The sequence below is a fragment of the Nonomuraea monospora genome, from assembly GCF_039531895.1.
Lineage (GTDB): Bacteria > Actinomycetota > Actinomycetes > Streptosporangiales > Streptosporangiaceae > Nonomuraea > Nonomuraea monospora.
On sequence record NZ_BAAAQX010000053.1, the window covers coordinates 1 to 82,223 of the forward strand.

An 82,223-nucleotide genomic window follows, 5' to 3' on the forward strand; every position below is an offset into this window, starting at 1 on the left:
TCGCCCGGCAGCTCGTCGAGGAGTTCGACAGCGGCCAGAAGGAGTTCACGCGCTTCCGCGAGGAGCTGGCCGAGAACCCGATCGAGAAGACCGGCGCCAAGCTCCGTCCGATGATGAGCTGGCTCAAGGCCTGATCGTCAGCCAGCCATACCGGTGGGGAGTTTTCTCCCCACCGGTATGAAGTCACGAATCAAGGCATCAGCGCTCGATAAGGAACGCTGACTCACGAGCCCGGTGGATCTCTCGTGGTGCTCGGCCCGCGCCGTCAGCGGACATCAGCCGGGACGGGGTCCAGCAGGACCGCCCCCGTCCCGGTCCGGCCGCCCGAGCACGGCCGCCCAGGCCGGGATCGCGTCGCTACCCGTGTCGATCGCCCCGACCGCTAGCGCGTGGCGGGCCACGTCCTGCCTGGTGAAATCAGCGGGTGGTCGCCTCCATTGAAAGACTCGCATGCCCGGCAGCCGCAGCCGTTCAATCGAACACAGACGAAGGAAAACGCCGTGTCGAGTGCCCACCGCGGCTACGATCGCCTCGATCATGTTCGCCGCCCTGTATGCGGGCCACCAGCTCGGCGATCATGTCGTGCAGAGCAACGCCGTCGCTGCCGCGAAAAGTGTTCCGGATTCAGAGCAACTGGCTGCGGGCATGTCTCCGTGGACCGGTTGGGGCGCCTGTTTACGTCACGTCGTCGGCTACACCGTTACGCAGGCGGCCGCCTTGGCGGTGGTGTGCGTGGCAGTGCCGTTGGAACTCATCAGCATGGCGACCGCACTCATGGTGTCGGCCAGTACGCATGCGGTCATCGATCGCCGCTGGATCGTGCGCCAGCTGATCCACATTAAGAAGTGCCATGACTGGTCGGAGGCGCCCTACCTGATCGACCAGTCGCTGCACGTCGGCGCGATGCTGATCGCGGTGGTGCTCGCCGTGGTGGTCAGCGACGTCGTCGGCCTGGCCACGGTAGCGGTCGGCACAGGCATCCTGGTGGGTGCCGCCTTGACGACGGAACACCGGATCGCCCAGGCCCGAACCCGGGCGACGGACTCGATTCCCTTCCGCGTCAGAGTCAATGGGCTCTTGAGCACTCTCTGGGGAGCGGTCACGATCGGTGACTCAGTTGTGGAGTGCCATCTTCCGGAGCAGGTCGAGGTTGGCCCGGCCGAACATGAGCCGTTTCCAGAATTTGATCTTGCATATGGTGCCCTCGACAGCGCCTGACGAGTAGGGGAGGGTGAGCCCGGCCAGGACGGCGGCGTGGTCGCGTTGGATGCCGTTGGCCAGGGAGTGGAGGGCGGGGAGCGGGTCGGCACGGACGGCGGTGAGCCAGTCGTCCAGGTGCTGGCGGCCGGTGCGTTTGGTGAGCATGGTGGCGAAGGCTCGGACGTGGTCGGCGGTGGCGGCCAGTTCGGGACTGCGGCCCAGGATCTTGGCGAGGTGTTCGGCCTCGGTGTCCCTCAGATGGTCGGGGTGGGTCATGATCCAGCGGACGACCCGGCGGGGTTTGGGCGGTGCGGCGGTGGTGGGGGCCTGTCTGGGCCGCTGCTGGGCGTCGGCAGGGTCGGGCCGGTATTGCCGCAGGTAGGCGCGGACGGCTTCGGCGCTACCCTGCCAGCCCCGGCCCTTGATCTCGGCATGGAGGGCGGCGGCGTTGGTGACTCCTTGGTTCCACCGCTGGTGGAGGTAGGGCTTGAAGTCGTCCAGGATGCCGGCGCGGTGCGTGGCCTTGAACAGCACCTGCTCCAGGCTCTCGGCGCGGGCGAACCGGGCTACGGTCTGTCGGTTCAACCCCAGCTCGCGGCCGATGGCCGAGAGCGACAGCCCCTTGGCCAGCAGGGCTTGGATCGCGTCGTACCGCTCGGTGTGCCGGGCGACCAGCCGCCGGGGCTGACCTGCACCGTCACGGTATCCGTCCGGATCGGCAGGCGGCGGCGCAAGGTCTGCACCAGGCGCAGTGGGGTGTGGCGCCGCCGTCGGCGCGGGCTTCCCGTGCTCCGGGTCGGGATCGGGGCCGGGGTCGTGCAGGGCGGCATGGTGGGCGATGACGGTTTTCTCCACCGCCTTGCCCAGGTCCTGGAGCAGATGAAACCTGTCAGCCACCTGCTGAGCATCGGGCGCGCCCTGCCGAGCGCCCAGCGCATAGGAACCTCCCCTGTCCCTGCAGATCACCTCGATCCCCGGATGCGCACGCAGCCAGTCCGCGAAGGTGTCTGCCTCCCGGCCATCGAGCACGTCGATGACCTGGTGGGTGTCCATGTCCAGCAGGACGGTCGCGTACGAGGCTCCCTTGCGCTTGGCGAAATCGTCCACTCCAAGGACGGTGACCTGCCCGACCTCAGGATCCGGCAGCGCCCGGATCATCCGGATCAGCGTGAAACGCGAGACGACCTGGCCCATCGCGCGCGCCAGACGCGAGCCCGCGCTGCCGGCCAGCGCGAGCGCGACCCGCTCCAGCAGGCCCCGGAGCCCCACGGTGCGGCGCTGGTGCTTGGCGGTCAGCCCGTCGACCTGTTCGGCGAACGTCGCGACCGGGCAGGAGCCATTGCCGCAGACGAACCGGCGGACCTCTAACGCGACCTGGATCGGCCGCCCGCCACATGACACATCCTGCAGACACCGCCGGTACCGGTCATGCACCCGGGCAGTCGGTGCGGCGCACCGCGGGCAGACGGCCAGCTCGGTTCCGGTACAGGCCACGATCCGGACGCTGCCGCTCGCATCCTCGATCCGCTCGACATCCAACCCGTCCAGGTGCGGGAACAACAAACGCAGCAGACGAGCCTGGTCGCTGGTGACCGGATGCAGCACGATGACTCCCCGCGTCCATTCTTAATGATCAGGTCTTGGTGATCAAGATCGTCACAGAACGGCCGTCGCTGTACGCGACGAGTTGCCAAATCTCCACCCAGCCGGGCTTGCCTAGAGGTCTTCAGACTGCCCTCGACGTCACTCCAGGTGACCGCTCCCCAGAGAGTGCTCAAGAGCCCATTGACTCTGACGCGGAAGGGCCCTGAAACGCTGCAGCAGATCCGCTCCGAGGTCGCCCATGTCGCGCAGCTCTACCCCCGGCAGCCACTGGCCCACCTCCTGGGCAGCCTGGCGGAGCTTCAGGACATGGTCTTCCGGCTCTTGGAAGGCCGTCAGCGACCCACCGAAAGTGCTGACCTGTACCTGTTGAGCGGGATCATCTCGGGCATGCTGGCCAAGGCATCACACGACCTGGGCAATCCGCATGCGGCCATGACCCAGGCCCGCGCCGCGATCGTATGCGCCGAGAACGCCGGCCACGATGGACTGCGCACGTGGGTCCGCGTCCTGCAATCCATGATCGCCTACTGGGCGGGCAACCCCCACGAAGCGGCCCGCTACGTCGACGCGGGAGCCGAGTACGCCGCCCGTACCGCAAGTACATCTGCCGTCTGGCTCCCAGCCCAGGCAGCGAGAGTCTGGGGCGTGCTCGGCCATGCCGAACGGGTCAATGAAGCGATCACGCAGGCAGAGGAAGCGCGGGAGCGGGTCCAGCGGGACGAACTGGACGAGTTCGGCGGCATCATGACGTTTGCACGCCCGCGGCAGCTCTACTACGCCGCCGACGCCTGAGTCTGGCTGCCCGGGCAGGAACGCCGCGCCGCCGACACCGCGACAGAGGCGATCGCCGCTTACGAGAACGCCGATGACGACGAGCAGTCGTTCAGCGATGAGGCCGGCGCGCGGGCGGACCTCGCGCTCGCCCGCGTTCATCTGGGCGAACTCGACGGCGCCGCCGATGCCCTGACCGATGTCCTTGATCTGCCCGTTGAGCAGCGCATCGGTGGCGTCGTGGCCAGCGCCCGACGCATCCACTCGGCGCTGCTGGCCCCCAACTTCCGCGGCGGCTCCACCGCGAGCGACCTTCAGCAGGCAATCGAGCAGTTCGCCGGAGTACCCGTGCAGAGCGCGCTACCGTCCGGCCATTAAGGTCGGCGTCCATGTACCCGGTAACGGTCACTTCGCCAAGGCTCACCCTCCGAGAGTTCACCGCGGCCGACGTAGACGCCCTTCTGGCCATCTACGGGGATCCGCAAGTCGCCGAGCACATGAGCTTCGAACCCAGGTCCCGGGAACAGGTCGAACGCACCATCGCGAGCGTGACGGCGGCGGCCCAGGCCGAACCCCGCACAGAGTACTCCCTCGCCGGGGTTCAGCCGGACGGCGAGCTGGTGGCGTTCGCCCGGATAGCGATCGACGTCGGCCACCCACTCCAAAACAGCGCGCAGATCGGATTCGCCCTCCGCGCCGACCGCTGGTGCCAGGGCCTCGGCTCCGAGGCAGTCCGGCTGCTGCTGCGGCTCGGGTTCGAGCAGCTCGGCATCTACCGCATCTGGGGAGCGCGCAGTCCCCTCAACGAAGCGTCCGCCCACGTCATGGCCAAGGCCGGCATGGTCGAGGAAGGCGTTATCCGCGGGCATCTCAAGGTTGCGTCAGGATGGCGGGACTCCATCGCCCATTCCATCCTCGCGCCCGAGTGGGATCCCCCGGCCGCCTGACCATCCAGCAGCGTCACGACTCCTCCAACAAGGCCGGCCACACCACGTACTGCGCCGCTGCCGCTGCGTACCGCGCTTGGATCTGCGAGTGCCTCATAGGGCTCGCGCATTCGATGAGGCGGCTATGGGCTCTTGGCCTCCCCCGGCGACACCTCGGATGGTGTGCGGCGCATCTCCTCTTCTAGGGTCGCGAGAACCGCCCGTGCCACCGCTCGCACCCGAGCGCGATGCCCGGTCAACTCCCTGGCGAAGCCTTGAGCGGTGCGGCCGACCCAGATGGCCTGGCCCGCGAACTGGTTACAGGCGGGATCGAGTGCCGTCTCCAGCCGGTCCACATGCGCCCTGGCCTGGGCGATGAGGTGCTGTAATTCCGCATGGCGCGGATTGGGTACCGGAGCCATCGGCTTCCTAGAGCAATTTGTTGAATGGCTTGCAGTGACCTACCGAACATTATGAGACTTGTCCGGATGCTGGCCTGCCTTCGGAGGAAATCGATGACGAATCCGGCATGGCGCTGGCCTTCGGCGGCCCTAATCGCGCTTTTCGTACTGGCCGGATGCGGGGGGACGGATAATCCTCAATCGCCGACGGCTGCCGAAGCGGGCGCGACACTCAAGGAGCACATCACCCGCACCTTTGAAGGCGCTCAGGCCAAGGACGTCCAGGTCACAGATCCGGGCGGCAAGGACGTCCCGTGCAGTGAGGGCAAGGTCAAACGCACGTACGCGGCCACAGCAAGGAATGACATCGGCTCAGGAGATCCGAACTCGATGCTCCTGGTCATGGCCGGCGCTCTCGATACCGTCGCCGAATACGATCTCACGGCGCCCGGACAACGCACGATGCAGGACCTTGTCAGCAAGAAGTTCAGGACGCATATCGTGCTGTCTTCACCGGCCAAGCACGTCATGGTCATCAGCGGCGAGACCGACTGCCTTCTGCCCGGCTGAGTTCATCGAATCGCTTCCACTCGTCCTCCGCCGCGTCCTTGGCTCCGCGGAACAGCACGTCCAACTGCTTCGTCGCCTCCCCGATGCGGCTCTTGTCAGTCAACCCGGATCCGTTGGCAATCAGCCAGTTGTTGAGATTCCGGAGAGCCTCCCTGCTCTGCGCAATCTTCTCGAAGGGCAACAACTGTCCGTTCTCGTCGACGATCGGCGGCACGTTGAACTGCTCGTCCGCGCCCATCTCGCCGAGTTCCGCACCGGCCCCGAAGGACGACTCTTCACCGGCGTGCGAGGAGGAGAGCTCCCGAGCATCACCTACTGCCGAGCCTGGCGCAAAGCCCGCGAGAACGCCCTAACGCCGCGAGAGGTACGCTCACCACTGGCCAAACGCGTCTACGATCTCCGTCACGCCTGTGTCTCCACCTGGCTCAACGCAGGCGTCCCCGCCACCCAAGTAGCCGAGTGGGCAGGCCACAGCGTCGAAGTCCTGCTCAGGATCTACGCCAAGTGCATCGTCGGCCAGGACGAGGCCGCCAAGCGACGCATAGCCGAGGCTCTCAAGGACGACCAGCCATGATCAGCCGCACGCGCGACCGTGGGCCAGCGTTGGGCGCGGACGCCCGCGCACGATTAGCGAGAGCCGCAGACAACCGGACATGTGAAGAGAGCCTCTGACACGCGTCTGCGCAGGTCAGAGGCTGCTTCCTGCTAACGGAGAGAAGCGCGCCCTGCAGAAGGGGTCACTCTCAACGCCTTCGTACCCCATCTGTGCCTCCCAGTGGAGGCTCATCAGGATCTCGTTGACGCGTTCGCGCCCTCGCAGGAGTTGTAGAGGTAGCCGCGTCCTGTCGGTGCCCGAGCCTAAGATGAGTGCTGTGACACGGTTTGGCCCGACTCCAGATCAGATCGAGCAGCAGATCCGCTATGCCCTTTCTCGGCTTAATGCAACCAATGGGCACCATCTATTCGAAGATGTATGTCGGCACTTTGCGCGACATTACATCACCGACAATATTTTGCCCGCAACCGGACCGGTGTCCGCTGGAGGCGACCAAGGGCGAGATTTCGAGACCTTCTACTCATATATCAGCCAGGGTATTCCTGGAAGCTTCATCTCAATCGAGCAGCGCGGGCCAGTCGTATTCATATGCACACTCCAAAAGGCGAATCTATCTGCAAAAATTAAGAACGATGTCTTCAAGGTGATACGCGGCGGACCCGTCGATCGAATTTACGTCTTCTGCGAGGCAGACGTACCGGTTTCCCAACGCCACGAGATTATTCAATGGGCCCGGCAAGAATTTGGGCTATCTCTGGAGATCCTTGATGGGCACTGCATCGCCGAAAATCTCGCCACCCCGAACACTGTTTGGATAGCGGAAAGATACCTTGGAGTATGGGCTGGCGAGCCTCAACAAAGTGCTCCAAGTGGAGCTTATCACCGTACAACTTCCACAGACAGTTGGAAGCAGCATCAGGCACCCCGCACGCACGTAAGAGCATATGGCCATGTCGCGGGTATTCCTATCGGAACAATTTTTTCCTCACGTAGAGACCTTGCCTCTGCGGGAGTACATAGACTGCTACAAGCTGGAATATGCGGTAACACCCAAGATGGCGCCGAATCGGTGATCGTGTCCGGCTCCGGTTATTTTGAAGACAGAGGTCGCTCAATAATCTATCGCGGTGCCTCAAACCGTGTCGAGCCTAGACGCCCTGCAGAACGTCAGCCACTTAGCCCACTCAACATGTCCTTGCTCGTAAGTCATTCACACGGGAAACCCGTCCGCGTAGTACGTCAAGTTATTGCAAGCGCAACTAGCGGCGACCATAAGTCTACCACCACAAAAGGTTATCGTTACGACGGACTCTACATCGTAAGCGCCTGCTGGACAGACCCTAGCGACGAAAGCAGTGAGCGAGTTTGGCGTGTAAAGCTCTCTCAGATCGATAACGAGAACCCGTCGGACGTACTCTCTCACGCGTGACAGGTAACTCCGTGCACTACCACAGCCCACCCATAATGCATCTTATGCTCGCGCCAATCTGCCGGAGATTTAAACGGGCAATAAGAATCGTCATGGTTGGTCGATGGACTACTCTTTCAGAGCGTGACATCCAACGGCTTGCATGGCGGAATGACACGTTCGGTGGTCGCCTGGTTGTCCTGACGTTTGACGACCTACTGGAGTGCGCCCAAACCCCTACGCCGATTTCTCCAGGAGGAAGCCAACGCGGACCATTGACCCGTCTGCCATCGACCCGCCCGCAGGAGAAGCGGGCCAGGGCCACTGCGGACGAGATGATCAGGCTTCCGTCTCAGTCGCCTTCGGGCCTCAGGTTCGACACGGCGATCAACCCAGAGTTGGAGTCCTCAGCCGGAGGCCTTCCCAGCCAGCAGAGAATCGCCTACGCTGCCACGTGCGGGGTCTGCTCCAGGAGGAACCAGGCCATCAAAGCAAATTTCATATGGCGCTAGGGACCTCGCGAGGGAGATTGCGGCTCCCTGAACCTAGCCCCTTCAAAGAAGGGGATTGGTATGTCCGGGAGCAGATCATCGAACCGCAAATCACTCGCAAGTCGTACGACAACTCGGGTTCGTGATCTTAAGGCGGTCATTGCCGCTGCGACGGAGCTTGTCATGGAGGCCCGACGATTGATCATCGGGCTGCGACTCCTCGCGCTGTCAGCGTCCACATTGGCTCTAGCGATTGCGACTCTCATAGCCATCGTGCGTCACCTGTGATCGGCGCACTTGCGTTGACAGCTTGACGCAGCGGTCGTGCGACGACGCCCCGCGCGACAGACCGTGCCGCGACCGGCCTCCCGGCCGCAGCGCGGCCCGGAGACGCTGGGCGGGCGTACGGTGGCGCGGCGCGCCGCAACTTGATCCTCACAAGAACAATCCGGCAGGCGCGCATCGCGCCTGCCGTTGAGCTGGGGTCTGGAAGTAGGCGGGGGCCAGGGCCGACCCAGGCCCCTATCTCCCGGTGCCCAGCCCGCCACAGGCTCACTTTATGAGCACAGGGGCCGAACAGCACACCGGGGACAATGCTGATGTACCCCGAGGCCAGAGAGGTGAAGGCGGCCGAGCGACGCGTCGCCGAGGTTCTCATGGACGCCTCGGCCGGCACTGTGCACGGGGGTCTTGGGCAAGCATTGGGCGTGGACGCCCGCAAACGATCAGTGGGAGTCGTAGACAGCCGGACATGCAAGGAGAGCCTCTGGCCCGCATTCCCGCAGGTCAGAGGCTCTTTTGTGCTGGTCCAGAGAAGCGCGCCCTGCAGGATTCGAACCTGCGACCGTCGGATTAGAAGCAAGATCTTTAAGTGTCGCGCGGTGCCGTCTGCTGACGGTTCGTGCCACTTCCACACAAGTTACGTGTCCTGCAGTGCCGGGCACTGCCGACATGTGCCGGGGCGGCCGAGCACGCACCGAGCACGACGACGCCCACCGGCCACCATATCAAGCGTCGCCTCATTGGAGGCGAGATTGAGCGGCGTAGTAACCATCAGGGACCATTTGCCGTCGGAAAAGTAGGCGCCGTTGCCGTCCGTCCAGACGGTCACTGGCCGTCCCGCTCGATTGAGCGTTATGGCCAGGCAATCGCCCGGGCTCCTGCTTTTTGTCAACGCGTTGTCTTCGCCTTGGCCCGGTCCCGCGCAGTGTCGGGTCGAAGTGGTACCTGGCATCAGACGAGTTCTGCCGCTTCATGTGCAAGGCCTCAATCCGCCGCACCTCTCGATGCAGAGAACCAGAACTGCACATCCGATCTACGCTCGGCGCAAGGATCACGACCGCCGCCATAACCGACAGACCGAGCAACATCGAGTTGTGCTGGGCCAGCCCGAAGACGAACGCCGCGGTGCTGACGCCGGTAGCCATGCCGAGCGCAGCCGCTCTCCACATACTCGAACTTGGCGCCCGGCGCCCGATCTGGCGGACACGAACCTTGCGCTCCTCATGCTCCAGGAACGCCTTCAAGAGGCGCTGGTGTTCGCCGTGTTCGCGGAGCATCTCGGCTCCGCAATCACATCTGATCCACGCCGCGACGCGCGCATGCTGACGCGGGTCCTGACGACGCATCTCCGCTCGCCGATACACCTCCTTTAGTCGCTCGTTGCCCGCGGTCTCGTCGAGCGTCCGCTCTGCCTACAGATGCCCGCCGAGGAGTCCAGCACATGCAGCTTGTTGATCACGGAGGATCTCGTTCCCGTTACCAGAAACGATCTTTACTTTCAGTTTGGTCTTATGTGAAGATCGGCATGTTTTGATACGTCTGTTCGAAAGGATGCGAGTGAACAAACGCCGATCGGCGTCCGGCTTATCCGTCCGGACGCGCCACCGCGCGAGCCTGATCGCGGTTCTTACGCTGCCGCTCTCCCTCATGAACGCGCCCGCGATCGCCCAGGGACCGACGCCATCCCCCACCCCGACAACACAAGCCGGCGCCACTGCAAATCCAACTCTCAAGGCCGCCTGGGACAAGGCGGCCACGTCCGGCAAGCCAGTCGAGATTCCCGAACGGTTCACCGAGACCATGAAGGTGTGGGCGAACCCCGACGGCAAAAATCTGCGAGCCGAGCTGTACACCCGCCCCGTTCAGCTCAAGAACAAGACCAGCGGCGCCTGGGAACCCATCGACACCCGCATCGTGACACGCGACGGCAAGCTGCAGGCCACGCGAGTCAAGACCCCGCTGACCTTCGGCGGCCGCGGCACCAAGCAGATGGTGTTGGCGGACGGCGAGCAGGGCACGAGCGGCATGCAAGCGTCCCACGCGCTGCCAGAGCCGAAGGTCTCCGGCAACACGGTCACCTACCCCGACGCCGTGGCGCCTGGCGCGGACCTGGTGGTGCAGGCCCAAGCCGACGGTTTCATCTCCCAGGTGGTCTTCCGGCAGCGGCCGACCGGTCCGGTGACCGTGCGCCTGCCGCTCACCCTGCCGGAGGGCACCGCCTTCGGCAAGACGCCTCAGGGGCTGCCTCAACTTAAGGACGCCAAGGGCAAGGCGGCCGCAGCGCCGATCGTGCTGACCGCGATGGACGCCAACGTGGAGTCCTCCCCCGACGAGGGCAGGACCTCCGCGGTTGATGCACGGGTGGAAACATCCAGCAAGACGTCGGAACTGGTCTTCACTCCGGATGAGAAGTTCCTGGCCGATCCGGCGGTCACCTATCCGGTAACCATCGCGGCCGCCTCCGAATGGTTCGGCGGCGGCGTACCCACCGACGCCTGGGTCAACCAGAAGGACCCCAGCAGCAACCACGCCGCCGAAGGCTGGCTACGCGCCGGCACCACCTCCACCGACACCGCCCGCGTCTACCTCAAGTTCAACACCGACGCCCCGGAACTCGACGGCGCCACCGTCCTCGACGCGGACCTGTGGGTGTGGAACTACAAGTCCGGCGGCCCCAACGGCCAACTGTGCGGCGACAACGTCGGAAACGGCATCGCGGCCGAACGCATCACCTCTTCATGGACTACCAGCGCCCTGAGCTGGTCCAACCAGCCCACAACCTTAGGCACCCTCGAAGGCGGGAACAAGGCCGGCTACAACTACACAGCCGATCCTTCCAGCTGGTGCGCCAAGGAGGAGACGCTACTGCACCAGGTCAACGCCATGGCCCGCGAATGGATCGAAAACGACCGGCCCAACCACGGGCTAGTGCTACGGGCCCTCCCCGAGACCGCAACGATCAACTGGCGCCAGTACTACTCCAGCGAATACAGCGGAGATCCCTACCCTGGCTTCCGGCACCCACCCACCCTCATGATCGAATACACGCCTGTACCGCGTGAGGTCAAGGGCATCTTTATGCCATACCAGGACACCGATCCGACGGGAGCGGAAATCGACGCCAACACGTCGACGTCGACCAGCGTGCAGACCGGACCCGAGGTGTCCGGCGAGGAAGCCACGGCAATGCGCGCGAACTCCCCGGGCTACTACATGGAAGACACGACCTACGGGACATGGATGCCCGATGACGTGGATTCAGAGCAAGAATGGCTTGACCTGATCGATGCGGTCTACCCAAACGATGGACCGTACCCGACGCCTACGCCCACACCCGACCCGGACACTACACCCCCAACAGTGATCTCTTCCCTTCCAAGCAACGGTGCGGTGGACGCGCCCACCAGTACGTCGGTCAGCGCTACCTTCGACGAAGTGGTCACCGGCGCTGCAATGGTGGTGAAACTTCCTGGAGGGGCCCCTGCGGCGGGCACGACCGCAATGGACACGACCGGCAAGATCCTGACTTTCGTCCCTCAGTCGCCGCTGACCGCTGACACTGTGCACACTGTCGAGGTGACCGGGGCGAAGGATGCCGCAGGCAACACGATGGCCCTCTACTCTTGGTCCTTCACTACCGAAACGGCGCCTCAGGGACACTGGAGGTTCAACGAAGGATCCGGCGACACCGCTGCGGATACCTCGGGACACGGACACGACGCGAGCCTAGGCAAGTCCACCATGTGGACCGCTGGTCGGAACGGAAACGCTGTGACGAACGTACCCGCCACAGCAAGTAAGACGTCCGACTCGGCAGCGCGGGAGATGTCGGCACGCGAGCGCCTTTCAGCCTCTCAAGAGGCCAAGAAGCAAGGCAAGCCGGTGGAGGTCCGCTACGACACAACCGAGGTGAGCACCACTCGCGCCATGCCGGACGGTTCGTTCGAAACCCAGATCACAACGACACCCGTCCGCACCAAACAGGACGGTTTGTGGGTGCCGATCGACGTGACGCTGGTGGAGCGCGATGGGTTGTTGAAGCCGAAGGCCACCAGAGCCGGCACCCTTGTTGAACTCTCCAAGGGTGGGACGGCGCCATACCTCAAGATGGTCCGGGACGGCGGCCAAGTATCCGCTCTGTCGTGGCCGACGGCGTTGCCTACGCCATCGGTCAAGAGGAACGTCGCGACTTATGTGGACGCGGCTGGCCCAGGTGCTGATCTCGTGATCACTGTTCTGCCGACCGGTATTCGGCAAGAGGTGGTTATGCACAAGGCTCCGGCCAAGTCCTTGGAGCTCAGGATCGCCCTGCAAAGCAGCGATCTGACGCTGTCTAGAGGCAAGAACGGAACATTACTGCTGAAGAGCAGCGATCGCGCAGTATCCACCCTGCAATCGCGACCGTTCATGAGAGACGACAGCGTGAAGGGGGCGCGCGCCAAACGGGTCGGGGTCAACGCTGAGGTTGTCGACAAGGATGGCGAGGCCGAGCTGGTACTCAAGCCGGATCAGGCATTCCTGACCGACTCTGACACTACCTATCCGGTCCGGCTGGACGCGGCGGTCACATTGCCGATCAGCGCCGATGTTGACGTCAGCACCTACGACACCGATTCACCCGCCTATTCCGACAACGAGTACCTCATGGCTGGCACCATGGCGGACGGATTCATCGCACGGACGCACTTGAAGTTCGAAACCACGGGCCTGCTGGATAGCACGGTGACCGGCGCCATGTTGTCGATGAACACTGTCGACAGCCACAACTGCGGCCCCGCGCTGGCCCGCGGCATTCAGGTCGCCCGCCTGACCGACGCCTGGGATCCGGACAACATGTACTGGGGCAGCACGCCCACGCACACCGCGGAGGACGCGTCCACCAACTTTAAAGGCGTCAATTCCGACTGCTCCACCTGGCCGGACAGCATGGACTGGAACGTCACCGGCATCGCGCAGGACTGGGCGGCCGGCGCCGCCAACCACGGCCTGGTGCTCAAGTCGCCCGGCGAGGCGAACGTCAACAACTACCGCATGTTCACCTCCTCGGAATACCCCGACGCGGATGGCAGCCCGCCCACACTGACTATCACCACCAGCGGACCCGCCTCCGAGCCGACCGTTTCCGCCCCGACCATCACACCGGCACAAACCGTGGACGGCACCACGGTGACAACTTCACTCACGCCGCAATTGGCCGCCACGGTCGCCGACACTATCGGGGGCGACCTCACCGGCGAGTTCGAAGTCGAGCACGATCCCACGGCCGCTGAACAGGGCACCGGGCAGATCTGGGCGGGCAGTTCTCTCTCTGTCACCTCGGGTGGCCGTGCTTCAGTCACCGTTCCGACTGGGGAACTCGCCAACGGTTGGATGGTGCGCTGGCGAGCGCGGGCGGTCAATGCCGCCGCATCCACCGCATCAGCATGGTCGGCGTGGCAGGCGGCGACCGTCGAGGTAGGCGACACGAGTGTCGCACCGCTGGCGCAGAGCGCCGGGCCTGTACTACGCACGGACCAAAGTTTCACCGTCGCAGCCTGGCTGCGCTGGAACGACAAGGACGGCGCATATCGCGTTCTCGAACAGCGAGGGTCCAATGCCGCGTCATTCAGCATCGGTAATGATCCTGACCATGGTTTGATCTTCAAACTGACACAGGCGGACGAAAACGAGGCAACGATTGAGGGCGCGCTCTCTGGAGTCGAGCCGCCGGTCAATGAGTGGTTCCATCTCGCGGGCGTTTACGACGCCGCAGCAAACAAGGTTACGCTCTATCTCAACGGAACAGAGGTGAAGACCGCGCAACTCGGCTTCCCAGCCTGGAATGCGGTTGGTCCGCTGCAGCTAGGTGCCGCAATGGTGGGTGACCTCGATGAGGTTCTTGTTTACCAGAAGGCCGCTTCAGCCGCGCAGATCGGCGCCATCTACGCGGCCATCAGGAACCAGCCTGCAACTCGTTCCGCTAGCGTGGAAGAGAAAACCGCAACAGTGAACGCGACGGCAGCCCGGAAAAAGTTTCCCTATGGACACATTTCCACTGATCGATGTCAGCAGATTCCACCTCAACGTCCCAGCGCTGTTGCCAATAGCGGCCCCTTCTCACTCTGCTATTCCTACCTGGTCGGCGAGCGAGACATCAAGGGAGTCCCCGGCGCCCAATGGGAGGCCGGTAGATGGACAGCCCAAATGGTCATCGCCGTTCACTCGTACGTGGGACACAAGTACACCAACGCGAACGCGACCAAAGCTCGGGCCAGCGATGTGCCGATCGGTCGGTCTCTCGGCAGCCGGCAGATAAGAATGCAGATCAAGATGGGGCCTGTGAAGGCCACGGGATCCATGTTGGACGATTGGGACGACCGCTGGATGCGGGTCTTCGCGGGACCAACAGGCTGCACTAGCGACCAGCCAGATGGTATCCACGATGAGGTGGGGGACTGGGCAGACGGAAATATCCGGGAAATCATTCTCGACAGGTCGGGAGACGACAACGCTCCGGATCCTGACAAAATCAGTTCATGCTCGATCAATCCGAATGTCCGGTATACCACACACGCTATGTGGGTCAGAGAGGACCTTGGCAAGCGTCACACCTTCCGGTGTGACAGCTCGATGGAATTCAAGGCGAATATGGGAGGATGCGTCCTGACAACCCTACGGCCGGTTCTCATCTTCGATGAGAACTACTCCGCAGGAGTGTTCCACGCGCAGCACGTCTGGACCGCCCTCTATAATTCACAAATCACCTATCCCAAGGTGGGAAGCGGGTCACCCAAGAAAATACCTGGCGGATTTATGCCCTATCAGCCCTCGTGCGCCTTCACCTGCCTCAGACGGACCACGAAGGATGACGTGGAAAAGGCCAACCGTGATATCGCAATCCCCGAATGCAAGAAGATTCGCGATTACGTAAAACCGGACAGCTGTGACGAGTACCCTTTCGCCACCACCTATGAGGGGGCAGGCGGACGGAATACCGGCTACAACTATTCGGTCGCCATCATTCCCGGTCCGGACAACTGCTCGCAAGGCGGCGCGATGCGGATGTGGTATGAGCGTAACCGCGTCCTGGACCTCGACTCCTACTGGGTGGATGTCATCCGCCAGGGGCAGGGCACGCCGCACAGCGGAGCGCCGGGGATGGTCGCAGCCCATCCGGCACCGGACAATATGAACCTTGCCACCTGTACGATCGACGGCGTATCGTAGCGGCACAGGTAAATAGTGCGGGGCAGACTATGCTGTCCCGCACTATTCGTCATTAAGCAGCCGCGGTCACAGTGAAGCGAGAAGAATGTCCAGCTTTCCGTTCTATAAGGAAATGATTCGCTCGATATTCGATGAGCCGGCTTGTGTTACTTGGGTGCGCAGCGAAAATATCCAGGACGTCGTTCAGGCGTTCGGCGGACAGACGACGCAACTCGCCGAAGGCGGCTTCGACGATCTCTACGACTCCTACGAGCTGTACGACGACGAGGAGGGCATCATTCTCCTCACCCAGTGGCCCGGCTGGTTCACGGGCGTAGAGTTCACCAGGTACATCGGTGCCCGCCCTGACGTCCTCCGCCGCCTGTCAACCTTCGGCCAGGCCGTGGCCGTGGCTTGGACCGTCGAACTGGACGCCACTTTCGCCTACGCGGCCGACGGGAAGCTGGAGAGTATTTTCGACCCTGTCCGGCAGGGCACCACGGCGGCCGAGCCTGAACGCTTGGCCTGGGCGGAAACTTACGGTGTCACGACGGAGCAATGGCGAGATGACTGGCGGGCCGCGTCGTTTGCGCTCGCGGAACATATCACTGGCCTGCGCGTCGACCAAGCGTGGAAGGAGCGAAGGCACCTGGTGTTGAGGATCGAGCAGGAGGAGGACGAGAAGAACGAGGCGCCGACCGTCAGACCCCCGCTGGTGCTGAGAGAAGACCTGCGGGAGGTGGTCGCGCGCCATCCCCGCGTCGCTGCCCTCGCCGCGGCGCCCCCTGACGAAGAGTTTACGGAGCTTACGCTGATTGCGTGCGAGCTAGCTGTAGGTGCCGTGGCACTGGACGGGCCTGACATCGCCGAAGCACTCGCCGCGATCGCGGCCGGGCGTCGCGGGCAGCCTGTACGCTCGCTGAGCGAGCGCCTGCTGGAGCAGGCCGACGATTTCCAGCGGCGGTCCGCCAAGGTGATGGACGCGAACGCGAATCCCGGATTTCCCGACCCGAAGACCGATTGGGGCCGGCTCCTGATGAAGCATCATGCGCTGCGGGCGCTGGCCGCGCCGCTGACGATGGACCCCCACATGGCCTGCAATGCGGCCATCGGGCAGGCTCAAGAGGTTGTCATCGGCAGGCGAAAGCAGAGCGATGAATATCGCTTACTGAAGGCCATGGAAAGGATCGCTTTTTATGTCTTCAACGGCCACAACCCATGAGCAGCTACACAGGTTGAATGCGTAAGTGGGCTTGATCTGGTTTGACGGACATCCGAGATCAGGGTGTGGGCGCCGAATATCAAGTCTCCTCACGCCACCTGCGCGTACTCGTGGAGGAGGCCACCGAGCCGGTCTCGTCGGGTGACCTTCATGTCGGCGTCGACTGGATCGGATATCGCCCGTAGCGGGCTCGCCTGCTGCAAGACCCGGTGCGAACGATGTCCATTGCAGTGGCTCTCGTACTCGGGGATGCCCCTGCGCCGCCTGCCGACAATTACATCCGACCAGGTCATGGCTCTGAGAGGACTTCAGGTGCCGTACGCGAGTTCCGGTCACCCGGAGACGGAAACGCATACGGCAGGATGATCCGCTGTGCTTCTTCGCCCGGCGCACCAAACCGTCACGAACGCTTTCACCGCGCTGCGATTGCTTGTGGGTGCCAAGAACTCGGCCGCCCTATGCGACCTGCGCGTACTCGTGGATCAGCCCGCCGAGGCGGTCACGTCGGATGACCTTGATATCGTCCTCGACCGGGTCGGGAAGGGCTCGCAGCGGGGCGGCCTGGCCCTGTCGGGCTCAAAAATAGGATGCGGTGTTTGACCTGCCGGTTCGCGGGTGGTGTCAGCCTGTGGGCCTCAATAACTCGAATCGCTACCAGCGCAGATTCCTTCGTCCGGTTGCGCGGAAGGGGTGAGGGCGGCGAGCGGCCAACCCGGGTCGGCTGGGATCATGTTTCGTGATCATGTCCACGGTGTACGCAGTCACTCGACACGTGCTGTCTTTGCCCGCACTTCTCCTACGCCGCGACGTCTCCAAGGAGGCGGAACTACTGGTACTTCGACATCAAAACGCGGTCCTACGCCGTCAGGTCCCGCGGGTGCGGTACGAACCCGCCGACCGCGTGTGGCTGGCGGCGCTCTCGCACCTGATACCCCGCCGCCGCTGGGAGAAGATCTTCTCGATAACCCCGGCCACGCTGCTGGCCTGGCACCGCACACTCGTGGCGAAGAAGTGGGACTACAGCGATCGTCGCCGTCCCGGACGGCCACCCACAGCACCTGCTGTCAAGACACTCATCTTGCGCATGGCCGCGGAGAACCCGAGGTGGGGTCACCGGCGTATCCACGGTGAACTGACCCGCCTCGGCCACAAGATCTCGGCATCTACCGTGTGGAACATCCTCGACAAGGCCGGGATCGACCCCGCTCCACGCCGTAGCGGGCCCACATGGAAACAGTTCCTGACCGCCCAGGCGGAGCACATCCTCACCGTCGACTTCGTGCACGTGGACACCATTAATCTCACACGCCTATATGCCCTGATCATGCTCGAACACGGCAGCCGTCGCGCCCATCTGCTCGGCGTCACCGCCAACCCCACCGGCCCGTGGACCGCTCAGGCCGCTCGTAACTTCCTCATGGACACCGACACCGACATGACGAAGCTCAAGTTCCTGATCCGCGATCGCGGCGGCCAGTTCACCGAAACCCTCGACGCGGTCTTCGCCGACGCCGGCCTACGCGTCCTCAAGAGCCCACCGCAGGCCCCGAAAGCGAACGCGCACTGCGAAAGGCTCATCGGCACCCTACGCCGCGAACTCCTGGACAGGATGCTCATCCTCAACGAGCACCATCTGCGTCGAACGCTTCGCCGCTACTTGGAGCACTACAACACAGCCCGACCTCACCGCAGCATCGGACAGTTGTCCCCAGCGCAAGCCGAAACCGGACCGCCAACCCCCATCGACCTGGCCACCCACCGAGTCCACCGCACAGCCATCCTCGGCGGCCTCATCAACGACTACCAGATCGCCAGCTGATCAAATGGCTGGCTGGCACCAGCCGAGAACCGGCAGGTCAGATACCGCATCGTATTTTTGAGCCCCACAGGGACACGCTACAGCCAGTTGCGGACGTTCTACTTCCGGAATGGCGACCCGTTAGGGATCATCGTGGCGCATCGCGTCGGACGCACCACGAGCCCATCGTCGAACAGCGCTTTCGGCCCGCGCGTGGTCGCCGAGCCGTTCACACATACCTAGCTCTGCAGTTGACCCGTACGCCGACAGGGCACCCTCAATCGCCTACCCGCCCCAAGCGGATGGACGTCTCGCCAGACGAGAACGCTTCAGCCCTGGTCCCAGAGCGATGATGTTGATAATGGCGTGTGCGGGTTTGGTGCGCGCGAGCACGCATGGAGCACGCAAGCGCCAGACGAGAATTCCAGAACGCATCCGATCCCGCATAACCGCAGGTCAGACCCTGATTAAAGCCCGCCCTGCAGGATTCGAACCTGCGACCGTCGGATTAGGCAGTCGAAGCCCACAGAGTTTGCGCACGAGCCCTGCCGGAGTTCGAGACAAGGCATTCTGTACATGTTCAGCAAATCATTGACAACGCATTGCTTTCGATAAATCAAGTATTGGCCGCCAATGCGATCGAACGTAAAGACTAGATCAAGCCTCGTATCGACTCGTCTCGAAAGCGAGACATCGGAGTTGCGAGCACTGCGACCATCGGATTAGAAGCAAGATCATTTAGTGCCGCGCGGTGCCGTTTCGTGATGCCTAGTGCCGCCTCAGCGCGCTTTGCGTGTCAGGTGGTGCCGGGCCTTGACGACGCATGGCGGGGCGTACGAGCACGCGCCGAGCACGGCTGAGATCCTAATTGGATCATTACAGGTGGCGCCACACCATGAATCCGGGACGTCACGCGCGAATGCCATCGCTCGAAGGGCCGCAATCTGGACAGGTCGACCGCTCCCGGCTCCTCCAGAGTGCGCCAGCAGAAGTCGCCATCGTCATCGTCGCCGATCGCAGCGGCCAGCGACGGGCGCAGGCCCAGCCGGCTCGTCGCGGCGGGCCGCCCGTCTGCGCAGCCGCCGGCGTTCGGGCACCTATCCTTGCGTGCATGGGTGAAGTACTGAAGGGGCGAGGTTGCGCGTGGGAGTTCGAGGACACAGGGCTGCGCATCACGCCTGAGCCGGGTAAAGCCTCGAAACTGAGCATGGAGCTCGGTGAGCGGTTCGTGCCGTACGAGGCGCTGGCCGATGTCATGGTGGAGCCCAGTGCACGCGGCAGGGTGATGTTGCGGGTGGTTCCCCGGGAGGGGGCCGATCCGGTTATGTCCGCGGCAACGGGGCAGCTTCAGGAGTCGCTCGATCCGTACCGGCTGGTGCTGCCCGCCGCCACGAAGACGCTGGCTGACCAGTATGCCGACGAGATGCGCGCGGCCCTGTCCGAGCGCGGTCCGGCTGAGCGGTTCCTGATCGCCGGTCCTTCGGTGCCGCGTAGTTTCAAGGCATGGGACGGTGAGGCCGCCTTCGACGGGCAGGCTGTCACCTTCACCTGGTTCTCCTCCGGAGCTTCCCCGGCCAAGTTCACGGCAGGTGACCGGCGTTACCCGATCACCGAGATCGAGGGCGTCGATTGGCATGCGCTGGAGGACGCTCGTGGGTCGTTGCGACTGCGCATCCGTGGGAAGCAGGCCCTGTCCAACCCCAACAACGATCCCGCCTCCGTGGTGTTCGGCATCGGCTGGGGAGCCACGCATCACTCCCTGCCCTTCGCGGCCGCCGTGCTGGCCGCCGTACAAGCTTCCATGATCGAACAGGTCGCGGCGGAGGGCTGAGTTGGTGTCCCGTATGTCACTTGTGCGCGTTGGCGCCTTGGAACTCAAGGCTCTGGGGTGCCAATCTCCCGTCATCGGTCTGAGCCGCGGAGTTTGGGCGAGCGGCTGACTCGGTTTGAGCAATCCCTCAGGCAGCGATTGAAGATCGAATGATGTGCCCGGTCAGAGCGAGGGTGCAATTTTCAGCACTGATACGCTCACCACCAAGATCTGAGCAGCATCGGCCAGCCGAATACCCTGACCACCAGCAGATACAGAAGTCGAAACAGCGCGAGAGGCAAGCCCAGAAGACCAGGTCAGACCCTCATCACCAGTTTCTGGCACCGGACAGGCTCCGGCCGATGCTCGCGGGCTCGTCGCTCGGTTTCACACCCCCCATCATGGACGGGCCACCCGACCACCCCGCCACCAGCACGGGGCCTGGCCGCCGTGGCCACCCCGACGCCCTCCTGGCGGGCGGCCGATAGTCTTGGGTTCTGATGACCGCCACTCTTATTGCGAAAGAACTCGCCGCCGGCCACGGTGACCAGGTGCTGTTCGCGGATCTCGATCTGGTCGTTGCGCCCGGGGACGTGGTCGGGCTGGTCGGGGCGAACGGCGCGGGCAAGTCGACGCTGCTGCGCCTGCTGGCCAGCCTCGATGCCCCCGAGCAGGGCTCGGTACGGCTCAGCCCGCCCACCGCCAACGTCGGCCATCTGCCCCAGGAACCCGAACGGCGGCCCGGTGAGACGGTCGCCGAGTTCCTCGCCCGCCGGACCGGCGTGGCCGCCGCGCAGCGCGCCCTCGACGCGGCCACCGAGGCCCTGGTGAGCGGCGACCCCGGCGACGCGTACTCCGAGGCGTTGGACCGCTGGCTCGCCCTCGGTGGCGCGGACCTGGAAGAACGGGCCGGGGAGGTGACCGCCGGCCTCGGGCTCGCGGTCGACCTGAACCAGGAGATGACGTCACTGTCCGGAGGCCAGGCCGCACGGGCGGGCCTGGCGTCCCTGCTGCTCAGCCGCTACGACCTGTTCCTGCTCGACGAACCCACCAACGACCTCGACCTGGACGGTCTGGAGCGGCTGGAGCGCTTCGTGACCAGCTTGCGCGCTGGAACCGTCGTGGTCAGTCACGACCGCGAGTTCCTCACCCGCTGCGTGAACCGGGTCCTCGAACTCGATTTCGCCCAGCAGCAGGTCCACGCCTACGGCGGCGGCTACGACGCCTACCTGAGCGAACGCGAGGTCGCCCGTCGGCACTCCCGCGAGCAGTACGAAAGCTACGCCGGGACCAGGATGGCGCTGGAGGCCCGCGCCCGAACCCAGCGCGCTTGGATGGAGAAGGGCGTCAAGAACGCCCGGCGCAAGGCCACCGACAACGACAAGATCGGCCGCAGCTTCCGTACCGAGACGACCGAGAAGCAGGCCGCCAAAGCCCGGCAGACCGAGAAGCTGATCGAGCGGCTGGATGTCGTCGAGGAACCGCGCAAGGAATGGAAGCTGCAGATGGAGATCGCTGCCGCGCCTCGTTCCGGGGCCGTGGTGGGGACGTTGCGCGGCGCGGTCCTACGGCGCGGCGGGTTCTGCCTCGGACCGGTCGACCTGCAGATCGACTGGGCGGAACGAATCGCCATCACCGGCGCGAACGGCTCCGGCAAGACAACCTTGCTCGGTGCGCTGCTCGGCCGGTTTCCTCTCGACGAGGGCGCCGCCACGCTCGGCCCCGGCGTGGTCGTCGGCGAGGTCGACCAGGCACGTGCCCTGTTCGAAGGGGACGAGCCGCTGCTCGACGCGTTCGGCGCGCTCATCGACCTGCCCCCGGCCGACGTCCGCACCCTGCTGGCCAAGTTCGGCCTGCGGGCCGGCCACGTGTTGCGCCCGGCGGCCACCCTGTCCCCTGGCGAACGCACCCGGGCGGCGCTCGCCCTCCTGCAGGCCCGCGGGGTCAACCTGCTCGTCCTCGACGAGCCCACCAACCACCTCGACCTGCCCGCCATCGAACAATTGGAGTCGGCTCTCGCCTCGTACCAGGGGACCCTACTGCTGGTCACCCACGACAGGCGCATGCTGGAGGCGGTCCACACCACCCGCCGTCTTCACGTCACGTCCGGACAGGTCACCGAGGGCTGATCCCACGCCGCGAGGCGGTCGCGGCCTTCGTATCGCCTGGATGCCTGTGGATGCCAAGGATTCGGACTGTAGGTGCCGAAAACCCCATCCATGGGCTGTGACTCTGTGCCTGCCGATAATTACATCCGCCTAGGTCATAAATCTGTGAGGGCTTCGTGTGGCGTACGTGAGCTTCGATCACCCGGGAGACGGAAGCGCGAGCGGCAAGATGATCCGCTGTGCTCCTACGCCTGGCCTACCTGACCGTCACGAACGCGTTCGCCGCGCTGCGGTTGCCCCCCATGGGCGATCGCGACAAGGACGTGGAGATTCGCGTTCTGCGTCACCAGATCACCGTCCTTGAACGCCAACTCGGCGCTGACACCCGAGTGAGATTCGCGCCCGTGGACCGAGTCTTCCTCCTGATGAGACGTCGTCACGCTCGTACCTGCCGGCCGATCCGGCCCGGCCGCCCGCCCACGGTCGGCTCCATCCGCACCCTCATCCTGCGCCTGGTTCGAGAGAACCCCGGCTGGGGTTATCGGCGGGTGCATGGTGAGCTCGCCATGCTCGGCATCAAGGTCGCGCCGTCCACAGTTTGGGAGATCCTCAAGCAGGCAGGTCTTGATCCGGCGCCCGAGCGGGTGTCCACCACCTGGGCCGACTTCCTGCGCTCACAGGCCGACGCCCTACTGGCCTCCGATTCATCAAGACCGTCACTCTCAGCGGGCAACGCCAGTACATCCTGGCGGTCACATCGAACACACCACCAGACGCGTCCGCGTGCTCGGCACCACCGCTCACCCGAGTGCGAGCCAGGTCATCCAGGCGGCCAGGGACTGGTCATGGATCTGGACCTTGCGGGCTGCCGGGTGCGCTTTCTGATCCGAGATCGGGATGGGAAATTCCCGGCGCACATGAACGAGGTCCTCGCCGAAGGCGGCATCAAGACGGTGCTCGCTGGTATTCGAATACCCCGCATGAACTCGATCATGGAGCGGTGTGTGCAGTCCTGCCGTCATGAGCTTCTCGATCGCTGCCTGACTTGGAACGAACGCCATCTTCGGCACGCCCTGCCCGAGTACGAACACCTCTACAACCAGCACCGAGCCCACCAAGCCCTGAACCAAGCAGCCCCGCTGCGCACTGTCCCCGATCCGATCACGGATCCAGAGCAAATCATCAACCTGAACGTACGACGACGAGACCGGCTCGGCGGCGTCCTCCATGAGTACTCACATGCCGTTTGACCTGCATGGATGGAATCTTCGGCGGACGCAGCCAGGTTGGGTATGTCGGAAACACCGGCCACGCGCCGGCATGCGACGCCCCATCTGACGGGGAGACCAGGCGACGGACGTTTACCCTCTCGGTGCGCCCGGCGCGCCCGCCTCGGAGTAGCCGCCACCGCGGCGCGGGCACCGTCCGGTGCGCCAACCGCCGTCACCGCGACGCTCCCGTACGAGCGGTCGCGGCAGCCAAGATCATTCCGCTTATATTCCGTGAGCGGCGGCACGTGCGGGCCGCAACTGGCACACGGTGGCACACGCCGAGCGTCGGCGGGCAGGCGTTACCACAGGTCAGGCCCATATTCTGTCTGGCCAGTGAAGCGCGCCCTGCAGGATTCGAACCTGCGACCGTCGGATTAGATGCAAGATCCTTTAGTGCCGCGCCGCATCGTTAGGTGGTGGTCCATACCGCCTCAGCCCGGTTTGTCTGCCAGACGGTACCGCCCTCTGACGGCATATGACGGAGCGCGCGAGCACGCGCCGAGCACGGGCGACAACTGCATTTGATCAATACATCGTGCCTCTGCAGCGGGAGCTCCATGCTCCGGAGCACACCGAAGCGCGCATGATCGCCGTCGCTGTGCTCGACACGTGCTGCAACGTCACAGTCTTCGAGAAGCACGCTCGCCCGGCAAGCCGATCCTCGCCCGGCCAGGATTCGCACAGAACTCGCGATCCACGCCAGCAACCCTCAGGAATATCGTTGTCGTCTCTGGGCCCGCGGCCGCGGGCCCAGAGACCTGGGCCACTGAGTCCCATGCCTTGATCCTCACCGCCAAGCAGCCGATCGTAGGCGCCGCTGCGGCCGACCACGGCATACCGTTCCGGCATTGAACGCAGGCACCATTCCACTCATCCACTTACAAGCACATAAAGTAATCGAGTGATTGCGATGAGTGTCTTAATGCTTCCCTGGCTCTCTGTCGACAGCCTGACCCGAGCCACACCACCCGGATATGCAGACCCCGCCACGGGCACCTGGCTGATGAGTGCCATCGACTTCTCCGAGGACGGCTTGCTGATCACCCGCACCCACACCGCCGGTCAACGCGGAGATCCCGTCCGGGCCAATGAGCGCGTGCTGGGACCAGGCTGGCAACTGCAGCCACTGGGCGGCATGCTGGGCAACCGACTGCATGACCACAGCGATCACGGCTTTGTCGTGCTGGACCTCGCTTCTGGCACCGAGTCCCGCCGCTACCTCGCCGATCCGTCCCGGCCAGAGGCCTTCGTCCACGCCGACGGTCTCATCGTGCGCAACAGCGACGACACCTTCACCCAGACCGACGAGACGGGCCTGATCGTCACCTGGTCCCGGGTGCACGGCCACTTGCTGCCCACCTCGGTGGGCCTGGCCGATGGCGACTTCCAGAGCGTCACCTACGACGCACACCGCCGAGTGCGCCGTCTGATCTCTCCCGCCGCTCCCGGAGCGGACTGCCGAAAGCCTGACCCCGCATCATGCTCCACGGCCACCTTGGTCTATGCCGACAGAACCACCGCCACGCCATCCGCGCTAGGCGAGGTAACCGGCCTGCTCGGGTCGATCGACTACGACGCCGCAGGCGACACGCCACCGGTGACGGCTCTCACCTATCGCTACGACGCCAGTGGACATCTTCGCCAGGTACGCGATCTGCGACGGCCAGACAAAAATCCTGAACGTCGCTTCGTATACGCCTACTCGACAGACGGCGACATCACGAAGATGACCACCACAGAGGAGGGGTCATGGCACCTCACCTACTCTTCCCCGGGCACCTTGGCGAACGCGGCACGGCGCACCATACGCCTCGGCGCCCGAGCCTGTCCCACTCCCTATGCCGCCGACTACATGCTTCGCGGCATGTGCAAGACCAGCGTCGACGTGCGCCAGGGTGCGAGCAAGGTCATGCGACCGCCGTTCTGGAAGGCGACCTTGACCGGCGGGTCAGTGATGGGCATCACCAACGACGGCTGCAGCGCCCCCATCGTCGGCAACAAGCCCACCTACTGGCTGGACTTCCGCGCCGCATGCGACTCCCACGACTACGGTTACGGCCTGATCCGCAACAGGCTGAACGGCGATCGAAACGGCCTGGACCGCTCCCAGCGCACCCACGTCGACGCTGTCTTCCTGACCATCATGAAGGAACGCATCTGCGCCGCCATCACCGGCACAGTCGCCGACCCATTTCGCGGCACCCAATCGTCCAAACGCTCCATCTGCCTCAGCTACGCCAACACCTTCTACAAAGCCGTCCGAGCCAAGGGCGACGGCGCACTCTGAGACACCACTGTCATGAAGAGGACACATGACCCACCTCCTAAAACACAGCCCGAAATCCACCCTCGGCCCACTGTCGCTCACGATCACCTCGTACGTGGCCGCCGTCGCCCTCCTGACCTGGGCAACGATCAACGGCCATCTCGGCGGCTACATGTACGGCCGGATCCTGATCACGGTGCTGACCTTCCCCGCCTCGCTGCTCAACCTGCTCCTCGACGGCCCACTCAGGCATGCCCTCATCGGCGAGACCACCACCGATGAAATCTCCGCCTGGAGCTACGTGATCTTCGCCTGGCCCGGCCTCCTCATGGCGCTCATTCTGACCTGGTGCCTCACCCGGCACCGGCCTCACCGATTCACTCGAATCGTCAGCTGGACCCTCACCACAGCCGTCCTCCTGTCCGGCATCGCGATCACCTTCGACCAATGGGCACCCCGTCGCCCGTACGGCTGGCCATTCGTCCTCTGCGGCGCAGGCATGGCCATCGGCCTGCTGCTGACCCAACGAGCCGAAAGGCGAACAGGCTGACGGATGCGAGACCGCCATCGCCTGGCTGCGTGGCGCACGTAGCCAGGACATCCAGGGAAAGTGGTGCGACTCTTCGGTGCCGCGCAGGTCCATGCTGTCGGATCCGTCCCACCGGTTGTTCGCGGCTACCTGGCGGGCTCGCCATGCCGGCTCGCCGACCAGAATGGTGCGTTCGATGCACCATTCGACCCACCAGTGGTCGGCGACCGTGGCAGCGTCTTCTTGTTCCGGCCTGCGGTCATCTCGATCGCGATGCCAGGCGGCGAACTCGTCGGTGATCGGGTTGACCGGCGCTCAAGGGCGGCGGTGAATGACTCGCACAGGGCGTGAGCGCTGGCGCAGGCGAAGATGCTCGACGATGAGCTGTTGCGACTCGTTGCCGATCAGCGCGCACCCAGCAGTTCGGAACAGCACAGCGCATCCAGCAGATGGCGGGCGGGTGGACTGGTCGCACGGAGCCGGTCGGGTGGAGACGAGTGCCGCGATCATTGACCGGCTCACCTATAACGCCACCATCATCGAGAGCGAAACCGACTCCTACCGGCTCGCCTGCACCCGCGCCCAACAGACCGGCGTCACCGGATAGCAAGCCTGGCCCAGCCACACGAAGACGCACCACCAGCAATATCACAGAGCCTTCCGTCCGACGCCGGCTACTCCGAGGTGAACGGTTCGTCACTCCACCGGAACCAGGCTCGATCACCTTCGATATGCAGGAGGAACTCGGCGACCGGCCCGCGTGGTGAGATCAGACGGACGGCCTGCGCCACCTGGTCATATGCCGCCTCCCACGCCTCCGGATCGTCGTCATCCTGTTCCAAAAGCTCCAGTTCTCGATCGAAGAGCGGCTTCACCTTGGCGAAGGCCGGGCCGGCGACGAAGGTGCCGTGCATCCAGGGCATGTCCATGTCGCCGACGACGATCTCACCGCACAACTCGTCCCCGCACAGCACCCGCCACGTTTCCTCGATACGGCCCATACATACATTCCTCGCAAGATCCAGCAGTTCACGTCATCACCGTCACTCTAAAGATCGCCGCCGACAAGAACGACCGGTTCGGACGCGGCGCGCTGGTGAGGCCGAGTTCGCCGTCCGGGGAGAGAACGTGGCCCCGGGATACGACGCCTTCATGCGGGCCTGCATGGATCAAGCCCAGCCCGGCAACACCTCCCCTCTGCCCGGCTTCACCCTTCCCGACGACCTGCTGGACGCCGAAACGGTGGCCATCCACTTCGACCCCGAAACAGGCATCAGCTTCTACCTCGAGTCCGGCCTCCTGCAGGAACTCTTCGCCAACCCGAAACTGATCAACCGGCGCCGCTACCGCGAAACCCCGACTTCCTACCTCCGCAGTGACGACATCTCCCCCGTCGCCATCAAGCTCCTGACCGACCCCGACCCGGACAACGCCGGCGTCGTCTTCGGCAAGCTCCTCAAGAAGACGAACTTCTCCTGGCCCGAGCACGGGGAGTCACTGCTGCGCCGATACAAGGCCCGTTACTTCGACGAGCCTCAACTGCCCACCACCGTCCCGGTCAGCGACACGATGGCCGAACATTCACGCAACGCCCCGCGCGAGGAGTCGCCGGAGCCGTGATCTCAGCGCAAAACCGCAAACCGCCGGCGAACGAGAGCGCTGCGGTCACCCTCGGTAGTGCGTCCGTCTCACCGAACTACCGAGAGGACGCATATGGCACTTGAGCCGAACGCGGAGCAGCAGGCGCGCGGGACGTGTTCGGCGCTGGCCGTGACCTGACCCTGGTCGCCGGCGCCAGATCCTGCAAGAATTCCACCCTGAACCTGATGGGCGCCTCCACCCGCAAGCGGGGCCTGTACATGGCCTTTAACAAGATGTCCTGGTACGCCAGCACCGGCCGTCCATCCGGGCGCGCCACCACCGCCACGGCGTGGCGCAGCGCTTCGCGGGTCGGCTCGATCTTCTGAGATGCCACCGGCCGGGTAACGTGCGGGCGTAACAGGCGGTGTCCTCTCACGAGACCACGTGGACCGCGACAGTTTTGCGGCCCATCTGTGCCAACACCGAACTGCCGTCGGCACCCTCGAAGCACGCTTTCGTTAGCCTGCGACAGCGTCCCTGAGGGTCCAATTCCTACTAGAGCACCCGCATCTGAAGAGCGGGATGATTTTCGCTCCTCCCGCCACGAATATCGGCCCGAATAGGGAAAAGAGAGCAAGTGGTACAGGGCTGGAGGTCAATATTAAGGAGGTGATGCACATGGAGCGAGAACCACTACCCCCAAATATGACATATTGGACGCTGAAGGACTCCCGCTCTCCTAATGCGAGCCCTCTTGTTAGAGGTCAAAGACGCTCCAAGTCGGACGCTTAACACGACCTGGACCAGGGGTGATTGCGGGTTGTGACTCGCCTCCAGGTGTCAGCGAGTCAGACGCGACGTCTCGCGCGGTAGCGGAGCGCATGGGTAGCGCCTGCCCCGGAAGAAGTACACCGGGGTCACGAAGGGCGATCTTGCCTGTTCTTTGCCTGCTCTCATGTCCGAATTCGCGCCCGAAGGCAGGTATTTAGAAGGGTGACAGGGACCAGGTGGCTCGGATGATCGGGCCACATCACCATGACAGGACCCAACCACAGCACCCCTCGACGTCCGTCACCCACCGCGCCCATCCAACCCAACAGCCTCAGCCAGAAGGGGCTCTGGCATACGCCGCCGAGCGGCTTGTCTGGGCTGCCTCAACGCGACCAAGAATCTGTTGAGCATCTCAGTCCAGGAACCGCCACTAATTCGGGCTCGTTTTTGCTCGTCCGCCGTGCGCAACCCTCCCCGAACGCACAACGTCCCGATCCACGTCGGCACCCCCGAAGGGCTGCTCAGTGGCGTCACCGTGCCTCACAGCGTCGCGCGACGCGTGGCTTCCGTAGCGGCGGTCGAGTCGGGCTTGAGTGCTGGCGCCGAGGTGGGTGTCGATACATCGTGCCCGGCACGGCGCTCGGGGCGGTCGGCGATGGCGCGCATCACGCTCACCCGATGTCCTGCACCGCTGTGGCCGTGCCAGGCGGGCTCACGGCAGTCGCGCGTCCTTCCCGGCCTGGAGGCCGGCGATGAGGCGCGCGCTGACGTGGGCCGAGATCCAGCAACTGCCGGCTGTGGTCGACGTGGTCACCGCGGGACGGGCGCTCGGATTGGGACGCACCACGGCCTACCAACTCGCCAGGGACGGCCAGTTCCCCTGCCGGATCATCCGTATCGGCAAGAGATATCTGGTGCCCACCGCCGCCCTGCTCGCGCTGCTCGGCGATCACACCCTCATCGAGGAGGACAGGACAACCGATGGCTGACGGCAGCACGTTCAAACGCTGCTCCTGCCGCGACGGCGACGGCAAGGAACTCGGGCAGAAATGCCCCAAGCTGCGCCGCTCCGGCGGCGGCTGGAACCACCGGCACGGCATCTGGCACTACCAGATCGAATTGCCTCCCCACCCTGACGGGAAGCGCCGTGGCCCGCTCCGCCGCGGCGGCTTCACCAGCCAAGACGACGCTGAAGCCGAACTCGCCCAGGTACGGGCCCTGCTGGCGTTGGCCGCGCCGGGCGAGCCCGCCACTCGCACGCAGATCGCCGATCTGATCAAACGCACGCTGGCCGAAACCAAGACGGTGCCCAACATGGAGGCGGTCCGCCGCAAGATCAAAACTGGGCTGGACCTGACTCAGGAGATCACCGTCGAGCAGTGGTTGGAGGAGTTTCTCCAGCGCAAGCGGAAGATCGAGGAGAGCACCCGGCGCTCCTATGAGGGCCACATCCGCCTCTACCTGATCCCCTACCTCGGCCGGCTGGCGTTGGATCGGCTCAAGGTCAGCGACATCGCGGTGATGTTCGAGCAGATCGAAGAGTTCAACGACACCATCGCCGAACGCCGCGCCAGCCCCGATCCGAGCGTGCGGGCCAGCGTCAAATACCGGCGGCCGATCAGCGTCGCCACCATGCACAGCATCCGCGCCACCCTGCGACACGCCCTGAACATGGCCATCCGGCAAGACCGGCTGCTCGACTTCAACGCCGCCGCCGTGCTGGAACTACCGGCCAAGACCCGGCCCAAGGCGCTGGTGTGGATCGATGACCGGGTCCAGGACTGGCAGGCCGCGTTCCAGGAACGCCTGACAGCAGAAACGCGGCGCCGGGGCGGGCGGCGAGTGGATCCGGTCGACGCCTACACCAGCACGCCGCGCCCCTCCCGAGTGATGGTCTGGACCCCGGCCCATACCCGGCTGTTCCTGGAGGAAGCCCAGCGGCACCGCCTCTTCGCCCTGTACCGGCTGATCGCCCTGCGCGGGCTACGCCGGGGCGAGGCGTGCGGGCTGCGCTGGAAAGAGGTCAACCTCGACGTCCAGACCATCACGATCAACTGGCAGCTGGTGCAACTGGCCGGGCAGGTCCATGAAGGCACGCCCAAGACCGACGCCTCGATCCGCACCATCGCCCTGGACGCCGAAACCACCGCCACGCTGCGCGCCCACCGGCAGCGGCAACTCCAGGAACGGCTGGCCCTGGGTGAGGCGTGGACCGACAGCGGGTTCGTCTTCACCCAACCGCACGGAGACCGGCTGCATCCCCAGAACGTCACCGAACAGTTCCTGTGGCTGGCCTACCTCGCCGGCCTGCCACCCATTCGGCTCCACGATCTCCGGCATGGCGCGGCCTCGCTCATGCTGGCGGCTGGGGTAGAGATGAAGGTCGTGCAGGAGACGCTGGGCCACACCTCCAGCTCCTTCACCGCCGACACCTACACCTCAGTCTTCCCCGAGGTGGCGATGGCGGCCGCGGAGAAGACCGCTGCGCTCCTGCTCACCGAGGAGGAGGGCCAGCAGAAGCCAGCAGAGATGATTCCGCTGCGGGTCTGACCTGCCACACCAGCAACGGGCCCCGTGATCGCCGTACCCACCCGGCGGGACGGGGCCGTTCCCTTGCCATGGCAGCCCCAGAGCACCGATGTCGATCATGGTGTGGGCGCGGTTGGCGCGCGCGAGCACGCACGGAGCACGCAGCCACTAGACGAAAAATCCAGAACGCATCCGATCCCACATAACCGCAGGTCAGACCATGATCAAAGCGCGCCCTGCAGGATTCGAACCTGCGACCGTCGGATTAGAAGCAAGATCCTTTGATATCGCGGGGTGCCATTTGAGGGTAGTTCGTACCGCCTCCGCGCGCATTGCGTGTCAGACGGTGCCGGGCCCTGACGCCACATGACGGGGCGTTCGAGCACGCACCGAGCACGGTGGATCGCTGATTGATCATCGCATTCTGGGCCGCAGGATAAATACCGTGCCCCAAACTACGCCAGCACTACATTGTGCAACGGCCGCTGTGCTCGGGGCGTGCTCCAACACCCTGACACCGTGCGGATTCCCCCACGGGCAGACCGCAACCGGCCTACCTGGGAGAGCGCTTCCTTCCACCACCGACCCGAATTAGGTAGCCGGCGCCATGGGGCACGGGCGGTGTCCTATGCGCTCGCTGCCCTGCCTCGGGCTAGGACAGCGAGGCGCACGATCGCGCATGCGAGTCGCTCGGCGTCGTGCAGCGCCGTCCCGTTGTCGCCGTATTCGTGGAACCAGATTTGTGCATCATCACCATCGTGGGTGAGCCATGCCCCTTCGATGGCGCCGCTGTCACACACATCCTCTGGCCAGTGCTGGGTGCACCATGGTCGGCAGCCTGGTCTCTCGCTGATGACCGACGGTGGTTCCGGAACCGCGGATCGGTTGCGTCCCGCCGAGACGAGCACGAGGAGGTGAAGGGCGATCTCCTGCGCCTCGTCGAGGGTCATGTAGTAGCTGGCGTGATCTCCGGTGTCTCCGAAGCAGATGCGCGGCTCGGCTTCGCGATAGTGCTGCACCAGATCCGTCATGATGCTGGTCGGCTTGTACGCGGGCTTGTCCCCATGCCCGTAATTGATGTACGGCATCGTCTGCAGGACAGTGTTCAAGTACAGGCTGCCGTGCTGCCGGTCCTCCGGATGGTCGGAGCCGCTGTGTTCGTCTCGGCACCAAGCTGGGCAGGGGCTCACTGCGAGCCATTCGGCTGGGCTGGCGGCGAGGCGGCGTTCATGCTGATGTGCGTCGCACTCGACCACCTTGATGTCGAGCAGAGTGCCTACAGGTGCTAGATACCGGTCTTCTCTCCCACATCGAATGCATGCGCGACCATCGAGCTGGGCCGCGGTCGGGGACTGACCTGGGCCATCCGGGTCGCTGTGCTTGTCGGCGATGGACGAGCTTTGGGGCACCTCCGCATCGACGGGTTGGCGCTGAGCCGGGACTGAGCCGACCTGAGGGACTTCCACATCGGCGGCCGTGCTGGCGTCGACGTTGATACTCATCGGGGTCACGCACCTTTCGTTCTGAGGCAGTCACCTGTCTGAGCGCGGGTGCGTTGCACGCTCTCAAACAGTCATACGCCAGATACGAAAGTCAGTAAAGGGGATGACGGTACTGCCGTGAGGTCAGTGAGCGGTTCGCCCCCTGAGACGAGAGGTATTGAAGGGGCCAGTGAAGTGCATCAGCGCATTAGAGCTTCAACTAATAGATATTTCGGCTGGCCCGTATTAAGGCGGATGGCGCAGAATGAAACGATCTCGCGGAATCATCGGAAAATTGTCATACCTGTTAGTCACACTTTGCTTGTGAGGCTCGGGATCACGGTGGTCCTTAGGAGGTGGACGTGGAGCAGCCCCGACGATGGTGGCAAGCGGTTATGCCTGCTGACTGGACGGTGTTCGCCCTGCCCGACGATCTGGCGCGGGAACGGTACACGGCGCTTTTGGCCGCTCTCGAAGAGCTGTCGACTCGAGGGCCCATGTCTAGCCTGGAGGAAATCACGGCGCAGGTGCGCAGCGTCGGATTTCACAATCCGTTGCCGGAGTCGGAGTTGCGGGAGACGCTGGATCAGCTCGCCAAGTGGGGGTTCGCCGAGCCGTTTCGCGACTACACGGCCCCCGTGCGCAACTACCAGGGCCTGATCGTCCGACGGGAGGCCTGGGCGCTGACACGCAAGGGACGCGGCGTCGTGGCCGCGGTCAGGCCCACCGAGGACCTCGCCGGGCTCCAACAGTCCATGCAATCAAAAGCCGCCGAAGCGCACCTGCTCGGCCAACTCGTGCAGCCGTTGAGCGACCCGGTGTGGCGTGCGGAGCTCAGCTATCCGTTCCATGTCGCTGGACTTGCCCGGCACTACCGAACCGCGCATCAGGTCGACGTCCGCAAGGAATCACTTCTCAAGCTCGGTGAAAGCCTCGCTCGTTCTCTGGGCGTTATAGCGCTGGCAATCATGATCCAACGCAGTGGGGAATTCAGCCCGGCCCTGGCAAATCCGTTCATCCGGGGTGCCGGAGCGACCTTCGGGGCCTGGACGACTCTCCTGTCGGACTTTCTCCGCGGTGGTGATGTCCCCGAGCTCCCCGTGTTCGAGAGTATGCGCGGTCCCGATGGGGCACTGTCCATACTTCAGGAGATCAAGAATCACCGGAATGCGTCCGGGCATGCGTTCGGCGTCCGCCCTGCACATGAACGGGATGCCGAGGTTAAACGCCTCAAGCCAATCGTCGTCGCCGCCTTGGAGTCTATGCCGTGGCTGGCCCGCCTCCACTGGGACCTGATCGAACATTGTGGCTACATCGGCCCGGGCTACACACTCCAAGGGCGGCGCCTGCGCGGAAGCCACCCCGAGTGGGAACCTCTCGATGAGAAATACCACGAGCAACTCGCTCCACATCGTATCTACCTGCGTGGTCCTCTACTGACCGCTTCTATCGACCTGACACCAGTCGCTTCAGTTGGTATCTGCGATGTGTGTGACCAAAGGGAGCTCTTCCTGATCAATAGGGCAAAGGTATCCGGCGGCCGGGTGATACAGCTGACGCTGCGCAGCGATAAGGACCACGAGGTGGTGCATGACCTACCGTAACTGCGCGTCAGCGCCGCTCGACACATGCGTACGAGATCAGATCGTGGCCGAGACGCGACGTAACCCGCTGGCGCTGTTGGAATTGCCGGAACTTTTCCTTCAAGAGTACGCAACATGTATCGCTCCAAGTCGTAGAATCCGACAGAGCGCCAGAGTGCCGGCTTAAAAAACGAGCGCAACTACAGGGACACCTATGCGCATCTCAGCAACTAGCTTGGATCGGTTATTGCGTCAATGGAAAAATTATAAGCTTCCAGATCAGGCTCGACCATACGCCTGGGAAGAGAGGGAGGTTCAAGGCTTTTGGGAGGGCATCTCCGGCCTACTGGATGGATCGACAAGAACAGTCAGCGAATATTTCATGGGTCAAACGATTATACAGCATATTCACATTCCGGACTCGTCCTCATGGGAGAGATATACGCTTCTCGATGGCTACCAAAGGATATTGACAGGCTTGATATTACTATGCGCCGTTCGCGATCGTCTTCCCGACGATCTCCGTTCGATAAACAGTGCGTTCGATCTATCGCTCAGCGGTCCGTTCGCCGGTATCCCTCAGAGCTTTCCGGCGCCCGCAGACACAGAGGCGTTCTTCGGAATAATAAATGGAAGAAGGGACGAGACAAGAAGTCATCACCGAGTGGTGCGAACGTATGACTTTTTCAAGCGCCACATCGATCAGATAGACTTGTGGCCGCATCAAGGGTTCGAAGTTATATCTGCTCTGAGCCGCATAGCAATATCGATGATCGACTTAGGTCCGGATGAAGACATCAATCTCGTCGCGTCACTCTATCGGGGCCGCCCCGCATCTGTTCGTGAACTTATCGCTGAAGACGAATCCTCTCCTGATGTTATCGCGCTAGCTCATCGACGCCAACAACTTATTGAGTTTCGGCAGCTTCTGGAAGATGAGGACCACTTCAACCAGCGACTGCGTGATCTCAAGGGAAAGGGGAAGGAAGTCGTATGGCAAAATTTCTTGGAGACTAATCCTTGGATTCTAGGGGCTTCGCTTTCTGGACAGCTTCTTACCTCATGGAGTGAGGAAAAATTGGAGCAAGTTGTTGCTGGATGGTCGGTCGCAGGTCCGGGGAAGAGAGCTGACGGCCTATTGCGAACCGTAGGGCGTATTCGATCGATGGTGTTTGTTGAACTTAAGACACATGCAACCCCTTTACTTGAAGAAGAGCCGTATAGATCCGGCTGCTGGGCCCCATCTTCCGAACTGGCTGGAGGTGTCTCTCAAGTCCAAGGCACAGTTTACATGGCCCTAAGTCAAATCGGTCAATGGCTGAGAGATAAAGATGCAACTGGTGCGACCATCCCTGGGGAAGGTACTTATCTTATTAGGCCCCGCTCCTACCTCATAATTGGCCAACTATCAGAGCTATTTGGATCATCTGGAGGAGTCCACGAAGATCGGTTCCGCTCATTTGAGCTCTATCGTAGAACTTTGAGCGAACCTGATATTATAACATTCGATGAGTTGCTGGCCCGTGCTGAATGGATCGCAGGAGTAGCACCTCCTCGATAAGAGAGGATAATCGCTGTCGAGTTATCGCCCAGGGCTGGAGCGTTCTCATGTCGTGAGACCGAGTAGCTGAAAGGCGTTGGCTGGGTGGCTGCGGTACAGAGGCTGAAAGTCTGAGGTGTCACCGCACGGTTGCCTGCTCGGGGCGGGGTTGGGGAGTATGCCAGAGGGATGCGTTATCCGGATGGCGGCGGTCTGACCCCGGCGGCGCGGGCCAGGCGTGAACAGGTGCGCTTGGAGGCTGCCGGGTTGTTCGCCGCAGGCATGTCACCGCCGCAGGTGGCCAGGAAACTGCGGGTCTCGCGCAAGTCGGCCTACGTCTGGCACAAGGCCTGGCGCACGGCCGGGACCCAGGCGCTGGAGTCGAAGGGGCCGGGCGGGCAGCGCTGCCGGCTCAGCGAAGGGCAGGTGCAGCGGCTGGAGGCCGCGTTGGACGCCGGCCCGGCCGTGTGGGGGTGGATCGAGGATCAGCGCTGGACCTTGGCCCGGGTGACGGTGCTGGTCGGCAGGTTGTTCCACCTGTCCTACACCCCGCGCGGGATCTGCTACCTGCTGCACCGGCTGGGCTGGAGCCCGCAGGTCGCACAGCGCCGCGCCGCCGAACGTGACGAAGAGGCGATCACTACTTGGGTGAAGGACACCTGGCCGCGCGTGGAACCACGGCGCGGGATCAGGACGCGTGGATCTGCTTCGCCGACGAAGCAGGCCAGTCGCTGAGGCCGCCCAAGGCCCGCACCTGGTCCCGCCGTGGATGCACCCCCATCGTCACCGTCTCGGGCAAGGGCTCCGGGCGGGTCAACCTGGCCGGGCTGCTGTGCTGCAAGCCGGGCCGGCGGACCCGGCTGATCTACCGCATGCTGGTCTACCGGCGGCGCAAGAACGAGCGCAAAGGGTTCACCCAGCCCGATTATGCGCGCCTGCTGGACGCCGCCCACCAGCAGCTCGGCGGGCCGATCGTGCTCGTCTGGGACAAGTGCGCCGTGAGGCGCTTGGTTGTATCCCCGACTCACTCGGGAGGAATTTGGAGGAACATTCCTGGGTCACCGGACTCACCTGGAGGCGAAAGCCGAAGGGGACAACAGCATGTTCGGAAAGCGGTGACTGCCCGGAGGCGTCCGGGGCGGGGTGCCGCGAGACCCGCGCGATAAGGCCAAAGCTGGATTGCCTGAAGCCCAATCTCCAGGGGTGCCCAGATACCACCCGTCGGAATGACGCCTGATACCGACGCCCTGCTGTGTCCGGCCTTAGTTGTCCTGGCCGGGCAGCCTCCACAGCGGTGGCCGCCGCCCAGCGAGGGCGGTCAAGGAGATGAGTGGGCGGCCTACGTCGCGCTCGACACGTGCAACCAGGACGTACCACGGGATCACCTACCGGGCGCGAGCCCCAGGGTGACGGAGTGCCCGTAGTAGTCGCAGGAGTGACGACCTGCCAAGGAGGCCGGGAAAGCCGGACCGCAGGGCGAAGGGGCACAGGCTGATCGTGACGCCGAGGCCGGGAGGTATGCGAAATGCAGAGTGCTGAAACGGTCCTGGGAGTCATCCGGGAACGCGGCAGGTGCGGACTGCCGCTGGAGAGGTTGTATCGGCAGTTGTGCAACCGCGAACTCTTTCTGCTGGCCTACGGGCGCATCTACGCCAACCAGGGGTCGATGACCCCCGGGGCCACCAGCGAAACCGTGGACGGCATGTCGCTGGCCAAGATCGAGACGATCATTGCCGCGTTGCGCGGTGAGCGTTATCGGTGGCGGCCGGTCCGGCGGGTCTACATCCCCAAGAAGAACGGAAGGCGACGCCCGCTGGGCGTGCCGACCTGGTCGGACAAGCTGGTCGCCGAGGTGGTCCGGCTCCTGCTGGAGGCCTACTACGACGTCGGCTTCTCCGAACGGTCGCATGGGTTTCGTCCCGGCCGGGGCTGTCACACCGCGCTCAGCGAGGTGGTGGCAGCCTGGACGGGCACGAAATGGTTCATCGAGGGCGATATCTCCGACTGTTTCGGGTCGCTTGATCACCAGATCATGATCGAGGTCCTGGCGGAGAACATCCACGATGGCCGGTTCCTGCGGTTGATCCAACGGATGCTGCAAGCCGGGTATCTGGAGGACTGGAGGTGGAATGCCACGCTCAGCGGCGCCCCGCAGGGCGCCACGGCGTCCCCGATCTTGTCCAACATCTATCTGGACCGGCTCGACCGCTTCGTCGAGCATCATCTGCTGCCGGACTACAACCGGGGCGGCCCTCGCCGCCACAATCCCGCCTACCTGGCCAACAAGTACCAGATCGAAAAGGCCCAGCGGCGCGGCGACCACGAGGCGATGCGGCTGCTCAAGCAGCAACGCCGCCGGTTGCCCAGCGGCGACCCGAACGATCCGGGCTATCGTCGGCTGAAGTACGTGCGGTACTGCGACTTATGCCGATGTCGGCATAAGTCGCATTATGCCGAGATCCGGGTTATGCCGACCCGGTCGGCGGATGCCCTGGTCGGCAAGTCGTTCGCCGTTTCTGGATCGGCATAACCCGGTCGGGGTCTGTCAATAGCTAGAGGTTGTCGAGGAACGCGAGCAGAGAGTCGGGCGGCCGGTAGCGTCCGGGACTGGTGTCCGGTGGCTGGACACGGGCGAGGGCCTGTTCCTTGATGGTCATGTCGGCGTGGAGATAGATCTGGGTGGTTTCCGCGTCCTCGTGGCCGAGCCAGAGGGCGATGACCGAAGTATCTACTCCGGCGTGCAGGAGCGACATGGCTGCGGTGTGCCTGAGCGTGTGCGGGGTGACGTTCTTCTCCTTGATCGACGGGCAGGCGGCTTCTGCCGTGGCCGCGTGTTTTGCGACGAGTCGCTCAACGGCGTCACGGGAGAGCCGCCCTCCGGCCGTGGTGGGGAACAGCGGGCCGCCGGGGGCGGGGCCGAGCTCGGGCACCCAGGTTCTCAGCACCCTGACAACCTGGCTGGTCAGCGGAGTTGCCCTGTCCTTCCGTCCCTTGCCGTGGCAGCGGACGTGCGGGCCGGGGCCCAGATGGGCGTCCTGGCAGGTGAGTGCGGTCAGCTCCGATACCCGCAGGCCGGTCTGGACGGCGAGCAGGAGCAGAGCGTGGTCGCGGCGGCCGTGCCAGGTCTTGCGGTCGGGGGCAGCGAGCAGGGCGTCGGTTTCCCCGGAGGTGAGGTAGCTGACGATGGCTCGCTCGCGCCGGCGGGGCGGGATGGCCAGGACTTGGCTGATCACGACGGCGTGCTCGGGTGCCCGTGAGGCCGCATAGCTGAACAGCGAGTGGATCGCGGCCAGCCGGGCGTTGCGGGTGGCACTGCTGTTTCCCCGGTCAGCCTCCAGGTGCTGCAGGAATGCGCCGATCATCGTGGCGTCGAGGTCGGTGAGGCTGAGCTTGCTGGGTGTCTTTCCGATCTTGGCCTGGGCGAAGGCGAGAAGGAGCCGGCAGGTGTCGCGATAGGCCGTGACGGTGTTCGGGCTGGCCTTCTTCTGCCGGGCCAGCCGGTCGGTGAAGAAGGCCTGCAGGATGGGGGCAAGGTCACTCATCGGGCCACCTGCCCGTCGGCCTGCTCGAGCTTGCCTGCTGCCAGCGCGAGGATCTCGGGGATGGCCTGGAGATACCAGTAGGTCGATTTCGGGTCGACATGGCCGAGCCAGGTGGACAGCAGCGGGAGCCGGGCCTGCACGTTCCCGCCGTCGCGATACCAGTCCAGCATCGTCGTGACGGTGAACGTATGCCTCAGGTCATGCAGCCGGGGAGCACGCCGGCCGGGCGGCGCCTGGATGCCCGCCGCCGCGATCAGCACGGCGAACGTGTGCTGGATGTTGTGCCCGTCCAGCGGCCCGCCACGGCTGTTGACGAAGAACGTGTCCCCCTTGGGCTCTGGGAACAGCCGGTCGCGGGCCTGCTCATAGGCGCGCAGCGCGGCGATCGCGGTGGGGTGCAGGAACACCAGCCGGGACTTGCCGAACTTGGAGTCATCGATCAGGAGCGTCCCCGACTCCAGCTCCACGTCGTCCCGTTCGAGGCGGCACGCCTCGCCTTGGCGCATGCCGGTCACGGCCAGCAGCCCGATCACTGTCTTCCAGGTCGCCGCCCGCAGTGCCGGCGCGAGGGCACCGGCCGCGTCCATGAGCGCGGCGACCTCCTGCGGGGAGTAGAGATAGGGCGGGATCCGCCGGTAACGGCGTGACAGCACGTCGGCGGGCGGGACCTCGGTGGCTGGATCCAGCGCCTGCAGGTGTCGGGCGAAGATCCGCACGGCGTCGAGCCGCCGGGCCTGGTAGACCTCGTCGCCGCTGCCCCGCGTGGTCTGGACCGCCCACTCGATCGTCAGGTCCAGTGTCACATGATCGGCGGAGCGCTCCTCGCAGAACCGGACGAAGCTCATCAAGTGCCGACCCTGCGTGGTGAGCTTGAAGCCGAGCGCGCGGCGCATCGCCAGGTACTCCTCGGCCCTGGCCCGCAGCGCGCTCACCAGCCGACTCCGGGCCACGGGCGCGCCAGCGGGCGCAGCGCGTCCTGGTCGACCTTGGCATAAAGCGAGGTGGACAGCTGGCTGCGGTGCCGCAGCACTTGCCCGACCTCGGGCAGCGACGCGCCGGCGCGCAGCATCTCGGTCGCCAGCGCGTGACGGAGCCGGTGCGCGCCACGGCGCTCGAGCCCGGCCCGGTCGCAGGCCCGGCCCATGACCGCGCGGACCGCCTCCGGCGTCAGCTGCCGGTAAGGCCGCCGTACTGTCACGAACACCGCCCGCGACTCGCAGGCGGGACGGCCGCCGGACAGCCAGGCGGCCAGCGCCTTCCCGGCCAGGACCGGCAGGGGAAGCCGCTCGGTGCGGCTGCCCTTTCCCGTGACCGCGATCTCGCCGGCCCGCCAGTCGATGTCGCTGAGTTGCAGGGCGGCGGCCTCGGCACCGCGCAGCCCGAGCCGGGCCAGCAGCGACAGGACCGCGTAATCGCGCAGGCCAGTCGCCGTGTTCTGGTCGCAGCCCGCCAGTAACAGCTCGATCTCGGCCGCCGGCAGCCCCCGCGGCAGCGCGGACAGCCGCCATGACGCGACCGCCGGGACCGCCCCGGCAAGCGGAACGGCAGTCCGCCCGGTCACGTGCGCGAACCGCAGGAACGCCCGCAGCGAAGTCACCATTGCCTTCGCCGACCAGGTGTTGCGGTCCCGGGAGTAGTCCACCATGAACGCGGTGACCTTGGCCGCGTCCAGATCGCTCACCGCTCCTGGCCCGCCTACCGCTGCCAGGAAACCCTTCGCCTGCTTGGAATAGCAGCGCACCGACACCGGCGACAGACCCCGCTCCCGGTCCAGCCACGTACGGAACTCCGCCAGAAGCCCCACACTGCCGCCGCCACCCCACGCGCAGCCGGCATTCACGTCCGCCTCCATGATCATCTCCTGTCCGGAGGAACCACTGACACGAACCAGACAGACAGATCACCAGCGAACCCGCAGGATTATGCCGACATCAAGACTCTGCGCACCGCCTTGACCAGGCAACTCTCACGCCGAAGCGGCATAACCCGGACATCGGCATATTGCGACGACTGGCTGCTCGGCTTCGCCGGGCCCAAGCACGAAGCCGAACAGATCAAGTCGAAGATCGCGGCGTTCCTGCGCGAGGAGCTCAAGCTGGAACTGTCGCCGTCCAAGACGTTGATCACCCACGCCGCCAGCCAGGCGGCGCGGTTCCTCGGCTATGAGATCCGGGCCCAGCACGAGGACACCAAACTCACTCGTGGACGCCGATCGATCAACGGCGTCATGGGCTTGTTCGTGCCCGCCACGGTGATCCGTGAGCGATGCGCCCACTACATGAAACGGGGAAAACCCGCCTCACGCGGCTCGCTGCTGCACGACGATGACTTCACCATCATCGCCAAGTACGGGGCCGAGTATCGCGGGTTCGTCCAGTACTACCTGCTCGCCCAGAACGTGTTCCGTCTGGGCACACTGCGCTGGGTCATGGAGACCTCGATGCTCAAGACCCTGGCCAACAAGCACCGATCCACCGTCAGCGCGATGGCCCGCGCCCACAAGGCGACCATCTACACCCCTGACGGTCCGAGGGTCTGCTTCGAGGCCAAGGCGCAGCGTGGTGCGGGCAAGTCCCCGCTGGTCGCCCGCTTCGGCGGGATCCCCCTGATCCGCAGGCGCACCGCCGTCCTGACCGATCGACAACCGGCCCTGACCTCCCGGCACAACGAGCTGATCCATCGGCTCCTGGCCGGGACATGCGAGATCTGCGGCGCACGGAACGGACTACAAGTCCATCACCTGCGCAAACTTGCCGACCTCAACCGGCCAGGCCGGGCTGATCGGCCGCCATGGGTGGAGCTGATGGCACGCCGCCGACGCAAGACCCTGGTGGTCTGCTCACCGTGCCACCACGACATCCATAACGGACGCGGCACAGCCATCCCCCGGAAGTGATCACTGGAGAGCCGTGTGCGGTTAACGCCGCCCGCACGGTTCGGGAGGAGGCCGACGGAAAAGGACCCGAGCCACGGGCACCTCGCCGGCGGCCTACCTCACCGTCAGCACCCACCTCGACGCCCGGATGCGGGCCCTGATCGACACGCGACCGTGGCTGACGGTGTTCTATCTGCCGACCTACGCGCCCGAGCTCAATCCCATGGAATTGGTGTGGTCGTACCTCAAACGCGGGCTGGGCAACCTGGCTGCTTGCACCCTCGACGAACTCGCCGCGATCATCCGCAGCCGGCTCAAGCAGCTGCAGTACCGCCCCGACCTCCTCAACGCCTTCCTGGCCCACACCGACCTGATCACACACCCAAGATCGACATGACACCCTGAACTTTCAGTCTGTGTAGTGGTCGGTGGCGGCGGCGATGTTGGTCCAGCCGAGCAGGCGTGCCAGGCCGATGGCCAGGTTGCGGAGGCTGGCCAGGATGCGGGGAGTTGCTCCGGTCCGGGCTCGGCAGGCATCTTCGCGGTAGGTGACGTCGCGGATGTGGTGCAGGGCCTCGATGCTCCAGTGTCCGCGGATCAGCGCGGCGAGCTGGGCATGGGTGATCCGGCCCGGGGGGAAGACTCATGATCGCGTAGATGGTGACGAGGGTGGTCTTGCCGGTCCTACGGTTGGTACGGCGGCGCTTGACCTGGATGGCCTGGGCGGCGTGCGGGAAGGGCAGGCCGGGCCGGACGGTGCAGATTTTCATGCGGCGGATTTCGCGGCGGCCGTGGCCTTGCTCGTCGGTGCGGTCGTTGAGGATGGCCTCGCGCCAGGGCAGGGCCTTGAGCCGGCGTTGCAGGGTGGGCTGGTCGCCTTTGACGATGAAGAGGTAGTGGCCGCCGGCGGCGATGATGTGACGGGCGTGGTCGTGCTGGGTGTGCAGGGCGTCGGCGGTGATGACCATGCCGGGCAGGTTCAGGCCGCGTAGCAGGGGGTGTGAAGGCGGGTATCTCGTTGCTTTTGGCCTCGACCTGGCGTTGAGCGAGGACGGTTTGGGTGTCGTGGCGGGTGGCGGCCAGCAGATGCACCGTGGTGCCGTCGGCGGTGCGGCTGCCGCGCAGGGTCTTGCCGTCCACGGCCAGGCCGAGCAGAGGCGCTCGGGTGGATGTCGCCTGTTCGGGCGGCTGGCAAGCTGCCAGCGCGGCAACGTAGCCGCAGGTCGCGGTATCGAAAGCGTCGCCGTCCAGACGGGTGAAGGGTGCCAATACTCCGTTCATGGTCGTGAGCTGCGGGTTTCTCTCGGCTTCCTGGCCGAAGCAGTGGCCTGGGTCGGGCATGCTCGAGGCTCGTGACGCTCCGTCTCTTCTATATGATCTTCTGCCGCATCGTGGGCTGGCTGACGCTGCTGCCCCGTAGCGACGCCTCCAAAAACATGGAGATCCTCGTCCTGCGGCACGAGGTCGCAGTGCTGCGCCGTCAAATGTCCCGTCCGAGGCTGTCATGGGCGGATCGAGCGGTGCTGTCAGCGCTGGCCCGCGGACTGCCGGCGGTGCTGCGCGCCCACCGACTGGTGACACCAGGGACGCTGCTGCGCTGGCACCGGCGTCTGGTCGCACGCCACTGGACCTACCCGAAGCGGAGGACGGGACGTCCTGCGACCGATCCGGCGGTCGTGGCGTTGATCCAGAAGTTGGCGCGGGAGAGTCCGCGCTGGGGCTACGAGCGTATCCGTGGCGAACTGCGGCATCTGGGCCATCAAGTGAGCGGTGCGACGATCCGCCGAGTCCTGAAACGAGCGCGGCTTGGTCCCGCGCCGCGGCGGGCCGACGACCGCTGGCGAGATTTCCTCCGCGCCCATGCCGCGAGCACGCTGGCGTGTGATTTCTTCACGGTGGACACCGTCACGCTGCGCCGGTTGTACGTCTTCTTCGTGGTGGAGGTCGGCACCCGGTTCGTGCACGTGCTCGGCGTGACCACCCACCCTGATGGCTCATGGGTTGCCCAGCAAGCCCGTAACCTTCTCACCGATCTGAAGGATCGGGCTGGGACGTTCCGGTTCCTGATCCGGGATCGGGACACGAAGTTCACCAGCAGCTTCGATGAGGTCTTCGCCAGCGACAACATTGACGTGCTGAAGATCCCGCCGCGGTCGCCTCGCGCGAATGCGTTTGCCGAGCGATGGGTACGGACCGCACGCACGGAGTGCACCGACCGACTGCTGATCTTCGGCGAGCGGCATCTTCGCACCGTGCTGGACGAATACGCCGATCATTACAATCGTCACCCACAACACCGCTCTCTCGGCCTCCGAGCGCCCACCGATCACGACTCCAACGTAATCCCGCTGCCGACGGGTCGGATCGAGCGCCGCGTAGTTCTCGGCGGGCTGATCAACGAGTACCAGCGAACTGGCTGACCAACGAGGCCCCGTCACGAATACGCAGGTCAGCGCCATGGGCCTGGTTTTGACATCCTTCAGGCTTGATCATGGATCGACGCCATGTCAGCTGGGCGTTCGCGTAGCGCTGGTCAAGCGAACATCGGAACGGCGATTTCGACACAAGTGTCGGGTTCGGCACCTTAGTTGAGATTTTGTTCCGAATGACCGGAAACCAACTAACCGATGCTCACAATTAGAGTATATAGACTGCAATTCATCGAGTGGAGTCGGTCTCGGCCAGTATGATCCGGTCGGGCCTCTGCCCGCGGTCAGGCCGCTGACCCGGCAAGCCTTACGTGGTGAGGGGTGTAAATGACGCCGTCGATGGTTGGCCGGTTCGTGCTCGCTGCAGAGGAAGGTCAGTCCGGCGGCATCGCCGAGGTCCGCAAGGCCTTCGATCCACTAACTGCGGGATTCGCCGCGATCAAGTTGTTGAAAAAAGCCGAGAAGGACGACACGCTCCTTACGTTCTTCGAGCGTGAGAAGCGGTCTCTGCAAAAACTTGACCACCCCCACATCATCAAGATGGTGGACTCGGGGTGGGACGAGAACACTGGGCGCTACTACGTAGCGCTGGAATGGGCCGACGGAGGAACCCTGTCCGACCGGCTCGCCAACGGCGGCCCTTACCCCTGGCGCGACTTCTTCGCGCGGATCGGGATGCCGCTCGCAGACGCGCTGGCCTACGCCCATTTGAAGGGTGTCGAACATCGTGATCTAAAACCGGACAACGTACTCCTCGCCGGTGACGGGTCGCCCAAGCTCGCTGACTTCAACGTCGCCAAGCTGCGCGACCAACTCGACGGGGACGCCGGTGGCCAGGCAGGAGAGACGGTTGCGCAGTTCCGGTCGAACCTCTACGCGCCGCCCGAGCAGACCGACGCGGTTCCCTTTGTCCGGGACATGTGGTCCTTCGGCGTTCTGGCTGTCCAAGCGATGTCCACGGAGCGAGCGGGTGATTACCACGACCTCAACCCAATGCTCGACGCTCTGGATATCCCGGAGACGATCCGGAAGCTTCTGCGCACTTGTATCGCGATGAACCCGAACGTGCGCCCGAACAACGGCGCGTTGCTCCACGCGAAACTGTCGGATGCACTAACTGAGGTTGGGGCACGCGCTGCTCGCCGCGCCAACACGGTATGGCTCAAGATGACCCTGAGCGCCGCACGGCAGTTGGTGGGCCTTCCGCGAGGCGATAACCGCCGGCCAGACTTCGCTGCAGCAGAGGCCGCCATGAGCGCCGACCTGGCCGGAGAGGTATTCGCCGAGTACGCAACCGACCGCGAGAACGGCTTGCCTCAGTACGACACTGTCTCCCTGGCTGGCAGCGGCTACCGGTACAAGCTCGCCCGTGACGAATCCGGTGAGGACGGCCTGATGGTGGTCGTGTGGGCCAGTTCGATCCGGCCGGAATGGCTTGACCGAGCCCGAGGCAGGGCCTGTCCCGTACACACCCACCTGAGCTTCCAGTTTGGTCGGCGCCGTCCTGACGGCGCTGTAGACGGACGCGATGCGCTTTTCGACGCGCTCGAGACGCATCAGCAGCAGATCGAGGAAGCGGCCTCCGCGCGCGACTTCGGTGACCTGCTCAGCACCTGGCAGCGCGTTCTGGACGCGCGCGAGCAAAGAGAGCGCGGCCAGGTGCGCCCGATCATGTTTCGGGGCCGCGAAGTGAGCGGCCTCAATGCGACGTTCCAAGCGGTCCAAGAGGTCAGCCACATTGCCGAGGGTGACGAATGGGAGGTTCGGGACGGCAGGACCGACATGGCCGTCGCCCGTGGAGACGTCGTATCCTTCACCTCCGACAGCATCACGCTGCGTTTCAGGCGCAAGCCGCGTGACCTGCCTGGCGTTGGCCGACTCAGCCCCAACCTCGGCCCTTCTCAGGTCGCGCTCGGCCGTCAGCAGGATGCTGTGCGAGCTGTCGCGGGGCGCGAGTCGGTCAGTCCCATCCTGCGCGAAATCATCGAGCGCCCTGAAGCATTGCCCGCCGCTTCTCCCGCGCAGGTCGCCGACTGGTTCCGTGAAGACCTGGACGACAGCAAGAAGGCCGTAGTTCGGCACGCCGTCAGCGGCGCGGGCCTCCTGCTGGTCCAGGGGCCACCCGGTACCGGCAAGACCACGGTCATCGCCGAGATCGTGCAGCAGATCCTGGCCCGGGCACCGGAATCACGCATCCTGCTCGTGAGTCAAACACACATCGCGATCGACAACGCCCTGCAGCGGCTGGAGAAGGCTGGCCTGAACAAGATCGTTCGGTTGGGTCGCAGCGGCGATGACCTACGCGTCGCCGAGTCCACCCGTCATCTGCTGCTGGCGAATCAGATGACGTCGTGGGCCAGGCGGATCCGCCGCCGCGCCGACCGGCACATGGCGCTAATGGCGCGCAAGCACGGGATCGAGGAACGACACCTGCGCAGCGCTTTGGCCCTGCAGGAACTCGCTGCGGTAATCGCCGACATCGAACTGGTCGAGCAGCAGCTCACCGAACGGCGCGGCCGCGGGGTCGGCACCAGCCGCGTCACCACCGCCGAACCCGTCGACGACCAGGTGGACCGTAAGGCCCGGTTGGATGACCTACGCAACGACCGGGACATCCTCATAGAGCAGATCCAGCACGAGTTGGCGGGCGATCTGACCATCTCCGCCGAGTCATCGCGCGACGACGTCCAGGCGGCCGTCGAAGCCGTTCTCAGCGACTCACCTGAGCATCGGCGGCTGATCGAGTTGCTAGAACTCCAGGCCGAGTGGCTGCATAGGGTCGAGGCCGACAAGGATATGGAGAAGGTGTTCCTGGCTAACAGCAGCGTCGTGGCCGGAACCGCTATCGGGTTCCTGGGCCAGCGGGCGGTTCGGGACATAGAGTTCGACCTGTGCGTTTTCGACGAGGCGTCCAAAGCGACCGCGACCGAGACGCTCGTGCCCATGGCCCGTGCCAAGCGGTGGATCCTGGTTGGCGACACCCGCCAGCTACCTCCCAGTGACGAGGACCTGCTCAACGACACCCAAATCATGAGCGAATTCAGCCTTACCCCCGAGATGGTCACCACCACGCTGTTTCAGCACCTCGCCGACGGCCTGCCCAAGACTGCCACTCATCTGCTGCGCGAGCAGTACCGAATGATTAAACCGATCGGTGACCTAATTTCGGCGTGCTTCTACAACGACGAACTCATCTCTCCCAACACCACCCGACTGCCCGGTTACGACAGCCTGGGCAAACCCGTCCTGTGGATCAACACCGAGCCCCTGGGAGACGGCCGCCGCGAACAAGGGAGTGGCGCTGGAGGTAGCTACGTCAACCGAGCCGAGGTCAAGATCGTCCTCAACCGGCTGCGAACCATCGAGAACGCCGTTGCCAAGGGCTACATCAAGCCCCCCGACGACCGCCTAGACGTCCTGGTCATTTCCCCCTACGCACGGCAGGTCGCCGAACTACGTAACAAGATCCACGGACTGAAGGCACCCCATCTCAAGATCGACGCACAAACGGTCGACGCTGTCCAGGGACGCGAATGCGATCTCGCGATCTTCAGTGTGACGCGCAGCAACCCCAACGGACGACTGGGCTTCCTCGGCCAGCCGTACTGGCGGCGAATCAACGTAGCGCTGTCGCGAGCTCGGTACGGCTTGACGATCGTCGGCGACTCCCGCTTCTGCCGCTCGGCCCCGGGCGCCCTCCGCGAGGTGCTCCTCTACCTCGATGACCACCGCGACGACTGCGAGGTTCGCGATGCCGACCGCAACTGACACCAGCGACCACAATCTCGCTGACCGCTACCCTACCGATGACGCCGGGCGCAACCTGATCGCGATCATGGACGCGGCACTTCCCATCGCCGGCCTGTCTGTTACCGCCCTCGTACAAGAACGCAAACGGATTCCGTTGCTCGACGAATTCGTTCTTCGACTCGCTAAAGCAGACGTCACCTCCGTATCTGACATGAGCGGTGTACTTGGTCTGGACGAACCGATGGTCTCCCAGGCCATCGCCGGCCAGTTGTCCGAGGGCAACCTGCAGTACCGACACAACCTGTCAGCCAGCGTCCAGTTGACCGCCCGTGGCCAGAGCGCGGCAATCGACCTCGCCTCGGTCCGGCCACAACGGCGTACTCTCCCCTGCTTCTATGACCGCCTAGCCTCCGAACTCCATCCGTGCGACGAGAGCGACCTACTCTTCCGCCATGAGATCGAGGACCTTGGGCTGCTCGAGCTTCCTGCCGAACCCGGCAAGGCCATCACCGAAGCGGATGTGTCGCCCGCGGCGCTCAATAGATTCCTCGGCGACATCAGCGATGACTCCGCAGACCTCCGGCTCGAGGTCATCAACATCCGTAAAATCAACGTGAAGCGCGTTCGCCGCTTTCGGCCTGTCAGGCTCCTGGTATTCGCTGACACCACCCTCGAAGACGTCAATCTCGCTGTCGTCATCGACAACGAGATCAGCCCAAGCCACCAACGCGCCCTTGCCAAACTCGGCGGAGCCGCCGCGCTCGGGATCAAGATCGACGAACCCGCTGAACGCCCCCGACTTGACGACGAACTTGAGCAACTCCGCGCCCCGACCACAGCGAGCCCGTCCACACTGGCCGCCGAGCCTCCAATCGAACAGCTCGCGGCTGACACTGGTCCCGAAGTCCGCGCTCTCACCGTCTTTGAACACCCCGCGCACCTCGACACTGCTCTAACCATGGCGAACCGCCGACTCCTGATCATCAGTCCATGGCTGCGGCGCGAGGTCATCACCACCGACTTCCTCGGCAAGCTCGAAGGACGACTCCGCCGTAGCGTCTCCGTGCACATCGCTCACGGCTACCAGGACGATCCCGCACCCTCCGACGTGGTCAGCCGCCTCAACAACCTGACCCGCCGATACCCCAAGCTGTTCACTTTCACTCGCATCACCAACACTCACGCCAAAATCCTCATCTACGACGACGTCTGGATCACCACCAGCTTCAACTGGCTGTCCTTCCGAGGCGATCCCAACCGGACTTATCGAATGGAAGAAGGCACCCTCGTCCGCGATCAGACTCTCGTCACCACTCAGTACGAGCGCCTCGTCCAGCAGATCCACGACGAAGCCCAGTCCTGACAGAGACCAGGCAGAGCCTCATCACGCTGGAAGGCCGGCAACGACCGCCAAACCCTGGCTCCGTCGGCCGCACCTTGGCAGGCGCCCGACGTCGGCAGTGAACCGTCCTGGCCGGTGAGACCGATTGTGCTCGTCGTGACGTGGACGGCGGCCACAACCAAAGGACTGGCAGAGAACGAGAGATACCGCAGGCAAACGAGCGCCTCCTCGCCGTCGCTTCACAGCGATAGCGCTCCGCACTGACATCGTCACCGCGTAGGCACGAAGCGGACTTCAGCTACTCGATTCATTGCCTGGGACCGCACCACCAGCCGGGCCCAGGGAAAGTACACTCCAGAACGGTGATGCCTTCGCCAGCGACAGTGAGAAGTGCTACAAAAGGTGTCTAGTTACTGCCGATGCCGACGATGTGGGGTTATGGATGGAGCCATCGCTTGCCGGAGAGCCCCTTTCGGCCGCAGATATCCGTTTTGTCACAGACAGTGAGCTAGGCTGGGGCCGCTTTGACCCCGTCGCGGGGAGGATCGCCTTCTTCGATTCGCCAATGCGATCCGAGGTGGAATTGCCCGTTCTTGGCCGAACGTACCAGGTGGCCCATTTGCCTTCACAGCAGAGGGTGTGGTGGTTTGACGGCCAACGGTGGATCGTTGGGCGGATCGACTCCCCATCGAGCGAGAAGGCCGAGGCCTACTTCGTCCACCTGCCAAACGGCAGCACGAAGGTCCTGCCCTCCGCTGAGTTGCAAGTCCGTTGGTCCCTCCCACTGGCAGACCCGCTTGGCCTGCTTGAGGCGGGCACAGTCGAGACTCGCTATTTCCATACTCGCAGGACCCACTTCTTACATACGGTGTTGCAGCAGCGCAGTGCTTCCCTCAGCCTTGGCGGCATTCTCTCGTCGGCTGTCGAGATCCACGATCACCAAGTCGGTGCGGCTCGCCGAGTACTCGGCGATCCGATACCTCGTTACCTGCTGGCCGATGAGGTGGGTCTCGGCAAAACCATCGAGGCTGGCATGGTGCTTCGCCAGTTGCTGCTCGACGAGGCGGGGACTGCGGTCGTCATCGCGCCCGACCAGGTAGTCGGTCAGTGGAAGCAAGAACTCGCGATGAAGTTCCGGGTGCACGAACTCCCTGGCACTGTGGAGATCGTCGGCCATTCGGCGATTGGAACCATACGGCCTGAGCCCAGAATGCTCACGATCGTCGACGAGGCACACCGACTGACTGAGCAGGTGAACAACGAAGGGGAAGGTCTTCGTGACCAGCAGTATGGCGCACTATGCGCCATCGCCCACGCGTCAAAGGCGCTTCTTCTGTTGAGTGCTACACCAGTTCGCAGTAATGAGGACGCTTTTCTCAGGCTACTGCACTTGCTAGACCCGACGAACTATCCCCTGACTGACCTAGCCGCATTTCGCCACCGCGTCGAAATGCGCGATGACTTGGCGCAAGCTATATCGGCGATCAGCGAAGAGACTCCACTTCGCTATCTGGATGGACCGCTGACCCAAGTCTCCCAGTTACTATCGCATGACCCCGTTGCCAAGGAACTCGTCGCCGATGCCCACCAGTTCATCGCAGCCAGGGCGGAGGGCGAAGCTAGGAGAAAGATCAGCAATCTCCGAAGCTACATCTCCGAGACCTACAGACTTCACCGACGGATGGTACGGAATCGCCGCTCCACAGCAACCAAAAAAGGCTTTCCCGCACGAGGCCGCAGCTTGGCGGACAATTGGCTAATCCCCGACCCCGATCGGCGGCGCCAGGACCTTTTTACCGCGTTAGATGATCTCCGTCTCGCTCTCGAACTGGAGGAGCATCCCAAAGCGGGATATATCCTGCAAATCATTCTTGGCCGCATTCTTGCACCCATCATCGCACTCGAAGACCTTGTTAAGGCACTACGACGCAACCCGAACCACGACCTGTCGCCTGATGAACTGAGTGCCGTTGACTCGATCGTGCGACTGACTGCAGGCCAAGAGTTCGCCGATGATCTCGAGCGAATCCTCGCTAACGCTACTGAGGCCGACCGACTGTCGGAAGCCATCGAGTGGGCTAGAGAGCGGGTAGGGCGCAAGAAATGTGCCATTGCCTGCTCTTTTCCAAATACTGCTCGCCTACTTGCCCAGTCACTTGTAAGTGAATTGGGCGGCCACCGCGTCTCCGCCTTGCTAGAAGGCCAGGGGGAGGAGCTCAGAATCCGGCTAGCGACCGAGTTTGCACGCAGTACGGAGCGCAGCATACTCGTCATCGACCGGTCCGCCGAAGAAGCGACAAACCTTCAATTCATCGACGAGGTGCTTCACCTCAACATGCCCACCTTTAGCACCCACCTCGAGCAGCGCCTCGGCCGCTTCGACAGATGGAGTGAACTGCAGAGTCCTGTGCGCTCCTCGACCTTCCGGGAGGATTTTACTACCGGCCGTAATCATATTGATGCCTGGACGATGACGCTCAACGACGTGTTTGGTGTGTTCACGTCCTCAACATCGACCTTGCAGTATGTGCTGTCAGATCTCGAGAACAAGTTCTTTCACACGGCAGTCACCCATACCCTAGCCGGCGCGCGAGAGGAGATGCTGGGTCAAAGGGATGAACTTGCAGCTCAACAGCGTCGAATATCTGGGCAAGATATCCTTGACAGCATCGAGGATCGGGCCAATGACGAAGACGTTGCGCGGCGACTATCCGCCGTGGACGCTCAACAACGCGAGATCGAACGGGCAGTTCACGGCTACCTAGTCGAGATGCTCCGGTTCTCTGTCTCCTACGAAGACGATCATGTGCGTTTCGGTGTAAGCAGATCAAAGCCGCCCTTGTTGACAGAGGAGTGCGTGAGGGACATCGGAACGCAGGTATTCAAACGGTCGTACACCGCCGATCGCATCACCGCGGAGGCCGGCCTGGGCTTGCTGCGTTGGGGCGAGCCATTGGTCAACGCCTTCGCCAAGATCGCCGAGGTGGACGACCGCGGAAGGGCCTTCGCGACCGAGGTGCAACTCCAGACTCGAGAGCCAGACCGGGAGCCATGGGTGGCTTTCTGCTTCGACATCAAGGTCGCGCCTGGCCTGATCAAACTTCCTGGCGTCAGCGATCTCGATGGAGCGCTCCATCGGGCAATACAAGCGCGCTCTGAGTTTTTCTTGCCGACGACCTTGGAACGAATCTGGTGGCTGGCGGGCCAAGGCGAATGCGGGTCAAGGTTGGTCAAGCTCCTGGAGCGCACTGATGGAGAGAACCTGGGAAGCCGCCCGGAGCATTTTCGCGAACTAACCGCACCCTTCCAATGGCCTCGTCTTTGCGGCGATGTCTTCCGGACCGCCATAGCCGCCGTCCACGGTCGCGACAGCGTGATGCAACGGTTGGGCGAGGCACGTCGGCGGACTGCCGCTGCCCAGGAGTTGGAGCGTGTGATTTTGCAGGCCCGGTCACGTATCGGTGGGGAGTCGTCTTCAGACGAGACTGTCATGGCCGCAGTCCAGCATGCTCTGGCCCATCCGGAGCTTAGCCTCGATAGCTGCGGGGCAGTATTCATCACTTGGGTGTACCGCCCATGACTATCTATCCCTTGCAGGAGATAGCAGAAGCGTGCCCGCGTCTGGCCCGGCGGCTAGAGTCGTCCGGGAATCCGCGCTCGGCGGAAATTCTGCCGTTGATCCGATCGGTATTGGTCGCGCGTGGATATCAGTCGGTCGTTGACTCGTCCGATCTGGCCTTTATACCGGCGGTCGAATGGCGGGCTCATGGTTTTGTGCGCGAAGCAGGGCTGTACTGGCGCGCTCAACCGTGGCTTCCCTCATGGCTCGATGCCCGGGGAACGGCACCTGACGAGGACGCCGCCCGATGCTCTCCACGGAGGCCGAATTGGCGACTGACCGCTGATCGTTTCTACACCATCGCGGCGAAACGGTCCGATTACCTGAGCCCCGGTCAAAAGGCCAGCGTCCGCGCACTCGGCGCGGCCCGCGGGGGAGACTCCGTCATCTGTGTGCTTCCCACGGGATCCGGAAAGACAGACGTCGTCCTCACCCGGGCGATCAGCAACCGGCCCCGGCAGACATGCCTAATTGTTCCCACTACTGCCCTTGCCCTGGACCTTGAGCGGCGGATTCAGGAACTCACGGGGGAACACGTCCTGTTCGCCTATCACGGTGATCTGACCACGAGCGAGAAGACGGATCTTGCCCAACGGGTACGCGAGGGGACGCAGTGGCTGATCATCTCTTCTCCTGAGGCGGCGTGCACGGTACTTTCACAGTCTCTTAAAGTATCCGCATCCGAGGGCAGGCTTGACCTGCTTGCGATCGACGAGGCACACATCGTCGCAGAGTGGGGTGATGCTTTCCGACCCGCCTTCCAGGCGTTCGCGGGACTGCGGCGGCGCTTGATTGACCTCGCACCCGCTGACCGGAAACCCGTCACTGTGATGCTCACAGCAACCCTTGACGACTATGGCCTAGAGGCGCTGCGTCGCCTCTTCCCTGGGCAGCACGAAGTGCTGGTATCTGCGCAGGTCACCCGCCCGGAGCCCGCCTGGTGGATGAGCTATTGCACAACAGAGGAAGAGAAGCGTGAGCGCTTCCTTGAGGCATGCCGGCATCTACCGCGGCCACTCATCGTGTACACCAGTTTGCACACCTCTGAGGACTCCACCAACGTGTCGATAGCCATGTCCTGGCTTCGCGCCGCGGGCTTGAAGGCAATCGCCGGTGTCACAAGCGGCGTATCAGCGCAAAGGCGTCAGGACGCTACTCGTGGTCTACGCCTCGCTGGTGACCCAGCCGAAGACGTCGACATCGTTGTGGCCACTTCGGCTTTTGGTCTTGGCATGGATGTTCCTGAAGTGCGAGGTGTGATTCATCTATGCGTGCCCGAGTCAGTGGATCGTCTATACCAGGAAGTAGGTCGGAGCGGCCGAGATGGCAGAGCGTCCGTCTCCATGGTCTTGTGGACCGACTCAGATGCCAAAGTCGCGCACGGAATGGCCGAGGCGAGGCTTCTCGGGGATGAGAAGGCGTGGAGGCGATGGCGCAGCATGAAGAGTCGTGGCTCTATTGAGGACGACGTACTCGGGGTAGATCTCACTGCGCCCACCGAGGACGTGACCTATCCATGGAGCGACGCCAACCGTTACTGGAACACCCAGACACTCTCCGCGATGGATCGGGCCAGGATGATCACTGTGGAATGGCCGACTCCACCTAATATCCCGATTGACGCCACAGACGAGGCATTGCAGGATATCTTTGCAACACATCGGAACTCGATGACTGTCCGTATTCAGCATAGCGATCTCTCTGACGAAGCCACCTTCCGCCAGCGCTTCCGTGATGCGCAGTCCAAGAGTCGCACAGCGGCGGCCGCGTCCCTGGAATCTGCAACGAAGATCCTCAATGGACTCGACACCTGCGTGAACCGCTACCTGGCCGATCACTACCGCCTCAGCATGGAATCTGGCGTGCTCCCAACTACTCGACAATGTGGAGGCTGTCCTTCCTGCCGAGCACGTCGCTTGCCGCCAGCATTGGTAAGACATCCCATGAGCCCGCTGATCAACGGCACCCTGACTACTTCGGCTGGACCTAGGCTGCGCCACCTGGCACCAGGAGGACGGCTATGTGTCTGGACCGACGGGTTTCAACCCGATGCCGTGCAGGAACTCGTCGACCGCCTGGTCAGTCAAGGTGTCATGGCCCTAGTGGCCGCGGGGGCGTGGTCGCCGCCCCCCCGCTCGCCCCAACCTATCTGGTGGGAAGACACCGTGACGAGCTGGCTCGCAGGCTCGAACAATGTGCTCGTTCCCACGCTCGTGCGGGTCGACGCCGGAGGTCTGGCCAGCGAGTGGGCACTCGTGTTAACCCGTCTCTCGCGGGGACCACTGACCGTCGTGCTATGCACCCGTGACGCGGCGAGTCCCTTTGGCGGTCCAGCGTTACTAAGGGAATCTTGGGGCCCGGCTTACTACATCGATCACATTCTGCGAAGGCTATAGATGGCACTCCTCAACCCGCCGGATATCCTCCCTGAGGCGATGCGCTTTCTGGTGAGGGCGCTAGTCGCACTTCCAAAAGCAGAAGCAGAGAGGGAAGAACTCCTGAGCTTGGTAGCTCCTCGTGGGCTTACAGAGGCAATGGACTTGGTAGTTACCGGGGCAGCTGATCCTTCCGACGCTGATCCAGATGACCTGCGCGCGGGTGGCTCTATCATTGCCGGCGCCTCTCTCGACGCTCTACGGATGCTTGGCATGGTTGAACAGTCGGGCAATCGCATCCAGCTAGCCTCCGCAGAGGCTGAGCGCTGGAAGAACCCAGCAGCCGTCACTCCCCGGAGCATGTTTCAGGTCTTGGTAGACAGGCTGGTCCAGATGATAGACTCGGATGCATCGAGCGGTGTGGGCGATTTTGTTCAAGCGCTAGTTCTCCTACACGTAGCAGAAGAGCCCCTGCGTCCATTTGACAGATTCGAGTCATCGGCCACCAGTCGTGCCGGACGAAGTTTTGCGATCAGGCAAGAGCAAGTGCTCGGCTCCGACCGCAAAGGCTGGCCGATTCCGAACCGGGAACAGTGGTTGTCGTTTCGCCGTTGGGCGTCATACTTGGGACTCGCTCGCGCTGTTGGCAGTAGTGGACTAATCCCGGACGCTAGTGAAGCCTTGGCCTACCGACTGCCGGCCCTGGCGCCTGGGGACTACGATGTGCGCGACTTCGCTGCACGATGTGCTTCAGCAGTTCCGTTCCTAAATGGCGGTGACTTGCAGTTCGGTCTCGATTCGCAACATGAAGGTGATCACGCCATACTCAGTGGCGGCTTAACAGTTTCGCTGCTTCAACTAGAGGCGCACGGTTTCCTGACCCTGGAAAGAAGGAGCGACGCAGGTGGCCGGACTCTTCGGCTGCAGCCTGATGGGTCTGCCGATCGTGTCGTCACAACGGTAGTTTGGGAGAAGACTCGAATTAGAGGTGACCTGTGATTGGGAATCGCGTCTGCTGGAGTCGGGCGGCGGTCGACTTCGCCACGCAGGTCGATGTCGGTGGGCTAGAGGTAGACGACCCACGCGCCGACGCGGTGTTCGACGCTATACACCAGAAGTTGCCAGTACTCCGGGAGCAGGGCGGCGGCCGCTCCATCGAGGCAAGCGAGGACGACGTCCTTCGAGCTTTTACGCGGCCGATTACGTCGAATGAGCCATTGTTGCTCTTCATCAAGGGTGATAAGGGTACGGGGAAGAGCCATATGGTGAGGTGGCTCAAGTCTCGTCTAGGGGCTCGCCCGTCATGGCATGTCGTCTACATCGAAAAGCGAAATACATCGCTCCGGCGAGTCACCGAGAAGATACTCACCGGAATCGACACGCCAAAGGCGAGACAACTCCGCGAAGAACTCGCGCGGGCTTCATCTGAGATAGCGACCGCCGAAGAGGCGGTTAGCGCCTTGTTGGCCAGGCTCGACCACCTGGTGACGTTCGACCCGGCCACCGAAATCCGGGGCCTATCGGGCGTGTCACCAACCGAACTCACTGACCTACGCCGTAAAACGCATCGACTGCTCGGCGACTACACCTTTCGCAAGGTACTGAGCAGAAGCGACGGTCCCGTACACCGGATTGTCCGCCTTGCCCGTGGTGGGGCAGAGCCATCAGAGGATGTCGATGAGAGCGACCTTCATCTTACTGAGGCCGACCTCCAGGTTGACCCTGCAGTCTTTGACGACCTCGGTCCAGAACTCCAAAACCTGGTGGGGTCCCTGGTCTCGAACCGATACCTCCGAACTGATATTGCCGCCCTCTGCGACTGGTATCTGCCACGCGCAAAGGCTGAGGTGTTCATGGGGCAGGGAACCGATCTACTTAGCGTTTTCGAGGACGTACGCGAGGAGATTGCTGCTCGCGGACACGAGCTATGCTTGTTGATCGAGGACCTCGTGTTGCTGCATGGCATCGACAAGCAATTGGCACAGGCTCTCACGATTCCTGCCTCCTCTCGGTTGTGCAAACTCCGTGCAGCGATCGCGGTGACATCTGGATACCTGCACTCCCTCGACACCTTCACGGATCGAGGCGTGCAGTTCACTCTCAACATCAACGTCAAGGCTATAGGCCAGACGGGCCTGCGAGACTTCGTCGGTCGTTATCTAAATGCTGGGCGTCTGCCCGATGCTCCGCCCGCTAATTCCGCGTCTCGCGGCCAGATTCCTGACATTCCGAACGCGTGCCTATCATGCGCAGACAAGCCTCGGTGCCACGCAACCTTTGGTGCCTCAACGGACGGCTATGGTCTCTATCCCTTTAACGGTACTGCCATCGACAGATTGGTAGAGCTAGCCAGCCCAGGCGGCTTCCAGCCTAGAGAGATTCTCCGTGAAGTCATCCGAGGGCCACTGGAGACTGCCGAAGATGAGTTGCCAACAGGAGGAATATTTCCGTCTGGGCGATTCGCCAAGCCACTGGACGATGTGCGGCAAGCAATCCCTCCAGGTATGCGAGCAGCTATTCGGCGTACCAACCATCTCAGCCCTGACACTGAGATGAGCCTGCGCGCCTTCTACGCTCAGTCACCACCAAATGCCGATCCGGCACTCGAAGCCGTCGCGGCCTACTTTGGCAATCAACTGAGTCATGGGATAGCTGATGATCAAGGCGAGTCGGAGGAGAAGGATGAGACGCCGCCTAAGCCGCAGCGGTCATCAGCGAGCGAGATCGATCAGTGGGCCAATGGTGCTAGTTTGCTCAGTTCCGGCACTGCAAACCGCATTCGGAGATGGATCTGCGACGCGGTGATCACTCACCTGCAGAACGGCCCGTACGGAGTTTTGATCAGTAGAATCAAGGGTTCCAGACCTGCCTGGCTGATTGGTTCTCACACCCTGCGCCTGAGTGATATCCAAATTGACCGGTCGCAGGGCGGAGGTGTGGTCGAAAGCCCAGTTCCATTTCGAATTGAGGCCACGGACGATAATGCCATTCTTATCCAGGGAGTACTAGCGGCCGCTGACGGAAGTAGCTTGGACTCGGTGGATCAGGGGCGATGGTTCTTCTACCTCCAGACGAGAATCAGCGACTACGCTAGTAGACTTGCCCACCTGGCAGCAGTCGATGCTGCAACCCTACTGCCCGCCGTACAAGCCCTTGAGGTGCTGCGCAACGCGGCCACAGATCCCGGCCATACGGTCTCCACCGCTCTGCCGGCGATGCTGATGCCAGCATGGCCAGGGGGTCAGCACCCGGCTGTTGAGAAGTTCCTCAAGGAGGTACGCCCCGTTCGTGATGAGGCGTTGACAACCGTTCGAGCCTACGCGACAGCGGCCAAGGGAGCAGGAAAGCCATCACTGCTCGACGTAGGCCCGCTCTTGCGGCAAATCCAGGTGAACCTGAAAGCACGGTCAGTTCCGAGCGAACCCCCAGGTGAAGATCACGACAGCCCGTTGCTGAGGCAACTTCAAACTCGGCAGTCACGCGCGGCAGAGCAAGCCTGGAACGATGTAGCACGCAGCGTCCAGGACGTGGCGAGGTTTCTTGATCCCACTGAGGACTTGAGCGCGACCCTCAAGGTCGTTGATCGGCTCGTTAAGGAGTGCCACCTCCGAGGTCGATTGCCCCGTGCTGACTCGAAGGAGTCGTACGACACGGTTCGAAGCCAAGTCGGTACCGAGAGCATGGAGCCCTATCGACGCCTCAGCAGAAAAATCGCCAGCGAAGTTGAATCTGGCGACCTCTGGGATATCCTCAATAATCCCTTGCCACAACTGACGGCGCTTGGGCGCTTCGCACAAGTGACTCAGGAGCTTCTCTCCGGTCTGGAGCAAAACTTGACGGCTACGCAGATCACTGGAGCCGTAGACACGGACGCCCTGATCCGAGAACTTCGAGGCCTGGCCACGTTGCTGGACAGGGCCTGTCAGGAGGCCCAGTGATGCACCCACCAGAGTCGCTGGCCTCACGCGCTGAAGCCCTACTCAACCGGCTGGCGCAAGTAGAGGCCCAAGAGGCCGATCAGCAGGCACGGGTTGAAATCGAGAAAGCTCGAGTGCGTGCTGGTGGAGCGCGCGAGGACCTAGATAGTGCGTTGCGTGTAATCCCACTTCTCGCAGAACATGGGCTAGCCCAGCCTGCAGTCCGCAAGGCGACAGCAGGCGAGATCGCTAAGGCCCGAACGGCACTGCGGACAACAGCGACCATGATCGTGGGGGCATCCATCGGGGATGTTGCCTCTCGAATACGCTCACAGTCGGTCAACAGCGCGTTGGACACTGCTGGTAAGTTCTCCCGATCCTTTCTTGTCGACCTCAATCGATCCGTTGACACGAAGCGAATGCAGATGCGACCGGACGGGATCGAGCAGCCGATAGTCGCTTATCCCGGGTCTAGCGAGGCGCTGGCAGCCAGGCTGCGACGGATCCAGTCGCTTTTCGCACGAAAAGTCGAGAACCTCAGCCCAGACGACTTGGTGAAGCGACTTCAAGACCTTGATGACGGCGCCGCATCGTGGGCGGCGGATCGGCCGAAGCTGGACCAGAGCCTCGAACGCCAGCACCCGGAGGTCAGCGAGTTCCTCCGCTACGCGGCAACTGAGGACGGCGCGCCCTGGCGACTCATCACTCCCGCCGTCCGCGCATGGTTGTCCGACCCCGAAAACACGGTGAATCTGAGGATCGTGCTGCGATCATGACTACTTTTGACCGTTTTGCTCACCTTGCCGCTCTCGACGCCCTTGAGGAAGCCGACGCACGGAAAATCGCGTGGGGGCTCATCGACGAGTCCTGGACACGAGACAGCCTCGCCGACTTCCTCAAAGAGCATTGGGACGGCCCCGATGCAGAAGTCTGCATCGATGAGTTGCTGGCCGAGAACCTCTTGGTTCAGTTGCCTAGAGAGTGGCCGGCCAGGTACCGGACTAGGATGGCTGAGTCGGTGCGCCTTTTCGCCAGACTCCGGCAGTTGTTTCCTGGCAAGCCCTGGCCGTCCGGTAGCCGCTTGGTCTCAGACTTCCGTTTCCTTCGCCGGCCGCGCGCCTTTCCCGAGCGGAACGTTGAGCCTGCTGAGGCCCTCGAACTGCTGCAGGGGCATGAACTCCCTGTCGCTGTTCTTTCTCAGGTCGGACGTGTCCTGGCGGGACGGTCCCTCTCCCACTTCCAACTCGAGGCTACGGCCGAGATCTTCTCAGCGCTTAGGGCCAAGAAGGATCGCGGAGTCGTGATCGGTGCAGGCACTGGAAGCGGCAAAACTCTCGCATTTTACCTCCCTGCTTTGTCACAGTTGGCGGTGGATGACCACGGCCCGCGTGTTATTGCGATCTATCCCCGCAACGAGTTGTTGAAGGATCAGTTGGCGACGGCGCTACAGGAGGTGCGTTCCCTTCGATCATCTGGCAGTCGACTCCTGACCATCGGAGCCTATTTTGGGCCGACGCCATTCAGCAGCGATCATGAGCCCGATAGACGAGGCGGTTGGCGAAAAGAGAAATCTGCTTGGTTGTGCCCATTTCTAACTTGCCCTGCATCAAACAGCGGCGGCAACTGTGGCGGAACGCTTGCTTGGATTCGGCCTTCGGGCAAGCAGTCGAGTTCTCTGAACTGGGGATACCTGAAGTGCCAGACATGCGGCGGCCGAGTCACTTCGGACGAACTCCGTCTGACGCGCACTGCCATGCAGGAGCAGGTGCCCGACATTCTGTTCACGACGACGGAGATGCTGAACCAGCAACTAAGCGACGGATGGTCAAGACATGTCTTCGGGGTAGGGCAGGGGCGAGGACCGAACCTCGTCCTACTCGACGAGATCCACACCTATTCGGGCGCGAGCGGCGCCCAGGTTGCCTATCTACTCCGGCGCTGGCGGCACCTTATAGGGCGCCCCGTCACTTGGGTAGGTCTGAGCGCCACACTGGCGAACGCAGCGACGTTCTTCTCAGATTTGTGCGGCGTCTCCCCAGAATATATCGCTGACGTCCGCCCTGATCCGAATTCGATGAAAAGCAAAGGAAGCGAGTATCAACTCCTTCTCCGTGGCGATCCTGCCTCTCAGGCAGCGCTACTGTCTACTTCCATCCAAAGTCTTATGCTGCTGCGGCGGATCCTGGATGAAAACGGAGCCAGCCTTGGTGGCTCATACGGGACACGCGTATTTGCTTTTCTCGAGAACCTTGATCTGGTTAACCGACTCTACCGGCAGGTACTGAGCGCAGAGGGGCGCGATCCCTTCGGGAATCCCGATCGGAATGGACATGTCCTCGCCAGCCTACGTATTCCAGATGATGCTGCTCGCTACGCGGGAATCGATGACGAAGCGGAATGGGACCGTGAAGGCCAGTTTTGGTGGCTTCCGGAGAAGTTGGGCTTCGGGCCGCGCTCCCTGCAGATATCTCGGACATCATCACAGGATACCGGCGTCAGCCAGTCCACTGACATTGTCATTGCAACCTCATCTCTAGAAGTGGGATACGACGATCCCCGCGTTGGGGCAATCCTTCAGCACAAGGCGCCGCGTGACATTGCGCAGTTTCTACAACGCCGAGGTCGGGCCGGACGAGTGCAGGACCAACGTCCCTGGACTGTCGTTGTGCTCTCAGATTACGGGCGCGATCGGTTGGCGTTTCAGTCCTACGAGACGATCATTGACCCATCGGTTCCGGCAAAGAATCTACCGCTGGGCAATCAATCAGTGCGCAAGATGCAGGCCGCGATGTGTCTCATTGACTGGATCGCCATCCGACTTGGCGTCGATGGACCGCACCGTTGGTCCGTACGCAGGGTCCTTTCGAAACCCAGCGAAAAATATAGCTTGGTGCAAGCGTGCCAGCAGCTTTTGGGTGAAGTTCTCGATGGTGGCGCTGCCCAGAAGGACCTGTTTGCCTTCGTCCAGTCGAGTCTCAAATTGAGCCTTGAGGAGACGAAAAGTGTTTGCTGGGAGTACCCCCGTTCGCTCATGCTCGAAGTCGTGCCAACCGCATATCGCCGACTTACCAGCAACTGGTCCACCGTGCAGTCGAGGGAGGCAGTCCCCAGCACTGACATCATCGCACGACAGCCATTGCCAGAGTTCATTCCGTCAACGTTGTTTAGTGATCTTGCACTTCCGGAAGTGGAGATTGCCCCGCCTCCAAATTACGACCCAGCGGCCGAAACATCCATGCCGGTCGGGATGGCACTCAGCGAACTAGCTCCTGGGAAAGTAACGCTTCGCTGGGCCGTGCAGAAGGTCCGGGGTCTCTGGATCGAAGCCCCAGCGTCCGGAGTGATCGATCTTGATGCCGGCCTGGCTCCTGGCGGTGAAGTGATCACCAATGTCCACACGCTGGATGGCCCCCTCCCCATAGTCAGACCCGTGGTTATCCGCCCGACAGAACCGCCGCCCCGCGTCCAAGCAACCTCGAACGGCTGGCTCAAGTGGCGTTTTGCCATCGACGCGGACGACGAGGGAACACAGCTACCCCGTCCGCGTAACAGCCCCCTCGGCCAGTTGGTCCCTAATGTTACGGCGTACCTTAATGCTGATCGCGGTCCCCTGCAGACCTGGCGGTTCGCGCTGGAGGGCACGGCCGAAGTCGTGATGCCAGGGACTCGAAGGCGTCAAGACCTCACGTTCACGCGGGGCGGTAAGCCCGCCGGCGTCGGCTTCGCCAACATGGTCGACGCGCTCCTTGTCACCGTTGCTGTGCCGGAGTCACTGGCCGCCTTCAAGCTGGATACCGATCCCGGTAGGCTCCGGCAGTTGCGTACGGATCGATTCGCGCACCTTACGCGGAAAGGTCTCGAGCAAAGCGGTCTAGGCCCATTTACTGCGGCATGGGTCACTGACGTCGTCCTATCAGTAGCAGCTGACGCAGTGCTTCGCGGGGACGACATCAATCACCTGCTCAGGCTCGGGGCACAACAGTGGCAGTCACTAGCAGCAACCGTTGTAGACGGCGTCCTTCTCGCCACCAACTACACCGAGGTCGACGAGACACCCCTTCGAGATACAGTTCTTGACGCCCTTCAGAGCTCAGACACGATCCAAGTTCTGAACGAGACAATTCCAACCCTTAAGCAAGAGCCCGACCAGACATGGCTACCGTGGATCCGCTCCCGGTTCATGCACACCCTCGCTGCGGCCTGGCAGGCCGCAGCACAGCAAGTCTGCCCGGATTTCAACATAGACACCGATGCCTTGGTAGACATCCTCGATGAGGGCGGACCGCGGGCACGCATTGTTATGTCTGACACCGTTCCGGGTGGAGGCGGATTAGTCGAGGCCATGACGCGCCGGCTGGCAGACGATCCGCGGAGGTTTGATACCCTTGTCGCCGCAGCCGTGGAGCCGTCGGACTCGGAAGAGGTAGATCCATCCCTGCGCCGGGTCCTTGGGTTGTTGACGACCAGTGCTTCGGTCCGCGATGCGGCCCAGCGTTTCCGTGAAGGAAGAGCCGACAGGCTGCAAGCCTGGCAGGACCTCAACGCTTGCCTTACTGAGGAGGGCATCCCTCAGACGCACGCGAATCTCACCGCGCTATCAACGCGCATATTTCGGCCGGGATCAGGCTCCGAGAGTGACGAACTCCTCCGCCTGGCGCTGGGCCGTTGGGATGACATCGACGTTCGCGCCGGATTCGCGATTGACCACCGCGCCATATGCGCGTTCCTCGCAAAGGACGATCAGGTACTGGACATGCTTAGGCGCGTTGCGGCTTCCACAAACGAAGCCGATTCACAGACTAGAGCGCAAGTGGTCCTCCTCAGTCTGCTATGGACGCGGGCATGCGCACGTCGCCCGGAAACGCTCCGAGCGACCAATCGCTTTATGCAGAACCCTCTAGCTACGGAGAGAACTCTGCTGAAAGACGTGCTACCCAGTCGTCCTGCGGGTATCGATGTTGACGGTGAAAAATGGCGCGACGCTTTGGCCTCTGCCCTGCATAGCCACGGCACCGCCCGACTTGTCAGCAGTTCCAGCAAGACGGAAGTGCTGGCGAGGGCGGTGCAGGAGTTGATGGTTGACCCACTCGCACTTGATTGGTTGCATGTCTATCCACAAGTGGAAGGGATCACCAGAGAAGACGGTAGGTACTCGGTGTCAGTGTCTCTTCGGGAGGCTCCGCAATGAGCACGCGGCTCATCCATAGGTCGGCCGCCTCACCAAGTCGAGATTTGACAGAGTGCCTTGAGGGTTTGTTCCTCTCGGAACTTCTTAACCCAGGTAAACGCCTGCTCGTTGTGTCGCCCTGGATGTCAGACTTTCCGGCGCTGGACAACCGAGGCGGCAAATTTACGTCGCTCAATGCAGCCTGGACAGCGACATTCGTACCCTTTTCCAATGTACTTAGGGCAATGCTCCAGCACGGCACCATCGTCCGACTCGCTTGCGGCCCTGGCGATCGCGAAACGGAACTCCTGTCACGCGTCGAACAGGCAGCATCGCTAGATGGGACCGCGTCTCGCCTATCACTCACTCGACAACCTCGGGAGCATCTCCTGTTCAGCCACGAGAAGGCCCTGATAGGCGATACATGGGCAGTCTATGGCTCAATGAATCTTACCTATAGCGGAGTTACTATGAATGGGGAACTGATCACAGTCACGACAGAAGCCGCACGGGTTGCAGCGGTCGCAACTGATCTACTTGAGCTGTTCAAGTGAACCCCGGCCTCCTGGACACGCCGTGGACCAAATTTGTTGCGGCCTTCTTTTCACCACCCAATGATATATCTGTCACCGGCAATGGCGCTGTCCGTAGAGTTATCGCGCAAGCTGAAGCGGCATGGTCTGCCACCCCGCCTTCTCCTTTTGTGCTTCCAGTCAGCGCGTCCAGTTGGACATACTGGTATGTGATCTGTCCTGATCGAGAACAACGGCTGTGGGTCCGCGATCTGATCCAGGCTTACGTAGGATCGTGGATCGCGTTTTCCGGACAGCCTGTCCCCGACGACTCGGACATGCCTCTGGACCAGGCCGTCCGGACACTCACTGGCCCGCAAGGCTGTTCGTATCGACTTCTGGCCCCAAGGGATGCCAAGGTAGAAGCCAACGTCCGCCAAGGCCTAGTCCGAATGACTCATTCGCTTACAGTTCGTCCCCATCGAACAATAAATCTGGTTCAACCGCTGGGGCGACTCATTGGCGACTTTTGGGATTCCTGTGCTTCTGGAGCGGAAGCTAAGACTGAAGAAATCCTGAACGTCCTGGAAATGGATCACCGGCTAGCGCGGGCAAACAAACTGTTCCTGAGGTTGCAATATCTGGCGACTTTCGAGCACTGGGATCGGCTTGAACAGTTCGAAGAACTTCCGGACCTGATCCGCCTTGACCGCCCCGTCTTGGCCTCAGATGCACTGGCTCGTCTTGCCATGACCCGCCTTCCAGATACGGCCAGTCTCACGGACTTTGTGCAGTCGACTTCAGCGTACGGATGCCTCCTAGGATCGGCGACCAAGATTAGGTCAGCGGCGGGCGCCCAATACTACGCTTACTGGTCGCTGTCATCAGGGGAGTCGGCTGAGGTCGTGACGGCGCGACTCCTCGAATCGGGTTGGCTTGATCAGGTCACCGCCCGGCGCGACCTTGCTGCTCTACTTTCCGTGCCCAGCGCAGTCGCTCGGACACCAGTCGGAGAACCGGACCTCGCCGAGTTGCGCTTGGCTCTCGACGGCGGACGTCTTGACGCCGCGATCGAGATCCTTGCGCGAGCTACGCCCTCCGCCACCTTGCTCCCCGTGCTCCTCGAACTGGTTACAAAAACTCTCAGCAGCAACTCGATACAACTTCTCCAGCAATGGCGGGAGCAACTCGTCGACTCAGACATCCGCCACATAGTGTCTAGCCGACTCACACCGAGTGGGTACCAGGTCGACATCGCTGCCGAGCCTCTGGCAGAAACGCTCAAGGCCGCCTTTGCTGCTGGCATTAGCGTTACCGATCGAGCCCGGACAACTGATGAACTGCGAGTTCAAGCAGTCCCTCGCCTCATGCAGGCTGGAGTGCTCCAGGAAGTTGTCGATGTGGCTCGGCCTCTCAGCAGGTCGCTAGACCCTTCTTTCCTTCCAGATCTCATCGAGCTACTGCTCGACATGGAACGGGATCTCTTCCTGGCGGCCGGCGACGTACCCGGAATCCAAGACCTGCGGTTGACTATTGTCGAGGCATGGGCCCTGGGCGACGAGTCCGGCGATCGCCATCGAGCCAATCGACTGCTTGATCTTGTAGCCAGAGCACTCACCACAGGGGTATCAGCATCACTATTTGATGAACTGGTAGACAGTCTTCGTGCCGGTTGGACGCCTTTCCTGACTGATGCCGACATGTCACTTAGCCTTGAATTGATCGAGGTGCTTGTGGCAACACGGCCTGACTCAGCAGTGGAGCTCCCAACCTTTGCTACCCAGATTTTAAGCCGGATCGGACCACACAACGCACGCCGAATCAACGCTGTACTGCTAGAGACTGCCAAGATGTTGGCCGCAGACTTCGGGTTGGAACTGGCGATCCCAGCCAAACCCGATGGCCAGGCGCCAACGACAATCCTTCAGGTCAGGCCGCCTGAAGGATGTTTCGTAGCGATCTATTCTCTAGTGGAGTCTGCGGCCAACAGGGCAGCAACTATCGTGCAGCGCTGGTACCCAGAAACCCGGGTCGAAATCTTCACCGACAAAGTGGCAAGTACAGCATTAAGAAGCGCAGCGAAACAGGCCGACCTACTGGTCATCGCGGATAAAGCGGCAGCGCACGCTGCGACAGACGCTCTGAAGAAGGCTCGAGGCCGTAAGCCGATCCATTACGCTCTCGGTAAGGGATCAGCATCTTTGGTTGAGGCGGTACTCTCAGGCTTCGAGGCAATCTTTGGCGGGAAGGCACCATAGTGTCGCTGCCGTAACTGTCTCAAAAGCGACCCTTCGCAGGCTTACCGCCACGGGTCTTGCTACCATTTCCGCAGGGTCACCCAGAACGTTGGCAGCGGGTCTGCCCCGAAAGGCCGGTTAACGTTATATGCCAGAGGCGATCAGGACATGTGTCTTTAGAAGAGAGCCTCCTGGTTAATCAGATAGAGCAAGCCGTCAGTGAGCAGACGTACGTCGTTGGGGGTGTTTTGAAAGCTGTTCCACTTGCGCGCTTCCGCTGAACCGAACTTCCATGAACCCGCCGTCCAGGCAGCACCCGCCTCGATCCGCTTTAGCGCCTCATTAACTGCGTTGGGGATCTCCTGAGGGGGGAGATCCTCGGTCAGGTGATCCATGATGAAGCCCATGGCCTGGATTCCCACGCCATGAGTGAGCCGGGAGAGACGGGGGGGTAGCGCCCATGCTTCGGAGAATGTGTCTCGCACCAGGCTCCAATACACCGTGAGATGAGCCAGCATCTGCTCGACGTCGCCGGCGCCATCCATTGGGTCACGGTACTGGTAAAGCGCGCCCTGGTACAGGCTGTGCTCAATCATCCTCAAGATGCTGTTGTCTTTGATGTACCCGTTCGGCGACGTGGGCGTGGCGATGGCTCGGTAAAAGGGCCCGTGGAACGTCCCGTTGAGGCGGGTCATGAGGGCAGCGGGGAGCTGGCGTCGCGCGTATGCAGGAGGGAGGTGCGTGTTCGTATCGGGGAGTAGTTCGTGGATTAGACCCTTGGGGAGAGGTTTCGTGTTGTTAACGAGTATGAACTGGGCACGCTGCTCAGCCTCGTCATCCGCGATGAAACCGACAGCAGCAACAGGAAATTCACCGATGTCCGCGTCTCGTATAGCAGCGCAGCGCTGCTGACCGTCGACTACCCAAGCTGGCTTCTGATCATCCTCGAGGGTCTCGTCAATGGGGACAAGGAGTTCTCCAGGTGTGGAGTAGTCGACGACTTCTCGGGCAGCAGCAGGTTCGAAGCGAACGCGACCGTCAAAGGCAAGCACTAGCGCGTTCGGCAGCATGGGGTTTTCGGACTCTAGATAGCGCTGGATGGCCCGGATGTGGCTAGCGACCTCTGGTCTCTGATACCCCTGGAGATGGTCTGTCGCATCGCGCCGTATGCGGGAGACCGCAGCAAACTCGTGCAGCCTCTTGCCGTCGACCGCGAAGCAGTATATACGGCGCGATCCCTGCCTGATCTCCAACGCGGGGAGACGAAGGATCTGGCGGTCGGCCATTAGTTCTCCTGTCCAAGAGGGCTCTTGATGTGATGCATCTTAGCGGCGAAGACTGACAAGTTGTGAAACCCGCGCCTCTTGTTGCGTTCAGAACCCCTGAAGATAGCTATTTCAATACCGTGAGCGGCACAGACACTACACGTACACGACTTCCAAGGCCTAGCTTGAAGCGTAACTCGATAAGCGGGGACCTTGCTCTTTTTCTTATCAGGCTCAACCAGCGCTTCGTACTCTCCGAGAATCTCGATAACCCGGTCTAGGGCTTCGGCTCCGCCGTCATATGCGCGCAGGCGCCTCATGCACTCTCGCTCTGCGATCTTCGCCTTCGCTTGAGAAATCTCCCCTGCCAGAATGCGCCGTTTGAGCGAGGGGTTGCCATCGACCTGAGGAACGCGAATTGCAGTATACGCCTCATTCTTCGTGTGGTAGTTGTTGCGATCATCCATGAATGCCTGCCGAAAGGGCGAGGTGCTATCGAAGCTAGTCACACCGTAGACCGAGAATTCATTTATGGATTCGACGCGAGTTATCCCCAGGAGATGGAGCTCGGTTTTAGGATGACGTATCTGGTCTATCTCTTTTAGGCAAGCCAAGATATCGGGTGTCCTCAGCGGAACCATCCCCCCGAGGGCGATGCGCTGATATCCGATCTCCTGGAGATGATGAACGCTGTCGGCGTAGCTAGCGGGGCTCCAACCCTGCGCAGCCCCAACGGGCTCAATAGGGTCACCTCGATCCCGGACGGCGGCATAGAAGTCGGCGGCGTGCTGAAGCGAAATTTTGCGCCGTCTTTTCCATGCCGGATTAACTTCCCCGTCGGAAATCTGGGCATCATAACCGAAGATAACATGGTCTATGCTAATCCCAGCGTGGAACCCGCAGCGCTCGTAGAAGTCTAGGACCTCAGGGGTCGTATATGGCGGTATTTCTTCATTGACGTAGTTGAAGGCGCCACAGTCGCCCAATGTCACAACGTTCTCAGGTAGTCTGAAATATTTAGATATACCCAATCGATAGAGACGCTCTCTTTGCGGCATCGAGTACTTGCCAGCACCCTGCACCGAGCCGTCAATAATTGCCTTGCTCACAAGGAGTCCATCGTAAGGCAGCGGCTCAAGGATTTCGTGAGCGTACACGTCATCGCGCTGCCGCACCCGATACGGTGAGTGCTCTTCAGTAATGAAGTTAAATGTTGGACTGACCTGGTCCTGGCTGTCGGGAAAGTAGAACTTCATACTAGACCCCTTCGTGCAATCTGATAGACGCGAATGAGATAGTTGGAGAGTTCGTGAACATGCTTTCCTACGTTCTCGATTTCATTCCAGCGATGTCCTATCTCTTCCCAAACTCCAGATGTCCATCTGCAATATGGAGCGACCATTTCCAAATGCTTTCGTACTGTTTCGGGCGCGTCTTTTCGCACGGGGTCGACGACACCCAGAATCCGGTCCATGAGGCGGCCCATGGCTCGGATCCCGGCACCATGCATAAGTCGGCTCTTCTCTGGAGACTTTCCCCACGCATCTGGAAAAGTCTCGCGTACCGCCGTCCAGTAGACGAAGAGGGCCTGGATGATGCCATCGAAGTCCGTTTCTCCACGACCAATATCACGGTAGGGGTAGAGAGCTCCGGATGGAGATGTGAGGCTTTCCTGAATCATGTCGACAATTCCAGTGTCGGTAACTACCGCACTGGCGTTCTTGAAGCTAGCGGTAGAAGCGCGCTTCACCAGGCCATAAAACGGCGAATTTCTATCTGAGTTTAGAATGTCGCACAGCTGTGAGGGGGCCTTCCGGATGGCCAATCGTGGCGGAAGTGGACTGTCTACGGCCGGAAGGAGTTCCGTCACTAGTCCTCGTGGGAGTGGCTTGGTGTTGTTGATCCGAACGAACTGATCTCGCTGCAAGTCGACGGTGTCGGCGATGAAGGCGATGATCGGTACTGGAAAGTCGCGCCGTCGCGCCTGCGCAAGCGCCAAGGCACGCTGCTGTCCGTCCACGATCCAGGCAGGTCTCGGCCTCCCATCCTCGGAGAGGGGAATCGTGAGCCTGCCAGTATCCGAAACACCGTCGTCCGCGTGCCTATTGCCGCCCCGGGTGCACCGAAAGCGTACGCGTGAAGACAAAGCCATAATGATGGGGTTTGGGAAGATTGGCAGGTCGCTGTCTAGGTACTGGACAATCTCTTGAATGTGCTTCCTTACCTGAGGGCGTTGGTAACCGATCAGCTTCCCTGCTTCGTCCCTACTTACTCTGGAGATGTCGGCGAACTCGAGCACCTGCTCCGCACGCAACATGAATACGAAGAGGGGATAATCCTTCACCTGCACGATCCGGAGAGCACGTATCTCAGCGATGCGTGTCTTCTCCGGCGGCGTCACCACCCACCTGCCGACGCGTTACGCTCTGCAAGGAAGAGGTTCTTGAAGCGCGCTTGCTCGCAGGACAATCCTGATGTCCGTAGTTCGCGTAGGAGGGAGGTGGCTGATGTGGGGCCGAACGCCAGGCGTTCTCGGATAAAGGTGCGGACCTGATCATCGGACATGCGCTCGCCGGCCGGCCGAGGTGGAACATCTGGCGCCGCCGCGAGGGCATCGCTCATGAGCTTGGCTAGTAGTGGGCGCCGTACAGCGTCTCCGCGTAGGCGTACTTCTGCCAGTAGATGCATGGCTGCTCGCACGTTCAGCGAGAGGAGACTGCCACCGACTGCCGGCCTGAGAGCTGCCGTAACCGGGACCACGAGATCTTCGACCTCTGCGCAGCGTCCTCCCGGACCAACTACTGAGAGGTTGTCACTGCTGGACAGGGTTGAAGCAGCATCGCGCAGGTCGTTGGAGCAGGCTCGCAGATATGGATCCGACAGCACAGCGACAATTGAGGAATCCGGGTAACGAGCAGCTAGCGCGGAGAAGGAGCGGGGTTGCTCTCGTTGTGGACCAACCCACCGAGAAAGGCACTCCCACCACTGCCGGGTTCCGTCAGTATCTTGGGCGACCGAGTCGGCGTGGCCAAACGCGAACGTGGCTGCATACGAGGCGATAGGTACGTCGACAGGAATCAGTCCATACCCTGCCGAACACACCCATAGGGCTGCTCCTTTCCCAATTACGTCTGCCAGTCCTCGGGCGATAAGCCAATGCTCGCCTGCATACATATCAGTGGCAGCAGCATGAGACGAAGCGGTGGACAGAAGTTGGACCCACTCATCACAACGATCGGCGATATTTTGTGCCTTCAAGTTTCGGGCGCAGAGCGAATCAGGCACTGGGATGCGCTTACGGTTTGTGCACGTCACTACAACATGCACGGATGGGCCGTTCCGGCCAACGCTATGGGACATGTCCTATGCGCCGCTCGGGGAGGTCCAGGAAACCGCAGCATATGCCGCGTGATTGTGGATGCTTTCGTCGTTGACCGCACGAACCCGGTACCTGGCTATACGGTCCAGGGCCCCGAGCACCTGGCAAACGTTGCGAACCATGTCTTCGACGAAGACGGGGTTGTCGTACCCGGCCATGGTGACGTGACGCTCGTCGGGACGCTTGAGCAAGGTGTAGACCGGTGAGGACGCGGCACCTTCCGCGATGTCGATCAACTCGTCGAACCACAGGTCGGTCGCCCGGTCGCACGGCTTGACCTCGATAGTGATATGGCCACGCTGATTGTGGGCGCCGCGGTCGCTGATGGCTTTGCTGCACGGACACACGCTCGTGACGGGTACCTCGACAGTTAACATCAACTGGGTATCGGTGAGACTGCTGCATGCGGTTACAGCGCAGGTGTACTCGACAAACGCTCGGGACTGCGTGACCGGTGCTTTGCGCTCCAGGAAGTATGGAAAGACCAGGTGCACGCGCGCACTGGTACTCCGCATGTGTTGCCTCAACTCGTCCGCAAGGCCTGTTGCCGAGGCAGGAGACAGTTGCTCGCGCGAGCCGTGAAGCACCTCGATGAAGCGGCTCAAGTGAGCGCCCTTGACCTCCGGTCCAAGCGTGACAGACATGGCCGCCGTGGCTACGGTCTCTCGCTTCGCGCCTTGTCCATCAGCGACAAGAACTGGGTAGCGAAGGCCTTCGATTCCAACCTCGTCTAGGGCTATGCCACGAGTGTCGGGGGTCCCCTGCACATCGGCGAGCATCAGATCTCCCCCTTGTAGACGCAGCCGGAAGTGCACGTCTCTCGGACGTGGATTGCCGACAGAGGCAGCGAGCCGCTCAGAAGCGCCCAGATCCACTTGGCTAGAACTTCGCTGGTTGGATTTTCGAGCCCTGGGATCTCATTGAGGTAATAGTGGTCGAGCTGGTCCAGCACAGGCCTGAACGCTGACTTGATCTCAGCGAAGTCCATCAACCACCCAGTAGCAGGATCGATCTCACCGCGGACATGCACTTCGACTCGATAGCTGTGTCCGTGAAGCCTGGCGCACTTGTGGCCATCGGGTACGTTCGGCAACCGGTGGGCTGCCTCGAACGTGAACTCACGAAAGATCTCGATCAACGGATTCCCAAAAGCTTGTGGGTTTGGACGCTCAACTGCCACTGCGGATGATCAAGGCAATATTCGATGGCGGCCTTAGTGTTGGCAACAAGGTCATCGCCATCCATCGGTTGCAGCAGCAACCGATCGAAGTCAAGGTCTTCGAACAGTTCCGGCTCAGCCCCCACCTGGGGATAGACCAACTTCAGATCATGGCCTGATGTCAGGACAAGCTGTGTGCCAGCCTTAGGACTCACGCAGATCCAGTCGATCCCTTCAGGAGCTTCTCGAGTGCCGTTGGTTTCGATGGCTACCTCGAACCCTGCAGAATGTAGGGCGTTGACGGCTCCGGCATCGAGTTGGAGGAGTGGCTCTCCACCGGTGCACACTACATAGGGCCGGCTGCGTGGGTGTGCTTCACCTGCCCAGGTCTTGGCCACTGCTGCAGCTAGGTCGGCAGCCGTTGCGAAGCGCCCGCCTCCGGGGCCATCTGTGCCGACGAAATCGGTATCGCAGAACTTGCAAATCGCGCGGTGCCGGTCCTTCTCTCTGCCTGTCCACAAGTTGCAACTCGTGAACCGGCAGAACACGGATGGCCTTCCTGCGTGGCTCCCCTCGCCTTGCAGCGTGTAGAAGATTTCCTTGATCCGATACATGTCTCGGGTCAAGCCTTCGTAGAGGTGAAGGATGGGTCGACGAGGCCGAGTTCGGCGAAGCCTCGTCCGCGGAGCAGGCAAGAGTCGCAGGTCTCACATGCACGCCCGTCAACTGGGTCGTAGCAACTGTGGGTCAAGGAGTAGTCCACGCCCAGGTCGAGACCACGTTGGATCGTCTGCGCCTTGGTCAGGTCAATCAGCGGAGTGTGAATCTTCAGTTTCTGGGTCCCTTCGACGCCGGCCTTCGTTGCCAGGTTGGCCATACGCTCGTAAGCCTCGATGTACTCGGGCCTGCAGTCTGGGTATCCGCTGTAGTCGAGGGCGTTGACCCCGATGAAGACATCGGATGAGCCAAGAGTCTCGGCCCAGGCAAGCGCGAAGGAAAGGAAGATGGTGTTGCGGGCCGGTACGTAGGTGATCGGGATCCCTGCACCCAGCTCGTCGACACTCTCGTGATGTGGCACGTCGAGTGCGCTGTCGGTGAGCGCAGAGCCCCCGAAGACGGCGAGGTTGATATCGGTGATCACATGCTGTGCGGCGCCCAACTCTCGTGCGATCTTCTGGGCCGCCTCGAGTTCCTCGGTGTGACGCTGCCCATAGCGGAAGCTAAGTGCGTGCGCGTCGAAGCCTTCGTGACGAGCGATCGCGAGGACGGTCGTGGAGTCAAGACCGCCGCTCAGGAGCACAACAGCCTTTGGCTTACCCGTAGCCATCTGATCACCCTCTGCAATCGTGGTTCGACCCGAAACTTACACCTCATGAACCTCAGGAAGCAGCGTAGTTTCCAAAAATCCATCTGCCAACCTGAGCGCTCGGGTGGATACGGGCATAGCGCCCCGTGGACTGCCGCCCAGTGTGCCGTTGTCCGATCACCAGGTACCAGGCTAGAGGCCACCGAGCGGCCAAGCCCTTCTGCAACACGGATCGGTTGGCGAAACTGCGCCCGACCCGCGATCGTCGGAGCATCAGTTTCCAAGCTGCCTGCCATCGCAGTTGGCGTAGATCATGACTCGTGCCAGCACGATCAACCCTCTCAAAGGCGCCCCCAGCGCAGACCAAGATCATACGATCTGCTCGACTAAGTGGAGATCGTGCAACAACGGGATGGATCCGCAGAGTGTCGTTGCTATGGGCTGTAATGTCGGGACGCCCACCCTGTCGGCATCCGCCTAGGGAGGGCCACACAGGCCGTTGATCAGAGGGCAGAACGTGAAGGTCTCCATTACCGCAGGCAGCGGCGCGCTCCTGGCGTACATCGCTACGATTCCTGCTGCAAACCTCGCAGTCACCTACTTCGGTGCGGTACCGGTGGGCTTCGGCTACGACGCGCCAGCTGGCGTCTACATGGTGGGGTTGGCGCTCGTGCTCCGAGACCTCAGTCGAGAAGCCGCTGGCCGCGTCGCTGTCCTTGTGGCTATCGCCGTCGGCATCGTCCTCTCGTACTTGTTGGCGGATCCAGGCCTGGCCATGGCCTCAGCTGTGGCGTTTGCCGTGGCTGAACTGGCGGATTTCGGCGTCTATGAACCGCTTCGCCAACGAGGGTTGATTGTCGCCATGCTCGTCTCAAATGCCGTGGGTCTCCTATGTGACAGCCTCTTGTTCTTGAAGCTGGCCTTCGGATCTCTTGACTACCTGCCCGGGCAGATTCTCGGCAAGGTATGGATGACGCTTTCAGCCGTTGTGGTCTTGTCGCTTTTCCGGCGGCGGAGAACTCGAGGTCCCGCCCGGACTGCCAGTACCCTGTACGTGCGAGGCCCCCAGTAGAGTTACGCCTCGGGAACGAACTCCAACCAAAGATGGTAGGCACCATACAGAGAATCTAAATCCGTAGGGCATCATCGATCTTGCTGTTGTCCAACTCTTGTTGTCCGTCAAGGCATTTGGCGTAGACCTTTAGTAGCACGTCCACGCTGTGTCCAGCGCGCTTTGCGACTTCGACCGCTGGCACGCCGGCGTTCAACCAGAGCGAAACCGCCGCATGGCGCAGATCGTACGGTCGTGCGGCAAGCAACGAGACTACTTGTTCCGGCGAGAATGTAAGTCTACGGGCCTCCTTCCATACGTAGGAGTGTGCCGCGCTGGAGTAGCTGTTACCAGTGCCCGTGTGGAAGATTCTGCCGTCTTGCGCCGCTTCAAACCTGGCGATATGCTCGCGAAGCATAGCTACCAGGACTGGCGGGATGGGGATTTCACGTGTTTCCTTGTCTCCGCGATGCTTCAGGCTACGTGTTTCGTGCGTCTTGCCTGTGTTGGTCCAGCGCGTCGCCGCCTGAGGACGTGCCTTCTCTAGCACAATCAGTCCCCAGCCTGAAGTTGGCAAATGACAGTTGTTCAGTCGCAAGTCTGCCGCTTCCTCCGGTCTCAGTGCGGCGTAATAGATACTGGCGAACATCGTCTTGAGTCGGTGGCCTCGTTTGCGACCTACCCTGGATACGGCGTCGAGGAGCTGTCGAGCTTGGATCGGATTGACGACCGCCCGAGGGTCTACGACCGTGGTTGCCTTGGGCACCTTCCAGTTGACTCTGGCCAGTGGATTGCTGGCGAATAGTTGCTCTTCGACGGCGTACTCCAGTATGTGATGGAAGATGGCGCGCTTGCGTCGTACTGTGTTCGCCGCTGCTGGTCGTCCTGCGAACGTGATGGAGATGGCATGAAGGGCTTGGCGCAAGACGTGTGCCTCTACGAGGTCTGTTAGTGGCAGTGAAGCCTTTTCCAGCCATTGCAAGGCTGTGGATTGGGTTCTGGTCAGTTCTTTTCGTCGATCCGCTGGCATCAGCGCATGGATGCGGAGCACTTGCCTGAGTTCTTCGTCGGCAGGGCGGTGCGGCAGGCCCGCTACCAGTGCTGGCACCAGAGAAAACAGCGCGTACGCCTCTGTTTCCCGGGTCCGAGCGGCAGTCAAGTTCCAGCGCTCCATGAGATACCTTTGTGCGAAGTTCAGGAACGACGGTCCTGAGGACTGCTGCATGAGCATCGACAACGGTAGGCCGGTAATAGGGTCGAAGCCCTCCCCTGCCCTGGTGGCCTGCCGCAGATCTGACATGAAGGCGTAAGCCAGCCCTTTGGTGCGAAAGCTTTTCGACCTCTCCTTACGAGCGACTCGCCAGCGGGCGATATAGGCTCGGCTTGCGCGGGTGGCCCGCTCCTGAATATAGCCGAGCTTAACGTCGTAGGTGACGCTCATGGTGCCTCCCTGCGGGATTCCAGCCAGGCGATGAGGTCGCTTCGCCATACCCGAAGTTCGAGATTGGGCAGCTGGATACAGACGGGTGCACGTCCTAGCTGTCGCCAGCGGTAGAACGTGCGGCGGGAAACTCCCCCTAGCTCTGTGAGGACTTGAGGCAGTGTCAGAAGTTCGTCGTTTTTCGTCACTGTCTACTTTCGAGTTGGCGATCAGGCCGTCACGGGGCTATATCAATAAAGCTCTGCTACGCGCTGAGCCCTTGCCATGTCACTAATCCGTGCAAGTCGTGGCTGCAGCGAAGCGACTGCTATCCACAGCAGTCGCCGCGGAGAGGCCTAAGAGGTTTACCAGCGCCATTCTTACTGGTGAGACCGTGGCATGAGATAAGTAGGCTAGCCAGCCTTGCGGCAGTGGCCCGCTAACCAAGTCATATGGGACGCCAGACGGTTGAGGTGCGGTCTATCAGCGATGTCACGCGGCGCTGGAGTTCGGCCTGGATCTCTGGTTGATCCGCGGACCGAATGTAGGCGGCTAATGATCGGAGTTCGCGTGCGGCTCGTAGGATGCGAGCGGCGCGATGACGTTCAAGTTCGGGATCGATGCCGTAAGCGCCGCAGAAGGTGGTCCACCGGTCGCGGGGCCGGCCAAAGCGGCGATGTCCCATCATCGTGGGAATGAAGTCCTGCAAGTGAGGCCCGTAGGCAATGGAGTCCCAGTCGCCCAGGACCCAGCGCTTCTGGTCGGGGAAGAGGTTGCCGGTGTGGGCATCACCGTGGATCAGTCCGTAGCCAAGAGGCGGATCAAGCCGTGCGTAGGCGTCTTCGAGGTGAGCGCAGCGCTCCAGGAGCCAGGCTCGCTGTACCGGATTGAGCACACCGGTTGCGGAGCGCTGGTCTTCCTCGATGTCGAGGTCGGCGCGAAGGGTGCCCAGCGGCTGGATGGAGGGCACGGTTACCGGCGTCTTCGTTTGATGCAGCTGGAGCAGGAGTCGAGCCAGGTGGTGCGGGTGGGGCTGTACCTGTGTGGTACTGGTGACGTGGTGCCAGGCGGTGACGATCCAGCCGTCGATCACAGCGGGCTGATCGAGGGCGGCTGGCCTGATCGTGGGGTAATCGTGGTCGGCCAGCCAGGCGGTGACTTCTACCGCCGCTCGAGAACGTTCGAGAACGGCCGTGTTGCCGGGTGCGTGTCGTAGCCGCAGCACGAGATTGGGACCGGGAACGTGGTAGACCGCGTTGGCGCGCAGGTGCAGGAGCCGCGCGCCGGTGCCGTCCACGCCGAGGAGGGCGCAGGCACGGGCCAAGGGAATGGGGGACATCGGCAAGCGGCGGCCTTCGTTAGTTGCCGAGCTCCGCGCGGAGGTAGTCCGCGAACTCGCGCGCTTGGGGGTGATCACGGTGACGAGCGGTTAGGTGGGTGGCGAAGTCTCGTACGTGTGCCCTGGCCCGGGCGGAGGTGAGATCCTTGGCCGCGAGGACGGCCGGACGGGCATGGGCGAGGGCAGCGTCCAGATCGCCCATGTCGAGGCGGGCGTTGGCCGCGTGCACCTGGTTGAACTGGATGGAGCGCAGATATCCGCTGGCGAAGCCGGCCAGGGCTTGCTCGGCGTGATCGGCGGCGAGCTGGTGCTCGCCGATGCGCTGCCAGCAGTAGCCTGCTTCGGCGGCCAATTCGGCCGGGCCGAAGGCCGCGATCCAGGGCGGGTCGTTGTCATGCATGGTGGCCGTGTAGGTGTCCGCGGCCTCGGCGAGGAGATTTCTCACCTGCTGGCGAGCGGATGGGTTGGGTTGCTCGGGATCGGTGGCAACGGCGCAGGCGCGGGCTTGGCGTAGTTGCAGCAGCGCCCTCACCCGAGGTGAGGCGTGGCTTCGCTGACCGGCCTCGTTGGCGGCACTGGCCAGGCGGATGGCCCAGCGGCCGTGTTCAAGATCGCAGGCCTGCTGGGCCAGTGCGGCCAGGATCCAGGCGCTGGTCAGGTCGTCCCCGGCCTGTTTGGCGAGTTTCAGTGCTTGGCCGAGGTGCTGCTGCGCTTGGCCGTGAGCGCCGAGGTCGAAGGCCATCCAGCCTGCGGTGCGCGATACTCGTGCGGCAGCGCTCATCAGCGCGCGACCGACATCTTCGCTGTAGCGGCCACGCATGAGCGGGGCGAGCGTGGAGTTCATGAAGTCGGTGACGGCTGGGCGGACCAGGCCCGCGCCGAACTGATGGTCCATCTGGGTGAACGCGCGGTGCGCATCGTGCACGCGCTGGACGTCGGACCAGCCCACCTGGCTACCCCCGGCATCAGCGGCATGGCGTGCCGCCGAGCCGGGAGTTGCGTCGTAGCGCCACGCCAGCAGCCACTCCCCCAGGAGCCCGGACGCGAAGGGCAGCGCCGCGAGCAGATGCCGTCGCGACGTGTCCATCTCCCACCTCCACAGCTGATCGAATCCATCGGCCTCGCATGCCACGGGATCGAGTTCATCGACACGGTCGTCGCCGGGGACATCGCAGGCCGGTGACGCGGCCTCCAGCCAGCGCTCCACCTCGATCCCCTCGGCCTGCCACGCCTGTCCCAGGCGGGCTCGATAGACAGGGCGCATGCGTTGCTCCCCGCGTTCCCATCGAGCCCATGTCGTTGTGGATACCCCGATCAGTTCGGCGGCTTGTTCCTGGGTGAGCCCGTGCCGGATGCGGGCGCGCGCCAGTTCGGGCCGACCGTTCTGGTGTTGCCGTTCTGGCTGGTTCACCGCGTGCCACGCTCCCTCACCGTCTAGGGGACCACACAGTGTGTATCGACAACAGCCATCGATCCAGTCCACGGCTGAAACGACCAGGAAACGACCACCGCATCGGCGCCGGTCATGGTCCGCTGCAGTAAACGCGCAGGTCACGACGTTCACAGAGGGTGCCAGCGCCAGGTTCCATGGGTGACGTCACAGTGCGTGATCTCATGGGCCGCTACGCCCTGCACTGTGACGAACGGGGAATGCTCGCCCGGCCGTGATCCTGCCGCAAGAACCGGCCGGGCGAGTCCTCAGTTGAAACCCTGAGGCTGGCGGCTTGGGCGCTCGAACGGGACAGGCAAGGAAGGAGTGCCGGATGCCGCCTTCGGCTGGCCAGGAAGGGGAGGTGGCGGCATTTCCTTCCCCGTCACCAGTGGTCTCCGCGACGCAGACGGACACCGCGGCGCGCCATAGCGCGTCTGTACAACGGGCGCGTGGTGCGGCGTCCTCTCCCCTGGCCAGCCCTCCTGCAAGGGGTGCTTCCGGCACGCCCGCGGCACCCCCGCGATGGTCGAGCTCGTCCGAGTGCTGAACCTCGGCATCAGCGATCGCGAAGCAGCTTGAACAGGTGGGTGCCGTACGAAAGCTCCACCGGTAAACCCCCTCGCATCAGAGGCGTGTGCTGTTGCGACGCTTACGAGTTCGCCTGCCAGGGCGGCAACTATTTGATTCTGCGGCGCAACAGCCGGGGCGAGCTCGAGGAGATTGGACGAGGTCGTTACGCCCGGGCGCGCGAGATCTGGGACAAGCTATTGCTGGAGCACGCCAAGAACTGCGAACAGGGCAACGCGACCATGGACATCTGGCGCTAGCAGGCCAGGGCGACGAAGGCGGGCCCATAGTCCGTACCACAGGCCCACCTCCTGGTGGAGGGGTATCATTGTGGTCGCCTCGGCCAGCACTGGCCTGAGCGGCTCGCCGTCGGCAGACCCGGTGAGATGTGTGAGATCCTTCCGCCTCCGTCTCCGTCGGTTCAGGACGGCGAAACACCAGCAGATCCTCATCAGCTATGGCTTGCCTCGCGTCCACGCCTTGCGCGCCTCGTGGAACTGGGAGAACGACGCCCGGTTCAGCAGGCGGCCGTCGCCAGGCCCGCACAGCCCGCTTCCCCGCCCGTGGCCTTAGAGCTCGAAGTATCGGACGAGGCTGTCGAGGTCATCCCGCAGTTCGGCCAAATTCTGGGCACCGGTGCCCGCTTCCGCCCCCTCCCGGATCATGCTCACCGTCTTCAAGGCTCTCTCGCAGGCCTCGCCGACGCTTATGCGCCGACCTGGCGCCGTGGCTGCGGCGCGCAGAACACCGTAGATGGAGTCGACGGCCTCGACGCACAACAGGCGCAGCCGATCGGCGTCCACCTGCGCGGTGCTGCCGCCCTCTAGCAGGAACCGCAATTCGTGCAGTACGCCCGCGCTACGTTGCGCCGCCGCGTCGAGGCGGTCGGCGGCAGAGGCCATGGCGGTCTCCGGGCTCAGCAACCGGTTGATACCGTTCATGGCTCCCACGGTCACGGTCTCCTTGAGCGCTTCCTTCATGCCCTCCGTCAGCGCGAACGCCACCACCGCCTGTCCTTCGGCGGGAAAACCCAGCGCGACTGCCACAGCGGCGACCACTGGCGGAGCCAATCTGAGCCCCGCTCTGACGAGGGCATGCAGCCGCTCGCGGGCGCCGGCGGTTGTCTCCGTGCTCGCCTGCTTGATCGTCCGGCGAAGCTGGAAGCTGAAGATCAGCAAATTTTCCTGCGCCTGGCGACTGGTGAACCCGGGCGGGGCGGCCTTGCCGATCAGGTAGTTGAGCGCCTGGCGCATGTCGCGTTCCAGCCGGGTTGCAGGGGGCGGCGGCTGATAGCCGAGGAAGGTTAAGAGCCCGGTGAGGTCCTGATCCATGACCTGCTCTAGCCCGATCAGCTGTTCCCCGTCGAGCTGGGACAGAGAGACCTCGGCGTTCCTGGCCGCGCGCCAGAAAGCGTCGTCGGCCAGGAGGGACGAGACCGCGGTCTCGATCGACGTGGCGGCGGGAAGCAGGATTTGGGCGCGGTCGTCGTCGCGCGCCTGCCTCTCCTCCCGCAGCGCCCGCCTGCTGATCTGACAGCGGCCGCGACATACTCCCCATAGGCGGCCATTTAGCGCCCCACTGACGGCCACGAGGTTCCCCGCGTACGGCCAGATATCTCCCCGGTTCGCCCCGTCCAGACCCGGACGGTGATCATCG

The 82,223-nt window shown here is 62.7% G+C and carries 55 protein-coding genes and 1 pseudogene; 37 read left to right on the plus strand and 19 right to left on the minus strand.

The features are described 5' to 3' along the window. Positions 1–537 precede the first annotated feature (537 nt). Positions 538–1,218 carry a DUF3307 domain-containing protein gene (locus ABD331_RS55015; RefSeq protein WP_344494553.1) on the plus strand — a complete coding sequence of 227 codons (681 nt, stop codon included), beginning with the start codon at positions 538–540 and terminating at the stop codon, positions 1,216–1,218. Here the strand turns inward: ABD331_RS55015 and ABD331_RS55020 are convergent. After that, positions 1,114–2,805: an ISL3 family transposase gene (locus tag ABD331_RS55020; RefSeq protein ID WP_344494556.1), complete on the minus strand. Its 1,692-nt coding sequence runs from the start codon at positions 2,803–2,805 to the stop codon at positions 1,114–1,116. The genes ABD331_RS55015 and ABD331_RS55020 overlap by 105 nt on opposite strands. Positions 2,806–2,931: 126 nt before the next feature. On the opposite strand from ABD331_RS55020, the gene ABD331_RS55025 reads away from it, so the two are divergent. From ABD331_RS55025 to ABD331_RS55040, 4 genes are all read left to right on the plus strand, one after another. Next, positions 2,932–3,597 (plus strand): NsdA family TPR-like regulatory protein, encoded by a 666-nt coding sequence (locus tag ABD331_RS55025; protein WP_486348513.1) that lies wholly within the window; start codon positions 2,932–2,934, stop codon positions 3,595–3,597. Positions 3,598–3,816: 219 nt separating this feature from the next. Further along, positions 3,817–3,954 (plus strand): hypothetical protein, encoded by a 138-nt coding sequence (locus ABD331_RS55030; protein ID WP_344494560.1) that lies wholly within the window; start codon positions 3,817–3,819, stop codon positions 3,952–3,954. A gap of 11 nt (positions 3,955–3,965) precedes the next feature. Then, the gene (locus ABD331_RS55035) at positions 3,966–4,523 is read left to right on the plus strand and encodes a GNAT family N-acetyltransferase (protein ID WP_344494562.1); all 558 of its coding nucleotides are present in this window, start codon (positions 3,966–3,968) and stop codon (positions 4,521–4,523) included. Positions 4,524–5,017: 494 nt separating this feature from the next. Then, complete coding sequence (locus ABD331_RS55040) at positions 5,018–5,473, plus strand: hypothetical protein (RefSeq protein WP_344494564.1); 456 nt, start codon at positions 5,018–5,020, stop codon at positions 5,471–5,473. On the opposite strand, the gene ABD331_RS55045 is transcribed toward ABD331_RS55040, so the two are convergent. Then, a complete protein-coding gene (locus tag ABD331_RS55045; RefSeq protein WP_344494566.1) occupies positions 5,439–5,711 on the minus strand; it encodes a hypothetical protein in 273 nt (90 codons plus the stop codon). The genes ABD331_RS55040 and ABD331_RS55045 overlap by 35 nt on opposite strands. Before the next feature lie 625 nt (positions 5,712–6,336). On the opposite strand from ABD331_RS55045, the gene ABD331_RS61200 reads away from it, so the two are divergent. The 9 genes from ABD331_RS61200 (at position 6,337) to ABD331_RS55085 (ending at position 26,420) form a co-directional block, all read left to right on the plus strand. Next, positions 6,337–7,458: a YDG/SRA domain-containing protein gene (locus ABD331_RS61200; protein ID WP_425566277.1), complete on the plus strand. Its 1,122-nt coding sequence runs from the start codon at positions 6,337–6,339 to the stop codon at positions 7,456–7,458. A gap of 2,309 nt (positions 7,459–9,767) precedes the next feature. Beyond that, positions 9,768–15,416 carry a DNRLRE domain-containing protein gene (locus tag ABD331_RS55050; protein WP_344494568.1) on the plus strand — a complete coding sequence of 1,883 codons (5,649 nt, stop codon included), beginning with the start codon at positions 9,768–9,770 and terminating at the stop codon, positions 15,414–15,416. Between the two features lie 85 nt (positions 15,417–15,501). Next, positions 15,502–16,617, plus strand: coding sequence for a DUF6461 domain-containing protein (locus tag ABD331_RS55055; protein ID WP_344494570.1), 1,116 nt, complete (start codon positions 15,502–15,504; stop codon positions 16,615–16,617). A gap of 877 nt (positions 16,618–17,494) precedes the next feature. Then, positions 17,495–18,436, plus strand: a complete 942-nt coding sequence (locus ABD331_RS55060; RefSeq protein WP_344494572.1) for an integrase core domain-containing protein — start codon at positions 17,495–17,497, stop codon at positions 18,434–18,436. A 1,090-nt stretch (positions 18,437–19,526) separates the two neighbouring features. Then, complete coding sequence (locus ABD331_RS55065; protein WP_344494574.1) at positions 19,527–20,246, plus strand: DUF4429 domain-containing protein; 720 nt, start codon at positions 19,527–19,529, stop codon at positions 20,244–20,246. 479 nt (positions 20,247–20,725) lie between these two features. Further along, positions 20,726–22,354 (plus strand): ABC-F family ATP-binding cassette domain-containing protein, encoded by a 1,629-nt coding sequence (locus ABD331_RS55070; protein WP_344494575.1) that lies wholly within the window; start codon positions 20,726–20,728, stop codon positions 22,352–22,354. A 218-nt stretch (positions 22,355–22,572) separates the two neighbouring features. After that, entirely contained in the window at positions 22,573–23,583 is a 1,011-nt protein-coding gene (locus ABD331_RS55075; RefSeq protein ID WP_344494576.1) for an integrase core domain-containing protein, read from the plus strand. 1,024 nt (positions 23,584–24,607) lie between these two features. Beyond that, the gene (locus ABD331_RS55080; RefSeq protein WP_344494578.1) at positions 24,608–25,891 is read left to right on the plus strand and encodes a phospholipase A2; all 1,284 of its coding nucleotides are present in this window, start codon (positions 24,608–24,610) and stop codon (positions 25,889–25,891) included. Between the two features lie 94 nt (positions 25,892–25,985). Next, a complete protein-coding gene (locus tag ABD331_RS55085; protein ID WP_344494580.1) occupies positions 25,986–26,420 on the plus strand; it encodes a hypothetical protein in 435 nt (144 codons plus the stop codon). 653 nt (positions 26,421–27,073) lie between these two features. Here ABD331_RS55085 and ABD331_RS55090 read toward each other — a convergent pair. Next, complete coding sequence (locus ABD331_RS55090; RefSeq protein WP_344494582.1) at positions 27,074–27,400, minus strand: hypothetical protein; 327 nt, start codon at positions 27,398–27,400, stop codon at positions 27,074–27,076. Between the two features lie 127 nt (positions 27,401–27,527). On the opposite strand from ABD331_RS55090, the gene ABD331_RS55095 reads away from it, so the two are divergent. The 4 genes from ABD331_RS55095 (at position 27,528) to ABD331_RS55110 (ending at position 31,301) form a co-directional block, all read left to right on the plus strand. Next, positions 27,528–28,019: a hypothetical protein gene (locus ABD331_RS55095; protein ID WP_344494584.1), complete on the plus strand. Its 492-nt coding sequence runs from the start codon at positions 27,528–27,530 to the stop codon at positions 28,017–28,019. Positions 28,020–28,153: 134 nt separating this feature from the next. After that, positions 28,154–28,366, plus strand: a complete 213-nt coding sequence (locus ABD331_RS55100; RefSeq protein ID WP_344494586.1) for a hypothetical protein — start codon at positions 28,154–28,156, stop codon at positions 28,364–28,366. A 1,137-nt stretch (positions 28,367–29,503) separates the two neighbouring features. Continuing rightward, positions 29,504–29,740 (plus strand): helix-turn-helix domain-containing protein, encoded by a 237-nt coding sequence (locus ABD331_RS55105; protein ID WP_344494588.1) that lies wholly within the window; start codon positions 29,504–29,506, stop codon positions 29,738–29,740. After that, positions 29,733–31,301 (plus strand): tyrosine-type recombinase/integrase, encoded by a 1,569-nt coding sequence (locus tag ABD331_RS55110; RefSeq protein WP_344494590.1) that lies wholly within the window; start codon positions 29,733–29,735, stop codon positions 31,299–31,301. Before ABD331_RS55105 ends, ABD331_RS55110 begins: the two co-directional genes overlap by 8 nt. A gap of 605 nt (positions 31,302–31,906) precedes the next feature. Here ABD331_RS55110 and ABD331_RS55115 read toward each other — a convergent pair. After that, positions 31,907–32,782, minus strand: coding sequence for a DUF6907 domain-containing protein (locus tag ABD331_RS55115; protein ID WP_344494592.1), 876 nt, complete (start codon positions 32,780–32,782; stop codon positions 31,907–31,909). 374 nt (positions 32,783–33,156) lie between these two features. Here ABD331_RS55115 and ABD331_RS55120 point away from each other — a divergent pair, with 374 nt between their 5' ends. From ABD331_RS55120 to ABD331_RS55135, 4 genes are all read left to right on the plus strand, one after another. Then, on the plus strand, positions 33,157–34,365 hold the full coding sequence (locus tag ABD331_RS55120) for a hypothetical protein (RefSeq protein ID WP_344494594.1): 1,209 nt from the start codon (positions 33,157–33,159) through the stop codon (positions 34,363–34,365). 193 nt (positions 34,366–34,558) lie between these two features. Then, positions 34,559–35,905, plus strand: a complete 1,347-nt coding sequence (locus ABD331_RS55125) for a Shedu anti-phage system protein SduA domain-containing protein (protein ID WP_344494596.1) — start codon at positions 34,559–34,561, stop codon at positions 35,903–35,905. Between the two features lie 168 nt (positions 35,906–36,073). Continuing rightward, positions 36,074–36,619, plus strand: a complete 546-nt coding sequence (locus ABD331_RS55130) for a helix-turn-helix domain-containing protein (protein ID WP_344494598.1) — start codon at positions 36,074–36,076, stop codon at positions 36,617–36,619. Between the two features lie 790 nt (positions 36,620–37,409). Further along, positions 37,410–38,414, plus strand: a complete 1,005-nt coding sequence (locus ABD331_RS55135; RefSeq protein ID WP_344494600.1) for a reverse transcriptase/maturase family protein — start codon at positions 37,410–37,412, stop codon at positions 38,412–38,414. A gap of 22 nt (positions 38,415–38,436) precedes the next feature. Here ABD331_RS55135 and ABD331_RS55140 read toward each other — a convergent pair whose 3' ends face one another. The 3 genes from ABD331_RS55140 to ABD331_RS55150 are packed head-to-tail and all read right to left on the minus strand — an operon-like array spanning position 38,437 to position 41,278. Further along, on the minus strand, positions 38,437–39,426 hold the full coding sequence (locus ABD331_RS55140; protein WP_344494602.1) for a tyrosine-type recombinase/integrase: 990 nt from the start codon (positions 39,424–39,426) through the stop codon (positions 38,437–38,439). Further along, on the minus strand, positions 39,423–40,358 hold the full coding sequence (locus tag ABD331_RS55145) for a tyrosine-type recombinase/integrase (protein WP_344494604.1): 936 nt from the start codon (positions 40,356–40,358) through the stop codon (positions 39,423–39,425). Before ABD331_RS55145 ends, ABD331_RS55140 begins: the two co-directional genes overlap by 4 nt. Further along, a complete protein-coding gene (locus ABD331_RS55150) occupies positions 40,355–41,278 on the minus strand; it encodes a site-specific integrase (RefSeq protein ID WP_344494606.1) in 924 nt (307 codons plus the stop codon). The genes ABD331_RS55145 and ABD331_RS55150 overlap by 4 nt, the downstream gene beginning before the upstream one ends. Positions 41,279–41,377: 99 nt before the next feature. On the opposite strand from ABD331_RS55150, the gene ABD331_RS55155 reads away from it, so the two are divergent. The 13 genes and pseudogenes from ABD331_RS55155 (at position 41,378) to dpdD (ending at position 67,670) form a co-directional block, all read left to right on the plus strand. Continuing rightward, entirely contained in the window at positions 41,378–42,322 is a 945-nt protein-coding gene (locus ABD331_RS55155; protein ID WP_344494608.1) for a group II intron reverse transcriptase/maturase, read from the plus strand. Between the two features lie 118 nt (positions 42,323–42,440). Then, positions 42,441–42,698 (plus strand): annotated as a pseudogene (locus ABD331_RS55160) (transposase); the annotation flags it as partial. Positions 42,699–43,029: 331 nt separating this feature from the next. Next, on the plus strand, positions 43,030–43,293 hold the full coding sequence (locus ABD331_RS55165) for a hypothetical protein (RefSeq protein WP_344494610.1): 264 nt from the start codon (positions 43,030–43,032) through the stop codon (positions 43,291–43,293). Between the two features lie 360 nt (positions 43,294–43,653). Then, the gene (locus tag ABD331_RS55170; protein ID WP_344494612.1) at positions 43,654–44,721 is read left to right on the plus strand and encodes an integrase core domain-containing protein; all 1,068 of its coding nucleotides are present in this window, start codon (positions 43,654–43,656) and stop codon (positions 44,719–44,721) included. 336 nt (positions 44,722–45,057) lie between these two features. Continuing rightward, complete coding sequence (locus ABD331_RS55175) at positions 45,058–48,498, plus strand: AAA domain-containing protein (RefSeq protein WP_344494614.1); 3,441 nt, start codon at positions 45,058–45,060, stop codon at positions 48,496–48,498. Beyond that, entirely contained in the window at positions 48,452–49,843 is a 1,392-nt protein-coding gene (locus ABD331_RS55180; RefSeq protein WP_344494616.1) for a phospholipase D-like domain-containing protein, read from the plus strand. Before ABD331_RS55175 ends, ABD331_RS55180 begins: the two co-directional genes overlap by 47 nt. 421 nt (positions 49,844–50,264) lie before the next feature. Next, positions 50,265–53,402, plus strand: a complete 3,138-nt coding sequence (dpdE, locus tag ABD331_RS55185; RefSeq protein ID WP_344494618.1) for a protein DpdE — start codon at positions 50,265–50,267, stop codon at positions 53,400–53,402. Further along, positions 53,399–55,837, plus strand: coding sequence for a protein DpdF (gene dpdF, locus ABD331_RS55190; RefSeq protein WP_344494620.1), 2,439 nt, complete (start codon positions 53,399–53,401; stop codon positions 55,835–55,837). The genes dpdE and dpdF overlap by 4 nt, the downstream gene beginning before the upstream one ends. Positions 55,838–56,811: 974 nt before the next feature. Next, positions 56,812–59,754: an ATP-binding protein gene (locus ABD331_RS55195; protein ID WP_344494622.1), complete on the plus strand. Its 2,943-nt coding sequence runs from the start codon at positions 56,812–56,814 to the stop codon at positions 59,752–59,754. A gap of 263 nt (positions 59,755–60,017) precedes the next feature. Next, positions 60,018–60,509, plus strand: a complete 492-nt coding sequence (locus tag ABD331_RS55200) for a hypothetical protein (protein WP_344494624.1) — start codon at positions 60,018–60,020, stop codon at positions 60,507–60,509. Beyond that, on the plus strand, positions 60,506–64,921 hold the full coding sequence (gene dpdJ / locus ABD331_RS55205) for a protein DpdJ (RefSeq protein WP_344494626.1): 4,416 nt from the start codon (positions 60,506–60,508) through the stop codon (positions 64,919–64,921). The genes ABD331_RS55200 and dpdJ overlap by 4 nt, the downstream gene beginning before the upstream one ends. Further along, positions 64,918–65,454, plus strand: a complete 537-nt coding sequence (gene dpdK / locus ABD331_RS61205) for a phospholipase D-like domain-containing protein DpdK (RefSeq protein ID WP_425566275.1) — start codon at positions 64,918–64,920, stop codon at positions 65,452–65,454. The genes dpdJ and dpdK overlap by 4 nt, the downstream gene beginning before the upstream one ends. Further along, positions 65,451–67,670, plus strand: a complete 2,220-nt coding sequence (dpdD, locus tag ABD331_RS55210; RefSeq protein WP_344494628.1) for a protein DpdD — start codon at positions 65,451–65,453, stop codon at positions 67,668–67,670. Before dpdK ends, dpdD begins: the two co-directional genes overlap by 4 nt. Positions 67,671–67,825: 155 nt before the next feature. Here dpdD and dbpB (ABD331_RS55215) read toward each other — a convergent pair whose 3' ends face one another. The 7 genes from dbpB (ABD331_RS55215) to queC all read right to left on the minus strand — a co-directional run bounded on the left by dbpB (ABD331_RS55215) (position 67,826) and on the right by queC (position 74,779). Next, positions 67,826–68,935 (minus strand): DGQHR domain-containing protein DpdB, encoded by a 1,110-nt coding sequence (gene dbpB / locus ABD331_RS55215; RefSeq protein WP_344494630.1) that lies wholly within the window; start codon positions 68,933–68,935, stop codon positions 67,826–67,828. Continuing rightward, a complete protein-coding gene (gene dpdA / locus ABD331_RS55220) occupies positions 68,935–70,170 on the minus strand; it encodes a tRNA-guanine transglycosylase DpdA (RefSeq protein WP_344494632.1) in 1,236 nt (411 codons plus the stop codon). Before dpdA ends, dbpB (ABD331_RS55215) begins: the two co-directional genes overlap by 1 nt. After that, the gene (gene dbpB, locus ABD331_RS55225; protein ID WP_344494635.1) at positions 70,167–71,315 is read right to left on the minus strand and encodes a DGQHR domain-containing protein DpdB; all 1,149 of its coding nucleotides are present in this window, start codon (positions 71,313–71,315) and stop codon (positions 70,167–70,169) included. The genes dpdA and dbpB (ABD331_RS55225) overlap by 4 nt, the downstream gene beginning before the upstream one ends. Before the next feature lie 962 nt (positions 71,316–72,277). Further along, entirely contained in the window at positions 72,278–73,072 is a 795-nt protein-coding gene (folE2, locus tag ABD331_RS55230) for a GTP cyclohydrolase FolE2 (protein WP_344494637.1), read from the minus strand. Then, a complete protein-coding gene (gene queD / locus ABD331_RS55235) occupies positions 73,072–73,431 on the minus strand; it encodes a 6-carboxytetrahydropterin synthase QueD (protein ID WP_425566276.1) in 360 nt (119 codons plus the stop codon). Before queD ends, folE2 begins: the two co-directional genes overlap by 1 nt. After that, the gene (gene queE / locus ABD331_RS55240) at positions 73,428–74,066 is read right to left on the minus strand and encodes a 7-carboxy-7-deazaguanine synthase (RefSeq protein WP_344494639.1); all 639 of its coding nucleotides are present in this window, start codon (positions 74,064–74,066) and stop codon (positions 73,428–73,430) included. Before queE ends, queD begins: the two co-directional genes overlap by 4 nt. Positions 74,067–74,074: 8 nt before the next feature. Continuing rightward, a complete protein-coding gene (gene queC / locus ABD331_RS55245) occupies positions 74,075–74,779 on the minus strand; it encodes a 7-cyano-7-deazaguanine synthase QueC (RefSeq protein ID WP_344494641.1) in 705 nt (234 codons plus the stop codon). A 496-nt stretch (positions 74,780–75,275) separates the two neighbouring features. Here queC and ABD331_RS55250 point away from each other — a divergent pair, with 496 nt between their 5' ends. Continuing rightward, positions 75,276–75,830 (plus strand): VUT family protein, encoded by a 555-nt coding sequence (locus ABD331_RS55250; protein WP_344494643.1) that lies wholly within the window; start codon positions 75,276–75,278, stop codon positions 75,828–75,830. Positions 75,831–75,885: 55 nt separating this feature from the next. Here the strand turns inward: ABD331_RS55250 and ABD331_RS55255 are convergent, their stop codons facing one another. The 4 genes from ABD331_RS55255 to ABD331_RS55270 all read right to left on the minus strand — a co-directional run bounded on the left by ABD331_RS55255 (position 75,886) and on the right by ABD331_RS55270 (position 79,979). Beyond that, a complete protein-coding gene (locus ABD331_RS55255) occupies positions 75,886–77,250 on the minus strand; it encodes a tyrosine-type recombinase/integrase (protein WP_344494645.1) in 1,365 nt (454 codons plus the stop codon). Beyond that, entirely contained in the window at positions 77,247–77,438 is a 192-nt protein-coding gene (locus ABD331_RS55260; RefSeq protein ID WP_344494647.1) for a helix-turn-helix transcriptional regulator, read from the minus strand. Before ABD331_RS55260 ends, ABD331_RS55255 begins: the two co-directional genes overlap by 4 nt. 239 nt (positions 77,439–77,677) lie before the next feature. After that, positions 77,678–78,526 (minus strand): phosphotransferase, encoded by an 849-nt coding sequence (locus tag ABD331_RS55265; RefSeq protein WP_344494649.1) that lies wholly within the window; start codon positions 78,524–78,526, stop codon positions 77,678–77,680. Positions 78,527–78,587: 61 nt separating this feature from the next. Next, a complete protein-coding gene (locus tag ABD331_RS55270; protein WP_344494651.1) occupies positions 78,588–79,979 on the minus strand; it encodes a helix-turn-helix transcriptional regulator in 1,392 nt (463 codons plus the stop codon). A 608-nt stretch (positions 79,980–80,587) separates the two neighbouring features. Between ABD331_RS55270 and ABD331_RS55275 the strand changes: the two genes are divergently transcribed. Further along, a complete protein-coding gene (locus ABD331_RS55275; RefSeq protein WP_344494653.1) occupies positions 80,588–80,827 on the plus strand; it encodes a hypothetical protein in 240 nt (79 codons plus the stop codon). A 309-nt stretch (positions 80,828–81,136) separates the two neighbouring features. Here ABD331_RS55275 and ABD331_RS55280 read toward each other — a convergent pair. Next, positions 81,137–82,223: hypothetical protein (locus ABD331_RS55280; protein WP_344494655.1), on the minus strand; the 1,087-nt coding region annotated here is incomplete at its 5' end.

Excerpts from the sequence above, each read along its gene's own strand:
- ABD331_RS55015 (WP_344494553.1), top strand. The coding sequence starts at position 538 with ATGTTCGCCGCCCTGTATGCGGGCCACCAGCTCGGCGATCATGTCGTG.
- ABD331_RS55035 (WP_344494562.1), top strand. The coding sequence starts at position 3,966 with ATGTACCCGGTAACGGTCACTTCGCCAAGGCTCACCCTCCGAGAGTTC.
- ABD331_RS55040 (WP_344494564.1), top strand. The coding sequence starts at position 5,018 with ATGACGAATCCGGCATGGCGCTGGCCTTCGGCGGCCCTAATCGCGCTT.
- ABD331_RS55045 (WP_344494566.1), bottom strand. The coding sequence starts at position 5,711 with ATGGGCGCGGACGAGCAGTTCAACGTGCCGCCGATCGTCGACGAGAAC.
- ABD331_RS61200 (WP_425566277.1), top strand. The coding sequence starts at position 6,337 with ATGAGTGCTGTGACACGGTTTGGCCCGACTCCAGATCAGATCGAGCAG.
- ABD331_RS55055 (WP_344494570.1), top strand. The coding sequence starts at position 15,502 with ATGTCCAGCTTTCCGTTCTATAAGGAAATGATTCGCTCGATATTCGAT.
- ABD331_RS55065 (WP_344494574.1), top strand. The coding sequence starts at position 19,527 with ATGGGTGAAGTACTGAAGGGGCGAGGTTGCGCGTGGGAGTTCGAGGAC.
- ABD331_RS55070 (WP_344494575.1), top strand. The coding sequence starts at position 20,726 with ATGACCGCCACTCTTATTGCGAAAGAACTCGCCGCCGGCCACGGTGAC.
- ABD331_RS55080 (WP_344494578.1), top strand. The coding sequence starts at position 24,608 with ATGAGTGCCATCGACTTCTCCGAGGACGGCTTGCTGATCACCCGCACC.
- ABD331_RS55090 (WP_344494582.1), bottom strand. The coding sequence starts at position 27,400 with ATGGGCCGTATCGAGGAAACGTGGCGGGTGCTGTGCGGGGACGAGTTG.
- ABD331_RS55105 (WP_344494588.1), top strand. The coding sequence starts at position 29,504 with ATGAGGCGCGCGCTGACGTGGGCCGAGATCCAGCAACTGCCGGCTGTG.
- ABD331_RS55110 (WP_344494590.1), top strand. The coding sequence starts at position 29,733 with ATGGCTGACGGCAGCACGTTCAAACGCTGCTCCTGCCGCGACGGCGAC.
- ABD331_RS55115 (WP_344494592.1), bottom strand. The coding sequence starts at position 32,782 with ATGAGTATCAACGTCGACGCCAGCACGGCCGCCGATGTGGAAGTCCCT.
- ABD331_RS55120 (WP_344494594.1), top strand. The coding sequence starts at position 33,157 with ATGCCTGCTGACTGGACGGTGTTCGCCCTGCCCGACGATCTGGCGCGG.
- ABD331_RS55125 (WP_344494596.1), top strand. The coding sequence starts at position 34,559 with ATGCGCATCTCAGCAACTAGCTTGGATCGGTTATTGCGTCAATGGAAA.
- ABD331_RS55130 (WP_344494598.1), top strand. The coding sequence starts at position 36,074 with ATGCGTTATCCGGATGGCGGCGGTCTGACCCCGGCGGCGCGGGCCAGG.
- ABD331_RS55135 (WP_344494600.1), top strand. The coding sequence starts at position 37,410 with ATGCAGAGTGCTGAAACGGTCCTGGGAGTCATCCGGGAACGCGGCAGG.
- ABD331_RS55140 (WP_344494602.1), bottom strand. The coding sequence starts at position 39,426 with ATGAGTGACCTTGCCCCCATCCTGCAGGCCTTCTTCACCGACCGGCTG.
- ABD331_RS55150 (WP_344494606.1), bottom strand. The coding sequence starts at position 41,278 with ATGGAGGCGGACGTGAATGCCGGCTGCGCGTGGGGTGGCGGCGGCAGT.
- ABD331_RS55175 (WP_344494614.1), top strand. The coding sequence starts at position 45,058 with ATGACGCCGTCGATGGTTGGCCGGTTCGTGCTCGCTGCAGAGGAAGGT.
- ABD331_RS55180 (WP_344494616.1), top strand. The coding sequence starts at position 48,452 with ATGACCACCGCGACGACTGCGAGGTTCGCGATGCCGACCGCAACTGAC.
- dpdE (WP_344494618.1), top strand. The coding sequence starts at position 50,265 with ATGGAGCCATCGCTTGCCGGAGAGCCCCTTTCGGCCGCAGATATCCGT.
- dpdF (WP_344494620.1), top strand. The coding sequence starts at position 53,399 with ATGACTATCTATCCCTTGCAGGAGATAGCAGAAGCGTGCCCGCGTCTG.
- ABD331_RS55200 (WP_344494624.1), top strand. The coding sequence starts at position 60,018 with ATGATCGTGGGGGCATCCATCGGGGATGTTGCCTCTCGAATACGCTCA.
- dpdJ (WP_344494626.1), top strand. The coding sequence starts at position 60,506 with ATGACTACTTTTGACCGTTTTGCTCACCTTGCCGCTCTCGACGCCCTT.
- dpdK (WP_425566275.1), top strand. The coding sequence starts at position 64,918 with ATGAGCACGCGGCTCATCCATAGGTCGGCCGCCTCACCAAGTCGAGAT.
- dbpB (WP_344494630.1), bottom strand. The coding sequence starts at position 68,935 with ATGGCCGACCGCCAGATCCTTCGTCTCCCCGCGTTGGAGATCAGGCAG.
- dpdA (WP_344494632.1), bottom strand. The coding sequence starts at position 70,170 with ATGAAGTTCTACTTTCCCGACAGCCAGGACCAGGTCAGTCCAACATTT.
- folE2 (WP_344494637.1), bottom strand. The coding sequence starts at position 73,072 with ATGCTCGCCGATGTGCAGGGGACCCCCGACACTCGTGGCATAGCCCTA.
- queE (WP_344494639.1), bottom strand. The coding sequence starts at position 74,066 with ATGTATCGGATCAAGGAAATCTTCTACACGCTGCAAGGCGAGGGGAGC.
- queC (WP_344494641.1), bottom strand. The coding sequence starts at position 74,779 with ATGGCTACGGGTAAGCCAAAGGCTGTTGTGCTCCTGAGCGGCGGTCTT.
- ABD331_RS55255 (WP_344494645.1), bottom strand. The coding sequence starts at position 77,250 with ATGAGCGTCACCTACGACGTTAAGCTCGGCTATATTCAGGAGCGGGCC.